The organism is Streptomyces armeniacus (assembly GCF_003355155.1).
GTDB classification, from domain to species: Bacteria; Actinomycetota; Actinomycetes; order Streptomycetales; family Streptomycetaceae; genus Streptomyces; species Streptomyces armeniacus.
This window is the reverse complement of the sequence record NZ_CP031320.1, coordinates 7,326,320-7,420,940: the sequence shown is the minus strand read 5'-3', so window position 1 is coordinate 7,420,940 and position 94,621 is coordinate 7,326,320. Positions and strand designations below refer to the sequence as shown.

Here is a 94,621-nt window from a genome sequence, read left to right as displayed (position 1 = left end):
CCTCCTGCTCGAAAAACTCAACATGTGTATATTCTTTGATTTTTAGAGTAACTGAGCCCACCGAACACACACCCTAAGCCTTCTCCGGCAGCGTCAGATGGGTATAAGGGACAGGGGTGGGGGTGCCGTTGCTGCGGTTCACCCGGCCTCGTGATCCGGCCGCCATCGCCCGCTGGCTGCGTACCCGCGTTCTCCGGCCCGACAGCGAGGTCTGGCTGAGCGGCTACGAGGCCCTCCGGCTGTGGGTCGAGACCCGTGGGGACGCGCACGTGCCCGTTGGTGCCGTCATCGACCCCGCCGGCGACGACGGGGTCGGCCGTGAGCCGTACCCGGTCGGGCAGTGGACGAGCGAGCAGCGCAGGGCCTTCAAGGACGGGACGCTGCCCCCGCACCGTTATGAGCTGTTGAACGAACTCGGCATGATCTGGAATGTCGCCGACGCGAAATTCCAGAATGGCCTTGCGGCCGCCCGTAGGTATTACGTGGAATTCGGCACTCTGTGCGCGCCCCGCAACGCGGTTGTCGATGATTTCGCGTTGGGGCAGTTCCTGGAGAACCTCCGGAAAGGCGTCATGGTGCTCACCGAAGCACGGGAGGCCGCACTGTGCGCCGTCGATCCGTACTGGAACCCGCCCTGGCCGGTCTCGTGGCAGCGCCGGTACGCCGCCCTCGCCTACCTCCTGGCGGGTGAGACCGGCGTGGCGGCCGACGAAGTACAGCCGGGCCTGCGGGTCCACGGCGTCGACGTAGGGGCGTGGCTGCGGCAGCAACTCGCCCAATGGGCAGAACTCGCCGACGGACAGCGCCAGCTGCTCCAGGAGCTCGGCGTCCAGCCGCCGGCACCCGCCGCCGAGCCCGACACGGCCCGTGGCGCGGCCGGACCCGTCGTGCCCGGCCTGGCGGGCATGAGCTCCTTCGAACGGGGCGTCGCCGCCGTACGCCAGTACCTCAACCGCGAAGGCCACCTGACCATCCCCCGCCGGCACGAAGAACTCCTCCACCCCGCCCAAGCGGACGGCACGCCCCTCGAGAACGCCGCCCCGGTGACCACCAAGCCCGGCGTGTTCCTCTCCAACACCAAAAGCCGCCGCACCAAGCTCACACCCGCCCAGCGCGCAGCCCTCGCCGACCTCGGACTCGACTGGGCCAAATGACCGCCGCACCAGCGGATTCGGGCGGCGGCCTCGTCCCGTGAGCGAATCGCGGGCCCGAAGGCCGTACGGGCGACGCGCCGTGCCGCGGTCCCGTACGGCGGCGCCCCCGTTACATCCCTTCACAAGCGAAAGGTGTACCCATGGCACGACGGACCGAGTACGACGAGAGCCAGACCGCGGGCCGCCTGCGGGTGCCCGTGGCCGCCTTCCGGTTGAGCGGTACACCGGCAGGTACGAACGCAGACTGATCAACGACGCGATCACCGAGGCTAGGCCACAGGCTGATCCTCGACGGCGAGGCGCGGACAAGCGTGCCGCCCCGTCGTGGTGAACCCGGCCGGAAACCCCGCGCGCCCCTGCGCGGGTCCGGTACAAGGAGGAGCATGACGCGTACGGACGATCCGCGGTTCGTCGAAGCGATGTGGCGGGCAGCCGACCTCACTCGCGCCTACCTCGCCCAGGACTCGGCCCACGTCGCCGCATGCCTCACCGGCCTGGACACCGATCAGCAGGAGCACTTCTTGATGTGGCTGGTCCTGGAGCACGACGCGCTCTTCGGGGACCTGGGAGAGCCGACCATGGGGGTGCGGCGGCTCAACGAGCTTGCGGCCCTGGCACCACCGGAGACCGAGCTCGCGACGACCACAGCCTTTCGCCGCATCGCCGCAGAAGAAGTGGGACTCACCCGCGCGGTAGAGGACTTGGAGCTGCGCGACCGCGTCCACACCATCGCGATCTGCACCGCGGTCATGCTGCTCGAAGCACTCGGCCCCATCCACGCCCTGAAGCATCTCGACAACGAGACCGCCGAGTACGAGCGGAAGGGCTACCCCCGGCCGCCCACGCTCCCCTGAGCCCACCACCTGTCCCGGAAGCGCTGTTGCCACCGCGGAGGCCGGCGTCGGCAGGATCCATGCGGCTCCGGGGTGAGTTCGACAGCAGCGACGACGGCCTTCTCATCCCAATCCGGCCAGCCCGAACTGGTTCATCAGGTCGGTGTGAAGCTCCGTGACTCGGGTCTGCCCCTCCTGGTCCTCGGAGGCCGGCGACAGGACAGTGTGGACGGCCTGGACGGTGTGAGGCCGGCGGGCGTACGGCGGTGTGCCTTCGCGATGGAACGTGGAGTCGTAGGTGGTGGGCGCCAGAGCTCTGGGACCGTGAGGGGCGACGATCGACGCAGTGAGCTGCTGGGCGCTGTCCAGGCGCAAAGCGCGCTGCAGCTCCTGGACCGTCGCGACGAAGTCACGGCAGCACGCCATCACCAGCCACTCCGGCACGGTGAGGTCGGCGCCCCGAGCGGGCAGATCATCCCGGCCTCGGACCCACGACACGTTGCCGGCCATCACCACGACACCGTCGTCATGCAGTTCGGTAATGAACTCCGGGCCCCGGTCCCGTTCCAGGGTGCTGCACACCCAGCGGCGCAGTCCCGGGCGCGGATTCTCTCGCACATCCGCGCTCATCCCGCTCAGCACCCCGTCGGTCGGCGCGGACCCGGGGAACATCGCTGCGGCCCTGTCCAGGGCCTTTCGGAGAACCTCGCAGGCGTCGTTCCGGTCCAGCGTGCGTACGCTGCGGGGCAGGGGGCGTTGGGGCCGGGCGGCAGCGACGAACCACGCCGAGGGCACCTCGGTCTGAGCGGCGATGTGCTGGACGGTCAACTCGAGGTGGTGCTGGAGTTCTTCCTCGGCCCGGCCGATGCGGGCGAAGCGATCGCGGTAGGCCCGTTCGATCTGGTGCTCCGGCATCCAGGCAGTCTGATCGCTGGCCCGATAGGGGACGACGGCGGCCATCTGCTCCTTGTCCCGCTGCGCGGTGCCGTAGACGAAGTGCGGTGCCATCTCGCTGGCCGGTACGTCGACGACCAGAACAGTCCTGGCGCCGTCAGAGGTGCTGGTGCTGTCGTCGGTCAGCGGGTAGATCTCCAGATCCGGCAGGTAGGGCTGGACGTGGTTGCGGATCCACTGCTCGTACTGCTGGATGGCGACAGCTTCCGGGTCGATGCCGACGAGGTCGATGGTATCCGTGACGCCGTAGATGATCAGGCCGCCGCGGGTGTTGGCCATGGCGGCGACGTCCTTGGCGAGTTCGTTCCACTGCCCGTTCTCCGGCGTGCGCGGGAGAACCTGCTTCCAGTCCAGATCGTCCGTCTCCGCCAGCTTGCCCGCCGTCGCCCGGCGGACCATGTCGAAGGTGAGCCTTCCGGGAGGAACCCCGAGGTATTCGTGCAGTCTCGTCCATATGCGCGCCATACGCCGAAGCGTAGAGGGGATTATGCGATCCCGGTCCACGCGCGTTGTCGTCGCATGGCACCTCTCTCGTGCTCGGCAACCGGGTGGCAGACTTCTGCCATGTCCGGCGGTCCGTACGACATCGCTCGGCTCCTCGATGAGCTGGCCGGTGCAGACGTGCCCCGGCGGGAGCGTGTGTGCGACGGCTTGGCCCGGAGTGCCGTCGAACAGCAGGCCGTGCCGCACCTCGTTCTCGCGTCACCGGATCCGGCGGATCCCGGTGTGCTCTTCGCAGAGCGGTACTGGCAGCGGACACTCCTACGGCGGCCGACGCTGACCGCCGCCTCCGCCTGCGGGGTATGGATCGCCGGGCACGTACTCGCCCGCCATCGCGAGCAGCTGCTGGAGCGGTGGCTGTTGCGTGCCGGGCAGCACAGCCCGCCGGCGTCGGCGGAGGCGCCGGTAGACGGCTTCGTCGCCGACGCCCTCACCCAGCTCGGTACTACGCCCGCGGAGGGCCTGTCCGCCGCGGTGCTCTACCGCGCCGGCCAACTCCAGCAGCGCGGCGCCGCAGCCGCAGCGGAGTTGGCCAGCTGGCTGACGCACTCGCCGCTCGCCACCGCCCTACGGGCCGAGTCCCGGCAGCGGCGGATACATCAGGCGCTCCTGGCCTGGGCCGCCTTCTGGGACCCCGGCGGCGCCTCCCGTGCCGACGGGCAGCTGCTGTGGAGCACCGCCTGGAGGACGGCGCTGCGGGACGATCCGGTCGTCACCGAGATCCTGCTCGCCGCGCTCGCCTCTCCCCACCACCGCGCCGCCGCCGGGCCACCGCCGCGCGGTGAACTCCTCGCCGCCGCGGACCGGCTGGCCCACTACGCCGCCCACGCCGTCCAGGCGCACCCCGCGGCCCACGAGCTCCACTACTGGCACACCCGCGGCCTCCGGGAATCCGGCCATCCCCGCGCGGCGCAGGCCGCCCTCCGCACAGCACAACGCCTGCTGCCCCACCATCCCGGCGCCGACCCGTACGAACAACGCCTGAACGATGAACGCCGGCTCCTCCCCCGACGCCTGCGAACACGGCGCCGCTGAAGCCCGCTGGCCGCTACGAAGCTGGCGGGGCTTTCCGGTGGCGGTTTCGCGTCCATCAGGGCCGCCGTCATTTCCTCGCACACTCCCGCGTGCCAGGAATTGGCCCATGTTCTCCTTGGGGTCTGACGGCATGCTCGACCTGCAAGCGCGGGCCGAGGAACTGAGCGCGTCCACGCCGCCGCCCTCGCCGTCATCGAGGGCGTCACCGCGCCGGGGCGCGGCACCAGCATCACGATGCAGGACATCCTGGCCGGCCAGGCCCGCCAGACCTCCGCCGACCGACTGCGCGCCCTGCAGGATCCGGAGGACTGACCGGCGTCTGTTTGCCGGGCGGGACGCTCCGCCGGGTCTCATCTGAACTCGCGGCCAGGTGGCGGCTATTGCGGGCTGTCGCTCAGCCCCATAGCGTGACGTCTCCGTACGGAACGGAACGGAGGGAACGTGCCCGCAGACGCCGGAGACGCAGGCTGGGAACGGTTCTACGGATGGGCGGACCAGCTCGTTTCGTGGCACCAGAAGCACGACCCCCGTGCATGGCAGCAGCACCCGGAGCTGGCACTCCCGGTCGCGGCCCTGCTCACTGCCGCGCTGCGCGAAATTGCAGGCCGTGAACGCCTCGACAGCAGCTCCAGCCCGCCTCCAGTCCCGCTGATGCCGGTGCTGGAGCTGCTGTCGTCTCACCGGTCCCGTGAGGCGATGGAGTTGCTGCGGCGGCACCTTCCCGACGGCGCCGATGGGCGCGTACGCGGTTTCGCAGACGGCTCGGGTGCTGATCATCTGGTCGCCCGGTACGACGCCGTCGAACTCGCGTCGACCGTGATGTACGGGCACATCAGCCAGTTGCGGGTGTCAGCCACCACAGCGGCAGAGGCACGGGCTCAACTCGAGCGCGGCGAGCTGTACCCCACCCTCGCCTGGCGGATCGCGGACATCACCCGCTGATGGAGAACTTCTTCGAACGCGTCACCACCCGACGCCACCCATGGCCGCCCGGTCGGCGCGACCTCCACTGGCACCTGCTGCCCCCGCCCGACGCGCGCGACCAGCTTGGCGAGCCGTACCAGGCGTTGACCCATCAGCCCGGCCTGGAACCGGTACCTCCTGAGTGGCTGCACGTCACCGTCCTGCACGCCGGCCCTCAGCGCGACGCGTCCCAGCAGGAGATCACAGAGATGACCGCGCGGGTCCGCGAGGCCGTCGCCAGAACGGGCCCGGTGACGCTCACCTTCGCCCGCCCGGCGATTGGCACCGTGGCGATCGAGCGTGCCGCCCGCCCTGGCACCCCGGCCCGCCGCCTGTGGGACGTGACATGGACGGCGACAACGGACGTGGTCGGCCAGCGCTGGCCGCTCCAGCCGACAACGTACTACCCCCACGTCTCGCTCGCGTACGCCGGAGAGCGAGCCCAGCACGCCGACCGCGGCACCCTCAAGCAGCGCCTCGCCGACATCGACGGCGGCGAGGTGACGTTGACCTTCGACACCCTGGCACTGGTCTCCCAGTGGCACGACGGCCGCCATATCGTCTGGGAACACCTCGCCGACGTCCCCCTACCGCGCCGGACGGCCGGCAGCAGCCGTACGTAGGCTGGAGGCGTGAACGCCGCCGTACGGGACGCCGACGAGGCACGGCCGTGGAAAGCAGACAGCGGGACGCCCGCCCGGCCACCGCCCCGCCCTGCGCATCCGCGTCAACAGCCGCTGGCACCACTGCCCCGTCCACGCCCGGTAGGTACGGTCGGCGGTCGCCGCGTTTTCCCACTCGCCGACGACGGACGGCCCTCCGTCCGCGAACCGGAGAGTGACGCGAAGGGCGGCGGTCACCCGCCGCCCCGCTCCCCGGCCCCATCCCCGTGGGCGCGTTCCACGTCCGTCCCGGTGGAGTTGAGCAGCGGGCGCTCCTGCACCGGGACGTATCCGGGCCAGCGCTCGCGGAGCCATTCATACCGCTGATGGGCCTGGTCTGCTTCGCAGGCGGCCTCGATCTGCGCCCAGGAGCGCCCGTGGGCCCGCGCCTCGTCGATGAGATACAGCTCGATGCGGTCCAGCAGGCTGCGCGCCTCGCCGGTCAGGGCGAGTGCGTCGTCGACGTCCTGGGCGGTGACGGCGGCCCGTTCCCGGCCGGGGACCGTCACCGCTTCCCCCAGCACCGCGTACGACCGGAGCAGCTCCAGGGGTACGCGCTTGCCCGTGCCGTAGCGGCGGGTCAGGCGTTCACGAGCGAGCTGCTGCTCGCGGTCCTGGTCGTGGTCCACGGCCACCTCCCGGCCCCTCCTGCTGCCGGATCTGCGACACCGAGGGCCCCGATCGCGATAATAGAACATGTGAACGATACCCATGTTCCGGGGCCGCCGGTCGCGGTGTACACGCCCGAGGAGGAGATGGTCGTGATGCGGCTGCTGGCCTGGCGGCGCGCCGAGGACGGCACCTGGTGGGCGCACTGCGGGCTGAGGCTGTGGTCGGTGGCCGTCGGCGAGGGCGGACGCACCCGGGCCGTACCGCGCGTCGTGACGTCGTGGGTGCCGGCGGACCGGCTCCAGCCCATACCGGAAGAGGACTACGCCGAGGTACCCCGTATCACCGGCGGCAGGTCGGCCGCCGCGCAGCAGCCGCGGCGGCCGACGCTGGAAGAACGGACCCGGCGGAGCAGGTAGCCGTCGGCCGAGGAGCAACGGGAGGCAGTGCGCCGGCCGAGTAGACGCCCGTACGGACAGCCCGCCCCCGAGCCTTCAGGTTCGGGGGCGGTCGTGTTTGACCTTGAGCCAGTCGCGGGCGCCGCACCGGTACCGCCCGTCGAGCCGCTTGCACACCACGCCCTCGAGGCCCACGGCCGCCAGCTGGTCGAACATCGCGGCCGCCGCCTCCACCTCCAGGACGACGGGCACCACCTGAAGCGGCGGCCGCGCGGCCGCCAGCAGCCCGACCAGGCGGGCCCGCCGCTCCCGGTAGGGCGCGCCCCGGAGGTCGCGGCCGTCGACGGCGAGCACGTCGAACGCCGCGAACGTCGCGGGCAGTTCACGGGCGAGGCGGGCGGCGCGGGCCGGGCTGGAGGCCGCGCGGGACTGCACCGCGCCGAAGTCCGTACGACCGCCCAGGATCACGACGGCTTCGCCGTCCAGGACCGTGCCGGGCGGCAGTATCGCGGCCGCCGCCTCGGCGAGGTCCGGGTAGCGGCCGGTCACGACCCGGCCCGTACGGGACTGCAGCACCACCTCGGCAACGGCCCCCGGCGGCGCCTCCCCCTCCGCGAACCGGAAGAGCACCATCCTGTGGCCGTCGAACTTCGGCTCGAATGCCCACCCCGGGACGGCCGGCAGCAAGTCCGTACGGCGGGCCAGCGCCACGGTAACCGGCGGATGCAGCACGGGTCACCCGTAGACGCGGCGGCACAGGGCCAGCAGGTCCCCGCGCAACTGCCCAGAGCTGCGGCCCCACTGGCACAGCCTGCCGACATCATCAACGGCGGCCGCGGCCGGGTCGGGCAGGCCGTGGCCGGAGAGACGTTGCCGGTTGTGGGCCATAGACCGGTTCCGCGCCCCGCCGCGCTGCGGCAGCACGGACTTCTGCCGACCTGGCGGCGCCCCGGAAGCACGACGCTGCGGCGATGTCAGGGCCGCGTCGGAGAGGGACGGCGCGAAGTCGGGACGGGAGCCTGCCTGCCGCGGGACGCTCGGCGAAGTCGGGGACGGCGGTGTCGCGGTGCGAGACGCCGTGTGTCCGGGCGCCGGTGCGGTGTGCACAGCGACGCAGCCAGCCAGCGCGGGAGCCGCCAGCAGCACGAGTACGGCGGTGGTCCGGGGCGGCATGACGACACTGTGCCGGGCGTCGCTCAGGTCACCGGGACGGGCACGCGAGCAGTCACCCGTACGGGTATCCACCCGGGCAACAGGACGTCGAGCGGCGCGGCTTCGAGGGCCGAGGGTTCTCCAGCTCTGGGTGTCAGGCGGCCCAGCCGATGGAGGAGACGTAGGCGTAGGAGTCGTACTCGCTGCCCAGTTCGACGATGAGGTCGTCCCAGATCCCGTCCATCGCCGTCTCGTCGTCCTCCAGCCAGGCGTCGACGGCCGCCTCCCAGTGGCGGGGGCGGACCGTCATCCGGCGTACGGGCAGGGTCCGGCGGTGTGCCGGGGCGACCGCGCTCTGGTCCACCGGGTCGATCTCGATGCGGGCGCCGCCCTGGGCGGTCAGGCGGCGTTTGAGGTCGGCGGCGACGTTGTGGCGGCGCAGGTCCCAGTACGCGTCGTCCAGCCGGGCCCGGTTCACGGCACTGGGCCGGCGTTCCTCCGCCAGCCACGCGTACAACGTCCGCGGGGTCACGCTGATCCCCGCGCGGTCCATCGCCGCGTACCCGGCGTCCGAGGCGGTCAGGTAGCGCAGGCGGGCGGCAATCCCCCGGCCGGTGTCCGGCGGGGAGGCGACGCCGGTGACCATGCGCTCGATGCCGGTGCCCAGGGCTCGGGCGCCCGGGACCCCACGGGCGTTGTACTGGCCGAAGTCCGCCCAGCGGCCGGCCATCAGCCGGCCCCGGTGGCGGTGTAGCGGACCGGCGCCCCGTCACACTCGGTCTTGATCATCATCACCACGTTCACCGTGCATGGCGCCAAACTACACGGGCTCTGGACAGCAAAGAGAGCACGGTGAGTTGGTGTAGTCGGCCAGCGAAGCACGAGCGCGAGGAGGCTCACCTGGTCGCGGTGGCGGCCTCGGTGACGGGGCGCCGGGCCTCGGGGTCGGGCAGGGGCCAGCGGGGTCCGTCGCTGCGGTCCCATGCCCAGGCGTACTGCTGCCGTCCTGCGTCCGTGACAGTGAGCCCGTAGTCGTACAGCTCGGGGCTGCCGTGGCCGAGCCATTCGTCCCAGGCGTCCTCGACCTCCGCGACCAGGTGCCGCGGCCCGCCCTGCCGGGCGACGGCGGCGGTGCCGGCGCTGTCGCCGGCCGGGCCGGTCAGGGTCGCCCAGGAGTCGGCGTCGTCGTGGAGTTCGAGGAGTCGTTCTCCCGTGGCGGTGATCCGTACTTCGGGCAGGGCGACGCGTAGAGCGAACCGGAGGTGGGGGTCGTCGGTCAGGGACCGTACGTCTCGGTCGACGATGTGCTCGTGCTGCGGGGCGCGGCCGCGGCGTATCTGTTCGAAGGCGAGGGGCGGCTCGGCGGTGCGGCTGGGCATGAACATCGCCAGCCCTTGGACCCAGCCCGTCGCGGAGGCGCCGTCTTCGGCGACCGTGAGCGCGAGGTGCCCCAGCCGTCCCCAGGGGGTGACGATGCGCCCGCCGGGGCGGACTTGCTGCACCCAGGCCCAGGGGATGCGGTCGACGGCGTAGGTGGCGATGAGCCGGTCGTACGGCGCGCCGTCGGGGCATCCGGCTGCGCCGTCGGCGACTTCGACGCGTACCTGGGCGCCCGCCGCGTCCAGGTTCGTACGGGCTGCCGCGGCGAGTTCGGCGTCCAGCTCCAGACTCGTCACCCGGCCGGGACCGGCCCGGTGGTCGAGCAGCGCGGCGTTCCAGCCGGTGGCGGTGCCGAGTTCGAGGACCTGGTGTCCCGCTTCCAGCTTCAGCGAGTCGAGCATGTCGGCCACCACTGAGCAGCAGGAGAGGCTGGAGGAGGCGAGGCCGACGGTCACCTGTGTGACGGTCGGCTCGTACGGCCCGCCGTACACCACCTCGGCCCACCGCCGCTCGTCCAGGCCGCGCTCCACGGGCGTGTAGGCGTGCCCCTCCCACACCCACAGCTGGTCCGGGGCGAAGTCATGGCGCGGCCGCAGTTCCACGGCCCGGCGGATCCACGGGGAGCGCTCCGGCCAGAGCTCGGCGCGGTCCATCTCCTGCGCCAGGTGGTCGCGCTGCTGCTCGAACGGGGACACCGGCGCGTCAATCCTTCTTGTGCTTGCCGCCGCTCGGCGGCGGCTTGGGGACTTCGCCGTCGGCGTTTCCCGGCGGCGGCTTGCCCTGCCCGGGGTCCGGTTCGGGCTTGCGGTGATCGCCCATGGCGCCCTCCACCATCGCGTGCGGTGACGCCCATCGTCGCGCACACTCCAGCTGCTCGGAAGAGCGCACCGAACGCTCCCGGCCCGCCGCCCGGCGGGTCTCCCCGCATCTGCGCCGAGGTCGCCGCCGTACGAGATCTACGAAGCGTGCATGCGGCTGATGGCTGCGGCGGCTGTCTTGGTGGCGGTGATGTACGGCCGGGGGGCTCGCGGCATCAGCCGGGCGGGCCGCAGCAGCAGCACAGCGCCTTGGATCGCGACTCCGGCGAAGGTGGGCGCGGCGATCGTGTTCCAGCCGTCCATGCATTCCTCGTACCCGAGGGCGTACCCGTGGTCGCGAATGGCTGCGAGGCTGGCGGCCAGGGCGACGGGGTTGTGGATGGCGCCGCGGCCTGCCTGCGGGGGAATGGGTTCGTGCTGGGCTCTGCACTGAACGGCCTCGGGGAGGTAGGCGAGGATCGTGCGGCCGGATGCGCCGACGCGCAGCGAGCGGGTGATCGCCAGGACTTCGCGGGGGCTCATCCCGAATTCCTCGAGGTCGCTGTCGCCGACGGCCATTTCCGCGCACTGGCGACCCGGTTGGACGCCGGGGGTGAGTGTGTAGTGCAGGGCCATGCCGCCGTCCGTACGGGCGCGCAATTGCTGCAGGACAGCCAGTACGGAGTCGGAGTCGTGCCGGGCGTACGCGTGCAGCGCCAGCTCGGCTACACGGCCGCCGAGCTGGTAGCGGCCCCGGGAGGGGCGCTCGAAGTGGCCGCGGTAGACGCCGGATTGCAGAATTCTGCTGGTGGTGGAGTCGTCCAGGTCGGCGGCGCGTGCGATGGCGCTGAGCCGGTGGGCTCCGGGCCCGAGCCGGCTCAGCGCCTCCTGGACGCGAAACACGCGGTCGGCGTGGCCGGTCCCGCCTTGGCCGGCCGTGGTCGGTCCACTGCGTGTCGCGGTCATCGGCGTCGCCCCCTCGCTCTGGGTAGCGAAGAGTAGATCACCGACCGCGATGGGTCATTGCCACTATGTGATGAGAGTGAGTTTCCCTTGGGTGACGCGGGCGGAGAGGTCACGGTGTGCCTGGGCTGCGTCTGCCAGCTTGTAGGTCAGGCTGGGCAAGGGCTTGAGGTCGCCGGAGCGTACGAGGCCGTAGAGCTCGCGCAGGGAGTCCGCGAGCGCGGTTCGCGCACCGTAGTAGTGCGGCAGCCAGAATCCTGTGACGCTCAGTGAATTCTCCAGGAGGAGTTTCCCAGCGGCGGGAGTCGGGTCGCCGCCGGCGTAGCCGTAGACCGCCATGCGGCCGCGGGGTGCGAGGGAGCGGAGAATCTCGAGGTGGGTTTCTCCTCCGGTCATCTCCAGTGCCGCTTCGACGGCGCCGCCCGCCGCGTCCTTGATGCGCTCGGACAGCCGGTCTGTGATGGAGGAGTCGACGGCGGCGTGGGCGCCGAGGTCGAGCGCCAGGCGGCGCTTGTCCTCCGTGCTGGCCAGTGCGATGGGCCGGGCTCCGGCGCTCCGTGCCAGCTGGAGCGCGAGGGAACCGACGCCGCCGGCGGCCGCAGGGACGACCACGCGCTCCTTGGAGGCGATGCCGAGAACGGTGTGCAGCAGGTGCCATGCCGTGCAGCCCTGGAGGGTGAGGCCGGCGGCCTGGTCGTCGTCCACGTCGTCCGGTACGGGGTAGACCAGGCGGCGGTGCGCCTGCGCGCGTTCGGCGTACCCGCCGCCGGAGAGCAGCGCGGTCACGCGGCGGCCGTCCGGGTCGGTCCCCAGGACCTCGTTGCCGGGGATGTACGGGAGCTCGACGGGCGCCAGGTAGGAGTCCGTACGGGCGTGCAGATCAGCGAAGTTCACCCCCGCCCGGGACACGGTCAGCGGGGTGTGGGCGGGCCGTTTGTCCGGCTCGGGCACCTCCGTGAGCCGCAGGACCTCCGGTCCCCCGAACTCCTCCATCACGACAGCGCGCACTGGCTCCTCCACGGTGAGTGACTGCGTACGGGCGCTCACCGTAGCCCATATCCGTACAGCGTCCGGCTGCTTTCTCGCGTGACGAGAAAGCAGGAGCGGAATTTCTCGCCACACGAGAACCGGTGAATTCCTTTCTCGCCTCACGAGAAAACCGGGTTCTGCGATTGACCGCAGAACCCGGGCCTGACTAGAAATCAGGGCAGCGGAATTAATGCGGTCTTCGGTCCGAATTCCAGGCTGATCTGGATGCGTTGGTGGCGCGTCTGGGTGAGGTGGCTGCTGCTCCGTCGCGTGCGGTGCCGGAGGACGGTGCGGGGCGTGGTCCGGTGTTTGTGTTCCCGGGTCAGGGGGCGCAGTGGGTCGGGATGGGGCGCGAACTCCTCGACAGCAGCCCCGTGTTCGCGGCGCGGTTCGCTGAGTGTGATGCGGCGCTGGCCCGGCATGTGGACTGGTCGCTGTCGGGTGTGCTGCGGGGTGTGGACGGTGCGCCTGGTTTTGACCGGGTGGATGTCGTGCAGCCGGTGCTGTGGGCGGTGATGGTGTCCCTCGCGGAGGTGTGGCGCTCTCACGGTGTGCAGCCTGCTGCCGTTGTCGGTCATTCGCAGGGTGAGATCGCCGCCGCCTGTGTGTCCGGTGCGCTGTCGCTGGAGGACGGTGCTCGTGTGGTGGCGTTGCGGAGCCAGGCCATTACGGCGCTGGCGGGCCGTGGCGGGATGGTGTCGGTCGCGCAGCCGCGTGCGGATGTGGATGGGCTGATCGCCGCGTGGGACGGCCGTATCTCCGTTGCTGCGGTCAACGGGCCGTCCGCGGTGGTCGTTTCCGGTGACGCGGACGCTCTGGATGAGCTCATGGTGACGTGTGAGCAGCGGGAGATCCGGGCGCGCCGTATCGAGGTGGACTACGCCTCCCACTCCGCTCACGTGGAGGAGATCCGCGAGGCGATCCTGACGGCTCTGGCGCCGTTGGAGCCCAGGACTCCTGTGGTGCCGTTCTTCTCCACCGTCACGGGTGACTGGCTGGACGACGACACGCGTGTGGATGCCGAATACTGGTACACCAACCTGCGGCACACGGTGCAGTTGGAGCCCGCCGTACGGTCGTTGATCGAGGGTGGTCACCGGGCGTTCGCGGAGATGAGCCCGCACCCCGTCCTGACCATGCCGGTGCAGGACACCGCCGAGGCGCTGGAGGCGGAGGTCACGGTAACCGGCACCCTCCGCCGCGACGAAGGCGGCCTCGACCGCCTCTACACCTCCCTCGGGGAGCTGTGGATCCGGGGCGTCGACGTCGACTGGTCCCCGGCCTTTGCCGGCGAGCACCAGCCCGCGCTCGTCGACCTCCCCACGTACCCCTTCCAGCGCCAGCACTACTGGCTGGAGTCCGCCCCCGCGCCGGCACCGCAGGTGGCCGGGGCCGGCGACCCGGTGGACGCGCAGTTCTGGGAGACCATCGAACGCGAGGACATAGACGCGCTCGCCAACGAGTTCGACGTCGACATCGACCGCGACTCGCTCCACAAGGTCGTCGCCGCGCTGTCCTCCTGGCGGCGTGAACGGCAGCAGGGCAGCATCGTGGACGGCTGGCGGTACCGCGTCGCGTGGCGCGCGCAGACCGGCACGTCGAACGGCACGCTCGACGGCACGTGGCTCGTCGTCGTGCCGGAGTCGCACCAGGAAGACCCGCTCGTCCAGCAGATGTTCGAGGCGCTCTCCCTCAGCGGGGCGCAGACGCAGACCCTCGTCGTCGGCCAGGACGACGCCGACCGGCACTGGCTGGCGGACCGGCTGCGTACGGAGGTGCACACGGACCTGTCCGGCATCCTCTCGTTCGTGCCGCTGGACGAGCGCCGCTGGCGCGACGAGGGTGCGCTGCCCAGCAGCCTCGTGCTGACGACGACGCTCCTCCAGGCGCTCGGCGACGCGAGCATCACCGCGCCCCTGTGGTGCGCCACGCGCGGAGCGGTGTCCGTGAGCCGTGCCGATCCGCTGGTGAGCCTCACGCAGGCGATGGCCTGGGGCCTGGGCCGTATCGCCGCGTTCGAGTACCCGCAGCGCTGGGGCGGCCTCATCGACCTGCCCGAGACGGTGGACCACCGGGCCGCGCGCCGTATCGCCGGCGTGCTGTCCGGGGAGCTGGGGGAGGACCAGGTCGCGGTGCGGCCGTCCGGCGTGTTCGCGCGCCGCCTGCTGCGCGCCGTCAACGGCCCGTCCGACGTCGAGCCGTGGCGCCCGAGCGGCACCGTGCTCGTCACCGGCGGCACCGGCGCGCTCGGCGCGCACACCGCGCGCTGGCTCGCGCGCGGCGGCGCCGACCACATCGTGCTGGCCAGCCGCCGCGGCGCGGACGCGCCCGGCGCGGCCGAACTCGTCGCCGAGCTCGGCGAGCTGGGCGCCGCCGCCACGCCGGTCGCCTGCGATGTCGCCGACCGCGCGGCCGTGGACCGGCTGCTGGCCGAACTGCCCGGCGAACAGCCGCTGACGGCCGTCGTGCACACCGCGGGCATCATCGACGACGGCTGGCTCGACGCGCTGACCCCGGAGCGCGCCGCCGCCGTGCTGCGGCCCAAGGTGGACGCCGCGCAGGTGCTGCACGAGGCGACGCGGCACCTGGACCTGTCCGCGTTCGTGCTGTTCTCCTCCATGGCCGGCACCCTCGGCGGTCCCGGCCAGGGCAGCTACGCGGCGGCCAACGCGTATCTCGACGCTCTCGCCGAGCGCCGCCGCGCCGACGGGCTGCCAGCGACCTCCCTCGCCTGGGGGGCCTGGGCGGGCGGCGGCCTCGTCAACGAGCGGCTGGCCGAGAGCCTGCGCCACCTCGGCGTACCCCCGATGGACCCCGCGCTGGCCATCTCCGCCATGCAGACGGCCCTGGACCACGGCGACACGTTCCTCGTCGTCGCCGACGTCGACTGGCGCGTGGCGGCCGTCCGCGTCGCCGCCGCCCTGCGCGAACTGCCGGAGGCACAGCAGGAGCAGAGCGACGCGCACAAGGAGAACGACGCTCCGGACGACGCGGCGCCCCTCGTACGGCAGCTCGCCGGGATGGGCGCGCCCGAGCGGCGCGGCGCGCTGCTGGAGATCGTTCGGACGCAGGCCGCGGCCGTGCTCGGCTACGACCGGCCGGACGCCGTGCCGGAGAGCCGCGCCTTCCGCGACCTCGGTTTCGAGTCGCTGACGGCGGTCGAGCTGCGCAACCGGCTCGGTGAGGCCACCGGTCTGCGGCTGCCCGTCACGACGGCCTTCGACCACCCGACGGCGAGCGCCCTGTCGTCGTTCCTGCACGACGAACTGTTCGCGGACGGCGACCAGTCGGGCGCCACGGCGGCCCCGGCGGTGCCGGTGGACCAGGACCCCGTGGTGATCGTCGGCATGGGCTGCCGCTTCCCCGGCGGCGTACGGTCCCCGGAGGACCTGTGGCGGCTGGTGGCCGACGGCACGGACGCCATCGGGCCGTTCCCGGAGAACCGCGGCTGGGACATCGACGGGCTGTACGACCCGGACCCGGACAAGCCCGGCACGTTCTACGCCCGTGACGGCGGATTCCTCTACGAGGCCGACCACTTCGACCCGGCCTTCTTCGGCATCTCCCCGCGCGAGGCGCTGGCCATCGACCCGCAGCAGCGGCTGCTGCTGGAGACGGCGTGGGAGGCGTTCGAGCGGGCGGGCATCGACCCGGTGTCCGTACGGGGCACGCAGTCCGGCGTGTTCGTCGGCTCCAACTACAACGACTACGGCTCCCGCGTCCGCCACGCCCCCGAGGGCATGGAGGGCTATCTCGCCACGGGCAGCGCGAGCAGCGTCGCCTCCGGCCGTATCGCCTACACCTTCGGGCTGGAGGGCCCGGCCGTCACCGTCGACACCGCCTGCTCCTCGTCGCTGGTCGCACTGCACCAGGCGGCGCAGGCACTGCGCACCGGAGAGTGCTCGATGGCGCTCGCCGGCGGCGTGACGGTGATCTCCACACCGGACACGTTCATCGAGTTCAGCCGGCAGCGCGCGCTGTCACCCGACGGGCGCTGCAAGGCGTTCAGCGCGGACGCCGACGGCGCCGGCTGGGCCGAGGGCGTCGGGCTGGTCCTGCTGGAGCGGCTGTCGGACGCGCGGGCCAACGGGCATCGCGTACTGGCCGTCCTCAAGGGCAGCGCCATCAACCAGGACGGCTCGTCCAACGGACTCACCGCGCCCAACGGCCCCGCGCAGCAGCGCGTCATCCGCGCGGCGCTCGGCCAGGCCGGGCTCACACCGGCCCAGGTCGACGCCGTGGAGGCGCACGGCACCGGCACCGTGCTGGGCGACCCCATCGAGGCACAGGCCCTGATGGCGGTCTACGGGCAGGAGCGGACGCAGGACCGGCCGCTGTGGCTCGGCGCGGTCAAGTCCAACATCGGGCACACGCAGGCCGCTTCGGGCATCGCCGGCGTCATCAAGATGGTGATGTCGCTGGACAAGGGCGCCCTGCCGCGGACCCTGCACGCCGACGAGGGTTCGCCGCACATCGACTGGGAGGCGGGCACCGTACGGCTGCTGCGGGAGCAGCAGGAGTGGCGGCGCGAGGACCAGCCGCGCCGGGCGGGCGTGTCCGCGTTCGGTATCAGCGGCACCAACGCGCACGTGATCCTGGAGGAGCCGGAGCCCGAGCCCGCCGGGTCCGCACAGGCGCCCGCGCCCGCAGACGGCGCGCTGGCCGTGGCACCGGCGGGGGAGCCGCGCGGCGCCGTGCCGTGGCTGCTGTCCGGACGCGGCACCGCGGCCCTGCGCGAGCAGGCGGAACGGCTCGGGGCGCGCCTGACGGCTGCGGAAGCGGAGCCGGACGGGTCCGGTCCGCTGGACGCCGCCGACGTGGCGCTGTCGCTGGCGACGACACGGGCCGGTTTCGAGGACCGTGCCGCGATCGTCGGCGTCCCCGGCACCGACGACGACGCGATGGCCGAGGCACTGGCCGCACTGGCGGCCGGGACGGAACACCCGAGGCTGATCACCGGCCGCGCGCGCGGCAGCAAGACCGCCTTCCTCTTCACCGGTCAGGGCGCGCAGCGGGCGGCGGCGGGCCGCCGTCTGTACGACACCTCGCACGTCTTCGCCGACGCGCTCGACGAGGTGTGCGCCCACCTGGACGCGCACCTGGACACCCCGCTGGAGGCGCGTTCCGACGCGCCGCTCGAACGGCCGCTGCGCGAGGTGCTGTTCGCCGACCCGGGTACGGAGACGGCCGCACTGCTCGACCAGACCGCCTACACGCAGGCCGGCCTGTTCGCGCTGGAGGTCGCGCTGTTCCGGCTGCTGGACTCGTACGGCATGCGCCCCGACTACCTCCTCGGCCACTCGGTCGGCGAGCTGGCCGCCGCGCACGCCGCCGGAGTGCTCTCGCTGGACGACGCCTGCGCACTGGTCGCCGCCCGCGCCCGGCTGATGCAGGCGCTGCCTGGAGGCGGGGGTACCTCCCAGGCCGAAGGCTCTGGGGGCGCGATGGTCTCCGTACAGGCGACGGAGGACGAACTGCTGCCGCTGCTCGAACCGTACGGTGACCGGGCCACCCTCGCCGCGCTGAACGGGCCCCGTTCGGCGGTCGTTTCGGGTGACGAGGACGCCGTCACGGCGGTCGCCGAATCCCTCGCGGCGGACGGCCGCAAGACGAAGCGGCTCACCGTCAGCCACGCGTTCCACTCGGCGCACATGGACGGGATGCTGGAGGAGTTCGGGCGGCTGGCCGCCCGGCTGACGTACCACGCGCCGAAGCTGCCGGTCGTCTCCAACGTGACCGGCCGCCTCGCCACCGGCGACGACCTGCGCACCGCCGACTACTGGACGCGGCACGTGCGGCAGGCCGTACGGTTCCACGACGGCGTACGGCTGCTGGCAGGCGAGGGCGTCGGGGCGTACGTCGAACTCGGTCCCGACGGTGTGCTCACCGCCATGGCCGACGACTGCCTCGCGGCGGCGGGCGACGGCCCGGCGGCGGAGGACGGCGCTTCCGGTGCGGACGGTGGTGCCTCCGGTGCCTCCGGTGCTTCCGGCGCCCCCGGCGGCGACACGCTGCTCGTGCCGCTGCTGCGGCGTACGACCGACGACGCCGAGGCGCTCACCACCGCGCTGGCCCGGCTGCACGTCCACGGCCACGCCCTGAACTGGGCGGGCATCCTGGCCCCGTTGGGCGCCCGTACGGTGGACCTGCCGACGTACCCGTTCCAGCACCAGCGGTACTGGCTGGAGGCGTCCGAGGCCGGGCAGGACATGTCCGCTACCGGCCTGGAGGCCGCCGGGCACTCGCTGCTGGCCGCCGTCGTGCCGCTCGCGGGCGGCGAGGGCGCGGTCTTCACCGGGCAGGTGTCCGTCGCCCGGCAGCCGTGGCTCGCCGACCACGCCTTCGACGGCAACGCCGTCTTCCCCGGCACCGCGTTCCTGGAGCTGGCGCTGCAGGCGTGCGAACGCGTCGGCGCCGCCCAGGTCGAGGAGTTCACGCTGGAGCAGCCGCTGATCCTGCCCGCCTCGGGCGCGGTGCAGTTGCAGCTCGCCGTGCACGAGCCGGACGCGTCCGGCGGCCGCAGCGTCACCGTGTACTCGCGGCCCGACGACGGCGAGGGCGCGGAGTGGACCCGGCACGCGACCGGCGTCCTCACCGACACGCCCGCCGCACAGGAGGGCCTGACGGCGTGGCCGCCGCCCGGCGCCGAACCCGTCGACGTCACCGGCCTGTACGAGGAGATCGCCGCACTCTCCTTCGACTACGGCCCCGCCTTCCGCGGGCTGACCGCGGCGTGGCGGGACGGCGGCACCGTGTACGCGGAGGTCGCGCTCACCGAGGAGCAACACGAAACGGCGCAACGTTGCGCGCTGCACCCGGCGTTGCTGGATGCCGCCCTGCACACGCTCGCGCTGGCACCGGACGCGGCAGGCCGCGCGGTGGCGCCGTTCAGCTTCGCCGAGGTGTCACTCGCCGCGGCGGGCGCCACCAGCCTGCGCGTACGGCTCACCCCGAACGGTGCAGAGGAGGGCGGCGCTTCCGGGACCACGTACGCCGTGCAGGTCGCGGACACCACCGGCGCACCCGTCGCCACCGTCGGCAGCCTCACGCTGCGCGCCGTACAGAGCGGCCAGCTGTCCGCCTCCGGCACCGGCCCGCGCGGCCTGCACCGCGTCGAGTGGACGGAACTGCCGCTGCCGGACGCGTACACCGCCCGTGTCGCCGTCATCGGCGACGCGGCCGACCTCGCCGAACTCGGCACCCCGGACGGCGCGTACGCCGACGTGGCCGCGCTCGGTGAGGCCGTCGCCGCCGGACTGCCCGCACCCGACACTGTCCTGGCGCCGCTCGCCCCGGCGGACGCGACCGGCACCGCCGACGCGGTACGGCGCGCCACGGCGCGGGCGCTGGCGGTGGCGCAGGACTGGCTGGCCGACGAGCGGTTCGCCGGCTCGCGGCTCGTCCTGTGCACCCGGCACGCGGTCGCCGCCGGCCCGGAGGCGCACGCGGGGGCCACAGCGGCCCCGGCAGCCGTCGCCGAGTCCGCCGTATGGGGTCTGCTGCGTGCGGCCCGTACGGAGAACCCCGGCCGGTTCGCGCTCCTGGACCACGACGGCACGGACGCCTCGTACGGCGCGCTCACCCGCGCGCTGGCCACCGGCGAACCGGAGATCGCGCTCCGTGAGGGCGCGGCCTCGGTGCCCCGGCTCGTACGGGTCACCGCCGCGAGCGGCGCGGGCAGCGCGAGCGGCGCGGAGGCTGCGGACGGCGCGGACAGCACACCGTTCGCCGGCTTCGCGGCCGAGGGCACCGTCCTCGTCACCGGCGCCAGCGGCATGCTGGGCCAGCTGCTGGCGCGGCACCTGGTGACCGCGCACGGCGTACGGTCGCTGCTGCTCACCAGCCGGCGCGGCGCCGCCGCCGACGGCATGCCCGAGCTGCGCGACGAACTCCGCGCACAGGGCGCCGAGGTGACGCTCGCCGCCTGCGACGTCGCCGACCGAGCACAGCTCGCCACGCTGCTGGACGGCGTGCCCGAAGCGCACCCGCTGACGGCCGTCTTCCACACCGCCGGCGTGCTCGACGACGGCGTGTTCGACGCGCTCACCCCCGAGCGCATGGAACGCGTGCTGCGCGCCAAGGTGGACGCCGTGCTCAACCTGGACGACGCCACCCGCGAGCTGGACCTGTCCGCGTTCGTCCTGTACTCGTCGCTGGCGGGCACACTCGGCGGCGCCGGACAGGCCAACTACTCGGCGGCCAACGCCTTCCTGGACGGCTACGCCGCCCAGCTGCGGGCCCTCGGCCGCCCCGCCACCTCCCTGGCCTGGGGCCTGTGGGCGGAGCGCAGCGGCATGACCGGCAAGCTGGACGGCGCCGACCTGAACCGCGTGGCGCGCGGCGGCGTACGCCCGATGGACACCGCCGAGGCACTGGCCCTGCTGGACGCGGCACTCGCGGCCGACGAGCCGTACCTCGTGCCCGCCCAGCTGGACATCGCCGGGCTCAAGGCGCCCGACGGCAGCGTCCCGCACCTGCTGCGCAGGCTGGCACCGGCGCGTCCCCGGCGCGCCGCGTCCGCCCGCAACGGGGACGCCCGTACGGCGCCCGGACAGGCCGCGGAGGCCGACGGGCTGCGGGACCGGCTGGCGGCGCTGCCGCAGGGGGAGCGCCGGCAGGCCGTGCTGGACACCGTCCTCACGCAGGCGGCGCTCGTCCTCGGCTACGCCTCCGCCGACGCGCTCGACCCCGAACGCGGCTTCATGGAGCTGGGCTTCGACTCGCTGACGGCGGTGGAGCTGCGCAACCGGCTCGGCGCCCTCACCGGCGTACGGCTGCCCGCAACGCTGCTGTTCGACTACCCGGCGCCGCCCGTGCTTGCCGAGCACCTGCTCGGCAAGCTCGCACCGGCCGCACCGGCCGCCGACTCCGCGCCCGTCTCGCTGCTCGGCGGACTGGACGCGTGGGAAGCGGAGTTCGACCGGATCGTGCAGGACGACGCGGCCAGGACCGAGCTGTCCACCCGGCTGCACGCGCTGCTGAACCGGCTGGACACGGCGGGCGGCGGCGACAGCGTGGAGAGCCGCGTGGAGGGCGCGTCGGACGACGAGCTGTTCGACTTCATCGACAACGAACTCGGGGGTGCCTGACCCGCGACCACGAGGGACGGCGGCCGCGTGCCCGCGTACCACGCACGCGACCGCCGCCCCTCCGTCTCGAACCGAACCGAACCGAACCGTCTCGACTCGCGAATCGAACCGATCCGAACCGGTCCGTCTCGTCTTCAGCCCGCGCCCTCGTACCCGCACCCGTCCCGCCCCTTATTTCCGGAGCAGCCCCATGCGTGTCCTGTTCGTCAGCCTGGCGGAGAAGTCCCACCTGTACTGCCAGACGCCGCTGGCCTGGGCGCTCACCGCGGCCGGCCACGAGGTGCGGGTGGCGTCGACCCCGCCCCTGACCGAGACCACCACCCGCGCGGGCCTGACCGCCGTGCCCGTCGGCCGGGACAGCGGCATCCACGAGGGGATGGCCGCGCACCGCGAGACGCAGGACATCCCGACGGCCAACTGGAGCCAGACGGAACACGGCGACATCTCCTGGGAGGAGCTCAGCCGCCGCTACCGGATCAGCGTCAACTACGGCATCAGCGCGTACAACGACCCGATGATCGACGGCCTCGTCGAGTTCGCCCGCGACTGGCGGCCCGACCTGGTGATCCGCGACCCCCTGGCGTACGCGGGCGGCATCGCCGCGCGCGCCTGCGGCGCCGCACACGCCCGGCTGCTGTGGTGCGCCGACGTGTGGGGCCGGTCCCGGCGCACGTACCTCGACATGCTGCCGCACGCCCCCGAGGACGAGCGGACCGACCCGATGGCCGAGTGGCTCGCGGACCGCTGCGCGCCGTTCGGTGTCGAGCACGACGAGGAGCTGGTGAACGGCCAGTTCACGCTGGACACCATGCCGCACAGCCTGCGGCTGCCCACCCATCTGAACGTGCTCGACATGCGGTACATCCCGTACAACGGCCGCGCCGTCGTCACCGACTGGCTGCGCGAGAAGCCCGCCCGCCCCCGCGTGTGCCTCACCCTCGGCGCGTCCAACACCGAGGACTACGGCGGCGACTACGTCTCCGTCCCCGACATCCTGACCGCCCTCGGCGACCTCGACGTGGAGGTCGTCGCCACCCTCGCCGGCGCCGGTGCCGACCTGCTCAGCGCCCTCCCGGACAACGCCCGCGTCGTCGAGGGCGTCGCCCTCAACACGCTGCTCCCCAGCTGCTCCGCGATCATCCACCACGGCGGCTTCGGGTCGTACGCCACGGCGCTGTCGTACGGCGTGCCGCAGCTCATCCTGTCCACCTCCGTCTCGGACCACGAGCTGCGCGGTACGGGTCTGCGGAACGCGGGCGCGGGCGAGTTCGCGCACTGGAGCAAGGCGGACGCGTCATTCGTACGGGACGCGGTGCGGCGGCTCGTCGAGGAACCGTCGTACGGCGAGGCGGCCCGCGCGCTCCAGGAGGAGGGGGCCCGGCTGGCCAGTCCGCAGCGGCTCGTACCGGAGCTGGAGGAGGCCGTGGAAGCCCACCGCAGACGCCGCTCCTCCGCGATTGTCTGAGCGATTCCCCAGTCCCTGCCCGCGACGGGCCGCCTCGGCCGCGTGACGCACCACGATGGGAGGCGCACGCGAGGAGCGTATGCGCACCGCGACACCGAAAGGACCAAGGACCACGATGAAGATCACGGTGGACAGGAACAGGTGTGTGGGCGCCGGTAACTGCGTACTGGCGGCCGACGAGCTGTTCGAGCAGGACGAGTCCAACGGCCGGGTGAAGCTCCTCCGCAGTGAACCGCCGCAGGAAATGGCCGAGATGGTGGAGGAGGCGGAGCTCATGTGCCCGTCCCGCGCCATCAGCGTGGCCTTCGACTGAAGCCCACTGACAGCGCAGAACAGACCACCGGGATGGAATCGTGAAGGCACTCGTGCTCTCGGGGGGATCGGGTACGCGGCTGCGCCCCATCACCCACACGTCCGCGAAGCAACTCGTCCCCGTCGCCAACAAGCCCATCCTCTTCTACGGGCTCGAAGCCATCGCCGCGGCCGGTATCACCGAGGTCGGCATGATCGTCGGGCAGACGGAGCCGGAGATCCGGCAGGCGGTCGGCGACGGCGCGGACTTCGGTCTGAAGGTGACCTACCTCCGGCAGGACTCGCCGCTGGGCCTCGCCCACGCGGTGGCCATCGCGCGTGACTTCCTCGCCGACGACGACTTCGTGATGTACCTCGGTGACAACTTCGTCTTCGACGGCATCACCGAGTTGGTCGACGACTTCCGGCAGGAGCGCCCCGACGCGCGCATCCTGCTGACCAAGGTGTCCGACCCCTCCTCGTTCGGTGTTGCCACCCTGGACGAGGAGGGGCGGATCTGCGCCCTGGAGGAGAAGCCGGAGCACCCCAAGAGCGATCTCGCGATCGCCGGCGTGTACCTCTTCACCCCCGCCGTGCACGACGCCGTCGCCGCCATCAAGCCGTCCTGGCGCGGCGAACTCGAGATCACCGACGCCATCAAGGTGCTCATCGACGAGGGCCGCGACGTACGCTCCACGATGATCACCGGGTACTGGAAGGACACCGGGAACGTCCCGGACATGCTCGAGGTCAACTGCACGCTCCTGGAGCGGCTGGAGACCCGTATCGAGGGCGACGTGGACGACACCAGCGAGATCGTCGGCCGCGTACGGATCGACGAGGGCGCCCGGGTCCGCGGCTCCCGCATCGTCGGCCCGGCGACGATCGGAGCGGGCACCGTCGTGGAGAACTCGTACGTCGGGCCCTCCACCTCCATCGCGGAGAACTGCAGCATTCTGAACAGCGAGATCGAGTTCTCCATCGTGATGCGCGACGCGTCCTTCGACGGCATCCGCCGCGTCGAGGGCTCCCTCGTCGGCCGCCACGTGCAGGTCTCGTACGCGCCGCGCGTACCGGCCACGCACCGGCTCGTCATCGGCGACCACGGCAAGGTGCAGATCACGTCATGACCGACCAGAACCCCCGCCACGGCGCGGTGACCCGCATCCTCGTCACGGGCGGCGCCGGCTTCATCGGCTCCCACTACGTGCGCACCATGCTCGGCCCGGACGGCCCCGGCGGCGTACGGATCACGGTGCTGGACAAGCTCACGTACGCGGGCACCCTCACCAACCTCGACGAACTGGACGGGCACGGCAGCCTCCGCTTCGTACACGGCGACATCTGCGACGCGGAGCTCGTCGACGGACTGGCCGCCGAGCACGACCAGATCGTGCACTTCGCCGCCGAGTCGCACGTCGACCGGTCGATCCTCAGCTCCACCGAGTTCGTCCGCACGAACGTGCTCGGCACGCAGGTGCTGCTGGACGCGGCGCTGCGGCAGGGCGTACACACCTTCGTGCACATCTCCACCGACGAGGTGTACGGCTCCATCGACGAGGGCGCGTGGACCGAGGAGTGGCCGCTCGCGCCCAACTCCCCGTACGCCGCGGCCAAGGCGTCCAGCGACCTGCTGGCCCTCTCGTACCACCGCACCCACGGCCTCGACGTCCGCGTCACGCGCTGCTCCAACAACTACGGGCACCACCACTTCCCGGAGAAGGTCATCCCGCTGTTCATCACGAACCTGCTGGACGGCCTGCCGGTGCCGCTGTACGGCGACGGCGGCAACGTACGGGACTGGCTGCACATCGACGACCACGTGCAGGGCATCGAACGCGTACGGCAGGACGGCCGCCCCGGCGAGGTCTACAACATCGGCGGCGGCACGGAGCTCAGCAACAAGGAGCTCACCCAGCTCCTCCTGGACGCGTGCGGCGCCGACTGGGACATGGTCGAGCACGTCACGGACCGCAAGGGCCACGACCGGCGCTACGCCCTCGACTGGACGAAGCTCCGCACCGAACTCGGCTACCGCCCCCGCAAGGACTTCACCGCCGGCCTCGCCGAGACCGTCGCCTGGTACCGCGACAACCGCGCCTGGTGGGAACCCCTGAAGAAACAGACCACCCCCGTCCCCCTGGTGCGCTGAACTCCGCACCCCCCACACGGGCGGGAGTTCGGCCAGGGCCTCGGGGGCGGCGGCGACGGCCTCCAGGCGCGCGCGTGCCTCGGCGGCGTCGGGCCTGGCGGCGGGGTCGCGTTCGAGCATCGCGCGGAGGACGTCGCCGAGCGGGCCGACGTCCGCGCGCATCTCGACGATGCCGCGGGCGGCGTCGCGTCCGGCGTCGTACACGTCACTCACGCCGCTCACGCCGTACGCGGGCCCTTCCCGGTCACCCGCGACAACGCCGGCAGCCCCGGCAGCCCGCGCGCCGTAGCCACGGCGCGGCGGGTTCCCCGTGGCCAGCGCGTACACCGTGGCGCCGAGCGAGAACACGTCGGAGGCCGGGCCCGGCCCTCCCCGTACGGCCTCGGCCGCGGCGTAGTCGGGGGTGTAGCCGATGGCGCCGTTGGGGGTGATCGTCTCCTTGCCGCCGACGCGGTACGCGGCGCCGAAGTCGGCGAGTTTGGCGAACTCCGCTGCAAGCAGCGCGCGAACCGAACCTACTGCGTGACGAGACGGGCACACACCGTTTTGCGACCGGCGAAGCGGCGCGAGGGGCGGGGCGCCGCGCGTGGGGGCGCCCCCACGCGCCCCCACGCGCCGCCGTACGACCAGCGCGCGGCCCCGCGACCGGCGGTACGGCGGCCGTACGGCCCGCGCGCCGCCGTACGGCCCGCGCGGCCCCCGGTCCGCTAACCGGCCTTCGCGAGCTCCGCCTTCACGTCCGACTCGAACTCCTCGATCAGCCGCCGCAGCCGCCGTACGACCGCCGGGTGGCTCTCCGAGACGTTGTAGCTCTCCGTGGGGTCGCGTTCGAGGTCGTACAGCTCGGGCAGCTCCCGCTGGTCCCTGTCCGGGTCGTCCGGGTTCTCTATGTGCCGCCGTACGTGGAGCTTCCAGCGGCCGTCGCGTACGGCGTCGAGGGTGCGGCCGAGGTCGTCGAAGTAGTAGATCGGGGTGTGTTCGGCGGTGTCGGCGCCCTCCAGCACGGAGCGGATGTCGCAGCCGTCGAGGGTCACGCCCGGGTCCGGCGTGATACCGGCGTACGCGCAGAACGTCGGCAGCAGGTCCAGGACCGACACCGGCAGCTCGGACACCTTCCCGGCCGGGGTGACGCCGGGCCAGCGGGCGATGCAGGGGACGCGCAGGCCGCCTTCGTACGTGTAGATCTTGCGGCCGCGCAGGCCGCCCGAAGACCCCTCGAACCAGGGGCCGTTGTCGCTCGTGAGGATGACGAGCGTGTCCTCTTCGAGGCCGCGCTCGCGGAGGGCGTCGAGGAGCACCCCGACGTAGTGGTCGAGGGACTGGATCACATCGCCGTAGAGGCCCGCGTCGGAGGCGCCCTCGAAGCGGGGCTCGACGTGCAGCGGGATGTGTGGCATCGATTCCGCGACGTAGATGAAGAACGGCTGGTCGCCGCTCCGGTCCATGGCGGCGACCGCCTCTTCGGTGTATCGCCGGGTCAGCGTGGACTGGTCGACGACGGACTCGACCACCTCCTCGTCGCGCCACAGCTCGAACGGTGTCATGTCGTTGCTGTACAGCGCGCCGAAGAAGTGGTCGAAGCCGTGCCGCGTCGGGTTGTGCTCGGGCTTCGCGCCGAGGTGCCACTTGCCGATGCAGGTCGTCGCGTAGCCCGCCGACTTGAGGTACTCGGGGATGATCCGCTCGTCGTCCGAGAGACCGTTTTCATCCTCCGGGAAGAGCACGCGGGGCAGTCCGGCGCGCGGCCCGACCCGCCCCGTGAGCAGCGCCGCCCGGGACGGCGTGCACACGACGGCGCCGGCGTAGGCGTCCGTGAAGCGCACGCCCTCCCGGGCGAGGCGGTCGATACGGGGAGTGCGGATTCCGGTCGAGCCGTAGCAGCTGAAGTCGCCGTAACCGAGGTCGTCGGTGTAGATGAGCAGGATGTTCGGACGACTGCGCGGCCGGCCGCCCGACGCGCCGCGACGGTCGGCGGCCGCGGCGCGGGTGCCCTCCGCGGCGCCCAGCACGGCGGCGCCGGACACGGCCGCGGCGGAGGTTCGGGTGATCAGCTCACGTCGGCCCATTCGCTTCGCTGCACGGTCTCGCAAGGGGCTCTCCTCAGCGGTTCACGTGGTGCACGGTCTAAGTGCTGCGGGAAATCGGAGTGGTGCGTGAAATCGATTTCTTTTTCTTCGTATCACGCGCCCAACCGGCCGACAAGGCCTTGAACTTCTCCCGCACCGCGAACGCCGCCACCGCCGCCAGCCCGGTCTTGATGACCACGACCACCGCGTCGTGCGGTCCCAGCGACTGCCCGAAGTAGGCGTCCGCCTGGCGGTTTCCGCTCGTCGGCTGCTCGCCGTAGACCTCCGTCAGCACGTCCTTGTACGCGTCCCGGACGATCAGCGTGTCGGGGTCGAGCAGATGCTCCTGTCCGAGCCAGTCGCAGGTCTCGCGGGCTATCTGCCGTACGGCCTCCGGGACCGGCTCCGCCCGCTGCGGGAAGACCTTCTCCGGGCCCAGGATCTTCGTGGTGCCCGCGTGTACGGCCGGGTTCTGCGTCCGCAGCACGAGGTACGCGCCGCGCCCCGCGTGCCGTACGCGCTCCAGGACGTAGAACAGCGAGACCAGCTTGCTGGAGAGCTTGTAGCGCTGGTAGCGCGGCAGCACTCCGGCGGCGTCGAGGTAGAGCACACGGCGGCGCGCGAACCGCTTCGAGTGGTAGCCGCCCCAGCCGGCCAGTTCACCGTCCGGGGCGATGATGAGCGCGAATGCCGAGAGCTTGTCGAAGTAGTCCTTCTTCGCTTCCCAGTACGCGGAGTGGTCGGCGTCTTTGAATACCGCACTGGAGGCCGAGACGATGAACTCCTGGATACGCCGGCGGCTTTCGGCGTCCAGCCGGTGCGGCGCCGACCACAACGCGACGCGGAATCCTGAACGGAATCTCCACACGCGCGGCGGGCAGGAGAAGCGATCCAGATCGCGGGCGGCAAGCGGAACAGTGGTGGTGCTCACGCGCAATGTTTCCTTCATGCGGGGGGCGGCTCATCGGCCGCGCACCGGATTTCCGCACGGCAGGCCTCGGCCAGCCGCGCGGCAGCGCACGGACGACCCGGTTCCGGGCCCTCCGTACCAGCTCAGCGTGCACCCGTAGGGGCGCGCGCGAGGCACGCGCACGCGGGTGCGCGGGCACGCGTCAGCGCACCGCCGGGCGGCGCGGAGAAGAAGGAGAAACCGGGAACCGGATAACAGGAAAAGAAAAGGTGAATTCAGCCTCGGCCGACGCTGCGGCGTACCGAGTGCGAAGGGCAGCCGACGCCCGGTCTCCGCCCGTTGGGAACGGAGAGGCGTCTTACGCTCGTGCCCGCGGGCACGAGACCGTCTGCATACACAACGTCTCCAAGAGACACGCGGCCGTGCGGAATCACCCTGCGCGGACGAGCCACCGGCGGAAAATCCGGAACCGGTGCCGACCGCGCGCTCCCGTCACAATACCCGTTTTCCCTACGGGTGTTGGACACGCCTCTCCCCGGCGCGCCTGGGCATATGCCCCAGGAAATTCGCCTTACGCGCCCACCCCGCGCGGCCCTCACGCCCTCACGCCCCGCGCAGCTCCCGCAGCAGCGTCGGCAGCGCCCGCCGCAACTCGCGTCCCCAGTACGGCGGTGAGTGCGTGCCGGACGTGAAGTGCGTCCGTACGGACACGCCTGCGGTGTGCAGTCGGTCCGCCAGCGCCTCGTTCTCGTCCCGCATGATCACCTCGAACGGCGAGACGGCGTCCTCCGGGAACGGATCATCCGGGTCCTCCAGCCCCGGGATGTCCTCCTCCGGTTCGTCGTCCGGCCGGTCGAGCGGGCCCGCCCGTCCGTCGCCGCACGACAGGTACACGGGGCTGCCGCGCAGCCGTTCCGCGAGGTGGTACGGCGCGTGGGCCAGCCAGTTGGCGCGGTCGCGTACGGGATCGCCCCAGACGTCCCGCCAGTCGATGCCCAGGTACGCGCAGCCGGTGCGCACCGCCCGCGTGTGCCGCAGCGGATGCACGAATCCGCTGAAGCTCGCCACCGCGCGGAACAGGCCCGGCCGCCGTGCGGCGTACGACAGCGCGCCGAAGCCGCCCTGCGACTGCCCGGCGACGACGCGGCGGGTGCCCGCGCCGTAGTCGCGTTCCAGCAGCGGAAGAAGTTCGTCCAGGTGGAAGGTCTCCACTGCGGGCGGGCCGCCGGCGCCGCCGTTCCACCAGTCCGTGCAGAAGCCGTAGAGGGGCATCGACGGCATCACCACGAGGACGTCGCGCAGCTGCGGCAGTTCGGCGATGCCGTACAGCTCTGTCCAGTCGGTGCACTCTCCGTCGGCGCCGGGCAGCAGGAGGAGCACCGGCCAACGGGCGGCAGCCGTACGGGAACGGGCGTCCGCCGTACGGGAGCTGCCGCGGCGCCAGCCGTCCGGCGTCAGCAGCCGTACGGTGGCCACGTCGTCCAGTCCGGGCGACGCCACCCGAAGGTCGGTGACGCGCCGCCCGCGGCGGCGTTCGGTGATGACGCCCGGGCGCAGTACGCGCCGCCGGAAGGGTGGCGTTTTGCGGGCGGCGGCGCCGTCCGGTGGGGCGGGGGCGGCTTCCGGAGGCTTCCTGTGCTCCGTCATGGCTTTCTCCTCTCCGGTGAGCGGGTGGCGCGGAACGTTCAGACGTCGCGGGTGCGCAGGGCCGTCGCGGCAGCCAGCAGCAGTGCCGCCGTGTAGCCCGTGACGAGCAGCAGCGAGGGCCAGCCGCCCAGCGAACCGACGGCCTCCGCCGTCGCGTCCGACGTCTGCGTGAGCTTCTCCAGGGCAGCCGTCGGGGAGATGCCCGCGACCCAGCGTTCGGCGCCGCCCAGCAGCGGGCCGAACATCGACGGCAGCATCAGCAGCCCGAGCACGGCCGTGACCGACCCGGCCGAGTGCCGTACGAGTGTGCCCACCGCCAGTCCCAGCAGCCCCGCGACGGAGAACGACGCGGCCACCCCGAACAGCGCGGGCAGCGGCTCACCCTGCGGGTGCGACGCGGGCAGCAGGGCGTCGCCCAGCACGTACGCCGTACTGCACGACGCCAGCGCCAGTACGTACAGCACCGCCGCCACCAGTGCGCCCTTCGCGGCCAGTACGGTGCCGCGCCGCGGGCAGGCGGCGAGGGTGGTGCGCATCGTGCCGCTGCTGTACTCGCCGCACACCGCCAGCGCGCCGACCACGGCGGCCAGCATCTGGGCGACGACGGACAGCGTGAGGCTGCCGCCGATCACGGTGTCGTCGGGCTGCAGGCTGCCGGTGGCGGCGACGAACACCGCGCCCAGTACGGGCACCACTCCCGTCGCCACCGTCGTCCACAGGAGGGAGCGGACGCTGAAGAACTTGATCCACTCGTAGGCGTACACCTGCCGGAATCCCGCACGGGGCGTCATCGGACCCACTCCTCCTGTGTGTTGGTGCGTACGGACGTGTCCGCGGAGGCCTCCGCAGGCGTGGCCGCGCGTGTGGCGGCACTCTTTCCGTCACCCGTGCGGTACTCGACCGACGGCTGCGCCATCGCCGTGTAGACCTCCTCCAGGGAGGAGCGCGCGGGCGTCAGTTCGTGCACCGCCAGCCCGTGGTCCCGTGCCAGGTCACCGATGGCCTCGGCGTCCGGGCCGGCCACCTGCCAGCCGCCGCGCGGGTCGAGCCGTACGGTGGCACCCCGGACCTCCAGCAGCTGCCGCAGGCGTTCCGGCTCCGGCGTCCGTACGAGCGTGTGCGCCTGCGCGTGCGCGGCGAGGAAGTCGCGCATGGGGGTGTCGGCGAGGAGCCTCCCGCGGCCGATCACGATGAGGTGGTCGGCGGTCAGCTCCATCTCGCTCATCAGGTGGCTGGAGAGGAAGACCGTACGGCCCTCCGCCGCCAGGGACTTCATGAGGTCGCGGATCCAGCGGATGCCCTCGGTGTCGAGCCCGTTGACGGGCTCGTCCAGGATGAGCACCTCCGGGTCGCCGATCAGGGCGGCGGCGATGCCCAGGCGTTGGCCCATGCCGAGCGAGAAGCCCTTCGTCCGCTTGCGCGCGGTCGCGGGCGGCAGCCCGACGAGTTCCAGTACCTCGTCCACGCGGGTGCGGGGGATGCCGTTGCTGGCCGCGAGCCCTGCCAGATGCCGGTACGCGGAACGCCCGCCGTGCACGCCCTTCGCGTCCAGCAGCGCCCCGACCGACCGCAGGGGCGCGCCCAGCCGCCCGTAGCGCCGGCCGCCGACCGTCACCGTGCCCGACGTCGCCGCGTCGAGGCCGAGGATCAGGCGCATGGTCGTCGACTTGCCCGCGCCGTTCGGGCCGAGGAAGCCGGTGACCTTGCCGGGCGGCACCCGGAAGGAGAGGGCGTCGACGGCGGTCCTGTCGCCGTAGCGCTTGGTGAGTCCGGTTGCTTCGATCATGCCGCCGACGCTAGGGACGGTGCCGCGTACGGACATCCGCCGGCGGGAGTCGGCTGCTACTCCGCGGGGCGTAGCGGGAGTTGCCCCCCTACGACAGGTCCTGCGGCCGGTTCACCGCTCCCCCGCCCTGACCAGCCCCGTCTCGTACGCGAGGATCACCAGCTGCGCCCTGTCCCGCGCGCCCAGCTTCGTCATGGCCCGGCTGACATGGGTCTTCGCGGTCAGCGGGCTCATGATCAGCTCGCGTCCGATCTCGTCGTTGGCGAGGCCCGCCGCGACGAGCGCCATCACCTCGCGTTCCCGCTCGGTGAGCACCGCGAGCCGTTCCGCGCCCGCCGCCTCGGGCGCCTTGAGCCGTGCGAACTCCTCGATCACGCTCCGTGTCACCGCGGGCGCCAGCAGGCTCTGCCCGGCGGCGACCGTACGGACGGCGGCGCGCAGCTCGTCCGGGTCGATGTCTTTGAGTAGGAAGCCGGCGGCGCCGTGCCGGAGCGCCTCGAAGACGTACGCGTTCACCTCGTACGTCGTCAGCATGATCACGCGCACCCGGTCGAGTTCGGGGTCGGCGGCGATGCGGCGGGTGGCCTCGATGCCGTCGAGGCCGGGCATGCGGATGTCCATCAGCACCACGTCGGGGCGCGTCGTACGGACCGCCTCCACCGCCTGCCGCCCGTCGGCGGCCTCGGCGACGACCACGAGGTCGCCGGTCAGGTCGAACAGGGCGCGGAAGCCCGCCCGTACAACGGTCTGGTCGTCCGCGAGCACGAGCCGTACGGGCGCGGGGGCGGGCCCGTTCGCGTCGGGCGCGTTCACGGGGTGCCGCCGTCGACGGGGAGGGATGCGCGTACGCGGAAGCCGCCGCCGGGCACCGGGCCGCAGTCGAGGGCGCCGCCGACGGCCGCCGCGCGCTCGCGCATGCCGATCAGGCCGAAGCCGCCGGTGGTGCTCGTGCCGGTGCCCGTATCAGGGCCCGTGCCGGGGCCGTCGTCCACGACCTCCACGAGGAGGCGGTCACCGTCGCGCCGTACGGACACGGCGGCGTGGCGTGCGCCGGAGTGCTTGATCACGTTGGTGAGTGCCTCCTGCACGATGCGGTAGGCGGCCAGTTCGGTGATGGGCGCCGGCGGGCCGAGGCCGTCCGCGGAACGGTCCCCCGCGGGCCCGTCCGCCCGGCGCAGCACCGTCTCGACTCCGCTGCCCGCGAAGCGTTCCACCAGCTCGTCCAGCTCGGCGAGGCGCGGCGCCGGAGCGGTCGTCTCGTCCGCGTCCTCCCGCAGCACGCCCACCGTGGCGCGCAGCTCGCGTACGGCCTCCCGGCCCGAGTCCCGTACCTGCGCCATGGCCTTCCGCGCCACCTCCGGCTTGCCGTCCAGCGCGTCCAGCGCGACGCCGCTGTGCACGGTCATCGCCGCCACCGTGTGCGCCACGATGTCGTGCAGCTCGCGCGCGATCCGTACGCGTTCCTCCCGTACGCGGCGGGCGGCCTCCCGTTCGCGTTCGGCCTCCGCCTGTGCGGCGCGGCGGGCGTACTCGTCGAGCAGCTGCCTGCGCGTACGCACGACCTCGCCCAGCAGCAGGGGCACCAGCGGCCACAGCATCTCCAGCACCGGCAGGCCCTGCGGGTTGACCACGTCGCGGCCCACCTCCAGCGCGACGGCGCCGGAGGCCGCGGACGCGGCCAGCGCGGTCCACAGGGTGCGGCGCCGGCCACCCTGGACGGCCACCGTGTACAGCGCGACGATCACCGGCAGGTTCAGCAGCTCGCCGATGTGCCCGTACAGCGCCCAGCCCGCGCACGCCGCACCCGTCACCACCGCCACCGGCACCGGGTGGCGGCGGCGCCAGACGAGCGCCGGCAGGGAGACCGCGAGCAGGAACCAGGTGAACCAGTCCGCCTGCCGGTGTTCCGGATCGTTCACTGCCGCGTCGGCGCCCGTGAGCACGCCGACGACCGCCACCAGCGCGAGGTCCACCGCGAGCGGCGGCAGCGGGCGCGCCCGTACGGCCGCCCCCGCGCGTGCCCGCGTACGTCGCGTCCGCGTCCGTGCCCGGTCCGCCTGGTGGCGGAGGTGACGGAGTGGGTCGAGCCGGTCGAGGGTCGTCACGACTCTCACGGTATGGGCGGCACGTCGGGGCCGCATACGCCACGGGGAGTAGGCGGCCGGCCCCGAAGGGCTTCCGTACGGGTCGCTTCGGGGGGGCGCGTCAGTCGAAGCGTGCCGTGTCGCCCGCGCCCCGGCGTACGACCTCCGCCTCGCCGCTCGAGAAGTCGATCACTGTCGTCGGCTCGGTGCCGCAGTCGCCGGAGTCGAGCACGGCCTCGACGACGTGGTCCAGCCGCTCCTTGATCTCCCAGCCCACCGTCATCGGCTCCTCCTCGTCCGGCAGCAGCAGCGTGCTGGAGAGGAGCGGCTCACCGAGCTCGGCGACCAGCGCCTGCGCGACGACGTGGTCGGGGATGCGGACACCGACGGTCTTCTTCTTCGGGTGCAGCAGCCTGCGCGGCACCTCCTTCGTCGCGGGCAGGATGAACGTGTAGCTGCCCGGTGTCGCCGCCTTGATCGCCCGGAAGACGTCGTTGTCGACCTGCACGAACTGGCCCAGCTGTGCGAAGTCCTGGCACACGAGCGTGAAGTGGTGCCGGTCGCCCAGCTTCCGGATCGTACGGATGCGGTCGATGCCGTCCCGGTTGCCGAGCTGGCAGCCGAGCGCGAAGCAGGAGTCCGTCGGGTACGCGACGAGCGCGCCGCCGCGGATGCTGTCGGCCACGTTGCTGATCGTGCGCCGCTGCGGATTGTCGGGGTGCACGTCGAAGTACTTCGCCATCCGTCGACCCTACGGCCTGTGCCGCGGCACACGCGCACGCGGCGGCCGTACGCCCCGTGGCCGTACGGGCGGCGGGCGGCGGGCGTACGGCGGCGGGGCGGGGCGGGGCTCGCGGGCATGGCACGCTGAGGCCATGAGCGACGCCGTGGACGCGATCATCGGCCAGTGGGCCAAGGAACGTCCGGACCTCACCGACGACCTGTGGCCGGTCCAGGTGATGGGCCGGCTCCAGCGGCTGGGGCGCGCGCTCGACCGCGAGTTCAAGGCGTTCGCGGCCGAACGCGGCCTGGAACTGGGCGAGGTCGACGTGCTCACCACGCTCCAGCGGTCCGGCCCGCCTTACGAGCTGACCGCCGGCGCCTTCCTCAAGGCGTCGATGGTGACGTCCGGGGCCATTACCAACCGGATCGACCGGATGGAGGCCAAGGGCCTCGTCGAGCGGGTACGCGACGAGGGCGACCGCCGTACGGTCAAGATCCGCCTCACCGTGCACGGCCACGAGACGACGCGCGCGTACATGGAGGCCCACCTGGCCAACGAGGCGCGCATGCTCGGGGCCGCCTTCGGCCGCGACGAGTGCGACCAACTGGCCGAAGGGCTGCGCAGGCTGCTCGAGTCGATGGGCGACACGTAGGCCACGTGACGGACCGCCGCGGCCGAAGAGGCCCGGCCCCGCCGGCAGTTGCCGTTACGCAATCGTGATCCCGCGAGCGCGCCGCCAACACCCTTGCCGACCTGCGAAGTTGGGCCTGCGCACAAATTCACTCACAGGCCCCTCCCTCCGGATTAATTTTTCCGGGGTGTTGACGAAAATAGGCGACCTTCGCATGCTGTGCGACACAGCCATCCCCAGGACGGCCCTCTGACAGCGCCTCCCCCACCGGCAGGGCACCGGTGTCCTGGACTACGAAGGAGGACGTAGCTGATGAGCAGCACCAGCTCCGAGAACGGTTCGCGGCTCGGCCGGCGTTCGCTGCTGGCCGCCGCCGGCACCCTGGGCGCGGCGGCGGCGCTACCCGCGACCGCCGCCCACGCGGCGCCGGCGGACGGCGCGCCCGCGGCAGGCGCGCCGGCGGAGACCGCGTCCGGCGGGCGGTACCCGGCGAACTGGTCCGACCCCAAGACCTACGGCCTCGCCGACAACCGCCCGGACCTGTGGCCGCGCGAGGACAACTCGTTCATCCTCCCCCTCGAACTGCGCCCCCGCGACGAGGAGCGCGGCTCGGTCTGGATGAGGGACACGTACGTCAACTGCTTCACGGTCGACGGCCGTCCGCTGTACGTCGCCACGGGGACCACCCGCGTGCCCGGGCTCGAACCCGCCGCCCCCTGGAACGACGGCATCTTCGTGTGGACGGCACCGTCCCTGCGGGGCCCGTGGAAGCTGGCCGACACCACCGGCGTACGGCCCGGCACCGAGAAGGGCAAGGTGTGGTCGCCGGAGTTCGCCGGCGAGAACCGGCCCGGGCGCATGGTCGTCGCGCCCTGGCAGGAGCACTGGCACGACGACGAGTTCGGCAAGCGCGGCAACGTGTGGGCGCCGGAGCTGCACCGCTTCCGCGACACCTGGTACATCGTCGCCTGCATGGGCGACCACTCCCGCAAGGTCGGCTCGTTCATGCTGGTCAGCGAGGGCGGCGTGGAAGGCCCGTACCGGCTCGTCGAGGGCAACCGCGAGAAGCCCTTCGGCGACCCCGTCGCCGGCGGCCCGAAGTTCATCGAACCCGGCGCCTACCACCACATCGACGGCAGCCTCTACACCGAGGGCGACGACGCCTGGCTCGTCCTGCACAACGACGAGTACGCGAGGTTCCGGGACGACATGGAGGACATCGTCCCCACCACCGGCCTGCCGCGCTTCCAGCAGCAGCCGTACGAGCCGGAGCCGTATCTGGAGGGCGCCTACGTCTTCAAGTTCGCGGGCAAGTACCACCTCCTGCACGCCGCCTGGGACCGCACCTCGCTGAACCCCGACGGCAGCACCCGCTACGCCTACGACCCGCCCGGCCAGGGCCGCGTCCAGTACCAGTACGACGCGATCGTCGCCGTCTCCGACCACTTCGAGGGCCCGTACTCCCCGCGCTGGACCGCCGGTGTCGGCGCGGGCCACAACAACTTCTTCACCGACCACCGGGGCCGCCCGTGGGCGACGTTCTTCCGGAACCCCAACTTCGGCTACTGGTCCGACCCCTCGCGCATCGCGGACTCGGCCGTGGCGGGCGTCGTACGCCTGGAGTGGACCGGCCCGCAGGGCAACCGCCTGTACGTCAAGCGCCGCAACCGGAGCGGCAGGGACACCGACTGACCGCGCAGGCCGCCGGCGCGGAGACGCGCCGGCCGGCCGCGGCCGCCGGCGGCCGGCTAACCCGGCGCGACCACGCGGCGGGTGCAGGTGGCCACGGCCGTACGCTGCCGGGGGCGCGGTGGAACTCCTACTCGCTGTGCACGATCTGGATCAGATTGCCGCAGGTGTCGTCGAAGACCGCGGTGGTCACCGGGCCCATCTCCAGCGGCTCCTGGGTGAAGCGCACCCCGCGCTCGCGCAGCCGGCCGAACTCCGCGTGTACGTCGTCCACGGCGAAGGAGGTGGCCGGGATGCCGTCCTGGACCAGCGCAGTCTTGTACGGCTGCACCGCGGGGTGGCCGGAGGGCTCGAGGAGCAGTTCGGTTCCGTCGGGGTCCTCCGGCGAGACCACGGTCAGCCACCGGTCGTCGCCCAGCGGGACCTCGGTCTTCTTCGCGAAGCCGAGCACGTCCGTGTAGAAGCGCAGGGCCTGTTCCTGGTCGTCGACGAAGACGCTCGACAGGTGGATCCTCATGATGTGCCCTCCGGGGGGTCGGGCCTGAGCCATCGGGTGACGATGAGCTCGAGCGGCCGGGTGTTCAGGTCGTGGAACTTGTAGCGGCCCTGGCGGCGCGTCACGACCAGGCCCGCGGCTTCCAGGACGGCCAGGTGCTGGCTGATCGCCTGGCGGGACAGGCCGAGGCCGTGCTTGGTCACCAGCCGTCCGCATATCTCGAAGAGGGTCTGGCCGTCCCGCTCCACCAGTTCGTCGAGGATGCGCCGGCGGGTGGGGTCGGCCAGCGCCTTGAAGACATCTTCCGTCACGGCCCCACAATAGGCAAGTGGCGACTTGCCTATCAAGTGCGGTGCAGGCACGCACCTGCGACAACGCGCGCCCCCTCCCGCCACGGGCAGAGGGCGGGAGGGCCGGCACGCCGGGACGGCCTGGCACCGCGGGGCGGGGGTCCGCCAACCGGGCGGGCCGGTGACACCGCGCAGGCGGAACGCAGGCAGCCCGGGCGGCCGCCTGGCACCGTCAGTCGGGGCCGCAGTGGTCCCCAGCCAGGCAGGGACCTCGGCTGCGGTCAATCCGGCGTCGGAGACCGCCCGCACAGCCCAGGCGACGCGCGGCACGTCGGCACGCCGCAGCCAGGGCACCTGCCGCACCAGCTCCGCCGCCAGCGGGTAGCGGCGGCCGACCTTGTTCAGCTTCCCGCGGGCGCCGGAGGACTTCCGGGTCTTCTTCCCGGTGGCTGAGGTGCGCTCCCCGTCATCGAGCTTGCTCTCAGGGGGATTGGGTCGGTGTGTTGGTAGTCTGCGCTGCGGCGTTTGTTATTTGTGGCGTGGACAGCGCCCAGCGAGACGTACACCTTGTCCGTCGTCGGCAGGGTCAGATGTGGATAAGAGCCAGGTGGGGAAGGGACCCGCGGGGAGGGACCGGCGGAGGGGCGGACACGGCCGGCGTACGCGCCGACCGTACGGGGGGCTAACCGCGTGAACCGCTCGGTGCGGCGGCGATCAGGCGGCTGCGCGCGCGGCCCATCAGTTCTTCCCGCTCGTCCTCGGTGAGGCCGCCCCAGACGCCGTACGGCTCCCGCACCGTCAGGGCGTGTGCCGCGCACTCGGAGCGCACCGGGCACCGCATGCACACCTCTTTCGCGGAAGCCTCTCGCGCGCTGCGGGCCGCCCCGCGCTCCCCTTCCGGGTGGAAGAACAGGGAGCTGTCGACCCCCCGGCAGGCGGCCAGCAGCTGCCAGTCCCACAGGTCGGCGTTCGGGCCCGGGAGCCGGGAGAAGTCTGCCATTGCGTGTCCTCTCGGGAGCGTGCTCGGTAGCGGACTGAGACACGTGAGTCACTGATCCGTAAATATGACTCTTTGCCGAATCTAGCTATTACCCGGTGAAAGCGAAAGAAACCATGACCAAACAGGGCATTACTGGGCGGGAGCCGCCGCGCCGCGCTATGGCTCATCCGTGTCCGCGCACTCACGTAGAGTGTCCGAGGCGGCTGCGGAAGCCCGTAACTCTTTTGGGTGACCGTCGTTGAGAGTGCGGAGGCGGTTGACGAAGCCGTCTCGGGCACCGAGTGTCCGGGACCGGGGCTGTCAATCGCACAGGTGAAGATTCGTAACAGCCTGGAGGCTCAAGGTGATGCGCATCAGCTGCGGGGGGCGGTCATGACGTCCGTCCTCGTATGCGACGACTCCCCGCTTGCCCGAGAAGCGCTCCGCCGCGCGGTCGCGACCGTGCCCGGTGTCGAGCGCGTGACGACGGCGGCCAACGGCGAGGAAGTCCTCCGCCGCTGGGGTGCTGATCGCTCGGACCTGATTCTGATGGATGTCCGGATGCCCGGACTGGGAGGTGTGGAGACCGTACGGCGGCTGCTGTCCGCCGACCCCGGCGCGCGCATCATCATGCTCACGGTGGCCGAGGATCTGGACGGGGTGGCCCTCGCGGTCGCCGCGGGCGCCAGGGGGTATCTGCACAAGGACGCCTCGCGTGCCGAGCTCAGGGCCACGGTCACGCAGGCGCTGGCCGACCCGACGTGGCGGCTCGCGCCACGGCGGCTGCGGTCCGCGGAGATGGGTGCGGCGCCGACACTCACGGCCCGCGAGATCCAAGTGCTGGAGGGGATGAGCCATGGCAGGTCGAACGCCGAGATCGGGCGGGAGCTTTTCCTGTCCGAGGACACGGTGAAGACGCATGCGCGGCGGCTGTTCAAGAAGCTCGGCGCGTCGGACCGGGCCCACGCGGTGGCGCTCGGCTTCCGTTGGGGCCTCGTGCGCTGATTCCCCTCCGAAGCCGTCCCCGTACGCGGGACGCGGTGCCCGCAGTCGCCGGGCAGGCCGAGTACGTCGGCCTGCCCGGCGACTGCGTTCAGGAGGGGCGCGCGGCCGGCGCGCGCAGGGGGCGGACGGCCCGCGTACGGGGGTCGCGTGCGCGCTCCGTACGTACCTGGTACATCCCTGGTGCACGGGCGTCGTCGCCGTAAGCCCGCGCTATGCCGCATGCTTGGGAGTGTGACTCAACCCCGGCGCACCGCCGGGGGCATCTCACCCAGCCGCGAAGGGCCTTATGGCGGACATGCCCTTCCTGGTGCCGCGAGGCGCCGGGACGAAGCGATCAGGTTGCCGACCGGCGCGGTGCGTAACGACCCGGAAGGGGGCGGGCTAGCGGCATGGCTACGGGCGCACTCCGTGATAACGCTTCAACGCACAAAGGCGGGCGCGGTGCGGCGGAACGCGCGGCGTCGGTGCACCATGGACCGATGCGCGATGACGAGCACCCGCCGGTCGGCGCCCTCGTCCAGCGTGCCGTCGAGGGGGATGAGCAGGCCACGCACGACCTGCTCGCACGAGTACACCCGCTGGCGCTGCGGTACTGCCGCACCCGGCTGACCCGGCTGCCCGGTGACGCCCGCCACTTCGTGGACGACCTGGCGCAGGAGGTGTGCCTCGCCGTCCTGTGCGCGCTGCCGCGGTACCGGGACACGGGCAAGCCCTTCGAGGCGTTCGTCGTGGCCATCGCCCAGCACAAGATCGCCGACCTCCAGCGCGCCGCGATGCGCGGCCCGGGGAGTACGGCCGTGCCGTCGGACGAGATGCCCGAGCAGCCGGACGACTCGCTGGGCCCCGAGGAGCGCGCGCTGCTGAGCAGCGACGCCGAGTGGGCCAAGAAGCTCCTCGCCAACCTGCCCGAGCACCAGCGCGAGCTGGTGCTGCTGCGGGTGGCGGTGGGCCTCTCGGCCGAGGAGACCGGGCAGATGCTCGGGATGTCGCCCGGTGCCGTACGGGTGGCGCAGCACCGGGCGTTGAGCAGACTGCGGGCGCTGGCCGAGCAGTGACGGGGCCGGCGCCGCGGCCCGCCGCCACCCGCTCCGGCGGGACGGTCCGTGCACCGGTCACGGGCCGATAGCATGGACTACCCCGCCACACAAGCATTGGAAAGGTGTCATGACAGACAACGTCGACGGAGTGCCCGCCAAGTTCGCCATGCTCGGGCTGACCTACGACGATGTGCTGCTCCTGCCGGGCGAGTCCAACATGGCACCCCAGGACATCGACACCTCCTCGCAGGTCTCCCGGAACGTACGGGTGAACGTGCCGCTGCTGTCCGCCGCCATGGACAAGGTCACCGAGGCGCGGATGGCGATCGCCATGGCCCGGCAGGGCGGCGTCGGCGTGCTCCACCGGAACCTGTCGATCGAGGACCAGGCCGTCCAGGCCGACCGGGTCAAGCGGTCCGAGTCGGGGATGGTCACCGACCCGATCACGATCCATCCGGACGCGACGCTGAGCGAGGCCGACGCGCTGTGCGGCCGGTTCCGGATCAGCGGGGTGCCGGTCACGGACGCGGCCGGCCGGCTGCTCGGCATCGTCACCAACCGCGACATGGCCTTCGAGATGGACCGCGCACGTCAGGTCCGCGAGGTCATGACGCCGATGCCGCTGGTCACCGGCAAGGTCGGGATCTCGCGTGACGAGGCGATGGAGCTGCTGCGCCGCCACAAGATCGAGAAGCTGCCGCTGGTCGACGGCGAGGGCGTGCTCAAGGGCCTCATCACCGTCAAGGACTTCGTGAAGGCCGAGCAGTATCCGAACGCCGCGAAGGACGCCGAGGGCCGGCTCGTCGTCGGCGCGGCGGTGGGCGTGGCGGGCGACGCGTACGAGCGGGCGCAGGCGCTGATCGAGGCGGGCGTCGACTTCATCGTGGTGGACACCGCACACGGTCACTCGCGGCTGGTCGGCGACATGGTCGCGAAGATCAAGTCGAACTCGTCGGTCGACGTCATCGGCGGCAACATCGCGACCCGCGACGGCGCCAAGGCGCTGATCGACGCGGGCGCCGACGGCATCAAGGTCGGCGTCGGACCGGGCTCCATCTGCACCACGCGCGTCGTGGCGGGCATCGGGGTGCCGCAGGTCACGGCGATCTACGAGGCCGCGCTGGCGGCCCGCGAGGCGGGCGTCCCGGTCATCGGCGACGGCGGCCTGCAGTACAGCGGGGACATCGCGAAAGCGCTCGTCGCCGGGGCCGACACGGTGATGCTGGGCAGCCTGCTGGCGGGCTGCGAGGAGTCGCCGGGCGAGCTGCTGTTCATCAACGGCAAGCAGTTCAAGTCGTACCGCGGGATGGGCTCGCTGGGCGCGATGCAGTCGCGCGGCGACAGCAGGTCGTTCTCCAAGGACCGGTACTTCCAGGAGGACGTCGGCGCCGACGACAAGCTGATTCCCGAGGGCGTCGAGGGCCAGGTGCCGTACCGCGGGCCGCTGTCGGCCGTGGTGCACCAGCTGGTCGGCGGGCTGAAGCAGTCGATGTTCTACGTCGGCGGGCGCAGCGTGACGGAGATGAAGGAGCACGGCCGCTTCGTCCGGATCACCTCGGCGGGCCTCAAGGAGAGCCACCCGCACGACATCCAGATGACGACGGAAGCGCCGAACTACTCGCGGCGCTAGCCGCGTCCGCAGGGGCGCGGGGGACGGCGCGACCAGCCAGTGACGGCCGTCGGTCGCGTATGGCGCCTGCGCACCCGGCACGTGGCGGCAGGCCGGCGGGTGCGGCCCGCCATGGGCTGACCGCGCAGTTCCCCGCGCCCCTGAGGCCGCGAGCCATACTGGTCAGCGCAGCGCAGAACTTACGTACGGAAGGGCTCATTCGTGACTGAGATCGAGATCGGGCGCGGCAAGCGCGGCCGCAAGGCGTACGCCTTCGACGACATCGCCGTCGTGCCGAGCCGGCGCACCCGTGACCCGAAGGAGGTCTCGATCGCCTGGCAGATCGACGCCTACCGCTTCGAACTGCCGTTCCTCGCCGCCCCCATGGACTCGGTCGTCTCGCCGCAGACCGCCATCCGCATCGGGCAGCTGGGCGGCCTGGGCGTGCTGAACCTCGAGGGTCTGTGGACCCGTTACGAGGACCCCGAGCCGGTGCTCGCCGAGATCGCCGAGCTGGACGGCGCCACCGCGAACCGCCGTATGCAGCAGATCTACGAGGAGCCGATCAAGGAGGAGCTGATCGGCCAGCGGATCAAGGAGGTACGGGACTCGGGCGTGGTGACGGCCGCCGCGCTGTCGCCGCAGCGCACCGCGCAGTTCTCCAAAGCGGTCGTGGACGCGGGCGTCGACATCTTCGTCATCCGGGGCACCACGGTCTCGGCCGAGCACGTCTCGTCGGCGGCGGAGCCGCTGAACCTGAAGCAGTTCATCTACGAGCTGGACGTGCCCGTGATCGTCGGCGGCTGCGCCACGTACACGGCCGCGCTGCATCTGATGCGTACGGGCGCCGCGGGCGTCCTCGTCGGCTTCGGTGGCGGCGCCGCGCACACCACCCGCAACGTGCTCGGGATCCAGGTGCCGATGGCGACCGCGGTCGCGGACGTCGCGGCCGCCCGCCGGGACTACCTCGACGAGTCCGGCGGCCGGTACGTGCACGTCATCGCCGACGGCGGCGTCGGCTGGTCCGGCGACCTGCCGAAGGCCATCGCCTGCGGCTCGGATGCCGTGATGATCGGCTCCCCGCTGGCCCGCGCCACGGACGCGCCGGGCCGTGGCCACCACTGGGGCATGGAGGCCGTTCACGAGGACGTCCCGCGCGGCAAGCGCATGGACCTGGGCGCGGTCGGCACGACGGAGGAGGTCCTGCTCGGCCCGTCGCACACGCCGGACGGCTCGATGAACTTCTTCGGCGCGCTGCGCCGCGCGATGGCCACGACGGGGTACTCCGACCTGAAGGAGTTCCAGCGCGTCGAGGTCATGGTGGCCCGCTCGCGTTAGCGAGCGTCCAGGGGCGCGGGGAACTGCGCGACCAGCCACGGTGTTCCCGCGGTCGCCGCACGACCGCACTGTCCGAGTGCGTGGGCGCCGTACGCGACCGACGGCCGTCACTGACTGATCGCGCAGTTCCCCGCGCCCCCACCGCCCGCCGCCTACAGCCGGTTCGCCGCGCCCGTGGGGCTCGCGCCGCGGGTGTCCAGCAGGAGCTGGGCCTTCGCGGCGAGGCCCTGCAGGTCGTACGTGCGGTGGTGCTGCAGCAGCACCGTGAGGTCCGCCTCCGCGGCCGCCTCGTACAGCCCGTCCGCGCGCGGCACCGGCCGCCCGCCCGCGCTCCAGTGGTGCACGTACGGGTCGTGGTAGCTGAGCTGGGCGCCCAGGTCGCGCAGGCGGGTCGCGATCTCGCCCGCCGGTGCGCCCTCCTGGTCGGCAAGGTCGGCCTTGTACGTGACGCCGAGCAGCAGGACGCGGGCGCCGCGCGCCGACTTGCCGTGTTCGTTGAGGAGCGCGGCGGCGCGCTGGGAGACGTAGCGCGGCATGCGCGCGTTGACCTGCTGGGCCAGCTCGACCATGCGCAGCGGATAGCCGAGTGCGCGGCTCGGGTACGAGAGGTGGTTCGGGTCGATGGGCACGCTGTGGCCGCCGACGCCGGGGCCGGGCCGGAACGCCTGGAAGCCGAACGGTTTGGTCTCCGCGCAGCGGATGACGTCCCACACGTCGACGCCGATGTCGTGGCAGAACACGGCCATCTCGTTGACGAGGGCGATGTTGATCTGCCGGTAGTTGGTTTCCAGCAGCTGCGCCGTCTCCGCCTCGCGCGGCCCGCGGGCGCGTACGACCTTCTCGGTGAGCCGGCCGTAGAACGCGGCGGCGGCCTCCGTACAGGCGGGGGTGAGGCCGCCGATGACCTTCGGGATGTTCGCGTAGCCGTACGTGCGGCTGCCCGGGTCGAGGCGGCTGGGCGCGTACGCGAGGTGGAAGTCGCGGCCCGCGCGCAGCCCGGAGCCCTCCTCCAGCACGGTGCGGACGAACTCCTCGGTGCTGCCCGGGTAGACCGTCGACTCCAGGAGGACGGTCGTACGGGGGCGGAGGCTGGCGGCGAGCGTGTGCGCGGCCGTACGGACCGGCCCGAGGTCCAGCGCGCGGTCGGCGCGGAGCGGGGTGTCGACGCAGATGACGGCCGTACGGGCGCTGCCCAGCGGTGCCGGGTCGGCGGTGGCGCGGAAGCCACAGGACAGCATGCGGCGCAGCTCGGCCGCGGCGAGGGAGCCGTCGGCCGGCGGGCGGCCGGCGTTGAGGTCGGTGACGGTGCGGGGGTGCGGGTCGTAGCCGATGGTGCCGATGCCGGCGGCGGTGGCCGCCTGGGCCAGCGGAAGACCCGAATGGCCGAGGCCGATGACGGCGAGGTCTGCGCGCATGAGGGCTGACATCCCTTCCCCGGGGAACGCGGTGTGCGGGCGGCGTACAGGTGGGGCGAACAGGTGCGGTGAACGGTGCGGCGAACCGGGAGTGGCGGAGGACGCGCTGTCAGGTTAAGGGCCTATATGACAGATATGCGGTATTGCACGCGGTGCCGTGCCACCGCTCGGCCAAAGTGGCTCACATGCGGGACCATCGACAGGGGATGCAGCGTCAGGTGACCGCAGGACCGCCCGTACCGACCACAGGAGGCAACGGTGAGGACAGCGACACTGGGACCGGAGCAGCGCGCGGGGGCGCTGGCGAAGATGGCCGAGCGCGAACTCGACGTGCTCGTCGTCGGCGCCGGGGTCGTCGGCGCGGGCACCGCGCTGGACGCGGCCACCCGCGGGCTTTCCACGGGGATCGTCGAGGCGCGGGACTGGGCGTCGGGCACGTCCAGCCGGTCCAGCAAGCTGATCCACGGCGGGCTGCGCTACCTCGAGATGCTGGACTTCGTGCTCGTACGGGAGGCGCTGAAGGAGCGCGGACTGCTGCTGCAGCGGCTCGCGCCGCACCTCGTGAAGCCGGTGCCGTTCCTCTATCCGCTCCAGCACAAGGGGTGGGAGCGCTTCTACGCCGGTTCCGGCGTCGCGCTGTACGACGCGATGTCGCTGTCCTCCGGGCACGGCCGCGGGCTGCCCGGACACCGCCATCTGACGCGGCGGCACGCGCTGCGGGTGGCTCCGTGCCTGAAGCGGGACGCGCTCGTGGGCGCCCTCCAGTACTACGACGCGCAGATGGACGACGCGCGGTACGTCGCCACCCTCGTCCGCACCGCCTCGGCGTACGGCGCCTACGCCGCGAACCGCGCGCGCGTGACCGGCTTCCTGCGCGAGGGCGAGCGCGTGGTGGGCGCCCGGGTGCGGGACCTGGAGCAGGGCGGCGAGTTCGAGGTACGGGCGAAGCAGGTGGTCAACGCCACGGGCGTGTGGACGGACGACACCCAGCAGCTGATCGCCGAGCGCGGCCAGTTCCACGTACGCGCCTCCAAGGGCATCCACCTCGTCGTGCCGAAGGACCGGATCAACTCGACGACGGGGCTGATCCTCCGTACGGAGAAGAGCGTGCTCTTCGTGATCCCGTGGGGCCGGCACTGGATCGTCGGCACCACGGACACCGACTGGGACCTGGACAAGGCGCACCCGGCGGCGTCCAGTGCGGACATCGACTACCTGCTGGAGCACGTCAACTCGGTGCTGTCGGTGCCGCTCACGCGCGACGACGTGGAGGGCGTCTACGCCGGTCTGCGGCCGCTGCTCGCGGGCGAGTCGGACGCCACCAGCAAGCTGTCCCGCGAGCACACCGTGGCCCACCCGGTGCCGGGGATGGTGGTCATCGCGGGCGGCAAGTACACGACGTACCGGGTGATGGCCAAGGACGCGGTGGACGAGGTCGTGCACGGCCTGGACCACCGGGTCGCGGAGTGCTGCACCGAGCAGGTGCCGCTCGCGGGCGCCGAGGGCTATCCCGCGCTGTGGAACGCGCGGGCGCACATCGCGGCCCGCACCGGGCTGCATGTGGCGCGTGTGGAGCACCTGTTGAACCGGTACGGCTCACTGACCGACGAGGTGCTGGAGCTGGTCACCGCGGACCCGCGGCTGGGAGATCCGCTGCCCGCGGCCGACGACTATCTGAAGGCGGAAATCGTCTATGCGTGTACGCACGAAGGTGCACGCCATCTGGACGATGTGCTTACTCGGCGTACGCGCATCTCCATCGAGACGTTCGACCGCGGTACGCGCAGCGCGCGCGAGTGCGCCGAACTGATGGCGGGCGTGCTGGGCTGGGACGAGGACCAGATCAAGCGCGAGGTCGAGCACTACGAGAAGCGTGTCGAGGCCGAACGCGAGTCACAGCGGCAGCCGGACGACCTGACGGCGGACGCGGCACGGCTGGGCGCGCCGGACATCGTCCCGCTGTAGGCGGGTTGGCGGGGACGTACCGCGAAGTCCACACGAAGGGGAGTCGCTTGCGCCCCCGTACACGTCTTGCCCGGACAGTAGGACACAATGAAGGCTCTGCTGGGGTGGCTCGGCTGCTTGAGGGGATGCAAGGGGATTCATGGGCCAGGACGTTGAGGACGGGCGGCTGGTAGGCGGCCGCTATCGGCTCGAAGGTGTGCTGGGCCGCGGGGGCATGGGCACCGTGTGGCGCGGTCGCGACGAAACCCTGGGGCGTACGGTCGCGGTGAAGGAGCTGCGTTTCCCGTCGAGCATCGACGACGAGGAGAAGCAGCGCCTCATCATGCGCACCCTGCGCGAGGCGAAGGCGATCGCCCGTATCCGCAGCGGCAGCGCCATCACCGTCTACGACGTGGTCGACGAGGACGACCGGCCGTGGATCGTCATGGAGCTGATCGAGGGCCGCTCCCTCGCTGACACCATCCGGCAGGACGGGCCGCTGTCGCCGCGGCGCACCGCGGAGGTCGGGCTCGCCGTCCTCGACGTGCTGCGCGCGGCGCACCGCGAGGGCATCCTGCACCGCGACGTGAAGCCGTCCAACGTGCTGATGGAGGAGGGCACCGGCCGAGTCGTGCTCACGGACTTCGGCATCGCGAAGGTCCAGGGCGACCCGTCGATCACCTCGACCGGCATGCTCGTCGGCGCGCCCTCGTACATCTCCCCGGAGCGCGCCCGCGGCAACCCGCCGGGCCCGCCCGCCGACATGTGGTCGCTGGGCGGCCTGCTGTACGCGGCGGTGGAGGGGCGGCCGCCGTACGACAAGGGCTCGGCGATCTCCACCCTGACGGCCGTGATGACGGAGCCGCTGCCGCCGCTGGAGCGCGCGGGCGCGCTGAGCGAGGTCATCTTCGGACTGCTCGAGAAGGACCCCGAGAAGCGGCTCGATGTCGCGGGCGCGCGCGTGCTGCTGGAGATGGCCGCGGCCGTCTCGGACGGCATGGACACCACGGGCGGCGGGGCGACACCGGCGGACGTGACGCGTTCCGCCGCCGGCATGCCGCCGGTGCCGCCGCCGGGCGGTTCGGGATCGGAGCCGCGTACGCCGCCGGTCCGTACGGCGAGCGGGTTGCCGCCGATACCTTCGCTGAACCCGCCGGGCGGCAGGGCGGGTTCGGCCGCGTCCGGAACGGGTGCGGGAAGCGGAGCGGGCAACGGGCCCGGTTCCTGGCCCGCGGCGAGACAGGGCTTCGGCGGGCTCGGGTCCCGCCGTACGCTCGCGATCATCGCGGCGGTGGTCGTCCTCCTCGTGATCCTGGGCGTGGTCGTCGCGAACGCCGTGGGCAGCGACGGCGGCGGTTCGGCCGCCGGCTCCGACGGCGGCACAGGCCAGCAGGAACAGCAGGGCGACAAGACCGGGCAGGACGACGGGGACGACGAGGCCGCGGAACCCAGCTCGAAGCCCGAGCCCGACAACGGCGGCAAGGACGACGGCAAGGGCGAGGACAAGGGCGAAGACGGCGGCAAGGACAAGGGCAAGCAGGACGGCGCGCTGCCCGACGGCTACAGGCGGGTCGCCGACGGCCGCTTCCACTTCTCCATGGCGATGCCCCAGGACTTCAAGCGCACCGGCACGGCCGGGGCCGGCTCCGGCGCCAAGTACGGCTGGCCCGGCGGCGGTTACCCCAAGCTCCAGGTCGACTACAACGACAGCCCGCTCGCGGACGCCGTGCTCGCCTGGAAGGGCCTGGAGCCCGCGGTCCGCAAGTCCAGCCCCGGCTACAAGCTCCTCGACCTCCAGAAGGTGAAGTGGCGCGGCTATCCGACCGTCGCCGACTGGTCGTTCCTCCGGAACGAGGGCGACCAGCGGGTGCGCGTGCTCAACCGCGGCTTCAAGGTGGACGACAAGCGCGGCTACGCGATCATGGTGACCTGCAAGGCCGACGAGTGGACGGGCGAACAGTGCCGCACTCTGCGGCAGACGGCGTTCAAGACGTTCAAGCCGCAGTGACCGCGACGATCGCGGTGACCGCGGTGACCGCGGTGACCGCGGTGAGGGCGGTGAGGGCGGTGACCGTGTTCGCCGCGCGGGCGACGGAGGTGTCGCGGGCGGCCTCCGAGGGGAAAAGCTGACCGGACGGAGTGGGACTTACCGGCGGCGCCGGGCCGCTTCGGCACGTATCGTGAAAGACCGCAGACCGTACGCATCCGTAACGAGGCGGATCGGGACCGGTTTTGACGGACTGCTCGCGCGCTGTGGGAGTGTGGGAGGCGTCGTGGAAGACAACGCGGACTACGCGGGGCGGTTGCTGGCCGACCGCTACCGCCTGCCGCAGCTTCCCGCAGAGGAGTACGAACTCGCGGAGACCCGCGCGTACGACACCGCCAGCGGTCAGGAAGTGCTGGTGCGGCAGGTGCCGTTGCCGGAGGTCGTCGACGCGGAAATGGTGGACGGCGGCCAACCGTCCGGCGGCGCACGCCCGTTGCCGGGAGCGGGATCCGGCCGCGCCACCCGCAGACCCGCCGAGCCGGGCGTACGGCGCGCGGTGGAGGCGGCGCTGGCGGCCTCCCGCATCCCCGATCACCCGCGGCTCGACCAGGTCTTCGACGTCTTCGTCGAGGGCGACGGACTCTGGATCGTCAGCGAACTCGTGCCCGCACGGCCCCTCGTGGCCGTCCTCGCCGAGCAGCCGCTGAGCCCGCACCGCGCCGCCGAGATCGCGGCCGACCTGCTGGACGCGCTGAACGCCGTGCACACGCACGGCTGGGTGCACCGAAACATCACCGCCCGCTCCGTGCTCGTCTGCGACGACGGCCGCGCGCTGCTCACCGGCATGGCCGTGGGCGCGGCGGAGGAGGCGCTGTGCGGGTACGACACGCTGCCGGACCGCGTCGCGGGCCCGGCGGACCCCGTGGACCACGCCGACCCGGCGGCACCGGCGGACGGGCCGTCCCGCGGCGCGCACGCGCTGCCGGCGGTGCCGGCGGAGGGCGCGGGGTCCGGAGCGAACGGGGCGCGCGGGGCGAACGGCGCCGGGGCGCGGGGCACGTACGGGCAGCAGGCTCCGTACGGGCAGCGGGACCCGTACGGGCAGCCGGACCCGTACGGGCAGAGCGGGCAGCGCCGGGACGGCCGGTACGCGTGGGGCGAGGGCGCGTACGAGCCGCGTGGCGGCGCGGGCGCGCAGCGGGGCGGGCCGAACGGGCCCGGACCGGGGCCCGGTTTAACGGGCGGTGCGGGCCCGGGGCCGGGCGCGGGCGCCGGTGCCGGTGGCGCCGGCGGGAGCGCGCCGCCGCCGGGGCGGCTGCCGCGCGGACCGCTGCCCGAGGGGGTCTCGGGGCGGTACGCCGGGCCCGAGGCGCCCGGGCAGGAGCCCGGAGGCGGTCAACCGCCGCACGCGGGTGACACGTTCGGGCGGGGCGGTAGCGCGGGCGCGCCCCCCGCCGGCGCGCCCGGTTCGGGTGGCGCCGGTGTGCCCGGCGCGTACGCCGGTCCGGGCGCGGGTGACGCCCAGCGCGCGGGCATCTTCGGTTTCGAGGGCGCGGACTCGGGCGGTGGCGCCGCCGCACGCGCCGCGCGCCGCGGCGCGATCGCCGCGTACCGCGCCGGTGCGCGCGCCGCGTCCGCCCGGGTGGAGGCGGAGGCGCAGGGGCGCACCGCGGCGCAGCAGCCCGCCCTGCCCGAGGGCGGCACCACTTCCGCGGACTGGTGGACACCCGGCGGCGACGGCGCCCCGGGTGCGCCGGAGCGCCAGGAGCCGCTCGTCTACGGCCCCGAGGGCCAGCCGTACGGCCCCGAGCCGCACACCGTCGCGCCCTCCGCGGCGGCTGCCCCGAACGCGCCGTCCGCACCGTACGAGCCCGAGGAGCGGACCGAGCGCTGGAGCGGCGAGGGCCCCACCGCGCTGCCGGGCGCGCGGCACGGCACGAGCCGCTCCGTACCGGTGCCCCGGTACCCCCGCGAGCCGCAGCCCGAGCCCCCGTACGAGCCCGAGGCGTACCAGCCGGACCCGTACCAGGACCCGTACCAGGACCGGGGCCAGGGCCCGGACCGGGACAACGAGCTTCACGAGGATCACGCGTACGACCCCGCCCACCCCCCGTACCAGGGTCACCGCCCCGTCACCCCGGAGGTCCTGCCGTGCGCCGAGCCCGCGCCACCACCACAGTCGCCGGCAGCCGCGCCGCCGTACGCGCGGTCGCCGCCGTGGCGGTGCTCGCGGCCGCCACCGGCTGCATGTCGGTGGGCTCGGCGGAGGACCGGGACGCGGACGCGGAGCGGCGCACCGGACGTACGGCCCCCGACGGCGACGGGCACGCGGATGGCGCGTGGCGCGACGACGGCCCCTCTCCCGGCACCGCGCGGCACCGGGACGGCCAGTGGCACGCGGACTTCGGGGGCGGACCCGGCGCCCGTGACGGCGCGGACGGCGCACGCGGCAGCGCCGGCGGAGGGCGCGGGGCGGACGCCGACGGACGCGGGCCCGCCGGCGCGCACGGGGCCGACGGCGGCGGAAGCGGAGACTCCGGCGGCCGGGCGAGTACGGCGGGCGCGGCCGCCGGTACGGGAGAGGGCGCGGCCGGTACGTACGGAGGCGGCACAGGCGGTGCCGCCTCCGGCGGCGGCCCGCCGGCGCAGCCGCCGGGTTCCGGCGCGACGGCCGCCGGAGGTGCGTCGGGTGGCGACGGCCCGCCGCCGTCACCGGACGTACCGCCGACGCCCACCGGAAGCACGCCGCCGGACCCCGCGGGCGGCGGCGGTGGCGGGGACGGCGGGACGAGCGGCGCGTCGGGCGGCGGCTGACGCCGTACGAGCGCGTGCCCCGTACGGGCTGACGCCGTACGGGCGGAGGGCGTGCGGGCGTGTGCCCCGTACGGACGGAGGGCGTACGCGTGTGCCCCGTACGGACGGCGCGCACCGGCGGCCGCTGCCGGACAGACGGCCGGACAGACGGCCGGAGAGACGGCCGGAGAGGCGGCCGGAGAGGCGGCCAGACAGACGGCCGGGCAGGCGGCCGTCACGGCCCAACTGCCGTGCCCCCGTGGCCATCCCGCACCCCGCGGGCGTATGCTCGGCGCCCAGCGGCGCCCGTACGGCGGCCCCTCGCGGGAGCTCATTTGCGCACCCCGCCACCGGGTGCGTATGCTGGTAGATCGTTTGATCCCATTTGCCCGGCGCCACCACAGAGCGCGCCGTGTGGCGCGTTCCTTTCCAGCCGTGGCTTGATCGCACTGAGGCGATCGTGTGTGCAACACGGAGTTATGGGCGCGTGCCGTGACTCCGGAAGGTTCGCATTTCGCATGTCCGTTTCTGCACCCGACGCCGTCCTGCCCGAGGACGAGGAGACCGTCACCTTCGGTGATCTCGGTCTCGCCGAGCAGCTCGTCGCCAAACTCGCCCAGAACGGCGTTACCACCCCCTTCCCCATCCAGGCCGCGACCATCCCGGACGCGCTGGCGGGCAAGGACATCCTCGGCCGTGGCCGTACCGGCTCCGGCAAGACCCTCTCCTTCGGCCTGCCGCTGCTGACCCGCCTCGCCGGCGGGCAGACCGCGAAGCGCCGCCCGCGCGGCCTGATCCTCACCCCGACCCGCGAGTTGGCGATGCAGGTCTCCGACGCGCTGCAGCCGTACGGGGACACGCTCGGCCTGAAGTTCAAGGTCGTCTGCGGCGGCACCTCGATGAGCAACCAGATGTACGCGCTCGACCGCGGCGTCGACATCCTCGTCGCCACCCCCGGCCGGCTGCGCGACCTGATCAACCGCGGCGCGTGCGCGCTCGACGACGTCGAGGTCGCCGTACTCGACGAGGCCGACCAGATGTCCGACCTGGGCTTCCTGCCCGAGGTCATCGAGCTGCTCGACCTCATCCCCGAGGGCGGCCAGCGCATGCTCTTCTCCGCGACGCTGGAGAAGGAGATCGGCACCCTCGTCAAGCGCTACCTGGTCGACCCGGTCAGCCACGAGGTGGACGCCGCACAGGGCGCCGTCACGACGATGACGCACCACGTGCTGGTCGTGAAGCCGCGCGACAAGGCGCCGGTCACGGCGGCCATCGCGGCGCGCAAGGGCCGGACGATCATCTTCGTCCGCACCCAGCTGGGCGCCGACCGGGTCGCGGAGCAGCTCCGCGAGTCGGGTGTGAAGGCCGACGCGCTGCACGGCGGCATGACGCAGGGCGCGCGTACGCGCACGCTGGACGACTTCAAGGGCGGCCAGGTCAACACGCTCGTCGCGACGGACGTCGCGGCGCGCGGCATCCACGTCGACGGCATCGACCTGGTGCTGAACGTCGACCCGGCCGGTGACCACAAGGACTACCTGCACCGTTCCGGCCGTACGGCGCGTGCGGGCGAGTCCGGCACGGTCGTCTCGCTGGCCCTGCCGCACCAGCGGCGGCAGATCTTCCGGCTGATGGAGGACGCGGGCGTCGACGCCTCGCGGCACATCATCGGGCGCGGCGACGTCTTCGACGACGACGTGGCACGGATCACCGGCGCCCGGTCCCTGACCGAGGTGCAGGCCGAGTCCACGGCGAACACCGCCCGGCAGGCGGAGCGCGAGGTCAAGGACCTCGAGCGGCAGCTCGAGCGCGCCCAGCGGCATGCGACCGAGCTGCGCGAGGAAGCGGACCGGCTGACCGTACGGGCAGCGCGCGAGCGCGGCGACGACCCGGACGAGGCGCTGGCGCAGGCGACCGAGGCACTGGCGGCCGAGGTGGCCGCGGAGGCCGAGGCCGAGGCGGCGGCGGAGCGCCGGCGCGCGGAGCGGCGCGAGCGCAAGCAGGAGGAGCGGCGCGACGAGCGCGGCTCGTACGAGCGCCGCGACAACGACCGCGGCGGTGACCGCGGCGACCGTGGTGACCGGGGCGACCGCGGCGGTTTCCGTGGCGGCGAGGGGCGCGGGCCCCGCGGCGGTGACGGCCGCGGCGACACGCGCGACCGCCGTCCGTACGAGCGCCGCGACGACCGCGGCGGCGACCGGCGCGGCAGCGACAGCCGTGGCGGCGACAGCCGTGGCGGTACGAGCGGTGCCGGCGGCAGCGCCCGTCCGTACAGCCGGGACCGGCGCGAGGGCGGTGGCGGTGGCGGCTTCCGCCGCGACGACCGCCGCGACAGCGACCGCCGCCCGTACGGCCGCGACCGCCGCGACACCAACGACCGCGGCCCGCAGGGCCGTCGCGACGACCACCGCGGCGGCTCCGGCTCATTCAACCGGAACGGCGCCGGCCGCACCTTCGACCGCCGTACGGACAAGCCCCGTTGGAAGCGCAACGGCTGACGGCTGACGACCCCGCGCCGACAAGGCAGAATGCTTTCGAGACGCGGCCCGCAGGCGGGCTATGCTGCGGGGGCGGGCCGTTAGCTCAATTGGCAGAGCAGCGGACTTTTAATCCGTTGGTTGTGGGTTCGAGTCCCACACGGCCTACCGGCATCCCTTCAGCGGAGGGATCTGCCTGCCCGTACGGCTCCGCCCCGGCCTCACCGGCCGGGGCGGAGCTGTTTCCGGAGCCGATTCAGGAGCTGTTTCCGCAGAACCGTGGGCGGGAGCGGCGGGGCGGGCCACGGCGGCACCCCGCACGGGGGGAGCGCGACACCGCCGCAGCCGACAGGAATCGTACGGACCGGGGTCGCCGGAGGGCGTCACCCTCCGGTGGACAGTTCGGGGTGGCTCGCCCGGGGGATACGGGTCGCCGTCCGCGGGGTCTCCGCGCGCCACCGGTCTCCGGCGCGGACGGAGCGCATCTGGACGGTTCGCGCAGCAGTTTCAGCCGTCTCAGCCGTCTTCCGCCGTTGGCTGTGACCGTCTCAGGCCAGGAGCAGCGCCGCGTCCCAGGGCAGCGGCTCCGGTGCGGGCGGACGCGGTGCCGTCGCCAGCCGCCCGTGCAGTGCCAGGGCGATGCCCGCCGGGCCCAGGAGGAACGTTGACGGAGCGTCGTACGGCGTGAAGCTGGTGGCGAAACCGTACGGCAGGGCGGGGTCGAACGCGGCACACACCCGTTCCGCCAGCTCGTCCGCCCGCGCGGCCAGCGCGGGGTCGTCCAGGTCGGCGGCCATGCGCCCGGTGATCTGGAGTACGCCTGCGAGGCCGTGGCACAGGCCCGGTTCCTCGACCCCCTGCAAGCCGTCCGGCCGGCGGAAGACCGCCCGTATGCCGTCGGCGGCGCTCTGTACCCACGCCTCCTCGCCCAGTGCCGTTCCCGCGAGTTGCAGGGCGCGGGCCACGCCCGGGGTGCCGTAACACCAGGTGGCGCGGCGCCGGTTGAGGTGTGGCCGTACGGGGGCCCACTCCTGGTCGCGGGTGACCAGGGCGGGCCAGTACGGGGCACTCCCGCCGCTGTCGCCGTTGCCGTTGCCGCTGCCGCCTTCGTGTTGGCGCCAGCTCAGCAGCCAGTCGGCCAGCCGCCTGATGGCGGTGTCCTGGTCCGGGACCCGTACGCCGCGGGACCGGCACAGCGACAGCAGCGCGAGCGGTCCGGCGGCGCCGTGGGCCAGCCCGAGGTCGAGTACCGGCTCGCGCGCGACCGGGTCGGTGCTCGCGCGCGGGGGCGCCCCCGGAGGCACCGGCCAGGGCGGGCTGTACCAGCCGGGCAGGCGCCTGACGGCGCCGTCCTCGCCCCGCACCGTCACCGGCTCGGTCAGCGCGACGAGATAGCCGAGGATGTCCCGTACGGTGTCGAGGTCGGCGGGTTCCGCGAGGAAGTACCGGCCGAGGCCGGTCATTCCGCCGATGACGTCGAACCTCCCGCGGGGCGCCCCGGGTTCGCCGTCGGCCATCCGGGCGCGCTCCGCGTCGAGCGTCGCGGCGACCTCCGTACGCAGGGCGGCGTCGAGCCGCGTGCGCAGGGTGGCGTACTCCCTGGGCGTACGCGCGGCGTGCTTGGCGGCGAACGCGAGTCCGCCGAGGCCCGGATACAGCCCGGTGAGCCCTGCCGAGGCGGCCGGACCGGCGGAGTCGGCCGCCCGCGCCAGTGCGGCGTGCGCCGCCCGGCGCAGCGCCGGATCGGCTCCGGGCGCCGTGCTCACCTCGCTCAGCAGCAGCGCCTTGCCGGTCCACGCGCCGCCGAGGCCGGGGGAGTTCGGCCCTTCCGGCTCCCCGCCGTCCCGGTCGCCCTCCTGCCGTTCGGCCGCGGGCAGGAGCTGCCGCTCCCGTACGCGGGCGACGACCTCGGCCACGACGGCACCGGGGTCCCATCGCCCCTCGGTGTCCTCGGTGCCGTACGTGTTCTCGGCGCCGTACGTGCTCCTGCCGCCGTACGTGTCCGCGTTCGCCGTCGACTCCGCGTCCGCCGTCGACTCCGTGTGCGCTGTCATCCGAGGTGCCTCCGCCTGCCCTGTTCCACCTGCGCGAGGCCGCGGGACACCGCCAGCGACCGCTGCTCCTGCTTTCGGTCCGTGCCGATCAGCCTGTTGTGGTGCATGTGCAGGACGCTCCAGACGGCCGAGGCCCGTGTCGTGTGCGCGGCGTACTCGCGCAGGGCCGCCGCCCTGGCCTCACACGCGACCGTCACCTCGGCGGCGCCCGCGCGGAACGCCGCCGCCATCACGTCGTTCCCCAGCAGCGGCAGCGCCGCGGCGCGGTGCTCGCGGAAGTACGCGTGGTGCTCGTCGTCGCGCGGCGTGGCCAGGTGGAAGCCGGGCCAGTCGCCGCCATGGAACCGGCGCACCATGTCCAGGTAGTTGGCGGCGGCCAGTACGGGCGGTTCGACGGTGGTGGAGCCCGCTGTCTGCAGCCGGAGCTGTTCCAGGACGGCGACGCTGTCGCGGTGGAAGACGCGTTCGGCGGCGGCCATGGCCTCCGTACCGCCGTAGCGGGCGGCCTCGGGCTCGTAGCCGTCCAGGACGAACGCCCCAGCGAGCCGTACGGACCGCAGCTGGTCCACCCAGTCCAGGAAGACGGGCGTCAACTCGGGGTGCAGCACGGACGGTTCGCCGTGGAAGCGCAGCCTCAGCTGGGCCCCGTCGGTGTCGGCGTACCGGATGAAGAACCAGCGGTCCACTCCGCGCGGCAACTCGGCGAGCAGGCGCGGCAGATGCTCGGTGAGGATTTGGTTGTGGCAGTTCACCGAGGCGTACAGCTTGCCGTACAGCCACTCCCGGTCGTGCCGTGGTGCGGGCGCGGCGACCGAGGGGAAGACGCGGCGGCGCGGGCGTGGCGCCGCGGGCGTCTTCTGTGCACGCGCCGTGGGGAAGAGGGGCAGCACCAGTTCGCTGGTGAACGCGCCGGACTCGTTCGTCAGCCACCCCGCGCCCGCCCCGGCGTCCTCGGGCGTCTCGTACGCCAGCAGGTCCTCGTGCCGGGCGAGTTCGCGGCGCAGGAGCATGCGGTGCAGCGGAGCCGTCAGGTCCAGTTCCGTGCGGCGGTCGCCGACGCCCACGGCGACGCGGTCGGGTACGTGCCAGCGCTCCCGCCACGTCGCGAGCCGCCGGGCCCACTCGGCGTCGTCCACGGACGAGTCGGTGAGCGCCGGGTCGGAGAACCGCCACCGGGCGGGGGCGAGCACCGTACGGCCGTAACGGACGCGCGGCAGCCACGGGAACGAGCCCGCCGCGCCCCACATCCACACCGGGCGGGCCTCGCGGCCTGCCCGCGACACCTCCAGCACCAGACGTACGGCAGCGGGTGCCCCGCCCCGCAGGTCGAGCATGCTCGGGAACTGCGCCGAGATCTCCTGCCCGGTCCGGGCGTCCACCACGTACAACCGGTCCAGATCGGCGACCAGCGCGAGATCGCCCAGGCCCCGTACGGCGGGCAAGGAACGGTCGGCGAAACAGCCCACGGCGATGCGCTCCGGCCAGAACGAGCCGACACGCGCGACGTTCACGGAACGCGCCAGCGGTGGCGCGAACTCCAGACCCGCGCTCACGGCCCCGCCGCCTGCCGTACGGTCGGCGTTGCCCGGCCCTTCGGCGGAACGGCGGGCCAGGTCCCCTACGACGTCCTGGTCGTCGAGGAGATACGCGAACCGGCCCAGCAGGGAGCCCGGCGAGAAGGACCCCGTCCCGGGTGACACCACCAGCGCGAAGTCACCCCGCCCCAGGGCCTCCTGGGAAGGGGCGGTGAGATGCGCGCACACCTCCAGCGCGCCGGGCACCGCCGCGCGGTCGCCGCCCGACGGCCCGCCGGCGCCCGATGGCCCGCCGGTGCCCGATGGCCCGCTGCTGACCGACGGCCCGCGCCCGCCCAGCCATTCCAGCACGCCCTCGTCGAGGGAGATCTCGCGGTCGCCCGAGGCCAGTGCGGCCAGCGCCAGCTCGGTGAGCACACTGTCCCGTGCGCGGTCGCGCGCGCTGGGCTCGGCGCGCTCCGGGGTACGCCGTTCGCTGCGCGGGTGGAGATATCCGGCGGGCGGGCCGATCCCGGCCTGCGGATCGAGCACGTCCCGCAGCGGCACGGCCTGGTCGGTGCCGTACCGCTCCACGAACGCCCCGTGGTACTCCCGCAGATGGGGAGGCTGGACGCTGTCCGGCGCGGCCCGCCACAACGCCGCGGCCGCGCGCTCCGTCTCGCGCAGCACCTCGTAGGGCAGCGTGACATCGGCATCCAGCCGCATGTCGACGTGGAGCGACGGGTCTTCGGAGTGCAGCGCGTTCGCCGCGTCCACGGCCTTGCGCCGGAGGGCCGCCCCGCCGGTGCCGATCGGCTGGGCGGCGTAGTCCTGGTGGAGGTCGGCGAGGGCGGCGAGTTCACGGGCCTTGTCACTCTCCCCCGCGTGCTTCAGCGTGTCGACGACGTGCCGCAGCGGGTCGGTCTCGCTCAGCGGCGGACGCAACTCCGTGAGCAGGAAGTCCTGCCGTACGAGCCCGAGCAGAAGCTTCTCCTTCGCCGCCGCGGGCACCTTCGGGTAGGCCCTGTCCAGCACGGCCAGGACGTCCTCCACCGTGCGCGGGTGCTCGGCGGCGTGGAGGGCGGTCCGTACGGCCGCGGTGAACCGCACGGACACCTCCTCGGCCCGCATCGCGCCCGCACCACCCGCACCGGTGCCGCCGTCACTGCCGTCCCCGTCGCTCTCCTCCGGCTGGGAAGCGAACGGAAGCACCCAGCGCTGCCCGCGCCGGCACCCCAGGTCGTTGGTGACAACGCGGAGCTTGCGCACCACCGCGAAGTCCCCCTCCCAGCCCCTGATCAGGCCGAACAGCCAGGCACTGTCGGGCCGTACGGCCTTGCGGTGCGCACTGCCCATACGGACCCGGCAGTCCTCCGCGAACGCCACCGGCGCAACCCCCGCGAGCAGCCCGAACGGCGTGGCACGGCTGGCGGCCCGCAGCACGTACCGCGTCGCCGAAAGCGCCAGCTTCCGCAGAGCCTTGGGCTTCAGCGGCACCTCCCCACGCACGGCCTCCACCGACCGGGACAGGGAAGGACTCGAGACCGCGAGAGCCTCGGCGACACCCTCGTCGGCGGCCAGCCCGTCCACGTACCGCCGGACCTGATCAGGGTCGCGCGGATCGACATCCGCGTACGTCCCCACCGCGCCGGCACGGGAAAGCAGCGGCACACGAAGCATCCCCACAGGCTCCGCCTGGAATGCCACATGGTCGTCGGACACGTTCACGCTCGCCCGCCCTTCATTTCGCCGCATTTCCGTGTCTGGGATCCGGAACTGTTATAGGACACAACCGGATCTGCAATAGGGCAATTCTCTGTGACTGCAATAGAGCAGGGTTACCAATTTCTGAATCTGCACTATGGCAGTCAACCAGCCGGGGTCGGAGGAGAGATCCGCTCCGGCCCCGGGGTATTTGGAAGGTCTACCACCAGCAGACGGGCAGTTCGGTCCACTCGCACTCGCACGTCATCGTCCAGGGCATCATCGGATCGATCGGCACGTCCTTGCCCTCGATACGGACGTCCAGATCGAACTCGGCGAGCTCTGTCTCTTCTCGCGACTCCAGCATGGCAACGGACATGGTGTTCCCTCTCGTTCGGTGTGTATACGGGTTTGACCTGCGCAGATGCAGGCCCCTGGCTCCTCGGCTACGGCCGGAACGGACCGCTCCGGCCGTGGCGGGGCCACCGGTGCTCAGATGCAGATAATGACGGTGCAGCCAATGGTGTAGCTGGGGCCAGTCGAGGCCCATGCGTCGGCCGGCAGGTCTCCGGCCTCAACGCGTATGTCCAGATCGAACTCCGCGAGTTCCGCGAACTCCACTTCTTCGCGGGACTCCAGCATGGCAACGGACATCAGCCCATCCTTTCGTTGCGTACGGTCGCTCTGGCCTGGATATGCGGACCAGGGAGGAGTGGCGTCCATACGTACCGGAGGAATTCGCGTGGCTGAAAGGTCACCCCGAGGGCACTGAGGGATTCCCTAGTGACCTCTCATCTCCGGGATCGGGATGACGAGGGAATTTTCCAGGGCCGTTGTATTGGCGATTTCCCCCGATGCTCGCCGCGCGGCGGACAGCGCGCCGCGGGGGCTCACTGGGGCCGGGACGGTTCCCAGCGGTCTCCGCCCGTGGGCCACTCGTACTGGGGGCGGTCCGTCGAGCCGCTCGTACGGAAGGGGCGGCCCTGGTCGTCGATGCGGAGGACGCCGTGCTGGCTGCCGCTGGACCACTCCAGTTCCAGGTACCAGGTGACGTCCTTGTCCGCCACGTCGGCCTTGACGTAGAAGACCTCCGGGTCGGACTCGCTCACCTTGTACGGGAAGTCCTGCTGGCCGTTCACGGGGGCGACCGCCGGCTGGGGGGAGTCGAGGTTCACGGTGAAGGACTTCGTGGACACCTTGCCGCCGCAGCCGATGCCGGTCGCGTACTTGTTCCAGGCGAGCGGCGCGCGCGTGCCCGCCACGCGGACCTGGGCATTCTCCAGGACCACGGTCCGGGAGCCGGTGCCCTGGAGGGTGATCTCCACCAGTTGCTGGTCGGCAGGCACGGCGCCGAACGCCCGCACCCACGACGGCGCCTGTGACTCGGCGGGCGGCTGGGGGAGCTTGGCGGGGTCCTGGTTGACGAGGAAGTGCTGGCTGCACGGGTCCTCGTAGGTGTACGGGCGTACGCGGGCGGTGACCGGAGTTCCGCCCGGTGTGGCCGGCTGGTCGGCGTCCTCGCCGTCCGTCTGCGGTTGCTCTCCGCCCTTCTGTGCACGGTCCCGCTGTTGCTCGGCTCCGTCCGGTGATTCCCTCTTGCTGCCTTCGCCGTGTTGGCTGCCCTCCCCGCCGTCCTGCTCGTCCGCGGCCTTCTCGGGCGCCGCAGACGTTGCCTCGTTCCCGCCGTCGTCCCCGCCCCAGACGAGCGTCGCCCCCGCACCGATCGCCAGGACGGCGACGGCGGCGGCCACTCCGCTCGCGATGGCGACGAGGCGCCGGCGCGCGGGCCGTACGGGCGCGGGGGCGGCCACCGTCGTTACGGGTTCCCCCTCCGGGGCGGCCTCCTCGTCCTCGTCCCTGGGGTCCGTGGGCTTCGCTGGCTCCGCATGCTCGGGCGCCTCGGGTCCCTCGGATGCCTCCGGCGGCTCGGTCGGTGGGGACGGCTCGGTTGGCGCGGCCGGCGTGTCCGCCTCCGGCGCCTCCTCCGGTGCCCCGGTGGCCGGGCGCCTGCGGGCCGCGTCCGCCAGGATCCACAGCCTGTGGAGTTCGACGACCTCCTCCGGTGTCGCCTTGCACGCCCGTGCCAGCCGTTCCACCGGCGCGAACTCCACCGGCACCGCGGTCCCGTTCACGTACCGGTGCACGGTCGAGGTGCTCATGTGCAGTCTCTTCGCCAGCGCCCCGTAGCTGAGCCCCGACCGCGCCTTCAACTCGCCGACCTTCTGGGCGAATTCCGTGGCCCCCAACGTTCCCCCTCCGTCCCCATGCGGCCGTTCGAGGCCGCCGGTGGTCCCCCTTCCCGGCCATCAAAGCATGTGGGTACGCGCATGCTTGCCGCCGCCGCTCTCACCGCGCTCTCGCTGTCGGCCTGCGCGCACCAAGCCCGTCCGGCGTTTGAGGACGGCCCTCGGCCGCGGTGGGCTGGTGGTGGTCCGTGAGCGCCGTTCATGGCGGCACTCCGGCGCACGGCACTGCGTGCCGCGGCGACACGCCACCGGATGTCGACATCCCGGGGGCTGTTCCGACGTACCCCTGGAAACCCGGAACTCACCGGGACCGCCAGACGAGCAAGGGGTCGGAACATGCTGCTGGAGAACAAGGTGGCCGTCGTGTACGGAGCCGGTGGAGCGATCGGGGGCGCGGTGGCACGCGCGTTCGCACGCGAGGGCGCGCGGGTGCATCTCGCGGGGCGCACCGGAGCGAAGCTCGACGAGGTCGCCGCCTCGATCCGCGAGCAGAGCGAGCAGAGCGAACAGAGCGAACAGAGCGAACAGGGCAAGAGGGACAAGGAACAGAGCGAGCCGAACGCCACCGCACAGACGGCCGTCCTCGACGCCCTCGACGAAGCCGCCGTGGACGCGTACGTCGACGACATCGCGGCACGCGAGGGCCACATCGACATCTCGTTCAACCTCATCGGCTACGGCGATGTCCAGCGTCCGTTGGACGAGATCGCCGTGAGTGACTTCCTGCACCCCATCACGACCGCGATGCGCACCCAGTTCCTCACCACGCGGGCCGCCGCGCGCCACATGGCGCCGCGCGGTACGGGGGTGATCCTGGCCTTCGGCGGGGGCGGGCCGCAGACGATTCCCGGGCTGGGCGGCTTCAAGGTCGCGCTGGACGCGCTGGAGGGACTGCGCCGCCAGTGGGCCTGCGAACTCGGCCCGTACGGGGTCCGTTTCGTCACCCTCAAGACCGGGGGCGTGCCCGAGACGATCCCCGCGGGATTCGAGGGAGCGGAGGAGATCGTCGCGGGGTTGGAGCAGGCGACCCTGCTGAACCGTACGGCGAAGCTGAGCGATGTCGGCGCCGTCGCCGCCTTTGTGGCCTCCGACAGGGCCCGCACGCTGACCTCCACCGACGTGAACATCTCCTGCGGCGCCATCGTGGACTGACGCCCCGTCGGCCCCCGCTAGCGGCAAACGGCTAGCGGCTGCAGGGGACGGTGAGCCACGTGCTACGGGCCAACGTGGACCCGTCATGGCACCGCATCGCGGCCATCCCCCAATTGTCGTGGCGCCATTTTGGTGTCATCATGCGCCATGGACTTCACATCGCCCATACGACCCTCCGCCCCGCCTCCGCGCTCCCCCGCGGCGGCGGGCGGAGCGGCAGCGCGGGCGGCGTACGCCGCCGGGTCCGGGCCGGGACCCGCGGTGACGCCGAAGTCCGTGGTGACGGCGGGGTCCGCGGTGACGCGGACCCCGGCGCCCCCATCGGCGCCGGACACCGCGCCACGTACTGCGCCACGCACCGCGCCACCCACCGCACCCGTCCCCCGGCGGATGCGACAGCCGAGCCGTGAGGACGGGACGCCCATGCCGAGTTTCGACACCCCGGAACCGATCGCCGCCACCCTCGAGTTCGACGCCGGGCACGCGTGGATCACGGCGGGCGAGCGTACGGACACCGAGGTCGAGGTGCTTCCCGCCGACGACGCCAACGAGGCCGATGTACGCGCCGCCGAGCAGACGCGGGTCACCTGCGACGACGGCAGGCTGCAGATCAGGGCGACCAGGAAGGGTTCGCTGTTCGGGAAGCTCGGCTCGGTCGCGGTGTACGTCGGGCTGCCGACGGGATCACATGTGCAGGGCACGGCGTCACTCGCGGACTTCACGTGCGAAGGGCGGCTGGGGGACTGCCGGTTGAAGACGTCGATAGGCGATCTCGACGTGGAGGAGTCGGCGTCCGCGCAGCTGCGCACCGGCCACGGCGACATCCGGCTGGGCCGTGCCGCCGGCGACGCCGCCGTCACCGGCGCCGGGCGCATCCGGCTCGGCGAGGTCGCGGGCGCGGCGACGGTGAAGAACGCCAACGGCGACACCGCCATCGGCGAGGTCACCGGCGAGCTGTGGACGAGCGCGTCCAACGGCCGTATCTCCGTGGGCGTCGCGAGCGCCGGCGTCAGCGCCAAGTCCTCCAACGGCCGCATCCGGGTCGGTGAAGTGGCGCGCGGCACCGTCACGTTGCACACGGCCGCCGGGGATGTCGAGGTCGGCGTACGGGAGTCCACCGTCGCGTGGCTCGACGTCAGCGCCCGTACCGGCCACGTACGGAACTCCCTCGGCGCCTCCGAGGCACCCGGCGCGTCGGACGAGACGGTCGAGGTTCACGCCCGTACGGGGCTCGGCGACATCGTGATCCACCGCGCCTGATCCGCCCCCCAAGTCCCCGCCGAGCCACAGGAGAGAGAGGCCGTGTCCGCCATGACCCCCGCGCCCGCATCCCCCGCGCCGGCGCGGGCGTATCTGGCGGCCCGGCTGCCGGAGTACATGGTGCCCGCCGCGTTCGTGGCGCTGGATGCGCTGCCGCTGACCACGACCGGCAAACTCGACCGCCACGCCCTCCCCGAACCCGACCTCTCGGCGGAACCGGGGCAGCGGCCCGCGACGGGACCGTACGAGGAGATCCTCGCCGGGCTGTTCGCGGACGTGCTCGGCCTGCCGTCCGTGGCGGCCGGGGACGACTTCTTCGCCGCGGGCGGACACTCACTCCTCGCCACCAAGCTGATCAGCCGCATCCGTACCGCGCTGGACGTGGAAGTGCCCGTCCGGCAGCTGTTCGAGACGCCCACGCCGCGCGGCCTCGCCCGTACGCTGCACGCGCGGCGGACGCCGGCCCGCAGGGCGCTGACCGCGGGCCCGCGCCCGGACCGCGTGCCGCTGTCCTCCGCGCAGCGCCGCCTGTGGTTCCTGCACCAGCTCGAAGGACCCAGCCCCACGTACAACCTCCAGGTGTCGCTCCGCGTCGACGGGCCGCTCGACACCACCGCCCTGGCCGGCGCGCTGAACGACGTCGTGGGCCGGCACGAGAGCCTCCGTACGGTCTGCGGCACGGACGCGCACACCACCGGCGCCGGCCCCGGCGAGCCGTACCAGCGGCTGCTCCGCCACGACCCGACGCAGCCGCCCGTGGAGCTCGTCGAGACGGCCGAGGAGATGCTGGAGCACGAACTCGACCTGGCGTTCCGCCACGAGTTCGACCTGGCCGCCGAACTCCCCCTGCGCGCCTGGGTGTTCCGCCTCTCGCCGGACCAGCACGTGGTGATGCTGCTGCTGCACCACATCGCCGGTGACGGCGCGTCGCTCCGCCCGCTGCTGGACGACCTCGCCGCGGCGTACACCGCACGCCGTACGGGCGGGGAACCGTGCTGGGATGGGCTCCCCGTGCAGTACGCCGACTACGCGCTCTGGCAGCGCGACGTGCTCGGCGACCCGCGCGACGCGGACAGCCTCGCCGGCCGCCAGCTCGCCCACTGGCGGGACGCCCTCGCGGGCGTGCCGGACGAACTGCCGCTGCCCTACGACCGCGCGCGCCCCGCCACCCCCTCCTACCGCGGGGACGCGGTGCCCTTCACCGTCCCGCCGGGCCTGCACGCCCGGCTGGCCGGACTGGCGCGGGCCACCGGCTCGACCGTCTTCATGACCGTCCAGACAGCGCTGGCCGCGCTGCTGCACCGGCTCGGCGCGGGCACCGACATCCCCCTGGGCACGCCCGTTGCGGGCCGTACGGACGCGGCGCTGGAGCCGCTGGTCGGCTTCTTCGTGAACACCCTCGTGCTGCGCACCGACGTCGGCGGCGACCCGACCGTACGCGAACTGCTGCGCCGCGTACGGGAGACGGACCTCGCCGCGTACGCGCACCAGGACCTGCCGTTCGAGCAGCTCGTCGAGGAGCTGAACCCCACCCGGTCGCTCTCCCGGAACCCGCTGTTCCAGGTGATGCTCGCCTTCAACGACGGCGGCGCCCTCACCGTCGCGGACCGCTTCGCCGGACTCACCGCCCGCCCGGAGCCCGTCGCCGCGCGGTTCGCCAAGGTGGACCTGCTGTTCAACCTGACCGAGCACCACGACCCCGCGACGGGGGCCACCGCGCTGGACGGCTCGCTGGAGTTCGCGACGGACCTGTTCGACCGGAGCACCGCCGCGGACCTGGTACGGCGGCTGCTGCGTGTGCTGGAGGCGATGACGGAGGACCCGGACCGCCGGGTCGGCCGGATCAGCCTGCTGGACGGGCCCGAGCGCCGCCGCATGCTGCCCGCGTCCGCGTCCGCGTCCGCGTCCGTACCGGCGCCCCGTGCGTGGTCGCGGCGTGCCACGCTGCCCGAACTCTTCGAGGAGCAGGCGGCCCGTACACCCGACTCCACCGCCGTGGCGTACGAGGGCCGGGAGCTGACGTACGCCGAACTCAACCGGCGTGCCAACGCGCTCGCGCACACCCTGACCGCCAGGGGCGTCGGCCCGGAGACCTTCGTCGGCGTGCTGCTGCCCCGCTCGGAGCAGCTGGTCGTCGCCGTGCTCGCGGTCCTGAAGGCGGGCGCCGCGTACGTGCCGGTCGACCCCGGATACCCTGCCGAGCGCATCGAGTCCATGCTGCGCGACGCCGCGCCCGTACTCGTCCTGACGGCCCCGGGAACACAACTCCCCGACGCCGGAGTGCCGTTCGAGACGCTGGACGCGTACGGCCGCGGCGACGGCGGCGCACTCAGGGGCGAGACCCGCGACGTCACCGACGCCGACCGTACGTGCCCCCTGCGCCCCGACCACCCGGCGTACACCATCTTCACCTCCGGTTCCACCGGCAGGCCGAAGGGCGTCGTCGTCCCGCACCAGAACGTGGTGCGGCTGTTCGACGCCACCCTCGAGTGGTTCGACTTCGGGCCCGACGACGTCTGGACGCTGTTCCACTCCCACGCCTTCGACTTCTCCGTGTGGGAGCTGTGGGGCGCGCTGCTCTACGGCGGGCGGCTGGTCGTCGTGAGCCACGAGACGAGCCGGTCGCCCCGCGAGTTCCTGGAACTCCTCGTCCGCGAGCGCGTCACCGTCCTCAACCAGACCCCGTCCGCCTTCCACCAGTTGAGCCAGGCCGACGCCGAACGGCCCGGACCGGGCGGGCGGCTGTCGCTGCGCACCATCGTGTTCGGCGGCGAGGCGCTGGAGCCGGGGCGGCTCGCCGACTGGTACGCGCGGCACCCCGACGACGCGCCGGTGCTGGTCAACATGTACGGCATCACCGAGACGACCGTGCACGTCACACACGCCGGCCTCACGCACGAGTCCGCCCGTACGTCGGACAGCACCGTCGGCTGCCCCATCGCCGACCTGCGCGCGTACGTGCTCGACGCCGGGCTCAACCCCGTACCGGCGGGCGTGCCCGGCGAGCTGTACGTGGCCGGGGCCGGGCTGGCCCGCGGCTACCTGGGCAGGCCGGGACTGACCGCGGAGCGGTTCCCCGCCGACCCGTTCGGCGCGCCCGGCGACCGCATGTACCGCACCGGTGACGTGGCCCGCTGGAACGGCCGCGGCGAGCTGGTGCACCTGGGCCGCGCCGACGACCAGGTGAAGATCCGCGGCTTCCGCATCGAACCCGGCGAGATCGAGGCGGTCCTCGCGCGGCACCCGCGGACCGCGCAGTGCGCCGTGGTCGTACGCGAGGACCGGCCCGGCGACAAGCGGCTGGTCGCCTACGTCGTACCGGCCGCCGCACCTGACGCCGTACCGGCCGACGCCGCACGGGCCGAGAGCGGCGCCGGCACGGCGGGGCTGCGGGAGTACGCGGCCGGCGCCCTGCCCGCGTACATGGTGCCCGCCGCGTTCGTGGCACTGGACGCGCTGCCGCTGACGACCAACGGGAAGCTGGACCGCGCCGCGCTCCCGGCCCCCGAACAGCACCACCGGCGGGACGAGTCCACCGCGCGCGAGCCGCGGAACGCGCGGGAGCGTGCGCTGTGCGAGCAGTTCGCCGACGTACTGGCCGTGGACGGCGTCGGCATCGACGACGACTTCTTCGCGCTCGGCGGCCACTCCCTCCTCGCCACCCGGCTCATCAGCCAGATCCGCTCGGCGCTCGGCGTCGAGACGCCCGTACGGCAGCTGTTCGAGACCCCGACCGTCGCCGGGCTCGCCGAGGCGCTGGAGTCCGCCGGTGCGGCGGAGCGCGCGCCGCTGGCGCCCCGCGTACGGCCGCCGCGGCTGCCGCTGTCGTCCGCGCAGCAGCGCTTCTGGTTCCTGCACAAGCTCGAGGGCCCCAGCCACATCTACAACATCCCGGTCGCCCTCCGGCTCTCCGGCGCACTGGACCGGGACGCGCTGGAGCAGGCGCTGGAGGACCTGGTCGCACGCCACGAGAGCCTGCGTACGGCCTTCGAGGAGGACGACGAAGGGCCGTACCAGGTCGTGCTGGACCCGCACGACGCCCGGCCCGCGCTGCACGTCGAGCAGACCGCGCCCGCGGACCTCGACGCGCGGCTGGCGCGGGAGGCGCGGCACGCCTTCGAACTGAGCCGTACGGCGCCGGTACGGGCGCGGCTGTTCGCGCTGGGCGAGGACGACCACGTACTGCTGCTCCTCGTCCACCACATCGCGGCCGACGGCTGGTCGATGGAGCCGCTGCTGCGTGACCTCGCGGAGGCGTACGAGGCGCGCCGCGCCGGGCACCGGCCCGCGGAGCCGGCCGTTCCGCTGCCGCAGTACGCCGACTACGCGCTCTGGCACCGGGACGTACTCGGCGCGGAGGACGACCCCGCCAGCCCGTTCGCCCGGCAGCTGCGCTACTGGCGCGACCAGCTCGACGGCATCCCCGAGGAGCTGCCGCTGCCCACGGACCGGCCGCGGCCCGCGGCGGTCTCGTACGGCGGCGGCTGGTTCCGCTTCGAGATCCCCGCCGCGCTGCACGCCCGGCTCGACGCCCTTGCCAGGGACACCGGTTCGAGCGTGTTCATGGTGCTCCAGGCCGGACTGGCCGCCCTGCTGCACCGCATGGGCGGAGGCGACGACATCCCGGTCGGCTCCCCGGTCGCGGGCCGCACCGACGAGGCCATGGACGGGATGGTCGGCCTCTTCGTCAACACGCTCGTGCTGCGTACGGATCTCTCCGGCGACCCCTCCGTACGGGAGCTGGTCGCGCGGGTGCGGGAGACGGCGCTGGGCGCGTACGCCCACCAGGACATCCCCTTCGAGCGCCTGGTCGACGAGCTGAACCCCGAGCGCTCACTGGCCCGGAACCCGCTGTTCCAGGTGATGCTGGCGTTCAACCACGCCGACGTCGAGTCGGCGGCGGACGACCTGGGGCGCTTCGGCGGGCTCGGCCTGCGCGCGTACCCGGTGGAGACCACCGCGTCCCGCTTCGACCTCGTCTTCGGGCTGACCCAGCGGCGCGCCCCCGACGGCGGGCCCGGCGGGCTCGTCGGCGGCGTCGAGTACAGCACCGACCTGTTCGACCGGGGCACCGTCGAAGCGCTCGCGGGCCGGCTGGTACGGCTGCTGGGCGAGATGGCCGACGAACCCGCCCGCAAGGTCGGCGCGCTGGACCTCGTCGGCACCGCCGAACGCCGCCGCGTCCTCACCGACTGGAACGACACCGCCCGCACGCCCGTACGCGCCACCGTGCCGGAGCTGTTCCGCGCGCAGGCCGCCCGCACCCCCGGCCGGCCGGCGCTCGCCGGCCACGAGAAAAGCCTGACCTACGCCGAGCTGGACGCCCTCAGCGACCGCTGCGCCCGCCGCCTCGCCGACGCGGGCATGGCCACCGGCTCGCCCGTGGCGCTGCTCCTGGACCGCTCCGTCGAACTCGTCGTGTGGATACTCGCCGTCCTCAAGGCCGGCGGTGCGTACGTGCCGCTCCACCCCTCGTACCCCGCCGACCGCATGCGCTGGATGGCCGACGACGTCGGCGCCGGCTGGCTCGTCACCGACCGGCCCCGCGAGGGACTGCCCGAACTGGCCGGCGCCGTACGCCTGATCGCCGCCGACACCTCGGCCCCCGAGGTCGCCGCGTGCCCCGGCGGACCGCTCGCGCGCCCGTGCCACCCCGACCAGCTCGCGTACGTGATGTACACCTCCGGCTCGACCGGCAGGCCCAAGGGCGTCGCCGTCAGCCACGCCAACGTGGCCGAGCTCGCGACCGACCCCGCGTTCGCCGGGGACGCGCACCGGCGGGTGCTGCTGCACTCCTCGCACGCGTTCGACGCCTCCACGTACGAGATGTGGGTGCCGCTGCTCTCCGGCGGCTGCGCCGTCGTCGCGGACAGCGGGCACCTCACGCCCGACACGCTGCGGCACGCCGTCGAACGGCACGGCGTGAGCGCGGCGTTCCTCACCACCGCGCTGTTCAACATGCTGTCGCGGGAGGCCGGGGACGTGCTCGGCGGCCTCGCGGAGGTCTGGTTCGGCGGCGAGAGCGTGTCGCCGCCGGTCGTGGACGCGTTCGTACGCGCCTGCCCGGACACCCGGGTCGTGCACGTCTACGGGCCGACCGAGACCACGACGTTCGCGACCGCCTTCCCCGTGCCGGCCGGCCGCGCGCGGGCCGACGCCGTACCGATCGGCCACCCGATGGCCAACACCCGCGCCTACGTGCTCGATCCGGGCCTCCGCCCGGTCCCCGCCGGCGTGCCGGGCGAGCTGTATCTCTCCGGCACCGGACTGGCGAGGGGCTACACCGGCCGCCCCGGGCTGTCGGCCGGGCGGTTCGTGGCCGATCCGTACGGACCGTCCGGCGGCCGGATGTACCGCACGGGCGACGTGGTGCGGTGGTCGTCCGAGGGCGCCCTGGAGTTCGTCGGACGCGCCGACGACCAGGTGAAGATCCGCGGCTTCCGCATCGAACCCGGCGAGATCGAGGCCGTCCTGACCGGCGCGCCGGAGGTCGAACGGTGCGCCGTGGTCGTACGCGAGGACCGGCCCGGCGACAAGCGGCTCGTGGCGTACGCCGTACCGTCCGCGCCCGGCGTGGACGAGGAGACCCTGCGCGCCCGGCTCGCCGCAGGCGTCCCCGACTACATGGTGCCCTCCGCGTTCGTCCTCATGGACGCGCTGCCGCTCAACAGCAACGGGAAGATCGACCGCGGCGCGCTGCCCGCGCCGGAACCCGCCGCGGCGCGACAGGACGACGACGGGCCGCTGGCGCCGCGCACGCCGCGCGAGGAGCTGCTGTGCGGGCTGTTCCGCGAGGTCCTCGGGCTGGAGCAGATCGGCGTGCTCGACGGCTTCTTCTCCCTCGGCGGCGACAGCATCTCCTCGATCCAGCTGGTGAGCGCCGCACGGCGGAACGGGCTGTCGTTCTCCGTACGCGACATCTTCGAGCAGGCCACCGCCGCCGGACTGGCCGCCGTCGCCACCGAGGTGCCCGCCGACGGCAAGCGGCCCGCGGACACCCGTACGCGTACGGGCGCCGCCGCGGACACCGGCACCGTGCCCGCGACACCCGTACAGGCGTGGCTGTCGGAACTGGGCGGCCCCGTCGCCGCGTTCCACCAGTCCGCGGTGCTCGTCGTCCCGGCCGGCGCCCGGCACGGCCACCTCGCCGGCGCGGTGACCGCGCTCGCCCGGCACCACGCGGCACTGCGGGCACGGCTGCGCACCGGCGACGGCTGGACGCTGGAGATACCCGGGCCGGAGGCGTTCACGGCCGACACCTGCCTGACCCGTGTCGACGCGCACGGCGCCGAAGGGGAGGAGCTGACGGCGCTGCTGGCCGAGCACTCCCGGCGCGCGGCGTCCCGGCTCGCCCCCGGCGAGGGCCGGATGCTCGACCTGGTCTGGCTGGACCGCGGCCCCGCGGACACCGGGCGGCTGCTGATGCTCGTACACCACCTCGTCGTGGACGGCGTCTCGTGGCGGATCCTCCTGGGCGACCTCGCCGAGGCGTACCGCGCGTGCGAGGCCGGCCGCGAACCCGTACTCGACCCCGTCGGCACCTCGCTGCGGGAGTGGGCCGACGGGCTGCGCGCGGCGGCCGTACGGGCGGACCGCGCCGCCGAACTCCCGCTGTGGACCGAGACGGTGCAGGACGCGCCCCGCCTGCTGGCGAGCGCCGCCCTCGACCCGGCGCTGGACACCCACGCCACCGCGGACACGCTGTCGCTGCGGCTGCCGCCCGACGTGACCGAGGCGGTCCTCGGGCGGGTGCCGGAGCTGTTCCGGGCGGGAGCGGACGACGTACTGCTCGCGGCACTCGCCCTGGCCCTCGCGGAATGGCACGGCCCGTCCGGGCCAGGTCCGGTACGGCGCACGGACGGCGCCGGTTCGGGCGTGCTCGTCGACGTGGAGGGGCACGGCCGCCGTGAGGAACTGGTGCCGGGCGCCGACCTGTCCCGCACCGTCGGCTGGTTCACGAGCATCCGGCCAGTACGCCTCGACGCCGGCGGACTCGACCGCGCCGAGGCGTGGGCGGGCGGCCCCGCCGCCGGAGACCTGCTGAAGCGGACCAAGGAGCAGCTGCGCGCCCAGCCCGACCACGGCATGGGCTACGGCCTGCTGCGCCACCTCAACCCCGGCACCGGGCCCCGCCTGGCCCGGCACCCGCGCCCCGAGGCCGCGTTCAACTACCTCGGCCGCTTCGCCGCAGGCCGCGGCGGCGGCGAGTGGGAGGCGGCCCCCGAGTCGCCGGCACTGAGCGGCGGCGCCGACCCGGACATGCCGCTCGCCCACCTCGTCGAAGTGAACGCGCTGACCGAGGACGGCACGGGCGGCCCCGAGCTGGTGGCGCACTGGACCTGGGCGACCCGGCTGCTGACCGAGGCGGGCGTACGGCGGCTCGCGGAGCTCTGGTTCGACGCGCTCCGCGCCCTGGTCACGCACGCCGACGACCCGGACGCCGGCGGCCTGACGCCCTCGGACGTGTCGCTGTCCCTGCTGTCCGGGTCCGAGATCGAACGACTGCAAGCCGAGTGGAGGGGCCAGAAGTGAGCCAGCCCGGTGGACTCGAGGACATACTTCCGCTGACGCCGCTCCAGGAGGGGCTGCTGTTCCACAGCGTGTACGACGAGGACTCCCTCGACGTCTACACCGCGCAGCTCGTCCTCGACCTCGAAGGCCCGCTCGACGCGGAACGGCTGCGCGCCGCGGCGCACGCGCTGCTCGTGCGCTACCCGAACCTGCGCGCCGCCTTCCTCCACGAAGGCCTCAGCCGCCCCGTCCAGGCCGTGCCCGCCGACACCGCGCCGACCTGGCACGAGACGGACCTGCGCGGCGCGGGACCGGACGCCGTACGGCGGGTACTCGAAGAGGAGAGGTGGACGCGGTTCGACGTCACGCGCCCGCCGCTGCTGCGGTTCCTGCTCCTGCGCCGCGGCACGGAAGCGTACAGCCTGGCGCTGACGCACCACCACATCCTGCTCGACGGCTGGTCGATGCCGGTGCTGCTGCGCGACCTCTGGGCGCTGTACGAGTCCGGGGGCCGGCCGCACGCCCTGGCGCCGGCGCCCCGGTACAAGGACCACCTGGCGTGGCTGGCCCGCCAGGACAAGGCCGCCGCGCGCGCCGCCTGGCGCACTGCCCTGGCGGACCTCGACAGCCCCACTCTGCTGCGGCCCGGCCACCGGCAGGGCCCTGCGGCCCCCGACAAGGCCGAGTGCACTGTCCCGGCGGAGACCAGCAGGCGGCTCGTGGAGCTCAGCCGCGCCCGCGGCCTGACGCTGAACACCGTGTTCCAGAGCGCCTGGGCGCTCGTGCTCGGCCAGCTGACCGGCCGCGACGACGTCGTCTTCGGCGTGACCGTCTCCGGCAGGCCGCCCGAACTGCGCGGTGTGGACGCGATGGTGGGCCTGTTCATCAACACCGTGCCCGTACGCGTACGGCTCGCCGCCCGCACCCCCGCCGCCGACGCGCTCGGCGGACTCCAGGAGGAGCAGGCGCGGCTGCTCGACCACCAGTGGCTGGGCCTGGCCGACATCCAGCACGCCGCGGGCTTCCAGACCCTGTTCGACACCGCCATGGTGTTCGAGAACTACCCGCTGGAGCAGGCTGGGCAGACCGGTGACGAGCAGCGCGAGCCGCGCGTCACGGGCGTCTCCGGCACCGACGCGACGCACTACCCGCTGAGCCTCGCCGTCGTGCCCGGCGAGCGGTTCGGCCTCCGGCTCGGCTACCAGCCCGGCCTGTTCGCGCCGCACGAGGCGGAGGCGGTCGTACGCCGCGTCGTACGCGTGCTGGAATCGCTCGCCGCCGACCCGGACCGGCCGCTGGGGCAGCTCGACATGCTGCTGGACGGGGAGCGGGCACAGCTGCTGTCGGCGGGCGCGGACAGCGCGGAGTCGTACGGGGGCGCGGAGCCGTACGCGGGCACGCAGCCCTTCGCGGGCACGCGCGCCGAGCCCCGTACCGAACGGCCCTCCTCCGCCGCCGAGTTGTTCGAGGCGCAGGCCGCCCGTACGCCCGACGCGCCCGCCGTCACGTCCGGCGGCACGACACTCACGTACGCCGCCCTCAACGCGCGCGCCAACGCGCTCGCCCGCCGGCTCCGCGACCTCGGCGTCGGACCGGAACGCCTCGTCGCCGTCGCCCTGCCGCGCTCCGAGAAGCTGCTGACGGCACTGCTCGCGGTCCTCAAGACCGGGGCCGGCTACCTCCCCGTCGACCCCGAATACCCGGCCGAGCGCATCGAGTTCATGCTGGACGACGCCGCTCCCGGCCTGATCGTCACCACCTCCGGGACCGAGGCGGACCTGCCCCGCACCCGTGTCCCGAGCCTCCTCCTGGACGGGGACGAGACCGCCCTCCCCGCCGGGGCCGCCGCCGCGAACCTCCGTGACGGCGACCGGCTCGCCCCCGCCGACCCGGCGCACCCCGCGTACGTCATCTACACCTCGGGTACCACCGGGCGGCCCAAGGGCGTGGTGATCGAGCAGGGCGGGCTCGGCCGCTACCTGCGCTGGATGCGCGACGGGCACCCGGCCGCCGCCGGCACCGCCCTGCTGCACTCGGCGGTGTCCTTCGACCTGACCGTGACCGCGCTGTACGCGCCGCTCGTCAGCGGCGGCTGCGTCCGCGCCGACGACCTCGACGAGCACGCGGTGCCCGGCGAGGGCCGGCCGCGGACCACGCTGATGAAGGTGACACCGAGCCACCTGCCGCTGCTGGACGACCTGCCCGCTGAGGTCTCCCCGGCGGACTGCCTCGTCGTCGCGGGCGAACAGCTCACGGGAGAAGCGCTGGCCGCCTGGCGCCGCCGCCACCCGCACGCCGCGGTCGTCAACTCGTACGGCCCGACCGAGACCACCGTCAACTGCGCCGAATTCCGCCTCGAACCCGGCGAGTCCGCCCCCGAAGGGCCGCTGCCTGTGGGGCGCCCCGTCGGTGGCATGCGGCTGTACGTGCTCGACGGCGCGCTGCGCCCCGTACCCGCCGGAGCACGCGGCGAGCTGTACGTCGCGGGTCCCGGCCTTGCCCGCGGCTATCTCAACCGGCCCGCCCCCACGGGCGAACGCTTCGTCAGCGACCCCTACGGCCCGCCCGGCGCGCGCATGTACCGCACCGGGGACCTCGCGCGGTGGCGCGGCGACGGGCTGCTGGAGTTCTTCGGACGCGCGGACGACCAGGTGAAGGTGCGGGGCTTCCGGATCGAGCCGGGCGAGATCGAGTCCGTGCTGACCGGCTCGCCGGGCGTCGAACGCTGCGCCGTCGTCGTACGCGAGGACCACCCTGGCGACCGGCGGCTGGTCGCCTACCTCGCCGCGCAGGACGGCGACGCGGACGTGGCGCAGGCCCGCGCGCATCTGGCGGCGCGGGTGCCGGAGTACATGGTGCCGTCGGCGTTCGTGGTGCTGGAACGGCTGCCGCTGACGCCGAACGGGAAGGTCGACCGCCGGGCGCTGCCCAGGCCCGAGTACGGCTCCGGCTCCGTCGGGCGCGGCCCGCGCGGCCCCCGCGAGGAGATCCTCTGCGAACTGTTCGCGGAGGCGCTGGGCGCCACGGCCGTCGGCATCGACGACGACTTCTTCGCCTCCGGCGGCCACTCCCTGCTGGCCACCCGCCTCGTGGGGCGCATCCGGTCCACGCTCGGCGTCGGGCTCGCCGTCCGCCGCCTGTTCGAGCACCCGACCGTCGCGGCGCTGGCGGCGGCGCTGGAGGACACGGAGGGCCGGGCGGACGGCGCGGACGGGGCGGACGGCGCGGCGGGCGTACGGCCCGACCTGGCGCCGGCCGTACGCCCCGAGCGGGTGCCCGTCTCGTTCGCGCAGCAACGGCTGTGGTTCCTGCACCAGCTGGAGGGGCCGAGCGCCACGTACAACATGCCGCTGGCGCTGCGGCTGTCCGGCGGCGGCCTGGACGTGGCCGCGCTCCGCGCCGCCGTGGACGACCTCGTCGTACGGCACGAGAGCCTGCGTACGGTCTTCAGCGAGGACGAGTCGGGCACGTACCAGCACGTGCTGGCCCCCGGCGACACCGGCACCGCCCTGACCGTGACGCGGTGCGACGCCGACCGGCTCGACGCCGAACTCGCGGCCGCGGCCGCGTACGCCTTCGACCTGGCCGCCGAAGTCCCCTTCCGCGCCGTACTCTTCGAGGCCTCCGCCCAGGAGCACGTGCTGCTCCTCCTCGTCCACCACATCGCCGCCGACGGCTGGTCGGCCGGCTCCCTGCTGCGCGACCTGGCCGCCGCCTACACGGCCCGGCGCGACGGCGGCAGCCCCGCCTGGCCAGCGCTGCCCGTCCAGTACGCCGACCACGCGCTGTGGCAGCGCCGCATGCTGAGCGGTGACGACACCGAAGGCGCGCTGTCCCGGCAGCTCGCCTACTGGCGGGACGCCCTCCGGGAGCTGCCCGAGGAGATCTCCCTCCCGCTGGACCGCCCGCGTCCCGCGAAGGCCACGCACCGGGGCGACCGCACCGAGTTCACGATCACCCCGGACCTGCACCAGCGCCTCGCCACCACGGCGCGCGCCGCGCACACCAGCGTCTTCATGGTCCTCCAGACCGGCCTGGCGATCCTCCTGCACCGGCTGGGCGCGGGCACCGACATCCCCCTCGGCGCGCCCATCGCCGGCCGTACGGAGGCCGCCGCCGAGAACGTCGTGGGGCTGTTCGCCAACACCCTCGTGCTGCGCACCGACCTGTCCGGCGACCCCACCGTACGGGAGCTGCTCAGCCGCGTACGCGACACCGACCTGGGCGCCTACGCACACCAGGACGTGCCCTTCGAGCGCCTCGTCGAAGAGGTCAACCCGGCGCGCTCCCTGTCCCGGCACCCGCTGTTCCAGGTGATGCTCGCCTTCAACAACACCGGCGCGCAGACCGCCTCCGGCGACCTCCCGGACTTCCCGGGCACGGCCGTCACGGCGCAGCACGTCGACTCCGGCGTCGCCCGCTTCGACCTGGCCTTCGCCCTCGCCGAACCCGGCTCCGACGGAGGGGAGTCCGCCGGACTGCGCGGCGTGCTGGAGTTCGCCACCGACCTGTTCGACGCGGAGACCGCCGAGTGGCTCGTCGCCGCGTACGTACGGGTGCTGGAGTCCGTAGCCCGTGACCAGGCCCAGCGCGTAGGCGCCGTCGACGTGCTGGCAACCGGCGAACGGCACCGGCTGCTGGAGGAGTTCAACGACGCGGAGCGCGCCTTCCCCACCGGCACGGTCGTGGAGCTGTTCGAGGAGCAGGCGCTGCGTGCCCCGGAGGCGACTGCCGTGGTGTGCGGCGGTCGCGTTCTCTCGTATGCGGAAGTGGACGCGCGTGCGGGGCGGTTGGCTTGGTTGCTGGCGGGGCGTGGTGTGGGGCCGGAGTCGCTGGTGGCTGTTGCGGTGGTCTATTATTTTTGTAGATACACCGGCGCCCACAGAGAGATCGTCCTAAGCGTTCGTCGGCGGCGTCGGCTGTGTATAGGGGGCAGGGGTGAAGCAGGCCCTCTGGTCGCTCGCCGCCCCCAGTTCGGCGGCGAGCGACCAGAGGGCCTGCTTCACGCTGCTGCGGTGGTCGACGTCCTGGATGCGGCCCGCGTCCAGCGCCGCGTGCAGCTCCTTGAAGTTCGCGGGCACGGTCGCGCGCGCGACGGGCGTGCCGACGATGCGGGCGACCAGCGCGGGCTGTATCTCGGTGTGCCGCGAGGCGCGGTTGACCGCCGTGACGGTCTCCTCCGCCTTGCGGATCTGGAGCCGGTCCCACAGCCGCACCATCCGCTTGGCGGCCCGTACGGACACCACGTCGGGCGTCGTGATGAGCAGCGCGCGGTCGGCCATCTCGATCGCGGCGGCGTTCGCGGCGTGCATCTGGGTGCCGCAGTCGATGACGACGACCTCGTAGCGCGCGCGCATGGCGCCGACGATCTGGCGCGCGGCGCGGTCGTCGACCTCCTCGCCGCGTTCGCCCTCGGCGGGCGCGAGGAGCAGCGCGAGGCCGGTCTCGTGCGTGAACACAGCGTCCTGGAGCACGCGCGGCGTCAGATCGCTGATCCCGGCCAGGTCGGCGGCCGAGCGCCGGAACTGGACGTCCAGGAACGACGCGACGTCCCCGGACTGCAGGTTCAGGTCGATGAGCGCGGCGTTGCGCCCGGACGCGCGGGCGGCCAGGGCCAGTTCCACGGCGGTGAGCGTGCAGCCGACGCCGCCCTTGGCGCCCGTCACCGTGACGACCGTGCCGCCCGGCCCGCGGAACGGCTCGGGCCCGGCGCCCAGGTGGCTGCGTACGCCCGCCGCCCACGCGGCGGCCGCGCTGACCCGCGTCACCAGCTCGTCGTACGCCAGCGGCAGCCCGACCACCCCGCGCGCGCCCGCGTCCATGGCCGCGGAGTACAGGCTCGGGGACGTGTCCCGGGTGACCAGGATGACCGCCACGGCCGGGAAGCGGAGGGCGACCTCGCGGATCAGCTCCAGCGCGGGCAGCGGGCCGATCAGCTCGTGTACGAGCACGGCCTCGGGCAGGTCGGCGACGGACTCGGACGCGGCCTGCGCGAGGGTGTTGAGGAGCTGCGTGGAGTCGATCGCGGCCGGTTGCGGTTCGCTGTCGGGCAGCTGGTCGAGGAGCGTGACCAGGGCGCGCGCGGCGTCCGGGTCGCTGACTGCCGGGAGGATGCGGGTGACCATGGCGCTCACTTGTTCCCGGCAAGGGTGTACGTGCGTTCGTCCTCCGGGATGGGCTCGCTGCCGGGCGCGACCAGCGCGAGGCGTACGTGCTCCGCAAACGATTCGGCGTACGCCACCCGTTGGGCGTCGGCGGTGGAGAGGGCGAACGTGATCGGCACGCCCTCGCGCTCGCGCTCCCGGGTGCGGGCGTCGTCCTCGTCGTTGTCCTTGAACGGGGTCAGCTCGCCGACGTCGATGACCTCGGCGTTGTTGACGATCACCTTGGACTGGGAGGGCTGGGCCTTGCCGCCGGCGCCGCCGGTGCGGTCGCCCTCGAAGGTGGCGTAGATGTTCACCTTGCTGCCCGGGTTGATCTTGCCGGCGACGCCCGTCTCCGAGTCGATCATGATGGCGATCTCCTGCTGGCCCGGCTCCAGCGCCGGGCGGTCGGCCATCATGTCGGACTGCAGCAGCGAGCCCTTGCGGAGCGGGTTGACCGCGATCTTCCCGCGTAGCTTGCCGAGATCGGTGACGGCCGTGTCGGGCAGCCACCGCTCGGGCATCTCGATCTTCCTGAACTGGTCGCGGTCCAGCGGCTCGTAGGCCGGTATGTCGCTGCGCAGCTCGTACGCCGTCGTCTCGGGGCCGACCTTCGACTCCACGTTGCGGATCACCGTCAGGACGCCCGCGAAGGCGCCGACGGCGCACAGTGCGGAGACCACGATGAGGATGACGCCGCGGCGCTGGCGAGAGTTCATGGACGGGGGACCCCTTGATGGACGGTGACGGCGTTGCTGGGCTGGTCTGTTCGGCGAGGCGGGGGCTGGGCGGAGGGGCCCTGCGGGGACTGGGCGGACCGGTCCGGCTGGCCCTGTACGGACGGCCCCTGGGCGGACGTTACGGCCGTCCCCTGCGTGGTCTGCCCCTGCGGCGGCGGGGGCGCCTCCTGCGGCCTCGGCGGGCGCGGTGCCTGCGGGCGGGGGCCCTGCGGGCGCCGGTCCTGCGCCCGTACGGCCCGCGCCGCCGGATGCGACGGCTCCGGCGGCAGCGTGGCGGAGCAGAACGCGCAGCGGTCGCCGATGAGTTCGAGCCCGCACCAGTGGCACTCGTCGCGGCGTACGGACGCCACCAGCTGGTACAGCACCGACAGGTCGGAGATGGCCGCCGCGAACTCGACCAGCTTGCCCGTCCCCCACCAGCGCGCCGAGTCCTCCGGCAGATACGCCTCGTGGATGTCCGTGACGCGCCACTGCGCGGCGAGCGTACGCGTCACCCAGTCCGAGGTGAGCCCGCTGCCCGCGACGGTCAGCCGGGTGGCGTACTGCGGCCCCTCCAGGGTGCCTGCCTCGCCGCTGCCCCCGACCCGTACGAGAGCGGGCGAGGGCGCGGCCAGCACCCCGAACTGGGCGCCCGGCACCCACGACTTGGCGTGCGCGGTGAGCGAGACGGGGATGCGGTCGAGCTTGGCGACGGAGTTCAGCAGGGCGCCCGCGTGGATGTAGTGCCCCAGGAGGCGCGCGGCGGAGCCGAGCACGCCGGGGCTGAAGTCGCACAGCGACAGCTGCCGCAGCTGGCGCGCGAGCACCCCGGTGGCGAGCGGCGGCAGCTGCGTGGGCAGCAGCGCGATACGGTCGCTCTCCAGGATGGACCGGATGGTGTGCAGCCGGTGCAGGAACGGCGTGGGCAGCGTCGCCGGATAGACAGCGATGAGATACCCGTGCTGCTCCAGCAGCGTGTGCGTCTCGGTCAGCGCCGCATCAAGCGACTGCTCGCCGGGCGGCGTGAAGATGTGCGCGCGCGGCGTGTGCCGGTCGGGCGGGGACAGCATGTGCCCGTGGCTCGTGACCGCTAATGCAGTCGTCACGTCTCGGTCCCCCTGTCCACAACGGCGTTGGAACGAGTCTGCGGTGAGTGCTCGGTCCTGCTGTCCTGCTGGTCCGCCGTCCGGTACCGGAGCCCGACTGTCTGCGTACCCGACTGACGACATAACACCTTATCGGCGCGGCTCCTGACAGAGAACCGTTCTCTGCACACCACGTCGCCCCTCCCCTGGGATGTCCCCCACCACTTACCCCGTTGCGATCTGCGGTTAAGCCTGCGGATGTGCGCGGGGCTTGCGCGAGGCCTTGACAGAGTTATTGGTCTGGACCACTCTTCCGAGTCAACACGGCGGTGGCCACCGTTCCGTTCCACGTCAGTTCAGCGTCTCCAACCCCCCACTCCCCCCATGCCACGGAGGCAGCCAGTGCAACCCAGCACCCACACAAGACGGAAGCGGATACGCGGAATCGCCGGACTCTCCGGCCGCACCGCGCTGGCGGTGGCCGGTGCCGCCGCCCTGGTGGCGGCCGGCCTGGGCGCCATGACGGCGGGCGCCGCCGAGAACGGCTCCGACGAGCGCGGCGACCGGCAGACCGCCGAAGTACCCGCGCACGCGGTCACCGGCTACGTACAGAACTTCGACAACGGCGCCCAGAAGCAGCGCATCAGCGAACTGCCGGACGCCTACGACATCATCGCCGTCGCCTTCGCCGACTCGACCGCCACCGCGGGCGAGATCACGTTCAACCTCGACCCGGCCCTGGCCCCGTCGGAGGACGAACTGAAGGCCGACATCGCCAAGAAGCAGGAAGAGGGCAAGTCGGTCATCATCTCGGTCGGCGGCGAGAAGGGCAACGTCTCCGTCACCGACGACGCGTCCGCCACCGCCTTCGCGGAGAGCACGCTCGCGCTGATGGAGGAGTACGGCTTCGACGGCGTGGACATCGACCTCGAACACGGCATCAACGCGACGTACATGTCGAAGGCCCTCAAGCAGATCGCCGAGAAGGCCCCCGACATGGTGCTCACGATGGCGCCGCAGACGATCGACATGCAGTCCACCGAGACCGAGTACTTCAAGCTGGCGCTCGACGTGAAGGACATCCTGACCGTCGTCAACATGCAGTACTACAACAGCGGTTCGATGAACGGCTGTGACGGAAAGGTGTACAGCCAGGGCACGGTGGACTTCCTCACCGCCCTCGCCTGCATCCAGCTGGAAGGCGGCCTCGACCCCTCCCAGGTGGGCATCGGCACCCCCGCCTCCTCCCAGGCGGCGGGCTCCGGCTACGTGGAGCCCTCGGTCGTGACGGCGGCCCTGGACTGCCTCACGAAGGGCGAGAACTGCGGCGAGTTCAAGCCGGAGAAGACCTACCCGGGCCTGCGCGGCGCGATGACCTGGTCCACGAACTGGGACGCGACTGCGGGCAACGCATGGTCCGACGCGGTGGGCCCGGCGGTGGACGCGCTGCCGTAGGCACTGGCCGTACGTGTGGGTCCGGGTAATCCCTGATTTCGCCGAACCCTCACCGCTGTGCAAACGCGCCGTAGCGGCGAGCACAACCTGCCGCTACGGCGCACTGCTGCGCACCGTAGCGGCCCAACCGTGCCCCACCCGCGACGCGGCGGGGCAGCACCCCGGGCCGCAGGCCCAGGGGGAGGAATCACCAACCGCCGTACGGGCACGCGAGCGGCGGGGCAACGGCCGCCGCACCCGTCGTCTTCGCAGGTGTGGAGGCGTCTCGTATCCTGGCCCCTGCCATGTCAAGGACAAACGGGGGGCGGACGTGGAGCGGGGAAAGCTGATCGCGGACCGTTACGAGCTGATCGGCCGTCTGGGCCGGGGTGGCATGGGCGAGGTGTGGGCCGCGCGGGATCGCGTGCTCCACCGTGAGGTCGCGCTCAAGCTGCTGGATCTCGACGGGCTTGCCCAGGCTGACCTGCCCCGGCGGTTCGAGCGCGAGGCGGTCGCCGCAGCCCAGATCGTCCACCCCAACGTCGCCGCCCTGTACGACCGGGGCATCCACGACGACGTGCTGTTCCTGGTCATGGAGAAGGTGGACGGCCAGACGCTCACAGCACGTCTCCAGGCTGAGAGTCCTTTCCCCCTGACGCGTGCCGTGGCCGTCGCCAGCGGCATCTGCGCCGCGCTGGAGGCCGCCCACCGGGCCCAGGTCATCCACTACGACATCAAGCCCCACAACGTCATCCTCACCGGCGACGGGCTGGTGAAGGTCATCGACTTCGGGATCGCCGGGTTCGTCCAGGCCGCGTTCACCGTGGCACGCTCCTCCCAACTGGCCCCGGCCGGAACGCCGGAGTTCGGCGCACCGGAGCAGTTCCTCACGGAACGCGGCGACGAACGCTCCGACCTGTACGCACTCGGCGGGATGCTCTTCGCCATGCTCGCCGGCCGGCCACCCTTCGCCGGGCACAACAGCATCGCAGTCGTGCGGCGCAAGCTCGACGAGGAGGCCCCGCACCTCGACGCGTTCCGCCCCGGCCTGCCACCGGAGTTGACCGCGCTCGTCGCCGAACTGCTGGAGCGCGATCCCGACCGGCGCCCCCAGTCGGCACAGCAGGTCCAGCAGCGGCTTCAGGCACTCCTGACGTCGTGCGCGGCAGCGGAAGCTCCCACCGCGGCGATGCCCCCGACCCCGCCCACCCGTCTGATGGACGACGCCTCGCAGCGCGCGCCTCGGCCGCCCTCTCCCAAGTCCTGGGACCACGCTTCCACCGACGAGACGCCGTTCACCGCGGACGCCCTGATGCCGCGGCGGTTCACCAACGACCTGGGCATCGAGTTCGCGCGGATCGCCGAGGGCACCCGCCCCTCCCATGAAGCGGGCCCCAGCGACCTGGCCGAGGATTTCGCGCGCCGTGACTGTGCAGAAGTGGTCGTCGGCGTCTACGCGGAGCAGCCCGGTCCCCACGCCACGCCCGAGAACCCCGTCTACGTCTCCGTCCAGGTCTTCGCGTTCCCCGACGCGGCGACCGCCCGGGACGCGCACGGGTACCTGGGCGACGGGGGAGGGTCGTGGCGCCTCACCATCTGGAGCGCCCGCGACGGGGGCGGCCTCGCCCCCTGTCCCGACGAGGTCCGCCGCAGCTACCGCTGGCGGTGGTCCTGGCGCCAATACCGCTACCTGGCCGTGGCGCTGGCCTACCGCGCCGACCTCCCCAACGACAGCTCCATCGAACCCTGGCTCGCCGCAGCCGCCCGCAGGGCGGCGTACTCCACCGGGCCGAAGAACCACCACGGCGCCTAGGCCATTTCGGCAGACGCGGCATCCGGAAGACGCGCCATCCGGGGGCCTACCAAGGAAGCTCGCGGACCTGCTCCACGCACAGCACCACGAACAGCCCGCCCGAAAGGCCCAGCATCGTGTTGCTGAGCGGCCCGCTGCGGAACTCCCGCGGCGTGCGCTCCGTGTTGAGCAGCCACATCAGCGTCACCGCCAGGAACGGCATGAAGAACGCGCCGAGCACCCCGTACGCGATCACCAGCCCGAACGGCTGGTCCAGCCACAGCAGCATCATCGGCGGGAACGTCAGCCACAGCAGGTAGCCGCGGAAGGCCGGCGACCGCTCCTGCTCGCCGCGCGCGAGAACCTTGACACCGGCGGTGCCGCCCGCCCGCAGCCGGTCCATGAAGTCCGCGAACATCAGGCTGACTCCGTGCCAGACACCGACCAGCGACGAGAACGACGCGGCGAAGAAGCCGATGAGGAACAGCTTCGCGGTGAAGCCCCCGTACCGGTCCTCCAGGATCTCCGTCAGATCCACGAGCCCCTTGTCGCCCTCGGCGAGGGCGACCTGCCCGGCGTGGAGCAGTTCGGCGCCGACGATGAGCATGGCGACGACGAAGATGCCGGTGGTGATGTACGCGATCCGGTTGTCGAACCGCATCATGCGCATCCAGCCGGAGTCGGTCCAGCCCTTGGCGTTGATCCAGTAGCCGTACGCGGCCATGGTGATGGTGCCGCCGACGCCGCCGACGAGGCCGAGGGTGTACAGCAGGGAGCCGTCGGGAAGCGTGGGCAGCAGGCCCGCGAGCGCGTCGTCGACCTTCGGGGTGGCGCGGATCGCGACGTAGACGACGACCACGAACATCACGCCGACGAAGACCATCATGATCTTCTCGACCACGGCGTAGCGGTTGAACCACACGAACGCGAGGCCGAGCAGCCCCGTCGCGACGCCCCAGAACTTCAGCCCCGGCCCGTCCGGGAAGAGCGCCTGGAGCGGCAGACCGCTGGAGCTCATGGCGGTGGCGCCGTAGACGAAGCCCCAGATCACCACGTAGATCGCGAAGTAGACGGTGGTCCAGGGGCCGAGCGTGCGCCAGCCGTCGAACAGCGTGCGGCCCGTGGCCAGATGCCAGCGGCCCACGGCCTCGGCCAGGGCGATCTTGACGATGCAGCCGATGACGGCGGCCCACAGCAGGGTGTAGCCGAACTTGCTGCCCGCGAGCAGCGTGGACACCAGATCCCCGGCCCCGACGCCGGTCGCGGCCACGACGATGCCGGGGCCCAGCCGCCGCCAGCTGGGCTTCCGTACGACGGGCGCGGCGTCCTTCCCGACACCGCCGTCGCCGGAGTCCCGGCCCGCCGAGCTGCCACCCTTCGAGCTGCCACCCGCCGAGCCGTCGCCCGTGTCCGGAGCGCTGTCCTTAGCCATGTCCGCCTCCACACTCGTCCCCCATTGGCTGCTGCTCGGCGCATGAAACAGCGCGGCGACGATCAGCACAAGGGGTCGCGACGGGCGGCGCGACGGACGCCGCCGCGCCGCCGCCTCACGGAAGCGGAAGGTCCACGAGCATCAGGGCGAACACCGGCGAGTCGGGGAACGGGTGCCGCTCGCCGACCTTCCGGTACCCCCAGGACTCGTACAGGGCCTGGACCCTGGGGTGCGTCACGTCCACCAGCAGGGCCGCGAGGTCTTCGTCTCTGGGGGCCATCAGCGCGCGGTGGAGCTTCTCCGCCGTGCCCGTTTTCCGCCACCGCTCGCGCACCATCAGCTCCGAGAAGTGGAATGTGCGCGTCTTCTCCGGCGCCGGGTCCAGATGCTCCCGCCACCACTCGCGACCCTCGGTGCCGGGGGCGCCGTAGGCGAAGCCCACGGCCTTGTCACCCTCGTACGCGATCATGCAGGAGAACTGCGGGTGACCGCCCCAGTGGTCCACGAACCAGGGGAACTTCTGGTTGAACTCGTCGTCCATCTGGGCCGCGTAGACGTCGTCGTGTACGTCGAGGAGCGTCTGCCGGATCTCCGACAGGTCGTCGTGGGTGTACTGGCGCAGCTCCAGGGTGGAGGTCATCGTGCCTGGCTCCATTCCGATCGGTAGCGGTCCTTCCACTCCTGCGCGGTGACGGAGCCCGGGGCGAGAGTGGTCAGTTCGCGGTAGAAGTCCCCGAGACGGGAACGCATACGGCCCGGCAATGGACTGCCGTCCATCAGCGTGAACACCTGTGCCGCCGTGGCGCACGCCTGGTCGGTGTCGCCCTGGTGCAGTTGTGTCAGGGCGAGTTGGAGGGTGATCAGTGCCCGGTTCCGGCGGAACTGCTCCGGGACGGCGGCCAGAGCGCGGTGCGACGCCGCCTCAGCCCCGGCCGGGTCGCCCATGCGATCCCGCACGATGGAGGTGATCGTCAGCAGCTCGGACGGGCCGTAGAACGCCATCCAGGACGGGCGTGGCTCGTCTATGGACGCCTTCGCCAGTGCCTCTTCCGCGTGGCCGAGCGACCGCAGGGCGCCCTGCCGGTCCTCAACGCTGGACACTGCCGTACGCGCGTGGGCGAGAGAGGCGAACAGCGGGTCCCGACGCGTGACGGCAGTCTTCTGGGCAGCCTGGGCGGCGCACACTGCTTGCGTGTGGTCCTGCTGTTGACGGGCGGCCATGGCGTACAGGTTCCATACGTCCAATTCCGCGATGGAGTCCTGACCCATGCCCGCCAGACACAGGGCCCGGTGCAGGTGGCCCTGTGCGCGAAGGCCATTACGGGCGTCCACAGCCGACCATGCAGCGGCGGTGGTGTATTCGGCGGCCACGCTGAACAGGCGCTGCCGTACGCGCTGAGAGGCCGCCCGCTTCTGGAGCTCCAGCGCCTCGGCGGCGCCCGCCAGCGCGGTCCGCTCCATCTCCTCGTGCCCGCCCCTGGACTGGTCCAGGGTCGTGAGGGCATCCAGGCCGTCGCGGAGACGGATCACGTCGGTGGTGCCGACTGCGTACGGGCGGGCGGCAACGAGAGGCACGACGGCGGCCGTCGTGCCGGTGGCGACGGTGAGGAAGTTCCTGCGGTGCACCGGGTCCTCCGTCCTCGTAGGGCTCCGGCTGCCCGCCGGGGGCGTGAAGCCCAGTTCCTCGGACATACAGCCGAATACTGCCTCCAGGGCAGCACGTTGCCGAGGGTGAGGCCAGCGGGTCTTTCCGGTCAGCCAGTGGCGCACGGTGCGGTCACTGACGGTGCCTTCCCTGCCGAGGGACCGGAGATGGTCGTTCACCGCCTCCGCCAACTCGTCCTGCGTCAACCCCGCCTGGCTGAGCGCGTCTGCCAAGAGCGTGTTCGCCTCCACACGTTCAAGGTAGCGAGGCAGCGGGAGCGCCACGCCGGATAAGCGGCGAATTTCCGGTTACCCGGGGCGCATGTCGGCCTGACATTTCCTCACGGGCCCGTCACCCAACGTCGTTCACTCAGTGACGGGTCGTCACCGGAATATGCAGCGCGATGGCCTGTTGATGTGGTCCGTCTCCGCGTCCCCCGGCGGGGGCGGGCCGCGTCACTCGCTCACTGACGAGGGGTCTGAAGACCGTGACCACCACATCGCGCCCGACCGGGCCTCCCGGCTACAGCGAGTGTCTGCCGCGTAAGCCGCATAGCGCGGCCTCCGCCCGGCGGCTGGTCCGCGCTGCGTGCGTGGCGTGGGGGCTGGAGGAGTTGGCCGAGGACGGCGCCCTGATCGTCTCCGAGCTGGTGTCCAACGCGGTGCAGCACGCCCGGCGGGACACGATCCGGGTCACGGTCACGCGGCCCGGGGCGGCGCGCGTACGTGTCGGTGTCGTGGACTTGTCCAAGGCGCTGCCGGATGCCCGGGAAGCGCGCGCCGGGGACGAGAGCGGGCGCGGTCTCGCGCTCGTAGGGGCGCTGGCGGAGGAGTGGGGCGCCGAACCCCTGCCGTGGGGCAAGCGCGTATGGGCGGAGCTGCGGAGGGACGAGGAGTGAGCCCCGAGGAGAACCACGCGCGCAGCGCCGCCCGAGCCCACCTCTCCCAGCTGATCGGCATCTTCGGCTCGGACGGTTGCCTCCGGATCAACACGGCCCCCGAGCCCGAACCGTACGGTCCGCTCGCAACCCCCGAGGCGTACGAGCCGACGGCCCCGGAGGACGACGAGCGGACCTGACCGAATCAGGCGCGGCGAAGCTACGCGTCTGCCGCGCCGATCCGCACGTGCTGCCCGCCCCGGGTGACGGCGACGCGGTGTCGGCTGATGTCAGGCCGGCCAGCCGTGCGCCATGCCGCGTGCGCGGCGTACACCTCGTCCCACAGACGCCGGTCACCGTGCTGCGCGACAGCGAAGCGATCGCTGCGGGTGCCGTCGTAGTCGACGGAGGCCCAAGATGTGGCGGCGTCGTCGGCGAGCCACAGACGGGTGTGCACTCCGGCGGTGCCCGGGTCCGTGTCCCAGGAGTGCCACACGTCGGGGACGCGGAGCCCGACCGCGAACAGCGCGTTCAGGTCCTGGCCCGCGACGTGCCAGGGCGACAGGTCGGTCTCTCCTCGGTCGGGGGCGTCCTGGGGGTGAACGACGTCGGCCAGGGTGCTGACGGGGTGTTGGCCGCGCATGCCCATGTAGGAGCCGTACGCGTGCCATCGGCCCGAGGCGGAGACGTCGTCGTACCGGGTGAGTTCGAGGGTGCCGTAGACGAGCCAGGAGGTGGACCAGGGCAGTACCAGTCGAGCGCCTGCCCGTACCTGCTCCAGCCAGGCGGAGGGGACGGTGCGTACGGAGCAGGTGGCGATGATCCGGTCGAACGGGGCGCGGTCGGGTACGCCGTCGGCGCCGTCGCCGGTGATCACTCCGGGGTGGTACCCGGCCGCTGCGAGGTGTTTGCGGGCGCGGTGGGTGATGCTCTGATCGAGGTCGATGGTGGTGACGTTGCGGTCGCCGAGCCGGTGGCACAGCAGCGCGGTATGGAATCCGGTACCGGTGCCGATCTCCAGCACCCGCATGCCGTCGGCGAGTTCGGCCTGCTCGAGCATGCGCACCACCGTGCTGGGCGCCGACGCGGAGGAGGTGGGGGTCTGTGCGCCGTCCTCCTCCCGCTCGATCCGGGTGACGAGCGGAGCGTCGCTGTACGCCGCCTCCTCCCAGCGATCCGGCTCTCGTGCGCGGTCGCACCGGGTGTAGCCGCCGTGGCCGTCGCGCAGCCACAGCACATCGGGCAGGAAATCGCGCCGAGGCACGTCTCTCAGGGCTCGGGCCCACGGGTCCGGTACGGGATGCCCGAGCGCGGCCGCTACGTGGTCCGGCAGGGGCGCGGTCACTTCTGGTCCGGCTGCGGCTTCGGTTCGGGAGGAGGAACCGGCCGACCCGGCTGCTGTCCGTCGTCACCGATCGGCGACCTGTGTTTCATGCCCGGCACCTCCTCTTTCGCATGGCCTCGCATACGAGGGTGGAGCGTGCGCGTGTGGGCGGTCAACGGCGCTCGGTGGTACGGCCGGAGTGGCCGGGGGCGCGTACGGCAACGGCCACCCGCAGCCGCGACGCCTGGACCGTGCGACTGGAGGCGTGACTTCGGCACGTCGCGGCGCCTCGGCGCCGAGGGCGTGGAAACGAGGAAGGCCCCGCCTCGCGGCGGGGCCTTCCACACGCTTGCACCGTCACACGCCTGCGGCGTGCGTCGCCGGGACTACGGGCTGGGCAGCTCGCACTCCGGGAGGCTCAGGTCGATCTTGTTGCCGGTGGTGATGCAGTCCGCGAACAGGTAGACCTGCTGCGCGTACCCGATGCCCTCGTGGACGGTGACGTTGCCGTTCTCGTCCACCTCGCACGGGTTGTTGAGGGTGCACTCCTCGCCGTTCTCGTTGGTGGTGTTGTTCACCCCGACGACCTGGCCCGTGGCGTCGTCGACGAGCGGCGAGCCCGAGGTGCCGCCGATGACCTGGCACTCGGGGGTGTAGCGGATGGAGTCCTTCTGGGTCCAGCCGCCCTCCTTCAGCTGGTGGGCGAAGCCGTCGATCGCGCAGCTGTAGGTGTCTTTCCAGTAGCCGGAGACCACGGTGACGTTCGTGCCCTCCTTGGGGTGCTCGGGCGCGATGTCGAGCGGCTTGATGCCGTACTCGGACTCGATCTCCTCGTACGTCGTGGAGAGTTCGTAGATCGAGGCGTCCGTGTCGGTCATCGTCCCGTACGCGATCTTGGTGGCGTTGAGCGTGCCGACCTCGTTGGCTCCGGCGTCGAGGAGCGTGAAGCTGCGGCTGGACGGCTCGTCCACGACGACCGTGCCCGGGTCGGGCATGCCGCTCTCCAGGCAGTGGCCGTTGGAGAGGACCAGGGCGGGGTCGGTGGGCTGGGACTGCGGCACGCGTACGACGGAGCCGGAGCAGTTGCTCAACGCGACCGTGCCCGCGAAGTCCGGTGCGGCCTTCTGCTGCGTGGAGCCGGCCTGCTGCGTGGAGTCGGTGCCTGCCGCGTCATGGCTTGTGGCCGTGGCGGGACCGGCGGATACGCCCGTGAGGGCGGCGGCTCCGAGGAGCGCCGCGGTAAGGGCACCGACGAGAGGTCTTTTCATTGGTGGGGGTCCTCTCTGGGGAACCGAAGGTTGTTTCCCAGCCCCTTCACGCCACGGCGCACTGAAGCAGCCATGACAATCAGGAGTTGGGCCGCAGCAGTCTGGCACGCGGCGAGAGCGCGGGGTCAAGTAGACGAAACCGGCTCAAGTGCCGCGCTGTCCACCGTAAAAGGGTGTCCGCCGCCCGCATGCCGGACGATCCGGATCGCCGTTCACGCCGCCCATCGCTCTTCTCCTCCCCCTCCCGGTCGCGATAGCTTCGGCGTTGACTCGGGGTACCGCGGGGGAGCGCCGTTGACGACAGGACCAGGCCGGTGAGCGGTGTCGACTGGCGGTTCCGCGCGCTCGCGGCCGCGTACGCCGTGTCCGCGTACGGCAATTACCTCAATCTGATCGCGCTGAGCCTGTTCTCGTACGAGGTGACCGACTCGGCGTTCGGTGTCGGCGCGACGATGGCGCTGCGGCTGTTCTCCGGTTTCCTGGCGGGCCTCGCGTCCGGTGCGCTGCTGGGCAGGGCGACCCGCCGTACGGTGATGATCTGTACGGACGCCGCGCAGGCCGGGGCGATGGCCGTGCTGGCGCTGTTCGCCACGGACACGCCGCTGTGGCTGCTCGGCGCCGCCGTCGTGGTCCTGGGCGCGGGCAACACGTTCTTCTCCGTCGCGCTGCGCAGCGCGGTCCCGGTGCTGGTCGGCCACGAGTCCCGGGCCGGGGCGAACGGGCTGCTGGTCACGGCGCGTTCGGTGGCGACGGTGCTCGGCTTCGCGTCGGCGGCGCCGGTCATCGGGTTCGGCGGCTTCGGCACCGCGTTCGCCGTCAACGCCGCGAGCTTCGTCGTGTGCGGCGCCGTGGTGGTACTGCTGCGCCCCCGTACGGACTCGGAGGGCGAGGACGGCGGGGACGGCGGGGACGGCGGGGACGGGGCCCATGCCTGCGGCGTGGAACGGCGCCGCACCCACCCCTCCAGTGCCGCCCGCTCCTCCTCCGACAGAATCAACTCGGCCTTCGGCCGCCCAATACGCGCCACCAGGCAACCCTACACATCTGAACAGAATTCCCGACTCAGAAGACTAGGGCCTGTCGTCAAAGTAGCGCCGTCCGCCGAAGGCGGTGCCCACGGCGTCCGGTGCGTGCAGCTGCAAGGCGGAGTGCCGTCCTCGTAGTGGGCTACTCGGACGGTGCGACAACGCAGCAGATGTGCGTGCAGGGCGTCGCGGGCAAGGCGGGACTTTGACGACAGGCCCTACCGCCGACCGCCCACGACCCGAGGCCCCTCGGCGCCCGCCCATGCCGCCGGACCCTCGCCACGGGTGCCCGCCGCGGCGGCGGGAAGAGTTGGCGGCTCGCGCCGCCCGCCCAACAAGCCCCGAGCCGGGCGAAGCCCGTGCTCACGCCGCACAGTGCGGGCGCGGGCGCCAGACGCACCCACCCCAGGCGCAAAAGAGCCGGGCGCAGCCCGCTCCCATGCCGCCGGACCCTCGCCATCAGGGTTGCCCGCCGCGGCGGCGGAAAAGATTGGCGGGCCCCCGCACAGCGTGCGGGGGCCGCGGGGCGGGCGGGGGTGGCTAGGCCCAGAGCTGGCCCTGCAGGGACTCCACCGCCGCCTCCGTCGTCGGGGCCGTGTAGATGCCCGTCGAGAGGTACTTCCAGCCACCGTCCGCGACCACGAAGACGATGTCCGCCGTCTCGCCCGCGCGCTGCGCGCGGCGGGCGACGCCGAGTGCCGCGTGGAGGGCCGCGCCCGTGGAGACGCCCGCGAAGATGCCTTCCTGGGCGAGGAGTTCGCGGGTACGGGTGACGGCGTCCTCGGAGCCGACGGAGAAGCGCCCGGTGAGGACGGACTCGTCGTACAGCTCGGGGACGAAGCCCTCGTCGAGGTTGCGCAGGCCGTAGACGAGGTCGTCGTAGCGCGGCTCGGCCGCGATGATCTGGATGTCCGGGCGGTGCTCGCGCAGGTAGCGCCCCGCGCCCATCAGCGTGCCGGTGGTGCCGAGGCCCGCCACGAAGTGCGTGACGGACGGCAGGTCGGCGAGGATCTCGGGGCCGGTGCCCGCGTAGTGGGCGCCGGAGTTGTCCGGGTTGCCGTACTGGTACAGCATCACCCAGTCCGGGTGCTCGGCGGACAGCTCCTTGGCGACGCGTACGGCCGTGTTGGAGCCGCCCGCCGCGGGGGACGGGATGATCTCGGCGCCCCACATCGCGAGCAGCTGGCGGCGCTCCTCGCTGGTGTTCTCGGGCATGACGCACACGATGCGGTAGCCCTTGAGGCGGGCCGCCATGGCGAGGGAGATGCCCGTGTTGCCGGAGGTCGGTTCGAGGATGGTGCAGCCGTCGGTGAGACGGCCGTCCTTCTCCGCCTGCTCGATCATGTGCAGGGCCGGGCGGTCCTTGATCGAGCCGGTCGGGTTGCGGTCCTCCAGCTTCGCCCAGACGCTCACCTCGGCGGAGGGCGAGAGCCGCGGGAGACGTACGAGCGGGGTGTTGCCGACGGCCTCCAGCGGAGAGTCGTAGCGCATCAGACCGGCGCTCCGGAGCCGCCCCCGACGGGCGCGGAGCCGCCCGCGACGGCGGGGAGGATGGTGACGCTGTCGCCGTCCTTCAGCTTGGTGGCGATGCCGTCCAGGAAGCGGACGTCCTCGTCGTTGAGGTAGACGTTCACGAAGCGGCGCAGCTCGCCGCCGTCGACCAGCCGGGCCTGGATGCCCGCGTGGCGGGACTCGAGGTCCGTGAAGAGTTCGGCGACGGTGGCGCCGTTCCCGGTGACGGTCTTCGCACCGTCGGTGTAAGTGCGCAGGATGGTCGGGACGCGGACCTCGATGGCCATGGGTGTGCTCCTGTGGGAGAGGGAAGCGGGCAGGCGGGGTACGGCCGCGGTGCCGGGCGCGGGCCCGTCAGGCGGACGCTCAGGCGCGGGCGTGCGCGGCGGCACGGCCGCCGGGACACGTGGCGCTGGCGAGGCGGCACAGGTCGACGTGCAGACGCGCCGCTCCGCAGCCGAAGGCTCCGAGGAGAGCCGTCGCGGAGCGCGCCGAAGCGGGCAGCGTCGTGCCCGTGGTCTTCGAGAGTGCGCTCACGTCGTGGACAACCATGGGCTCATCGTAACGATTCCCGGACCGCGGAACCCGTCCCGGTACCAGCATGCGGACGCGGCCGTCTCAGTTCTCGTACGCCGGGACGGTCCGCACCTCCTCCTCGGTGACCTCACCGGCCTCGATGCGGAACGACCGGAAGGAGACCGGGCCTTCGTCGTTCCCGCACTCGGCGGTGGAGACGAGGACGTAGTGCGCGTACGGCTCGTTGGCCAGCGAGATGTCCGTACGGGACGGGTACGCCTCGGTGGCGGTGTGCGAGTGGTAGATGACGACCGGCTCCTCGTCGCGGTCGTCCATCTCGCGGTAGAGCTTGAGGAGGTCGGTGGAGTCGAACTCGTAGAACGTGGGCGACCGGGCCGCGTTCAGCATCGGGATGAATCGCTCGGGGCGCCCCGAGCCGGCCGGTCCCGCGATCACGCCGCACGCCTCGTCGGGGTGGTCCGCGCGGGCGTGCGCGACGATCCGGTCGTACAGCTCCTGGGTGATGGTCAGCATGGTGTGCAGCATAAGTCGGCACGTGACAGGGCCCCGCCCGCGCCCCCGTGGGGGTGCGGACGGGGCCCCGCCGCCGTACGGTGCGGCCGACCGGCTCAGAGCCGGCTCAGGCCCGGCTCAGGCCCGGCTCAGAGCTGCTTGGGCGCCCCCGCGCCCGCCCCCGCGTCGGGTGCCGCCGCGGCCCAGCTGGCCTCGATCTGCTCCTCGGACTCGCCTGCGTCCCGCCGGCGGGTGTACTCGAGGACCTTCTTCAGCTCCCGCTTGACCACCGGCATCAGGAAGTACAGGCCGATGATGTTGAACAGCGCCGCCGTGAACAGTGTCGCGTCCGCGAGGGACACCAGGGTGCCGAGGGACATCAGCGCACCCATGACGACGGTGAGGCAGAAGACGACCTTGTAGATGATCTCCGAGATCTTGTTTTCGCCGAACAGGTACGTCCAGCACTTCAGCCCGTAGTAGCTCCAGGTGATGAGCGTCGAGAAGGCGAACAGCACGACGGCCACGGTCAGGATGTTGGGGAACCAGGACATGGACGTC

Annotated in this window: 69 protein-coding genes, 1 tRNA gene and 3 pseudogenes (1 of these 73 only partly in view); 33 read left to right on the top strand and 40 right to left on the bottom strand. The window is 72.7% G+C overall.

Annotation, left to right across the window (positions count from 1 at the left end; translation table 11 throughout):
* Window positions 1-116 precede the first annotated feature (116 nt).
* The gene (locus DVA86_RS32180) at window positions 117-1,154 is read left to right on the top strand and encodes a helicase associated domain-containing protein (RefSeq protein WP_208883580.1); all 1,038 of its coding nucleotides are present in this window, start codon (window positions 117-119) and stop codon (window positions 1,152-1,154) included.
* Between the two features lie 383 nt (window positions 1,155-1,537).
* Window positions 1,538-2,008: a hypothetical protein gene (locus DVA86_RS32175; RefSeq protein WP_208883579.1), complete on the top strand. Its 471-nt coding sequence runs from the start codon at window positions 1,538-1,540 to the stop codon at window positions 2,006-2,008.
* 102 nt (window positions 2,009-2,110) lie between these two features.
* Here the strand turns inward: DVA86_RS32175 and DVA86_RS32170 are convergent, their stop codons facing one another.
* Window positions 2,111-3,406 carry an AlbA family DNA-binding domain-containing protein gene (locus DVA86_RS32170; RefSeq protein ID WP_208883578.1) on the bottom strand — a complete coding sequence of 432 codons (1,296 nt, stop codon included), beginning with the start codon at window positions 3,404-3,406 and terminating at the stop codon, window positions 2,111-2,113.
* Window positions 3,407-3,505: 99 nt separating this feature from the next.
* Here DVA86_RS32170 and DVA86_RS32165 point away from each other — a divergent pair, with 99 nt between their 5' ends.
* From DVA86_RS32165 to DVA86_RS32155, 3 genes are all read left to right on the top strand, one after another.
* The gene (locus tag DVA86_RS32165) at window positions 3,506-4,477 is read left to right on the top strand and encodes a hypothetical protein (RefSeq protein ID WP_208883577.1); all 972 of its coding nucleotides are present in this window, start codon (window positions 3,506-3,508) and stop codon (window positions 4,475-4,477) included.
* Window positions 4,478-4,918: 441 nt separating this feature from the next.
* The gene (locus DVA86_RS32160; RefSeq protein WP_208883576.1) at window positions 4,919-5,419 is read left to right on the top strand and encodes a hypothetical protein; all 501 of its coding nucleotides are present in this window, start codon (window positions 4,919-4,921) and stop codon (window positions 5,417-5,419) included.
* A complete protein-coding gene (locus tag DVA86_RS32155; protein ID WP_208883575.1) occupies window positions 5,419-6,063 on the top strand; it encodes a 2'-5' RNA ligase family protein in 645 nt (214 codons plus the stop codon). The genes DVA86_RS32160 and DVA86_RS32155 overlap by 1 nt, the downstream gene beginning before the upstream one ends.
* 233 nt (window positions 6,064-6,296) lie before the next feature.
* On the opposite strand, the gene DVA86_RS32150 is transcribed toward DVA86_RS32155, so the two are convergent.
* Window positions 6,297-6,731 carry a hypothetical protein gene (locus DVA86_RS32150; RefSeq protein WP_208883574.1) on the bottom strand — a complete coding sequence of 145 codons (435 nt, stop codon included), beginning with the start codon at window positions 6,729-6,731 and terminating at the stop codon, window positions 6,297-6,299.
* Window positions 6,732-6,800: 69 nt separating this feature from the next.
* On the opposite strand from DVA86_RS32150, the gene DVA86_RS32145 reads away from it, so the two are divergent.
* A complete protein-coding gene (locus DVA86_RS32145; RefSeq protein ID WP_208883573.1) occupies window positions 6,801-7,130 on the top strand; it encodes a hypothetical protein in 330 nt (109 codons plus the stop codon).
* Between the two features lie 75 nt (window positions 7,131-7,205).
* On the opposite strand, the gene DVA86_RS32140 is transcribed toward DVA86_RS32145, so the two are convergent.
* From DVA86_RS32140 to DVA86_RS32110, 7 genes are all read right to left on the bottom strand, one after another.
* Window positions 7,206-7,841 carry an ATP-dependent DNA ligase gene (locus DVA86_RS32140; protein ID WP_245997424.1) on the bottom strand — a complete coding sequence of 212 codons (636 nt, stop codon included), beginning with the start codon at window positions 7,839-7,841 and terminating at the stop codon, window positions 7,206-7,208.
* A gap of 3 nt (window positions 7,842-7,844) precedes the next feature.
* The gene (locus tag DVA86_RS32135; RefSeq protein ID WP_208883572.1) at window positions 7,845-7,997 is read right to left on the bottom strand and encodes a hypothetical protein; all 153 of its coding nucleotides are present in this window, start codon (window positions 7,995-7,997) and stop codon (window positions 7,845-7,847) included.
* Window positions 7,998-8,415: 418 nt separating this feature from the next.
* Complete coding sequence (locus DVA86_RS32130) at window positions 8,416-8,991, bottom strand: transcriptional regulator (RefSeq protein ID WP_208883571.1); 576 nt, start codon at window positions 8,989-8,991, stop codon at window positions 8,416-8,418.
* Between the two features lie 166 nt (window positions 8,992-9,157).
* Window positions 9,158-10,336, bottom strand: a complete 1,179-nt coding sequence (locus DVA86_RS32125) for a methyltransferase domain-containing protein (protein ID WP_245997423.1) — start codon at window positions 10,334-10,336, stop codon at window positions 9,158-9,160.
* A gap of 7 nt (window positions 10,337-10,343) precedes the next feature.
* The gene (locus DVA86_RS32120; protein WP_208885641.1) at window positions 10,344-10,529 is read right to left on the bottom strand and encodes a hypothetical protein; all 186 of its coding nucleotides are present in this window, start codon (window positions 10,527-10,529) and stop codon (window positions 10,344-10,346) included.
* Between the two features lie 68 nt (window positions 10,530-10,597).
* The gene (locus DVA86_RS32115) at window positions 10,598-11,341 is read right to left on the bottom strand and encodes an IclR family transcriptional regulator domain-containing protein (RefSeq protein WP_245997422.1); all 744 of its coding nucleotides are present in this window, start codon (window positions 11,339-11,341) and stop codon (window positions 10,598-10,600) included.
* Between the two features lie 126 nt (window positions 11,342-11,467).
* Window positions 11,468-12,409 carry a quinone oxidoreductase family protein gene (locus DVA86_RS32110; protein ID WP_208883568.1) on the bottom strand — a complete coding sequence of 314 codons (942 nt, stop codon included), beginning with the start codon at window positions 12,407-12,409 and terminating at the stop codon, window positions 11,468-11,470.
* 326 nt (window positions 12,410-12,735) lie between these two features.
* Here DVA86_RS32110 and DVA86_RS32105 point away from each other — a divergent pair.
* The 5 genes and pseudogenes from DVA86_RS32105 to rfbB form a co-directional block, all read left to right on the top strand.
* Window positions 12,736-21,519 (top strand): annotated as a pseudogene (locus DVA86_RS32105) (SDR family NAD(P)-dependent oxidoreductase); the annotation flags it as partial.
* A gap of 190 nt (window positions 21,520-21,709) precedes the next feature.
* Window positions 21,710-22,984 carry an activator-dependent family glycosyltransferase gene (locus tag DVA86_RS32100; RefSeq protein ID WP_208883566.1) on the top strand — a complete coding sequence of 425 codons (1,275 nt, stop codon included), beginning with the start codon at window positions 21,710-21,712 and terminating at the stop codon, window positions 22,982-22,984.
* Window positions 22,985-23,099: 115 nt separating this feature from the next.
* Window positions 23,100-23,297 carry a ferredoxin gene (locus DVA86_RS32095; RefSeq protein WP_208883565.1) on the top strand — a complete coding sequence of 66 codons (198 nt, stop codon included), beginning with the start codon at window positions 23,100-23,102 and terminating at the stop codon, window positions 23,295-23,297.
* A gap of 40 nt (window positions 23,298-23,337) precedes the next feature.
* Window positions 23,338-24,405, top strand: a complete 1,068-nt coding sequence (locus DVA86_RS32090) for a glucose-1-phosphate thymidylyltransferase (RefSeq protein ID WP_208883563.1) — start codon at window positions 23,338-23,340, stop codon at window positions 24,403-24,405.
* Window positions 24,402-25,427 carry a dTDP-glucose 4,6-dehydratase gene (gene rfbB / locus DVA86_RS32085; RefSeq protein ID WP_208883562.1) on the top strand — a complete coding sequence of 342 codons (1,026 nt, stop codon included), beginning with the start codon at window positions 24,402-24,404 and terminating at the stop codon, window positions 25,425-25,427. The genes DVA86_RS32090 and rfbB overlap by 4 nt, the downstream gene beginning before the upstream one ends.
* A 707-nt stretch (window positions 25,428-26,134) precedes the next feature.
* Here the strand turns inward: rfbB and DVA86_RS32080 are convergent.
* The 8 genes from DVA86_RS32080 to DVA86_RS32045 form a co-directional block, all read right to left on the bottom strand.
* The gene (locus tag DVA86_RS32080) at window positions 26,135-27,517 is read right to left on the bottom strand and encodes a sulfatase family protein (protein WP_222623389.1); all 1,383 of its coding nucleotides are present in this window, start codon (window positions 27,515-27,517) and stop codon (window positions 26,135-26,137) included.
* Between the two features lie 34 nt (window positions 27,518-27,551).
* Window positions 27,552-28,424, bottom strand: a complete 873-nt coding sequence (locus DVA86_RS32075; protein WP_208883559.1) for a GNAT family N-acetyltransferase — start codon at window positions 28,422-28,424, stop codon at window positions 27,552-27,554.
* 582 nt (window positions 28,425-29,006) lie between these two features.
* Entirely contained in the window at window positions 29,007-30,050 is a 1,044-nt protein-coding gene (locus tag DVA86_RS32070; protein ID WP_208883557.1) for an alpha/beta hydrolase, read from the bottom strand.
* Between the two features lie 38 nt (window positions 30,051-30,088).
* On the bottom strand, window positions 30,089-30,841 hold the full coding sequence (locus DVA86_RS32065; protein WP_208883555.1) for an ABC transporter permease subunit: 753 nt from the start codon (window positions 30,839-30,841) through the stop codon (window positions 30,089-30,091).
* A complete protein-coding gene (locus DVA86_RS32060; protein ID WP_208883553.1) occupies window positions 30,838-31,836 on the bottom strand; it encodes an ABC transporter ATP-binding protein in 999 nt (332 codons plus the stop codon). The genes DVA86_RS32065 and DVA86_RS32060 overlap by 4 nt, the downstream gene beginning before the upstream one ends.
* Window positions 31,837-31,947: 111 nt before the next feature.
* Window positions 31,948-32,649: a response regulator transcription factor gene (locus DVA86_RS32055; RefSeq protein WP_208883551.1), complete on the bottom strand. Its 702-nt coding sequence runs from the start codon at window positions 32,647-32,649 to the stop codon at window positions 31,948-31,950.
* Entirely contained in the window at window positions 32,646-33,941 is a 1,296-nt protein-coding gene (locus DVA86_RS32050; protein ID WP_342776391.1) for a sensor histidine kinase, read from the bottom strand. The genes DVA86_RS32055 and DVA86_RS32050 overlap by 4 nt, the downstream gene beginning before the upstream one ends.
* A 100-nt stretch (window positions 33,942-34,041) precedes the next feature.
* Window positions 34,042-34,662, bottom strand: a complete 621-nt coding sequence (locus tag DVA86_RS32045) for an L-threonylcarbamoyladenylate synthase (RefSeq protein ID WP_208883548.1) — start codon at window positions 34,660-34,662, stop codon at window positions 34,042-34,044.
* Between the two features lie 133 nt (window positions 34,663-34,795).
* Here DVA86_RS32045 and DVA86_RS32040 point away from each other — a divergent pair, with 133 nt between their 5' ends.
* A complete protein-coding gene (locus DVA86_RS32040; RefSeq protein WP_208883547.1) occupies window positions 34,796-35,296 on the top strand; it encodes a MarR family winged helix-turn-helix transcriptional regulator in 501 nt (166 codons plus the stop codon).
* Window positions 35,297-35,587: 291 nt separating this feature from the next.
* Window positions 35,588-36,967, top strand: a complete 1,380-nt coding sequence (locus DVA86_RS32035) for a family 43 glycosylhydrolase (RefSeq protein WP_208883545.1) — start codon at window positions 35,588-35,590, stop codon at window positions 36,965-36,967.
* Between the two features lie 127 nt (window positions 36,968-37,094).
* On the opposite strand, the gene DVA86_RS32030 is transcribed toward DVA86_RS32035, so the two are convergent.
* The 3 genes from DVA86_RS32030 to DVA86_RS32020 form a co-directional block, all read right to left on the bottom strand.
* Complete coding sequence (locus DVA86_RS32030) at window positions 37,095-37,481, bottom strand: VOC family protein (protein WP_208883543.1); 387 nt, start codon at window positions 37,479-37,481, stop codon at window positions 37,095-37,097.
* Window positions 37,478-37,771, bottom strand: coding sequence for an ArsR/SmtB family transcription factor (locus tag DVA86_RS32025; protein WP_208883541.1), 294 nt, complete (start codon window positions 37,769-37,771; stop codon window positions 37,478-37,480). The genes DVA86_RS32030 and DVA86_RS32025 overlap by 4 nt, the downstream gene beginning before the upstream one ends.
* Before the next feature lie 661 nt (window positions 37,772-38,432).
* Window positions 38,433-38,750 carry a WhiB family transcriptional regulator gene (locus tag DVA86_RS32020; RefSeq protein WP_208883540.1) on the bottom strand — a complete coding sequence of 106 codons (318 nt, stop codon included), beginning with the start codon at window positions 38,748-38,750 and terminating at the stop codon, window positions 38,433-38,435.
* A gap of 372 nt (window positions 38,751-39,122) precedes the next feature.
* On the opposite strand from DVA86_RS32020, the gene DVA86_RS32015 reads away from it, so the two are divergent.
* From DVA86_RS32015 to DVA86_RS32000, 4 genes are all read left to right on the top strand, one after another.
* Window positions 39,123-39,734 carry a response regulator transcription factor gene (locus tag DVA86_RS32015; protein WP_003948568.1) on the top strand — a complete coding sequence of 204 codons (612 nt, stop codon included), beginning with the start codon at window positions 39,123-39,125 and terminating at the stop codon, window positions 39,732-39,734.
* A 479-nt stretch (window positions 39,735-40,213) separates the two neighbouring features.
* A complete protein-coding gene (locus tag DVA86_RS32010; RefSeq protein WP_281279337.1) occupies window positions 40,214-40,789 on the top strand; it encodes a sigma-70 family RNA polymerase sigma factor in 576 nt (191 codons plus the stop codon).
* A gap of 109 nt (window positions 40,790-40,898) precedes the next feature.
* Window positions 40,899-42,401, top strand: coding sequence for an IMP dehydrogenase (guaB, locus tag DVA86_RS32005; RefSeq protein ID WP_208883537.1), 1,503 nt, complete (start codon window positions 40,899-40,901; stop codon window positions 42,399-42,401).
* Between the two features lie 201 nt (window positions 42,402-42,602).
* The gene (locus DVA86_RS32000; protein WP_208883535.1) at window positions 42,603-43,718 is read left to right on the top strand and encodes a GuaB3 family IMP dehydrogenase-related protein; all 1,116 of its coding nucleotides are present in this window, start codon (window positions 42,603-42,605) and stop codon (window positions 43,716-43,718) included.
* A 152-nt stretch (window positions 43,719-43,870) separates the two neighbouring features.
* Here the strand turns inward: DVA86_RS32000 and DVA86_RS31995 are convergent, their stop codons facing one another.
* Window positions 43,871-45,133: a nucleotide sugar dehydrogenase gene (locus DVA86_RS31995; protein ID WP_208883533.1), complete on the bottom strand. Its 1,263-nt coding sequence runs from the start codon at window positions 45,131-45,133 to the stop codon at window positions 43,871-43,873.
* Between the two features lie 258 nt (window positions 45,134-45,391).
* On the opposite strand from DVA86_RS31995, the gene DVA86_RS31990 reads away from it, so the two are divergent.
* From DVA86_RS31990 to DVA86_RS36365, 3 genes and pseudogenes are all read left to right on the top strand, one after another.
* Entirely contained in the window at window positions 45,392-47,098 is a 1,707-nt protein-coding gene (locus tag DVA86_RS31990; RefSeq protein ID WP_208883531.1) for a glycerol-3-phosphate dehydrogenase/oxidase, read from the top strand.
* A 139-nt stretch (window positions 47,099-47,237) separates the two neighbouring features.
* Window positions 47,238-49,085, top strand: a complete 1,848-nt coding sequence (locus DVA86_RS31985) for a serine/threonine-protein kinase (protein WP_208883530.1) — start codon at window positions 47,238-47,240, stop codon at window positions 49,083-49,085.
* Window positions 49,086-49,350: 265 nt separating this feature from the next.
* Window positions 49,351-49,959, top strand: a pseudogene (locus DVA86_RS36365) (protein kinase); the annotation flags it as partial.
* A 339-nt stretch (window positions 49,960-50,298) separates the two neighbouring features.
* Here the strand turns inward: DVA86_RS36365 and DVA86_RS35715 are convergent.
* Window positions 50,299-51,189 carry a hypothetical protein gene (locus tag DVA86_RS35715; RefSeq protein ID WP_245997841.1) on the bottom strand — a complete coding sequence of 297 codons (891 nt, stop codon included), beginning with the start codon at window positions 51,187-51,189 and terminating at the stop codon, window positions 50,299-50,301.
* 26 nt (window positions 51,190-51,215) lie between these two features.
* On the opposite strand from DVA86_RS35715, the gene DVA86_RS31975 reads away from it, so the two are divergent.
* The 3 genes from DVA86_RS31975 (at window position 51,216) to DVA86_RS31965 (ending at window position 54,502) form a co-directional block, all read left to right on the top strand.
* Window positions 51,216-51,878 (top strand): hypothetical protein, encoded by a 663-nt coding sequence (locus tag DVA86_RS31975; RefSeq protein ID WP_208885640.1) that lies wholly within the window; start codon window positions 51,216-51,218, stop codon window positions 51,876-51,878.
* Window positions 51,879-52,375: 497 nt separating this feature from the next.
* On the top strand, window positions 52,376-54,355 hold the full coding sequence (locus tag DVA86_RS31970) for a DEAD/DEAH box helicase (protein WP_208883528.1): 1,980 nt from the start codon (window positions 52,376-52,378) through the stop codon (window positions 54,353-54,355).
* Between the two features lie 74 nt (window positions 54,356-54,429).
* A tRNA-Lys gene (locus DVA86_RS31965) sits at window positions 54,430-54,502 on the top strand.
* 380 nt (window positions 54,503-54,882) lie between these two features.
* On the opposite strand, the gene DVA86_RS31960 is transcribed toward DVA86_RS31965, so the two are convergent.
* The 5 genes from DVA86_RS31960 to DVA86_RS31940 all read right to left on the bottom strand — a co-directional run bounded on the left by DVA86_RS31960 (window position 54,883) and on the right by DVA86_RS31940 (window position 61,852).
* Entirely contained in the window at window positions 54,883-56,388 is a 1,506-nt protein-coding gene (locus DVA86_RS31960; RefSeq protein WP_208883526.1) for a lanthionine synthetase C family protein, read from the bottom strand.
* Window positions 56,385-59,582: a lantibiotic dehydratase gene (locus tag DVA86_RS31955; protein WP_245997420.1), complete on the bottom strand. Its 3,198-nt coding sequence runs from the start codon at window positions 59,580-59,582 to the stop codon at window positions 56,385-56,387. The genes DVA86_RS31960 and DVA86_RS31955 overlap by 4 nt, the downstream gene beginning before the upstream one ends.
* Before the next feature lie 244 nt (window positions 59,583-59,826).
* Window positions 59,827-59,985 (bottom strand): hypothetical protein, encoded by a 159-nt coding sequence (locus DVA86_RS31950; RefSeq protein ID WP_208883525.1) that lies wholly within the window; start codon window positions 59,983-59,985, stop codon window positions 59,827-59,829.
* A 113-nt stretch (window positions 59,986-60,098) separates the two neighbouring features.
* Window positions 60,099-60,260, bottom strand: coding sequence for a hypothetical protein (locus DVA86_RS31945; RefSeq protein ID WP_208883523.1), 162 nt, complete (start codon window positions 60,258-60,260; stop codon window positions 60,099-60,101).
* 236 nt (window positions 60,261-60,496) lie between these two features.
* Window positions 60,497-61,852 carry a helix-turn-helix domain-containing protein gene (locus DVA86_RS31940; RefSeq protein ID WP_208883522.1) on the bottom strand — a complete coding sequence of 452 codons (1,356 nt, stop codon included), beginning with the start codon at window positions 61,850-61,852 and terminating at the stop codon, window positions 60,497-60,499.
* Between the two features lie 336 nt (window positions 61,853-62,188).
* Here DVA86_RS31940 and DVA86_RS31935 point away from each other — a divergent pair, with 336 nt between their 5' ends.
* The 5 genes and pseudogenes from DVA86_RS31935 to DVA86_RS35710 form a co-directional block, all read left to right on the top strand.
* On the top strand, window positions 62,189-63,004 hold the full coding sequence (locus tag DVA86_RS31935) for an SDR family NAD(P)-dependent oxidoreductase (RefSeq protein ID WP_208883521.1): 816 nt from the start codon (window positions 62,189-62,191) through the stop codon (window positions 63,002-63,004).
* 140 nt (window positions 63,005-63,144) lie between these two features.
* The gene (locus tag DVA86_RS31930; RefSeq protein ID WP_208883520.1) at window positions 63,145-63,414 is read left to right on the top strand and encodes a hypothetical protein; all 270 of its coding nucleotides are present in this window, start codon (window positions 63,145-63,147) and stop codon (window positions 63,412-63,414) included.
* Window positions 63,415-63,427: 13 nt separating this feature from the next.
* Window positions 63,428-64,264 carry a DUF4097 family beta strand repeat-containing protein gene (locus DVA86_RS31925; RefSeq protein ID WP_208883519.1) on the top strand — a complete coding sequence of 279 codons (837 nt, stop codon included), beginning with the start codon at window positions 63,428-63,430 and terminating at the stop codon, window positions 64,262-64,264.
* Window positions 64,265-64,306: 42 nt separating this feature from the next.
* Entirely contained in the window at window positions 64,307-72,796 is an 8,490-nt protein-coding gene (locus DVA86_RS31920) for a non-ribosomal peptide synthetase (protein WP_208883518.1), read from the top strand.
* Window positions 72,778-77,610: pseudogene (locus DVA86_RS35710) on the top strand (amino acid adenylation domain-containing protein); the annotation flags it as partial. The gene DVA86_RS31920 and the pseudogene DVA86_RS35710, both read left to right, overlap by 19 nt.
* 60 nt (window positions 77,611-77,670) lie before the next feature.
* On the opposite strand, the gene DVA86_RS31900 reads toward DVA86_RS35710, so the two are convergent.
* Genes DVA86_RS31900 through DVA86_RS31890 form a run of 3 tightly spaced genes read right to left on the bottom strand, consistent with a single transcriptional unit; the run spans window position 77,671 to window position 80,743 of the window.
* Entirely contained in the window at window positions 77,671-78,900 is a 1,230-nt protein-coding gene (locus DVA86_RS31900) for a CpaE/TadZ family protein (RefSeq protein ID WP_208885447.1), read from the bottom strand.
* 5 nt (window positions 78,901-78,905) lie between these two features.
* Window positions 78,906-79,637, bottom strand: coding sequence for a Flp pilus assembly protein CpaB (gene cpaB, locus DVA86_RS31895; RefSeq protein WP_208883517.1), 732 nt, complete (start codon window positions 79,635-79,637; stop codon window positions 78,906-78,908).
* Window positions 79,634-80,743 carry a hypothetical protein gene (locus DVA86_RS31890; RefSeq protein ID WP_245997418.1) on the bottom strand — a complete coding sequence of 370 codons (1,110 nt, stop codon included), beginning with the start codon at window positions 80,741-80,743 and terminating at the stop codon, window positions 79,634-79,636. The genes cpaB and DVA86_RS31890 overlap by 4 nt, the downstream gene beginning before the upstream one ends.
* Before the next feature lie 363 nt (window positions 80,744-81,106).
* Between DVA86_RS31890 and DVA86_RS31885 the strand changes: the two genes are divergently transcribed.
* Complete coding sequence (locus tag DVA86_RS31885) at window positions 81,107-82,177, top strand: chitinase (RefSeq protein ID WP_208883516.1); 1,071 nt, start codon at window positions 81,107-81,109, stop codon at window positions 82,175-82,177.
* 310 nt (window positions 82,178-82,487) lie between these two features.
* Window positions 82,488-83,969, top strand: a complete 1,482-nt coding sequence (locus DVA86_RS31880) for a serine/threonine-protein kinase (RefSeq protein ID WP_208883515.1) — start codon at window positions 82,488-82,490, stop codon at window positions 83,967-83,969.
* 46 nt (window positions 83,970-84,015) lie between these two features.
* On the opposite strand, the gene DVA86_RS31875 is transcribed toward DVA86_RS31880, so the two are convergent.
* The 3 genes from DVA86_RS31875 to DVA86_RS31865 all read right to left on the bottom strand — a co-directional run bounded on the left by DVA86_RS31875 (window position 84,016) and on the right by DVA86_RS31865 (window position 87,276).
* On the bottom strand, window positions 84,016-85,380 hold the full coding sequence (locus tag DVA86_RS31875; RefSeq protein WP_208883513.1) for an Nramp family divalent metal transporter: 1,365 nt from the start codon (window positions 85,378-85,380) through the stop codon (window positions 84,016-84,018).
* Window positions 85,381-85,495: 115 nt separating this feature from the next.
* Window positions 85,496-86,020, bottom strand: coding sequence for a GNAT family N-acetyltransferase (locus DVA86_RS31870; RefSeq protein WP_208883512.1), 525 nt, complete (start codon window positions 86,018-86,020; stop codon window positions 85,496-85,498).
* Window positions 86,017-87,276: an NsdA family TPR-like regulatory protein gene (locus DVA86_RS31865; protein WP_208883511.1), complete on the bottom strand. Its 1,260-nt coding sequence runs from the start codon at window positions 87,274-87,276 to the stop codon at window positions 86,017-86,019. Before DVA86_RS31865 ends, DVA86_RS31870 begins: the two co-directional genes overlap by 4 nt.
* Window positions 87,277-87,617: 341 nt before the next feature.
* Between DVA86_RS31865 and DVA86_RS31860 the strand changes: the two genes are divergently transcribed.
* Both DVA86_RS31860 and DVA86_RS31855 read left to right on the top strand, forming a co-directional pair.
* Window positions 87,618-87,923: an ATP-binding protein gene (locus DVA86_RS31860; RefSeq protein ID WP_425470949.1), complete on the top strand. Its 306-nt coding sequence runs from the start codon at window positions 87,618-87,620 to the stop codon at window positions 87,921-87,923.
* Complete coding sequence (locus tag DVA86_RS31855) at window positions 87,920-88,102, top strand: hypothetical protein (protein WP_208883509.1); 183 nt, start codon at window positions 87,920-87,922, stop codon at window positions 88,100-88,102. The genes DVA86_RS31860 and DVA86_RS31855 overlap by 4 nt, the downstream gene beginning before the upstream one ends.
* 20 nt (window positions 88,103-88,122) lie before the next feature.
* Here DVA86_RS31855 and DVA86_RS31850 read toward each other — a convergent pair whose 3' ends face one another.
* Both DVA86_RS31850 and DVA86_RS31845 read right to left on the bottom strand, forming a co-directional pair.
* Window positions 88,123-89,166, bottom strand: a complete 1,044-nt coding sequence (locus DVA86_RS31850; protein WP_245997417.1) for a methyltransferase domain-containing protein — start codon at window positions 89,164-89,166, stop codon at window positions 88,123-88,125.
* A 446-nt stretch (window positions 89,167-89,612) separates the two neighbouring features.
* Window positions 89,613-90,494 carry a S1 family peptidase gene (locus tag DVA86_RS31845; RefSeq protein WP_208883505.1) on the bottom strand — a complete coding sequence of 294 codons (882 nt, stop codon included), beginning with the start codon at window positions 90,492-90,494 and terminating at the stop codon, window positions 89,613-89,615.
* Between the two features lie 314 nt (window positions 90,495-90,808).
* On the opposite strand from DVA86_RS31845, the gene DVA86_RS31840 reads away from it, so the two are divergent.
* A complete protein-coding gene (locus DVA86_RS31840) occupies window positions 90,809-91,657 on the top strand; it encodes an MFS transporter (RefSeq protein ID WP_208883503.1) in 849 nt (282 codons plus the stop codon).
* Window positions 91,658-92,059: 402 nt separating this feature from the next.
* Here the strand turns inward: DVA86_RS31840 and DVA86_RS31835 are convergent, their stop codons facing one another.
* The 5 genes from DVA86_RS31835 to DVA86_RS31815 all read right to left on the bottom strand — a co-directional run.
* The gene (locus tag DVA86_RS31835) at window positions 92,060-93,010 is read right to left on the bottom strand and encodes a PLP-dependent cysteine synthase family protein (RefSeq protein WP_208883502.1); all 951 of its coding nucleotides are present in this window, start codon (window positions 93,008-93,010) and stop codon (window positions 92,060-92,062) included.
* Entirely contained in the window at window positions 93,010-93,318 is a 309-nt protein-coding gene (locus DVA86_RS31830) for a MoaD/ThiS family protein (RefSeq protein WP_208883500.1), read from the bottom strand. Before DVA86_RS31830 ends, DVA86_RS31835 begins: the two co-directional genes overlap by 1 nt.
* Before the next feature lie 79 nt (window positions 93,319-93,397).
* A complete protein-coding gene (locus DVA86_RS31825; protein WP_208883498.1) occupies window positions 93,398-93,583 on the bottom strand; it encodes a putative leader peptide in 186 nt (61 codons plus the stop codon).
* Window positions 93,584-93,649: 66 nt separating this feature from the next.
* Window positions 93,650-94,081, bottom strand: a complete 432-nt coding sequence (locus DVA86_RS31820) for a M67 family metallopeptidase (protein ID WP_208883496.1) — start codon at window positions 94,079-94,081, stop codon at window positions 93,650-93,652.
* A gap of 128 nt (window positions 94,082-94,209) precedes the next feature.
* Window positions 94,210-94,621 carry the final stretch of an alanine/glycine:cation symporter family protein gene (locus tag DVA86_RS31815; protein ID WP_208883495.1) on the bottom strand. Its footprint extends 1,175 nt past the window's final position, so the window shows 412 of its 1,587 coding nt (coding positions 1,176-1,587); its start codon lies beyond the right edge, outside the window — the gene reads right to left on this strand; the stop codon is at window positions 94,210-94,212.

Coding starts and splice junctions, on each gene's coding strand:
- DVA86_RS31885 (WP_208883516.1), top strand. CDS start 81,107: ATGCCACGGAGGCAGCCAGTGCAACCCAGCACCCACACAAGACGGAAG.
- DVA86_RS32165 (WP_208883577.1), top strand. CDS start 3,506: ATGTCCGGCGGTCCGTACGACATCGCTCGGCTCCTCGATGAGCTGGCC.
- DVA86_RS31845 (WP_208883505.1), bottom strand. CDS start 90,494: ATGAAAAGACCTCTCGTCGGTGCCCTTACCGCGGCGCTCCTCGGAGCC.
- DVA86_RS31935 (WP_208883521.1), top strand. CDS start 62,189: ATGCTGCTGGAGAACAAGGTGGCCGTCGTGTACGGAGCCGGTGGAGCG.
- DVA86_RS31925 (WP_208883519.1), top strand. CDS start 63,428: ATGCCGAGTTTCGACACCCCGGAACCGATCGCCGCCACCCTCGAGTTC.
- rfbB (WP_208883562.1), top strand. CDS start 24,402: ATGACCGACCAGAACCCCCGCCACGGCGCGGTGACCCGCATCCTCGTC.
- DVA86_RS31875 (WP_208883513.1), bottom strand. CDS start 85,380: ATGGCTAAGGACAGCGCTCCGGACACGGGCGACGGCTCGGCGGGTGGC.
- DVA86_RS31950 (WP_208883525.1), bottom strand. CDS start 59,985: ATGTCCGTTGCCATGCTGGAGTCGCGAGAAGAGACAGAGCTCGCCGAG.
- DVA86_RS32010 (WP_281279337.1), top strand. CDS start 40,214: ATGCGCGATGACGAGCACCCGCCGGTCGGCGCCCTCGTCCAGCGTGCC.
- DVA86_RS31960 (WP_208883526.1), bottom strand. CDS start 56,388: ATGACAGCGCACACGGAGTCGACGGCGGACGCGGAGTCGACGGCGAAC.
- DVA86_RS32135 (WP_208883572.1), bottom strand. CDS start 7,997: ATGGCCCACAACCGGCAACGTCTCTCCGGCCACGGCCTGCCCGACCCG.
- DVA86_RS32060 (WP_208883553.1), bottom strand. CDS start 31,836: ATGATCGAAGCAACCGGACTCACCAAGCGCTACGGCGACAGGACCGCC.
- DVA86_RS31995 (WP_208883533.1), bottom strand. CDS start 45,133: ATGCGCGCAGACCTCGCCGTCATCGGCCTCGGCCATTCGGGTCTTCCG.
- DVA86_RS31955 (WP_245997420.1), bottom strand. CDS start 59,582: ATGCTTCGTGTGCCGCTGCTTTCCCGTGCCGGCGCGGTGGGGACGTAC.
- DVA86_RS32065 (WP_208883555.1), bottom strand. CDS start 30,841: ATGACGCCCCGTGCGGGATTCCGGCAGGTGTACGCCTACGAGTGGATC.
- DVA86_RS32100 (WP_208883566.1), top strand. CDS start 21,710: ATGCGTGTCCTGTTCGTCAGCCTGGCGGAGAAGTCCCACCTGTACTGC.
- DVA86_RS31820 (WP_208883496.1), bottom strand. CDS start 94,081: ATGCTGACCATCACCCAGGAGCTGTACGACCGGATCGTCGCGCACGCC.
- DVA86_RS31930 (WP_208883520.1), top strand. CDS start 63,145: ATGCGCCATGGACTTCACATCGCCCATACGACCCTCCGCCCCGCCTCC.
- DVA86_RS31970 (WP_208883528.1), top strand. CDS start 52,376: ATGTCCGTTTCTGCACCCGACGCCGTCCTGCCCGAGGACGAGGAGACC.
- DVA86_RS31835 (WP_208883502.1), bottom strand. CDS start 93,010: ATGCGCTACGACTCTCCGCTGGAGGCCGTCGGCAACACCCCGCTCGTA.
- DVA86_RS31985 (WP_208883530.1), top strand. CDS start 47,238: ATGGGCCAGGACGTTGAGGACGGGCGGCTGGTAGGCGGCCGCTATCGG.
- DVA86_RS32095 (WP_208883565.1), top strand. CDS start 23,100: ATGAAGATCACGGTGGACAGGAACAGGTGTGTGGGCGCCGGTAACTGC.
- DVA86_RS32045 (WP_208883548.1), bottom strand. CDS start 34,662: ATGGCGAAGTACTTCGACGTGCACCCCGACAATCCGCAGCGGCGCACG.
- DVA86_RS32070 (WP_208883557.1), bottom strand. CDS start 30,050: ATGACGGAGCACAGGAAGCCTCCGGAAGCCGCCCCCGCCCCACCGGAC.
- DVA86_RS32130 (WP_208883571.1), bottom strand. CDS start 8,991: ATGGCCGGCCGCTGGGCGGACTTCGGCCAGTACAACGCCCGTGGGGTC.
- DVA86_RS32155 (WP_208883575.1), top strand. CDS start 5,419: ATGGAGAACTTCTTCGAACGCGTCACCACCCGACGCCACCCATGGCCG.
- DVA86_RS31945 (WP_208883523.1), bottom strand. CDS start 60,260: ATGTCCGTTGCCATGCTGGAGTCCCGCGAAGAAGTGGAGTTCGCGGAA.
- guaB (WP_208883537.1), top strand. CDS start 40,899: ATGACAGACAACGTCGACGGAGTGCCCGCCAAGTTCGCCATGCTCGGG.
- DVA86_RS32020 (WP_208883540.1), bottom strand. CDS start 38,750: ATGGCAGACTTCTCCCGGCTCCCGGGCCCGAACGCCGACCTGTGGGAC.
- cpaB (WP_208883517.1), bottom strand. CDS start 79,637: ATGAACTCTCGCCAGCGCCGCGGCGTCATCCTCATCGTGGTCTCCGCA.
- DVA86_RS32015 (WP_003948568.1), top strand. CDS start 39,123: ATGACGTCCGTCCTCGTATGCGACGACTCCCCGCTTGCCCGAGAAGCG.
- DVA86_RS32035 (WP_208883545.1), top strand. CDS start 35,588: ATGAGCAGCACCAGCTCCGAGAACGGTTCGCGGCTCGGCCGGCGTTCG.
- DVA86_RS31900 (WP_208885447.1), bottom strand. CDS start 78,900: ATGGTCACCCGCATCCTCCCGGCAGTCAGCGACCCGGACGCCGCGCGC.
- DVA86_RS31825 (WP_208883498.1), bottom strand. CDS start 93,583: ATGGTTGTCCACGACGTGAGCGCACTCTCGAAGACCACGGGCACGACG.
- DVA86_RS32030 (WP_208883543.1), bottom strand. CDS start 37,481: ATGAGGATCCACCTGTCGAGCGTCTTCGTCGACGACCAGGAACAGGCC.
- DVA86_RS31870 (WP_208883512.1), bottom strand. CDS start 86,020: ATGACCTCCACCCTGGAGCTGCGCCAGTACACCCACGACGACCTGTCG.
- DVA86_RS31830 (WP_208883500.1), bottom strand. CDS start 93,318: ATGGCCATCGAGGTCCGCGTCCCGACCATCCTGCGCACTTACACCGAC.
- DVA86_RS32175 (WP_208883579.1), top strand. CDS start 1,538: ATGACGCGTACGGACGATCCGCGGTTCGTCGAAGCGATGTGGCGGGCA.
- DVA86_RS32040 (WP_208883547.1), top strand. CDS start 34,796: ATGAGCGACGCCGTGGACGCGATCATCGGCCAGTGGGCCAAGGAACGT.
- DVA86_RS32170 (WP_208883578.1), bottom strand. CDS start 3,406: ATGGCGCGCATATGGACGAGACTGCACGAATACCTCGGGGTTCCTCCC.